This window comes from Glycomyces sp. TRM65418, from assembly GCF_019710475.1.
Classification (GTDB): Bacteria; Actinomycetota; Actinomycetes; order Mycobacteriales; family Micromonosporaceae; genus Glycomyces.
Window position 1 is genome coordinate 793,236 of record NZ_JAJFAX010000001.1, and the last position, 113,757, is coordinate 906,992.

At 70.2% G+C, this 113,757-nt stretch carries 104 protein-coding genes and 3 pseudogenes (2 of these 107 running past the window's edge); 45 read left to right on the plus strand and 62 right to left on the minus strand.

The window, feature by feature from the left end; genetic code table 11:
* Positions 1-106, minus strand: the 5' portion of a protein-coding gene (locus K3N28_RS03645) for a hypothetical protein (RefSeq protein ID WP_228091113.1). The gene continues 242 nt to the left of window position 1, outside the view; only the first 106 of its 348 coding nucleotides appear in the window; the start codon lies at positions 104-106; its stop codon lies off the left edge, out of view.
* Positions 107-500: 394 nt separating this feature from the next.
* Here K3N28_RS03645 and K3N28_RS03650 point away from each other — a divergent pair, with 394 nt between their 5' ends.
* Entirely contained in the window at positions 501-1,013 is a 513-nt protein-coding gene (locus K3N28_RS03650) for a DUF3145 domain-containing protein (RefSeq protein WP_228091114.1), read from the plus strand.
* Between the two features lie 71 nt (positions 1,014-1,084).
* Here the strand turns inward: K3N28_RS03650 and K3N28_RS03655 are convergent, their stop codons facing one another.
* A complete protein-coding gene (locus K3N28_RS03655) occupies positions 1,085-1,732 on the minus strand; it encodes a DsbA family protein (RefSeq protein WP_228091115.1) in 648 nt (215 codons plus the stop codon).
* A gap of 99 nt (positions 1,733-1,831) precedes the next feature.
* Between K3N28_RS03655 and K3N28_RS03660 the strand changes: the two genes are divergently transcribed.
* Entirely contained in the window at positions 1,832-2,725 is an 894-nt protein-coding gene (locus K3N28_RS03660; RefSeq protein WP_228091116.1) for an AraC family transcriptional regulator, read from the plus strand.
* Between the two features lie 271 nt (positions 2,726-2,996).
* Here the strand turns inward: K3N28_RS03660 and truB are convergent, their stop codons facing one another.
* The 4 genes from truB to K3N28_RS03680 all read right to left on the minus strand — a co-directional run bounded on the left by truB (position 2,997) and on the right by K3N28_RS03680 (position 6,374).
* Entirely contained in the window at positions 2,997-3,905 is a 909-nt protein-coding gene (truB, locus tag K3N28_RS03665; RefSeq protein WP_228091117.1) for a tRNA pseudouridine(55) synthase TruB, read from the minus strand.
* 226 nt (positions 3,906-4,131) lie between these two features.
* Positions 4,132-5,457, minus strand: coding sequence for an MATE family efflux transporter (locus tag K3N28_RS03670; protein WP_228091118.1), 1,326 nt, complete (start codon positions 5,455-5,457; stop codon positions 4,132-4,134).
* Positions 5,454-5,903 carry a 30S ribosome-binding factor RbfA gene (rbfA, locus tag K3N28_RS03675; RefSeq protein WP_228091119.1) on the minus strand — a complete coding sequence of 150 codons (450 nt, stop codon included), beginning with the start codon at positions 5,901-5,903 and terminating at the stop codon, positions 5,454-5,456. The genes K3N28_RS03670 and rbfA overlap by 4 nt, the downstream gene beginning before the upstream one ends.
* A 174-nt stretch (positions 5,904-6,077) precedes the next feature.
* Positions 6,078-6,374 (minus strand): DUF503 domain-containing protein, encoded by a 297-nt coding sequence (locus tag K3N28_RS03680; RefSeq protein WP_228091120.1) that lies wholly within the window; start codon positions 6,372-6,374, stop codon positions 6,078-6,080.
* A 172-nt stretch (positions 6,375-6,546) separates the two neighbouring features.
* Between K3N28_RS03680 and K3N28_RS03685 the strand changes: the two genes are divergently transcribed.
* The 3 genes from K3N28_RS03685 to K3N28_RS03695 all read left to right on the plus strand — a co-directional run bounded on the left by K3N28_RS03685 (position 6,547) and on the right by K3N28_RS03695 (position 9,133).
* Positions 6,547-7,077 (plus strand): DUF6069 family protein, encoded by a 531-nt coding sequence (locus K3N28_RS03685; RefSeq protein ID WP_228091121.1) that lies wholly within the window; start codon positions 6,547-6,549, stop codon positions 7,075-7,077.
* Positions 7,078-7,163: 86 nt separating this feature from the next.
* A complete protein-coding gene (locus K3N28_RS03690) occupies positions 7,164-8,426 on the plus strand; it encodes a sensor histidine kinase (RefSeq protein ID WP_228091122.1) in 1,263 nt (420 codons plus the stop codon).
* A gap of 59 nt (positions 8,427-8,485) precedes the next feature.
* Positions 8,486-9,133 carry a response regulator transcription factor gene (locus tag K3N28_RS03695; protein WP_228091123.1) on the plus strand — a complete coding sequence of 216 codons (648 nt, stop codon included), beginning with the start codon at positions 8,486-8,488 and terminating at the stop codon, positions 9,131-9,133.
* On the opposite strand, the gene K3N28_RS03700 is transcribed toward K3N28_RS03695, so the two are convergent.
* From K3N28_RS03700 to rimP, 5 genes are all read right to left on the minus strand, one after another.
* Complete coding sequence (locus K3N28_RS03700) at positions 9,130-10,563, minus strand: class I SAM-dependent methyltransferase (protein WP_228091124.1); 1,434 nt, start codon at positions 10,561-10,563, stop codon at positions 9,130-9,132. The two genes, K3N28_RS03695 and K3N28_RS03700, sit on opposite strands and share 4 nt — an antisense overlap.
* On the minus strand, positions 10,564-13,479 hold the full coding sequence (infB, locus tag K3N28_RS23240) for a translation initiation factor IF-2 (protein ID WP_255640252.1): 2,916 nt from the start codon (positions 13,477-13,479) through the stop codon (positions 10,564-10,566).
* Positions 13,480-13,559: 80 nt separating this feature from the next.
* Positions 13,560-13,979, minus strand: a complete 420-nt coding sequence (locus K3N28_RS03715) for a YlxR family protein (RefSeq protein ID WP_308062104.1) — start codon at positions 13,977-13,979, stop codon at positions 13,560-13,562.
* Positions 13,909-14,943, minus strand: coding sequence for a transcription termination factor NusA (nusA, locus tag K3N28_RS03720; protein WP_228091126.1), 1,035 nt, complete (start codon positions 14,941-14,943; stop codon positions 13,909-13,911). Before nusA ends, K3N28_RS03715 begins: the two co-directional genes overlap by 71 nt.
* 74 nt (positions 14,944-15,017) lie before the next feature.
* The gene (gene rimP / locus K3N28_RS03725) at positions 15,018-15,494 is read right to left on the minus strand and encodes a ribosome maturation factor RimP (RefSeq protein WP_228091127.1); all 477 of its coding nucleotides are present in this window, start codon (positions 15,492-15,494) and stop codon (positions 15,018-15,020) included.
* An 81-nt stretch (positions 15,495-15,575) separates the two neighbouring features.
* On the opposite strand from rimP, the gene K3N28_RS03730 reads away from it, so the two are divergent.
* From K3N28_RS03730 to K3N28_RS03750, 5 genes and pseudogenes are all read left to right on the plus strand, one after another.
* On the plus strand, positions 15,576-15,971 hold the full coding sequence (locus K3N28_RS03730; protein WP_228091128.1) for a hypothetical protein: 396 nt from the start codon (positions 15,576-15,578) through the stop codon (positions 15,969-15,971).
* On the plus strand, positions 15,968-16,381 hold the full coding sequence (locus K3N28_RS03735; RefSeq protein WP_228091129.1) for a DUF4439 domain-containing protein: 414 nt from the start codon (positions 15,968-15,970) through the stop codon (positions 16,379-16,381). The genes K3N28_RS03730 and K3N28_RS03735 overlap by 4 nt, the downstream gene beginning before the upstream one ends.
* A gap of 144 nt (positions 16,382-16,525) precedes the next feature.
* Entirely contained in the window at positions 16,526-17,137 is a 612-nt protein-coding gene (locus K3N28_RS03740) for a PadR family transcriptional regulator (RefSeq protein ID WP_228091130.1), read from the plus strand.
* A 19-nt stretch (positions 17,138-17,156) separates the two neighbouring features.
* Positions 17,157-17,870 (plus strand): annotated as a pseudogene (locus K3N28_RS03745) (ABC transporter ATP-binding protein); the annotation flags it as partial.
* A gap of 10 nt (positions 17,871-17,880) precedes the next feature.
* A complete protein-coding gene (locus tag K3N28_RS03750) occupies positions 17,881-20,715 on the plus strand; it encodes an ABC transporter permease (protein WP_228091131.1) in 2,835 nt (944 codons plus the stop codon).
* Between the two features lie 144 nt (positions 20,716-20,859).
* Here the strand turns inward: K3N28_RS03750 and map are convergent, their stop codons facing one another.
* From map to K3N28_RS03800, 10 genes are all read right to left on the minus strand, one after another.
* Positions 20,860-21,756 carry a type I methionyl aminopeptidase gene (map, locus tag K3N28_RS03755; protein ID WP_228091132.1) on the minus strand — a complete coding sequence of 299 codons (897 nt, stop codon included), beginning with the start codon at positions 21,754-21,756 and terminating at the stop codon, positions 20,860-20,862.
* Between the two features lie 438 nt (positions 21,757-22,194).
* Entirely contained in the window at positions 22,195-22,737 is a 543-nt protein-coding gene (locus K3N28_RS03760) for a hypothetical protein (protein ID WP_228091133.1), read from the minus strand.
* 232 nt (positions 22,738-22,969) lie between these two features.
* Positions 22,970-24,151, minus strand: coding sequence for a flavodoxin-dependent (E)-4-hydroxy-3-methylbut-2-enyl-diphosphate synthase (gene ispG / locus K3N28_RS03765; RefSeq protein WP_228091134.1), 1,182 nt, complete (start codon positions 24,149-24,151; stop codon positions 22,970-22,972).
* 28 nt (positions 24,152-24,179) lie between these two features.
* The gene (locus K3N28_RS03770; RefSeq protein WP_374209690.1) at positions 24,180-25,439 is read right to left on the minus strand and encodes an RIP metalloprotease; all 1,260 of its coding nucleotides are present in this window, start codon (positions 25,437-25,439) and stop codon (positions 24,180-24,182) included.
* 18 nt (positions 25,440-25,457) lie between these two features.
* Entirely contained in the window at positions 25,458-26,642 is a 1,185-nt protein-coding gene (gene dxr / locus K3N28_RS03775; protein ID WP_374209691.1) for a 1-deoxy-D-xylulose-5-phosphate reductoisomerase, read from the minus strand.
* A gap of 35 nt (positions 26,643-26,677) precedes the next feature.
* Positions 26,678-27,523: a formyltetrahydrofolate deformylase gene (gene purU / locus K3N28_RS03780; RefSeq protein WP_228091137.1), complete on the minus strand. Its 846-nt coding sequence runs from the start codon at positions 27,521-27,523 to the stop codon at positions 26,678-26,680.
* Positions 27,524-27,670: 147 nt separating this feature from the next.
* Complete coding sequence (locus tag K3N28_RS03785) at positions 27,671-28,978, minus strand: ABC transporter substrate-binding protein (protein ID WP_228091138.1); 1,308 nt, start codon at positions 28,976-28,978, stop codon at positions 27,671-27,673.
* 42 nt (positions 28,979-29,020) lie between these two features.
* Complete coding sequence (locus K3N28_RS03790) at positions 29,021-29,914, minus strand: carbohydrate ABC transporter permease (RefSeq protein WP_374209647.1); 894 nt, start codon at positions 29,912-29,914, stop codon at positions 29,021-29,023.
* Positions 29,898-30,899, minus strand: coding sequence for a carbohydrate ABC transporter permease (locus tag K3N28_RS03795; RefSeq protein WP_228091140.1), 1,002 nt, complete (start codon positions 30,897-30,899; stop codon positions 29,898-29,900). The genes K3N28_RS03790 and K3N28_RS03795 overlap by 17 nt, the downstream gene beginning before the upstream one ends.
* Positions 30,900-31,115: 216 nt before the next feature.
* Complete coding sequence (locus K3N28_RS03800) at positions 31,116-33,281, minus strand: MMPL family transporter (protein ID WP_228091141.1); 2,166 nt, start codon at positions 33,279-33,281, stop codon at positions 31,116-31,118.
* Positions 33,282-33,436: 155 nt separating this feature from the next.
* On the opposite strand from K3N28_RS03800, the gene K3N28_RS03805 reads away from it, so the two are divergent.
* The gene (locus tag K3N28_RS03805) at positions 33,437-34,204 is read left to right on the plus strand and encodes a TetR/AcrR family transcriptional regulator (protein WP_228091142.1); all 768 of its coding nucleotides are present in this window, start codon (positions 33,437-33,439) and stop codon (positions 34,202-34,204) included.
* A 104-nt stretch (positions 34,205-34,308) separates the two neighbouring features.
* Here K3N28_RS03805 and K3N28_RS03810 read toward each other — a convergent pair whose 3' ends face one another.
* Positions 34,309-35,865, minus strand: coding sequence for a Rieske 2Fe-2S domain-containing protein (locus tag K3N28_RS03810; RefSeq protein ID WP_228091143.1), 1,557 nt, complete (start codon positions 35,863-35,865; stop codon positions 34,309-34,311).
* 129 nt (positions 35,866-35,994) lie between these two features.
* Between K3N28_RS03810 and K3N28_RS03815 the strand changes: the two genes are divergently transcribed.
* Entirely contained in the window at positions 35,995-36,213 is a 219-nt protein-coding gene (locus K3N28_RS03815; RefSeq protein ID WP_228091144.1) for a DUF2631 domain-containing protein, read from the plus strand.
* 130 nt (positions 36,214-36,343) lie between these two features.
* On the opposite strand, the gene K3N28_RS03820 is transcribed toward K3N28_RS03815, so the two are convergent.
* From K3N28_RS03820 to rpsB, 7 genes are all read right to left on the minus strand, one after another.
* Entirely contained in the window at positions 36,344-38,389 is a 2,046-nt protein-coding gene (locus K3N28_RS03820; protein ID WP_228091145.1) for a DivIVA domain-containing protein, read from the minus strand.
* 21 nt (positions 38,390-38,410) lie between these two features.
* On the minus strand, positions 38,411-39,559 hold the full coding sequence (rlmN, locus tag K3N28_RS03825; RefSeq protein WP_228091146.1) for a 23S rRNA (adenine(2503)-C(2))-methyltransferase RlmN: 1,149 nt from the start codon (positions 39,557-39,559) through the stop codon (positions 38,411-38,413).
* Between the two features lie 99 nt (positions 39,560-39,658).
* The gene (locus K3N28_RS03830) at positions 39,659-40,585 is read right to left on the minus strand and encodes a phosphatidate cytidylyltransferase (RefSeq protein ID WP_228091147.1); all 927 of its coding nucleotides are present in this window, start codon (positions 40,583-40,585) and stop codon (positions 39,659-39,661) included.
* On the minus strand, positions 40,585-41,142 hold the full coding sequence (frr, locus tag K3N28_RS03835; protein ID WP_228091148.1) for a ribosome recycling factor: 558 nt from the start codon (positions 41,140-41,142) through the stop codon (positions 40,585-40,587). The genes K3N28_RS03830 and frr overlap by 1 nt, the downstream gene beginning before the upstream one ends.
* Before the next feature lie 115 nt (positions 41,143-41,257).
* Positions 41,258-41,983: a UMP kinase gene (gene pyrH / locus K3N28_RS03840; protein ID WP_228091149.1), complete on the minus strand. Its 726-nt coding sequence runs from the start codon at positions 41,981-41,983 to the stop codon at positions 41,258-41,260.
* Between the two features lie 177 nt (positions 41,984-42,160).
* Positions 42,161-42,973, minus strand: a complete 813-nt coding sequence (tsf, locus tag K3N28_RS03845; protein ID WP_228091150.1) for a translation elongation factor Ts — start codon at positions 42,971-42,973, stop codon at positions 42,161-42,163.
* Between the two features lie 11 nt (positions 42,974-42,984).
* Positions 42,985-43,788, minus strand: a complete 804-nt coding sequence (gene rpsB / locus K3N28_RS03850; RefSeq protein WP_374209692.1) for a 30S ribosomal protein S2 — start codon at positions 43,786-43,788, stop codon at positions 42,985-42,987.
* Positions 43,789-44,245: 457 nt separating this feature from the next.
* Between rpsB and K3N28_RS03855 the strand changes: the two genes are divergently transcribed.
* The 3 genes and pseudogenes from K3N28_RS03855 to K3N28_RS03865 all read left to right on the plus strand — a co-directional run bounded on the left by K3N28_RS03855 (position 44,246) and on the right by K3N28_RS03865 (position 47,029).
* Entirely contained in the window at positions 44,246-45,043 is a 798-nt protein-coding gene (locus K3N28_RS03855) for a murein hydrolase activator EnvC (protein ID WP_228091152.1), read from the plus strand.
* A gap of 158 nt (positions 45,044-45,201) precedes the next feature.
* Positions 45,202-45,420 (plus strand): annotated as a pseudogene (locus K3N28_RS23460) (YraN family protein); the annotation flags it as partial.
* A 97-nt stretch (positions 45,421-45,517) separates the two neighbouring features.
* Positions 45,518-47,029: a YifB family Mg chelatase-like AAA ATPase gene (locus tag K3N28_RS03865; protein WP_228091387.1), complete on the plus strand. Its 1,512-nt coding sequence runs from the start codon at positions 45,518-45,520 to the stop codon at positions 47,027-47,029.
* Here the strand turns inward: K3N28_RS03865 and K3N28_RS03870 are convergent.
* On the minus strand, positions 47,014-47,232 hold the full coding sequence (locus tag K3N28_RS03870) for a hypothetical protein (RefSeq protein WP_228091154.1): 219 nt from the start codon (positions 47,230-47,232) through the stop codon (positions 47,014-47,016). The genes K3N28_RS03865 and K3N28_RS03870 overlap by 16 nt on opposite strands.
* Before the next feature lie 43 nt (positions 47,233-47,275).
* On the opposite strand from K3N28_RS03870, the gene dprA reads away from it, so the two are divergent.
* Entirely contained in the window at positions 47,276-48,439 is a 1,164-nt protein-coding gene (dprA, locus tag K3N28_RS03875; RefSeq protein WP_228091155.1) for a DNA-processing protein DprA, read from the plus strand.
* Between the two features lie 94 nt (positions 48,440-48,533).
* Positions 48,534-48,992, plus strand: a complete 459-nt coding sequence (locus tag K3N28_RS03880) for a GNAT family N-acetyltransferase (protein WP_228091156.1) — start codon at positions 48,534-48,536, stop codon at positions 48,990-48,992.
* A gap of 66 nt (positions 48,993-49,058) precedes the next feature.
* Here K3N28_RS03880 and K3N28_RS03885 read toward each other — a convergent pair whose 3' ends face one another.
* The gene (locus K3N28_RS03885; RefSeq protein ID WP_228091157.1) at positions 49,059-50,288 is read right to left on the minus strand and encodes a hypothetical protein; all 1,230 of its coding nucleotides are present in this window, start codon (positions 50,286-50,288) and stop codon (positions 49,059-49,061) included.
* An 81-nt stretch (positions 50,289-50,369) separates the two neighbouring features.
* Positions 50,370-51,401: an SIS domain-containing protein gene (locus tag K3N28_RS03890; protein WP_374209693.1), complete on the minus strand. Its 1,032-nt coding sequence runs from the start codon at positions 51,399-51,401 to the stop codon at positions 50,370-50,372.
* 330 nt (positions 51,402-51,731) lie between these two features.
* On the opposite strand from K3N28_RS03890, the gene K3N28_RS23465 reads away from it, so the two are divergent.
* Positions 51,732-51,806, plus strand: a complete 75-nt coding sequence (locus tag K3N28_RS23465) for a 50S ribosomal protein bL37 (RefSeq protein ID WP_374209694.1) — start codon at positions 51,732-51,734, stop codon at positions 51,804-51,806.
* A gap of 81 nt (positions 51,807-51,887) precedes the next feature.
* On the plus strand, positions 51,888-52,481 hold the full coding sequence (locus K3N28_RS23245; protein ID WP_255640253.1) for a TetR/AcrR family transcriptional regulator: 594 nt from the start codon (positions 51,888-51,890) through the stop codon (positions 52,479-52,481).
* Between the two features lie 76 nt (positions 52,482-52,557).
* On the opposite strand, the gene rsrA is transcribed toward K3N28_RS23245, so the two are convergent.
* From rsrA to K3N28_RS03915, 4 genes are all read right to left on the minus strand, one after another.
* The gene (rsrA, locus tag K3N28_RS03900; protein ID WP_228091159.1) at positions 52,558-52,860 is read right to left on the minus strand and encodes a mycothiol system anti-sigma-R factor; all 303 of its coding nucleotides are present in this window, start codon (positions 52,858-52,860) and stop codon (positions 52,558-52,560) included.
* On the minus strand, positions 52,857-53,636 hold the full coding sequence (locus K3N28_RS03905; protein WP_228091160.1) for a sigma-70 family RNA polymerase sigma factor: 780 nt from the start codon (positions 53,634-53,636) through the stop codon (positions 52,857-52,859). The genes rsrA and K3N28_RS03905 overlap by 4 nt, the downstream gene beginning before the upstream one ends.
* Before the next feature lie 470 nt (positions 53,637-54,106).
* Positions 54,107-54,460 (minus strand): WhiB family transcriptional regulator, encoded by a 354-nt coding sequence (locus K3N28_RS03910; protein ID WP_228091161.1) that lies wholly within the window; start codon positions 54,458-54,460, stop codon positions 54,107-54,109.
* A 149-nt stretch (positions 54,461-54,609) separates the two neighbouring features.
* Positions 54,610-55,347, minus strand: coding sequence for an SOS response-associated peptidase (locus K3N28_RS03915; RefSeq protein WP_228091162.1), 738 nt, complete (start codon positions 55,345-55,347; stop codon positions 54,610-54,612).
* 160 nt (positions 55,348-55,507) lie between these two features.
* Here K3N28_RS03915 and aroA point away from each other — a divergent pair, with 160 nt between their 5' ends.
* The 3 genes from aroA to hisN all read left to right on the plus strand — a co-directional run bounded on the left by aroA (position 55,508) and on the right by hisN (position 58,727).
* The gene (gene aroA, locus K3N28_RS03920) at positions 55,508-56,830 is read left to right on the plus strand and encodes a 3-phosphoshikimate 1-carboxyvinyltransferase (RefSeq protein WP_228091163.1); all 1,323 of its coding nucleotides are present in this window, start codon (positions 55,508-55,510) and stop codon (positions 56,828-56,830) included.
* On the plus strand, positions 56,830-57,861 hold the full coding sequence (gene rsgA, locus K3N28_RS03925; RefSeq protein ID WP_228091164.1) for a ribosome small subunit-dependent GTPase A: 1,032 nt from the start codon (positions 56,830-56,832) through the stop codon (positions 57,859-57,861). Before aroA ends, rsgA begins: the two co-directional genes overlap by 1 nt.
* Positions 57,862-57,926: 65 nt before the next feature.
* Entirely contained in the window at positions 57,927-58,727 is an 801-nt protein-coding gene (gene hisN, locus K3N28_RS03930; RefSeq protein ID WP_228091165.1) for a histidinol-phosphatase, read from the plus strand.
* 54 nt (positions 58,728-58,781) lie between these two features.
* Here the strand turns inward: hisN and K3N28_RS03935 are convergent, their stop codons facing one another.
* Positions 58,782-59,750, minus strand: a complete 969-nt coding sequence (locus K3N28_RS03935) for an acetylxylan esterase (protein ID WP_228091166.1) — start codon at positions 59,748-59,750, stop codon at positions 58,782-58,784.
* A gap of 247 nt (positions 59,751-59,997) precedes the next feature.
* Between K3N28_RS03935 and K3N28_RS03940 the strand changes: the two genes are divergently transcribed.
* Positions 59,998-60,960 (plus strand): polysaccharide lyase family 1 protein, encoded by a 963-nt coding sequence (locus K3N28_RS03940; RefSeq protein ID WP_228091167.1) that lies wholly within the window; start codon positions 59,998-60,000, stop codon positions 60,958-60,960.
* 194 nt (positions 60,961-61,154) lie between these two features.
* Positions 61,155-62,567: an RICIN domain-containing protein gene (locus K3N28_RS03945; protein WP_228091168.1), complete on the plus strand. Its 1,413-nt coding sequence runs from the start codon at positions 61,155-61,157 to the stop codon at positions 62,565-62,567.
* A gap of 76 nt (positions 62,568-62,643) precedes the next feature.
* On the opposite strand, the gene K3N28_RS03950 is transcribed toward K3N28_RS03945, so the two are convergent.
* From K3N28_RS03950 to gcvT, 6 genes are all read right to left on the minus strand, one after another.
* On the minus strand, positions 62,644-63,759 hold the full coding sequence (locus K3N28_RS03950; RefSeq protein ID WP_228091169.1) for a Gfo/Idh/MocA family protein: 1,116 nt from the start codon (positions 63,757-63,759) through the stop codon (positions 62,644-62,646).
* Positions 63,756-65,117 carry a mannitol dehydrogenase family protein gene (locus K3N28_RS03955; RefSeq protein ID WP_228091170.1) on the minus strand — a complete coding sequence of 454 codons (1,362 nt, stop codon included), beginning with the start codon at positions 65,115-65,117 and terminating at the stop codon, positions 63,756-63,758. Before K3N28_RS03955 ends, K3N28_RS03950 begins: the two co-directional genes overlap by 4 nt.
* Positions 65,114-66,412 carry an enolase C-terminal domain-like protein gene (locus K3N28_RS03960; protein ID WP_228091171.1) on the minus strand — a complete coding sequence of 433 codons (1,299 nt, stop codon included), beginning with the start codon at positions 66,410-66,412 and terminating at the stop codon, positions 65,114-65,116. The genes K3N28_RS03955 and K3N28_RS03960 overlap by 4 nt, the downstream gene beginning before the upstream one ends.
* Positions 66,409-67,845 (minus strand): glucuronate isomerase, encoded by a 1,437-nt coding sequence (gene uxaC / locus K3N28_RS03965; protein ID WP_228091172.1) that lies wholly within the window; start codon positions 67,843-67,845, stop codon positions 66,409-66,411. The genes K3N28_RS03960 and uxaC overlap by 4 nt, the downstream gene beginning before the upstream one ends.
* Positions 67,846-67,920: 75 nt before the next feature.
* A complete protein-coding gene (locus tag K3N28_RS03970) occupies positions 67,921-69,231 on the minus strand; it encodes a Gfo/Idh/MocA family protein (protein ID WP_228091173.1) in 1,311 nt (436 codons plus the stop codon).
* Positions 69,232-69,625: 394 nt separating this feature from the next.
* Complete coding sequence (gene gcvT / locus K3N28_RS03975; RefSeq protein WP_228091174.1) at positions 69,626-70,726, minus strand: glycine cleavage system aminomethyltransferase GcvT; 1,101 nt, start codon at positions 70,724-70,726, stop codon at positions 69,626-69,628.
* Positions 70,727-70,843: 117 nt separating this feature from the next.
* Here gcvT and K3N28_RS03980 point away from each other — a divergent pair, with 117 nt between their 5' ends.
* Positions 70,844-72,301: a leucyl aminopeptidase gene (locus K3N28_RS03980; protein WP_228091175.1), complete on the plus strand. Its 1,458-nt coding sequence runs from the start codon at positions 70,844-70,846 to the stop codon at positions 72,299-72,301.
* A gap of 267 nt (positions 72,302-72,568) precedes the next feature.
* Here K3N28_RS03980 and K3N28_RS03985 read toward each other — a convergent pair whose 3' ends face one another.
* Positions 72,569-72,901, minus strand: coding sequence for an oxidoreductase (locus K3N28_RS03985; protein ID WP_228091176.1), 333 nt, complete (start codon positions 72,899-72,901; stop codon positions 72,569-72,571).
* 213 nt (positions 72,902-73,114) lie between these two features.
* Here K3N28_RS03985 and lpdA point away from each other — a divergent pair, with 213 nt between their 5' ends.
* The 4 genes from lpdA (at position 73,115) to K3N28_RS04005 (ending at position 78,210) form a co-directional block, all read left to right on the plus strand.
* On the plus strand, positions 73,115-74,503 hold the full coding sequence (gene lpdA, locus K3N28_RS03990; RefSeq protein WP_228091177.1) for a dihydrolipoyl dehydrogenase: 1,389 nt from the start codon (positions 73,115-73,117) through the stop codon (positions 74,501-74,503).
* Between the two features lie 26 nt (positions 74,504-74,529).
* A complete protein-coding gene (gene sucB / locus K3N28_RS03995; RefSeq protein WP_228091178.1) occupies positions 74,530-76,341 on the plus strand; it encodes a 2-oxoglutarate dehydrogenase, E2 component, dihydrolipoamide succinyltransferase in 1,812 nt (603 codons plus the stop codon).
* Positions 76,342-76,531: 190 nt separating this feature from the next.
* Complete coding sequence (locus K3N28_RS04000) at positions 76,532-76,963, plus strand: hypothetical protein (protein WP_228091179.1); 432 nt, start codon at positions 76,532-76,534, stop codon at positions 76,961-76,963.
* A 431-nt stretch (positions 76,964-77,394) separates the two neighbouring features.
* Positions 77,395-78,210, plus strand: a complete 816-nt coding sequence (locus tag K3N28_RS04005; protein ID WP_228091180.1) for a class I SAM-dependent methyltransferase — start codon at positions 77,395-77,397, stop codon at positions 78,208-78,210.
* An 80-nt stretch (positions 78,211-78,290) separates the two neighbouring features.
* Here the strand turns inward: K3N28_RS04005 and K3N28_RS04010 are convergent, their stop codons facing one another.
* Together K3N28_RS04010 and K3N28_RS04015 are read right to left on the minus strand one after the other, a co-directional pair.
* Complete coding sequence (locus K3N28_RS04010) at positions 78,291-78,536, minus strand: DUF397 domain-containing protein (RefSeq protein ID WP_228091181.1); 246 nt, start codon at positions 78,534-78,536, stop codon at positions 78,291-78,293.
* A complete protein-coding gene (locus K3N28_RS04015) occupies positions 78,533-79,345 on the minus strand; it encodes a DUF5753 domain-containing protein (RefSeq protein WP_228091182.1) in 813 nt (270 codons plus the stop codon). Before K3N28_RS04015 ends, K3N28_RS04010 begins: the two co-directional genes overlap by 4 nt.
* 303 nt (positions 79,346-79,648) lie before the next feature.
* Between K3N28_RS04015 and K3N28_RS04020 the strand changes: the two genes are divergently transcribed.
* The 4 genes from K3N28_RS04020 to K3N28_RS04035 all read left to right on the plus strand — a co-directional run bounded on the left by K3N28_RS04020 (position 79,649) and on the right by K3N28_RS04035 (position 82,497).
* Positions 79,649-79,900 carry a hypothetical protein gene (locus K3N28_RS04020; RefSeq protein ID WP_228091183.1) on the plus strand — a complete coding sequence of 84 codons (252 nt, stop codon included), beginning with the start codon at positions 79,649-79,651 and terminating at the stop codon, positions 79,898-79,900.
* 472 nt (positions 79,901-80,372) lie between these two features.
* Positions 80,373-80,654 (plus strand): hypothetical protein, encoded by a 282-nt coding sequence (locus K3N28_RS04025; protein WP_228091184.1) that lies wholly within the window; start codon positions 80,373-80,375, stop codon positions 80,652-80,654.
* Between the two features lie 34 nt (positions 80,655-80,688).
* Positions 80,689-81,042, plus strand: coding sequence for a hypothetical protein (locus K3N28_RS04030; RefSeq protein ID WP_228091185.1), 354 nt, complete (start codon positions 80,689-80,691; stop codon positions 81,040-81,042).
* A gap of 219 nt (positions 81,043-81,261) precedes the next feature.
* Positions 81,262-82,497 (plus strand): DUF6236 family protein, encoded by a 1,236-nt coding sequence (locus K3N28_RS04035; RefSeq protein WP_228091186.1) that lies wholly within the window; start codon positions 81,262-81,264, stop codon positions 82,495-82,497.
* A gap of 116 nt (positions 82,498-82,613) precedes the next feature.
* On the opposite strand, the gene K3N28_RS04040 is transcribed toward K3N28_RS04035, so the two are convergent.
* Both K3N28_RS04040 and K3N28_RS04045 read right to left on the minus strand, forming a co-directional pair.
* A complete protein-coding gene (locus K3N28_RS04040) occupies positions 82,614-83,135 on the minus strand; it encodes a thioesterase family protein (protein ID WP_228091187.1) in 522 nt (173 codons plus the stop codon).
* A gap of 66 nt (positions 83,136-83,201) precedes the next feature.
* Complete coding sequence (locus tag K3N28_RS04045; RefSeq protein ID WP_228091188.1) at positions 83,202-83,789, minus strand: hypothetical protein; 588 nt, start codon at positions 83,787-83,789, stop codon at positions 83,202-83,204.
* Positions 83,790-83,929: 140 nt separating this feature from the next.
* Here K3N28_RS04045 and K3N28_RS04050 point away from each other — a divergent pair, with 140 nt between their 5' ends.
* The 3 genes from K3N28_RS04050 to K3N28_RS04060 all read left to right on the plus strand — a co-directional run bounded on the left by K3N28_RS04050 (position 83,930) and on the right by K3N28_RS04060 (position 89,382).
* Entirely contained in the window at positions 83,930-84,574 is a 645-nt protein-coding gene (locus K3N28_RS04050) for a flavin reductase family protein (protein WP_228091189.1), read from the plus strand.
* A 24-nt stretch (positions 84,575-84,598) separates the two neighbouring features.
* A complete protein-coding gene (locus K3N28_RS04055; RefSeq protein ID WP_228091388.1) occupies positions 84,599-86,290 on the plus strand; it encodes an FAD-binding dehydrogenase in 1,692 nt (563 codons plus the stop codon).
* A gap of 575 nt (positions 86,291-86,865) precedes the next feature.
* Positions 86,866-89,382: a transglycosylase domain-containing protein gene (locus K3N28_RS04060; RefSeq protein WP_228091190.1), complete on the plus strand. Its 2,517-nt coding sequence runs from the start codon at positions 86,866-86,868 to the stop codon at positions 89,380-89,382.
* A gap of 70 nt (positions 89,383-89,452) precedes the next feature.
* Here the strand turns inward: K3N28_RS04060 and K3N28_RS04065 are convergent, their stop codons facing one another.
* Positions 89,453-90,709 (minus strand): amino acid deaminase/aldolase, encoded by a 1,257-nt coding sequence (locus K3N28_RS04065; RefSeq protein ID WP_228091191.1) that lies wholly within the window; start codon positions 90,707-90,709, stop codon positions 89,453-89,455.
* A 78-nt stretch (positions 90,710-90,787) separates the two neighbouring features.
* On the opposite strand from K3N28_RS04065, the gene K3N28_RS04070 reads away from it, so the two are divergent.
* The 8 genes from K3N28_RS04070 (at position 90,788) to K3N28_RS04105 (ending at position 101,011) form a co-directional block, all read left to right on the plus strand.
* A complete protein-coding gene (locus K3N28_RS04070; RefSeq protein ID WP_228091192.1) occupies positions 90,788-92,110 on the plus strand; it encodes a D-arabinono-1,4-lactone oxidase in 1,323 nt (440 codons plus the stop codon).
* Between the two features lie 247 nt (positions 92,111-92,357).
* On the plus strand, positions 92,358-93,053 hold the full coding sequence (locus K3N28_RS04075; RefSeq protein WP_374209695.1) for a pyrimidine reductase family protein: 696 nt from the start codon (positions 92,358-92,360) through the stop codon (positions 93,051-93,053).
* Positions 93,046-94,758 carry an ATP-binding protein gene (locus K3N28_RS04080; protein WP_228091194.1) on the plus strand — a complete coding sequence of 571 codons (1,713 nt, stop codon included), beginning with the start codon at positions 93,046-93,048 and terminating at the stop codon, positions 94,756-94,758. Before K3N28_RS04075 ends, K3N28_RS04080 begins: the two co-directional genes overlap by 8 nt.
* Positions 94,759-94,808: 50 nt before the next feature.
* A complete protein-coding gene (locus tag K3N28_RS04085; protein ID WP_228091195.1) occupies positions 94,809-95,963 on the plus strand; it encodes an exonuclease SbcCD subunit D in 1,155 nt (384 codons plus the stop codon).
* A complete protein-coding gene (locus K3N28_RS04090) occupies positions 95,963-98,395 on the plus strand; it encodes an AAA family ATPase (protein ID WP_228091196.1) in 2,433 nt (810 codons plus the stop codon). Before K3N28_RS04085 ends, K3N28_RS04090 begins: the two co-directional genes overlap by 1 nt.
* A 345-nt stretch (positions 98,396-98,740) precedes the next feature.
* Complete coding sequence (locus tag K3N28_RS04095; RefSeq protein WP_228091197.1) at positions 98,741-99,505, plus strand: carbonic anhydrase; 765 nt, start codon at positions 98,741-98,743, stop codon at positions 99,503-99,505.
* Positions 99,506-99,575: 70 nt separating this feature from the next.
* Positions 99,576-100,523: a hypothetical protein gene (locus K3N28_RS04100; protein ID WP_228091198.1), complete on the plus strand. Its 948-nt coding sequence runs from the start codon at positions 99,576-99,578 to the stop codon at positions 100,521-100,523.
* Positions 100,520-101,011: an SRPBCC domain-containing protein gene (locus K3N28_RS04105; protein WP_228091199.1), complete on the plus strand. Its 492-nt coding sequence runs from the start codon at positions 100,520-100,522 to the stop codon at positions 101,009-101,011. The genes K3N28_RS04100 and K3N28_RS04105 overlap by 4 nt, the downstream gene beginning before the upstream one ends.
* A 55-nt stretch (positions 101,012-101,066) precedes the next feature.
* Here the strand turns inward: K3N28_RS04105 and K3N28_RS04110 are convergent, their stop codons facing one another.
* The 6 genes from K3N28_RS04110 to K3N28_RS04135 form a co-directional block, all read right to left on the minus strand.
* Entirely contained in the window at positions 101,067-101,729 is a 663-nt protein-coding gene (locus K3N28_RS04110) for a hypothetical protein (RefSeq protein ID WP_228091200.1), read from the minus strand.
* A 350-nt stretch (positions 101,730-102,079) separates the two neighbouring features.
* Positions 102,080-103,198, minus strand: a complete 1,119-nt coding sequence (locus K3N28_RS04115) for a hypothetical protein (RefSeq protein WP_228091201.1) — start codon at positions 103,196-103,198, stop codon at positions 102,080-102,082.
* 2 nt (positions 103,199-103,200) lie between these two features.
* Complete coding sequence (locus K3N28_RS04120) at positions 103,201-103,530, minus strand: PadR family transcriptional regulator (RefSeq protein WP_228091202.1); 330 nt, start codon at positions 103,528-103,530, stop codon at positions 103,201-103,203.
* 96 nt (positions 103,531-103,626) lie between these two features.
* Entirely contained in the window at positions 103,627-105,096 is a 1,470-nt protein-coding gene (gene gltX, locus K3N28_RS04125; protein ID WP_228091203.1) for a glutamate--tRNA ligase, read from the minus strand.
* The gene (locus tag K3N28_RS04130) at positions 105,089-105,880 is read right to left on the minus strand and encodes a fumarylacetoacetate hydrolase family protein (protein ID WP_228091204.1); all 792 of its coding nucleotides are present in this window, start codon (positions 105,878-105,880) and stop codon (positions 105,089-105,091) included. The genes gltX and K3N28_RS04130 overlap by 8 nt, the downstream gene beginning before the upstream one ends.
* Before the next feature lie 109 nt (positions 105,881-105,989).
* The gene (locus K3N28_RS04135) at positions 105,990-106,331 is read right to left on the minus strand and encodes a hypothetical protein (RefSeq protein ID WP_228091205.1); all 342 of its coding nucleotides are present in this window, start codon (positions 106,329-106,331) and stop codon (positions 105,990-105,992) included.
* 211 nt (positions 106,332-106,542) lie between these two features.
* On the opposite strand from K3N28_RS04135, the gene K3N28_RS04140 reads away from it, so the two are divergent.
* A complete protein-coding gene (locus K3N28_RS04140) occupies positions 106,543-107,658 on the plus strand; it encodes a delta-60 repeat domain-containing protein (RefSeq protein WP_228091206.1) in 1,116 nt (371 codons plus the stop codon).
* A 138-nt stretch (positions 107,659-107,796) separates the two neighbouring features.
* Here K3N28_RS04140 and cimA read toward each other — a convergent pair whose 3' ends face one another.
* The 7 genes and pseudogenes from cimA to rimO form a co-directional block, all read right to left on the minus strand.
* Positions 107,797-109,407: a citramalate synthase gene (gene cimA, locus K3N28_RS04145; RefSeq protein ID WP_374209696.1), complete on the minus strand. Its 1,611-nt coding sequence runs from the start codon at positions 109,405-109,407 to the stop codon at positions 107,797-107,799.
* 316 nt (positions 109,408-109,723) lie between these two features.
* On the minus strand, positions 109,724-110,485 hold the full coding sequence (locus K3N28_RS04150; protein WP_228091208.1) for a hypothetical protein: 762 nt from the start codon (positions 110,483-110,485) through the stop codon (positions 109,724-109,726).
* A 53-nt stretch (positions 110,486-110,538) separates the two neighbouring features.
* Positions 110,539-111,333 (minus strand): hypothetical protein, encoded by a 795-nt coding sequence (locus K3N28_RS04155; protein ID WP_228091209.1) that lies wholly within the window; start codon positions 111,331-111,333, stop codon positions 110,539-110,541.
* A gap of 14 nt (positions 111,334-111,347) precedes the next feature.
* Entirely contained in the window at positions 111,348-112,211 is an 864-nt protein-coding gene (locus tag K3N28_RS04160) for a PspA/IM30 family protein (protein ID WP_304608677.1), read from the minus strand.
* Positions 112,212-112,619: 408 nt separating this feature from the next.
* Positions 112,620-112,857 (minus strand): annotated as a pseudogene (locus K3N28_RS23470) (helix-turn-helix domain-containing protein); the annotation flags it as partial.
* A 65-nt stretch (positions 112,858-112,922) separates the two neighbouring features.
* A complete protein-coding gene (gene pgsA / locus K3N28_RS04170) occupies positions 112,923-113,504 on the minus strand; it encodes a CDP-diacylglycerol--glycerol-3-phosphate 3-phosphatidyltransferase (protein WP_228091210.1) in 582 nt (193 codons plus the stop codon).
* On the minus strand, positions 113,501-113,757 hold the final stretch of the coding sequence (gene rimO, locus K3N28_RS04175; RefSeq protein WP_374209697.1) for a 30S ribosomal protein S12 methylthiotransferase RimO. It continues 1,225 nt past the right edge of the window; the window shows 257 of its 1,482 coding nt (coding positions 1,226-1,482); its start codon lies beyond the right edge, outside the window — the gene reads right to left on this strand; it ends in the stop codon at positions 113,501-113,503. Before rimO ends, pgsA begins: the two co-directional genes overlap by 4 nt.

Genomic DNA, 113,757 nt, shown 5'->3' on the forward strand with positions numbered 1-113,757 from the left:
GGATCAGGTACTTGAACTCACCGAGAACGTTGAGCCCGCCCGCAGCGCCGGCCTTCTGTCCGGCTTTGACGGAAGCGCGTGCGGTTTTGGAAGTGTTGGCTGCCACGCCGGTCTCCTCACCATGTCGTGTAAGACGAATCTTCGGTCTGACACAGGAAGAGCAGCCCGAAAGGCGGGCTCTGAACCTGGGTTGGACCACAAAAGAAAACCGACAGTCCGCCGGTCATGCGCAAGTGTAGCTCAGGGGCGACCTGCGTCGACTAGCACATGCACCTGGTGTGACGCATCGAATGATCGAAAAAGTGAGCCCCCGGAGCGGTTTAAGCCTAGCGCGATGCTTTCGAAGCTGTCAGTATGTAACTGAGCGGAATAGCGCGCCGGGTTCGAGTTCATCCCCCTCTCGCCCCGGCCGATACCCGTTGCACGACTGCAAGTCGTTATGCAATGACCACAAGGAGTGAGCCAGTACTCAGATACGCCGATTCCCAAGGAGGTGCGCGATGCAGACACGCGGCGTGATCTACATCCACTCCAGCCCGCCGGCGGTTTGCCCGCACGTCGAGTGGGCGATCGGCCGTGTCCTGGAGCGCTCCGGCTCCGCCGCCCGGCAGGGCGTGAAGCTGGGCTGGACCCCGCAGGACGCCGAGCACGGCACCATGCGCGCCGAGCGCCCCTGGACCGGCCACGCCGGGATGGGCGCGGAGTTCGCGAAGGCGCTGGCGCAGTGGCCGATGCTGCGGTTCGAGGTCACCGAGGACCCGAGCGCGGGAGTCGACGGCGAGCGGATCATGCACGTCCCGGGCCGCGGCGTCTACCGCGCCGCGATGAGCGCGGGCGGCGACATCATGATCGCGGAGGACCGCATCCGGGCCCTCCTGGCGACCACCACCAGCGCCGAGGCGCTGCGCAGCGGGCTGGACCAGTTGCTGGGCCTGGACTGGGACCGCGAGCTCAAGCCCTACCGGCAGGCCTCCGGCGGCACCGAGCAGTCCTGGCTGTCCCAGGTCGGCTAGACACGGCGACGCGATCGGGCCCCGCGCATCGCGCGGGGCCCGATCGCTCCCCCGGACGGGCCGGGAACCGTTTAAAGGTCGTCGGCGAGGTTGTCGAAGATCGGACCCTCGGTGCGGGAGCGCTTGAGCTCGTAGAATCCCGGGGTCGTGGTCACGGCGTAGACCCCGTCCCACAGCTTCGCGGCGGCCTCGCCCGTCGGGGCGGGGGTGACGACGGGACCGAACAGGCCGACCTGCACGCCCTCGTCGTTCTCGACCGCGACCACCGGGGTGCCGACGTCGGTGCCCACCAGATCGATGCCGTGCTGGTGCGAGGCCCGGAGCGCCGCGTCCCATTCGTCGCTCTTGCCGGCGGCCGCGAGTTCGGCCGGGAGGCCGACGGCCGCGAGCGCGTCGGGAATGTAGACGTCGGACTGCCGCTCCCGCCGGAGGTGGATCCGGTTGCCGAGGGCGGTGTAGAGCCGGCCCAGGGTCTCGTTGTCGTACTGCTCGGCCACCGCGGTGGCGACGCGCACCGCGGGGAGGGTCTTCGGCATGAGCTCGCGGTACTGCTCCGCGAGCTCGTCCAGCTTCGGCTCGTTGAGCACGAAGAGGCTCATGACGTTCCAGCGAACGCGGAGGTCGCGGTGCTTCGCCGCCTCGATGATCCAGCGGGAGGTCATCCACGCCCAGGGGCACGCGGGGTCGAACCAGAAGTCTACGGTCTTGGTTTCAGCCATGGCCCCACAGTACTTCAAATTTAAACAAGTCTACGAGCGGCACCGATTTATGATCGAGAGACACAGTGAAATCACGATAAAACGGATAAACTCCGCTCGATGCTGGTGAATACGCGACAAGACGACATCATGGGCCGCCTCTTCGAGACCGCCGGCGAGCCATTCGACGGCCGAGGCTCGATCGGCGGGCTTGAAATCCTGACCCTCGCGCGGCTGCGCGCGAGCGCCGCCGCCCCGGCGCTGCCGTTCCGGTCCGACCGGCACTGCCTGCTCACGTTGACGTCCGGTTCGATGCAGCACGCCGTGGACTTCACGAGTCACTCACTGGGCCCCGGTCAGTGGCTGTGGACGCGGCCGGGACAGGTGCAGCAGTGGGGCGGCCTGGAGGGGGCCGAGGGGACGGTCATCCGCTTCAGCGGCGGGTTCCTGGACTCGGACACGGCGATCGGGGTGTGCGTGGACGATCCGCACGCGCCGGTGCTGCGCACCCCGGCGAGCGAGGACCACGCGCTCCTGCGCGCGGCGACGACGCAGCTGCAGTGGGAGTACTCGGCGGACCGGTTGGCGCCGGAGACCCGGTTCGAGGTGCTGCGGCATCTGCTCGCGGTGCTGGTGCTGCGGCTGGCGAGCCTGCCGGGAGCCGAGGGCGCGGGCGAGCCGAGCGAGGTCTATCTGGCGTTCCGCGACGCGGTGGAGCGGGACTTCGCGAACACGCGGCGGCTCAGCGACTACGCCAAGGCGCTGGCCTACTCCCCCAGGACGCTCTCGCGCGCGACCCTCGCGGCGGCCGGAATGCCCGCGAAGGAGTTCATCGACCGGCGGGTCATCTTGGAGGCCAAGCGGATGCTCGCGTGCTCGGCGGCCCCGGCGGCGCGCATCGGCGAACAGTTGGGGTTCACGAGCGCCACGAACTTCAACAAGTTCTTCACGCAGCGGACGGGCACGACGCCGATCGCCTTCCGAACCGAAGTCGCGGCCCCGAGGGACGTCTGAGCGCGTCACGGGCGGGCGGAGGAGGCCGCCGGACGGCGGGCGCCACGTCGGTCCGCAGGAGCCTCGGCGTCGGGCCCCGGTCGTCCATGACGCCCGAGGGGTCCGACGAGGCGGTCGCGTCGGGTGTGCGACCTGAAACGCCGAGCAGGGCTTCCGGTCGCCTTCGGACGGGGGAAGTCCGCAAGGGCTTCGGGATCGGGCGCCGGGTTTCCGTGGCGCCCGAGGGGTCCGTCCGGCCGCGTCGCCGTCCCGCAACCGAGCCCGTCGCCGGTTACGACGCGGCGGCGAAGACCGTTTCCGGTTTCGCCTGCTCGCCGTTCTCGGTCATGACCGCGAGCAGGTCGCCGTCCTCATTGAGCACCGCGTAGCGGCCGGCGATCCCGGCCGCCGCAAGGGGTTTGCCGTAGGACAGCGCCTTCGCCTCGGCCTCGGTGGCCGTGCGCACCGGCATGAGCCGTGCAGCGGCCTCGCCCATGGTCAGCGCGCCCAGCGGCTCGCCCGCCTCGGACCGCTCCGCGAGCGTCTCCAGCGTCGCCGCGGCGTCGAGGCCGAAGCCGCCGATTCTGGTGCGCCGCAACGCGGTCAGGTGCCCGCCGACACCGAGCGCGTTCCCGAGGTCGCGCGCGATGGCGCGGATGTAGGTGCCCGAGGAGCAGGAGACGTCGACGTCCACGTCCACGAACGGGCCTTCACGGCGGATCGCCTCGATTTCGATGGCGGCGATGGTGACCCGCCGAGCCCGCAACTCGACCGTCTCGCCGTCGCGCACCCGCTTGTAAGCACGCTGCCCGTCGACCTTCACGGCGCTCACCGCGCTCGGCACCTGGTCGATCGCACCGGTCATCGCGGCGAGGCCCTCGCGGATCGCCTCGTCGGGCACCCCTGCGGCATCGGCGCTCGCCGTCACCTCGCCCTCGGCGTCGTCGGTGACCGTCGACTGCCCGATCCGGATGGTCGCGGCGTAGGACTTGTCCAGCCCCGACACGTAGGTCAGCAGTTTGGTGGCCTTGCCGACGGCGACGATGAGCACGCCCGTGGCCATCGGGTCGAGCGTGCCGCCGTGGCCCACCTTGCGGGTGCCGCAGATGCGGCGCATCCGGGCGACCACCCCGTGAGAGGTGATGCCCTGCGGCTTGTCGACGACGATGAGGCCCGGTTTCGGCGGCGGCGCTGTGGTCACGGTCGTAGAGGCTAACCGGCCGTCCTGCGCCGTGGCACGGCGGTGCCTACTGGTGCCGGTCGAGTGATTCCTGAAGGGCGCGCAGGGCCTCCGCCTTCTCCTGGTCCCAACTATCGGGACGGGTACGGCGCTTCCGTCGAGTCGATGAATCAGTGTTCATCCTCGACACCTTAACGAAGGTTCAGGCGTCTTTCCGCGCCGAATTCACATAGTGAGATGAGAATGTTCAGCCGCGCTCGGCGCCGGTGACGGCCCAGGCCCCGGAGCGCAGCCGCCAGAGGAGGAGCCCGAGGCGCACGAGCATGTACACCGCGATGCCGCCCCAGATGCCGGTGAGGCCCCAGCCGAAGACGAGGGTGAGCCACGTGAACGGCAGCCCGCTCGCGATCGAGACCACGGTCATGTTCCGCATGAAGCGCAGGTCGCCCGCGCCGATGAGCACGCCGTCGAGCGCGAACACCACGCCCGCCACCGGCAGGAGGAGCACCAGCCACGGCCAGACGCGGCCGAGCTGCTCGTGCACCGCGGCCTCGGAGGTGAACAGGTCGGGCAGGACCGGCAGGAGCGCGAGCACCGCGAGGAGGAAGACGGTGCCGTAGCCGAAGCCGACGACCGTGAGGCGCCTGGCCGAGGCCCGCGCCGCTTCGGGCCGCCCCGCGCCGAGGTCGGCGCCGATGAGCGCCTGCCCGGCGATCGCCACCGCGTCGAGGGCGAGCGCCGCGAAGAACCACAGCTGCATACCGATCTGGTGGGCGCCGAGCGCGGCGGTTCCGACCCGCGCGGCCACGGCCGCCGCCGAGAACGAGCTGACCTGGAACGCGATGCCGCGGATGATGAGGTCGCCGTTGGCGACGAGCTGCTTGGACATGAGCGTCCAGTCGAGGCGCAGCGGGACGCGTTCGCGCCGCAGCGCGAGCAGGAACAGGACGCCGGAGATGGCCTGCGCGACGGCGTTGGCCCACGCGGAGCCGACGAGGCCGAGCCCGACCGGGTACACCAGGATCGGGGCGAGGATCGCGGAGAACAGGAACGAGGCGCTCACGAACCACATGGGCCGCTTGGTGTCCTGCACCGCGCGCATCCAGCCCTGCCCGGCCCCGGCCACGAGCAGGAACGGCGCGCCGAGGACGGCGACGCGCAGCCATTCGGCGGCCGCGGACTCCACCGCCGGATCGTCGCCCATGAGCCCGGCGACCGGACCCGCGAGGAACTGGAACGCCACGACCATCGCCAGGCCGGCGGCCAGCGCGATCCATGTGCCCTGAACGCCTTCGGCGACCGCCCCGGCCCGGTCGCCCGCGCCGAAGCGCCGAGCGGCCCGGGCCGTGGTGCCGTAGGCGAGCACCGCGCCGATGAGCGGCGCGAGACCCATGATGACGCCGCCGAGGGCGAGGCCCGCGAGCGGAACCGCGCCGAGGTGGCCGACGACGGCCGTGTCGATGAGCAGGTAGATCGGCTCCGCGGCGAGGACCACCAGCGCCGGGATCGCCAGGGCGGCGATGCGGCGGTAGGAGGCGGGCTGCGGCGCGGGAGCCGTCGTGCCCGAGGTCACCGAGGAGGCTCTTCCGCCGTCTCCTCGTCGTCCTCGTCCACCACGTACGGGTTGGGGTCGCCGGCGTACGCGGCGCCTTCGGCGATCTTGTGGACCTCGGCGTCGGCCGCGGCGGCCTTGGCGAGGAGTTCCTCGATCCGGTGGGCCTGGTCGGGGACGGTGTCGGCGACGAACTGCAGTGACGGCGTGTGCCGCATCCCGAGGGCGCGGCCCACGGTGGTGCGCAGATGGCCGGTGGCGTGCTCCAGTCCGGCCGCGGAGGCCTTCACCTGCTCGTCGTCGCCGAGGACGGTGTAGAAGACCGTGGCTTCGCGCAGGTCGGGGGTCATGCGAGCGTCGGTGATGGTGACCATGCCGACCCGGGGGTCCTTGAGCTTGCGCACCGCCTGGGCGGTCAGCTCCATGACCCGCTTGGCCACCTGGGCTCGCTTGGACGCATCTGCCATCGCACTCCTGCCTTCCGCTTCATGCGCACCTCTGAACGGTGCGCCTCACTAATCTACGGCTCGCGAGCGTCGCCGAGACCGGCTCGTCCACGGCTCGTGAGCGCGCCGAGGCCCTGCCGCCGCGCACCGCGAGGGCGCGCCGCTCCCGATCGAGACAACCGCCCGTCGCCCGGGCTATTCGTCTTCGGGGCCGAAGACGCGCCGTCTGGCGCTGAGGAGCTCCACTTCGGGACGTCCCGCGACATGGTGCTCGCAGGCGTCCAGGATCTCCTGCACGTGCCGATGGTCGCCGGCCACGGCGGCGACGCCGACGGTGGTGCGGCCGTGGACCTCCTGGTCGCCGACCTCGGCCACCGCGACCTCGTACTTCCGCAGCGAGGCGACGATCGGGCGCACATAGGAGCGCTTGGCCTTCAGCGAGCGGACGTCCGAGGGCAGGAGCAGGTCGAATTCGGCGCATCCGGTGAACACCGCTCTAGATTACGCGTCGCCGCCGACATCCCCAATATCTTTGCGTCCGCCGGAAAACACCGGTTTCGCGACCTCCGTCACGGGTACTGTCACCTTGGGCCGGTCAGACGTGCCCAGCGCGAGCTCGCGCGCCCCCTCGGCGCGCGAGGACCGCCGAGGAGACGGAGGAACCATGTCGACACCGCAAGGCGGGTGGGACGGGAACTACCAGGAGCCGACGAGGCGGTACCCGGCGGCGGCCGAGCCGCGGTCCGGGGAGCGTCCGTCGGTCGCGGCGGGAAAGCTGTGGGCGGGCGGATTCGGGACCGCCGTGGTCGCGGCGCTCGTCGCGCTCGTGGGGATCCTCCTGGTGCGCGGAGTTCTCGGGATCCATATCCTCTCGCCGTCGGACGCGGGCGCCTACGGCGACGCGTCCACCACGACCTACGCGTTCGGCGCGTTCGCGGTGGCGATCCTCGCCACCGGCGTCGTGCACCTCCTGCTGCTGCTCATGCCGCGGCCGATGAGCTTCTTCACCTGGATCATGCTCCTGCTGATCGCCGTGGGCGTGCTCATCCCGTTCACCGTCGTCGCCGAGCTGGAATCGCAGATCGCGACGGCCGCGATCAACCTGGTCATCGGCATCTGCATTCTCAGCCTGCTCAATTCCGTCGCGGGGATCGCCACGCGCGATCCGCGCGCTCCGGGGGCCGGCGTGGCGTAGGCCGACGCCGAGGTAGGGCTGTCCCTACCCTGAAGACACAGGACGGCCGGGTCGTGGCGACGACCCGGCCTTTCTAGTGTTGACGTATGCGAAAAACCCTGCGGCAATTGGGCGTCGACACCGGTTATCTCCTGTCGATGCTGTTCATTGCCCTGCCCTCCTTCATCATCGGCGTCGTCGGCACGGCGCTCGGCGTCGGCACCGCCGTCATCTGGATCGGCGTGCCGATCGCCGCGGCCACCCTCTTCGCGATGCGCGGCATGTCCGCGGCCGGACGGGCGATGCTCCCGGCGGTCCTGCGCCGCGAACTCCCCCGCCCCCGGTACAAGCGGGCGCCCGCGGAGGCCTCGGGGCTGCGCCGCTTCCTGACGATCCTCACCGACGGGCAGTCCTGGCTCAACGTGCTGTGGGCCGTCGCCGTCCTGCCGATCGCCGTGGCGGGCTTCGCGATCGCCGTCGCCTGGTGGGCGGCGACCCTCGGGGCGCTGCTGTACCCGGGCTACATGTGGATCATCGAACTCGCCACCAGCGACGGCACCGACGGGCTCGAGTACGCCACGAGGTGGCTCGGGTGGGGCGACTCGTACCTGGCCCGATCGGTCGTCGCGGTGACCGGCGGCGTGATCATGGCGCTGACGCTCGTCCCGGTCCTCCGCGGCATGGCGCTCGCCCAGGCGTTCGTCGGCAAGGGCATGCTCACGTCCATCAGCGGCCTGCACGAGCGGATCGACCAGCTCGAGGAGTCCCGCGACGCCGCGACCTCCGCCGAAGCGGACGCGTTGCGCCGCATCGAGCGTGACATCCACGACGGCCCGCAGCAGCGCCTGGTGGGCCTCGGGATGGAGCTGTCGCGGGTCAAGCGCCAGCTGGCGACGAATCCCGAAGCGGCGCAGGAGACGCTGGAGGCGGCGATCGCCCAGACCCGCGAGACGATCGACGAGCTCCGGTCCCTCTCCAGGGGCATCGCCCCGCCGATCCTCACCGACCGCGGCCTCGACGCGGCGCTGGCGGCCCTCGCGGCGCGCTCGCTCGTGCCCGTGGAGTTGGAGACGAACCTCGATGGCCGCTACCGGGCGTCGGTGGAGAGCACGGTGTACTTCGTGACCGCGGAGTGCCTCACCAACATCGCCAAGCACTCGCAGGCGACCAAAGCGACGGTGGCGGTCGAGGACTGGGGGGATAGGCTGGTGCTCTCGGTCGGCGACAACGGGGTCGGGGGCGCGCACGTCTCGAAGGGACACGGGCTCTCGGGCCTCGCCGACCGGGTCAAAGCCGTCGAGGGGCAATGGACCATCGACTCCCCCGACGGCGGTCCGACCGTGATCGTCGTGGAGGTTCCGTGCACATGACCAGCGTTGAGCCCTGTTCGGGACGAGGCCCGCGCCTCGCCGTTCGGGTGAGGTGACCGGTGCGGGTAGTGGTCGCCGATGACGCGGTGCTCATCCGCTCGGGGCTGGTCCGGCTTCTGGAGGAGTTCGGCTGCGAAGTGGTCGCCGAGGTCGGCGACGGGGACGCCCTCGTGGAGGCCGTCGCCGAGCACCGGCCCGACGTGTCGGTGGTGGACGTGCGGATGCCGCCGTCCTTCACCGACGAAGGACTCCGAGCCGCGACTCGCGCCCGGGAACTCGTCCCGGGCGCGCCCGTGTTGATCCTGAGCCAGTACGTTGAGGTGTCCTATGCGGACGACCTGCTGGCGGATGCGCGGGGCGCCGTCGGCTACCTCCTCAAGGACCGCGTGATCGACGTGGACGACTTCATGGACTCGCTGAAGCGGGTCGCGGGCGGCGGCACGGTCTTCGACCCCGAGGTGGTCTCCCAGCTCATGGTGCGCCGCAGGAGGAACGACCCGGTGGCGACCCTGACCCCGCGCGAGAAGGAGGTGCTCGGCCTCATGGCCGAGGGCCACTCGAACAAGGCGATCGGCAAGAAGCTCTTCATCTCCGACGGGGCGGTGGAGAAGCACATCCGCAACATCTTCACCAAGCTGACGTTGAGCAGCGAGGACGGCGACCACCACCGCCGTGTCAAAGCGGTGCTGGCCTACCTCCGCTCCTAGGCGAGCGTGAGGAAGCCTCGTTCGATGAGGCGGCGGATCACGGGGTAGAGCTGGGCGTACAGCATGGCCGGCTCCGCCCCGTAGCCGTCGGCGAGGAGCCGGACCTGCAGGCGGACCTCCGCCTGTCCGTTGCAGCCGCCGAGGAATCCCACGATGAGCGGGTCGACCTCCTCGGCGTACCGCATGCCGTTCGCCTGCTGGAGCCATTGACGGTCGACGTCCCAGCCTTCCGCGCTCGGGGCGGCGACCTGCTGGAGCGCCACCCCCGCGGCCACGGTCAGCTTCGCCTGCCAGAGCGTCTCCGGTTCGAGGTCGCGCTCGCGCATCGCGAACCAGTCCCCCACGCGGTCGCGCCACGGCGTCTCGACCGCGTGCCGGACGGCCTCGCAGACGATCTCGGTCGGGCCGTCGATCCTCCGGATGACGATGAAGCCGAAGCCGACGCCTTCGACGCCGTTGGCCTCGAACCAGTCGAGCCACCGCGCCGCCTGCTCGGCGTCGTGGCTCTCACCCGAGTCCCGCTGCCACGTGCGCACGTAGTCGAGCGGGTCGAGCACTTCGCGCTCCACTGCCCAGACCCGCGCTTCGGTCTCGGGGAACCAGGCGGCGACCCGCTCGCTCCAGTCCCGGCCCGCGACGTGCAGCCAGTTCGCGAGGAACTGCATCGTGCCGCCCGGGTTCAGGAGACTCGTCGAGGCGGCGGCGAGTTCGGCCGCGATGCCGTCGGCCTCGCGGCCGCCGTCCCGGTAGGTCCAGCCGCTCCCCGGGGCCGCGACCACGAACGGCGGGTTCGCGACGACCAGGTCGAAACGCCGGCCGGCCACGGGCTCCAGCAGGTCGCCCTGCAGCAGTTCGAGGTCGACGCCGTTGACGTCGGCGTTCAAGGCGGCGAACGCGAGGGCCCGCTCGCTCAGGTCCGTGGCGGTGACCGACGCGGCCGGCAGCGCCAGGGCCTGCACGCCGCAGCCGGTGCCGATGTCGAGCGCGGTCGCTGCGCCGTCGTGCAGCGCGAGGTCCAAGAGGAGCTTGGAGGCGCCGCCGACGCCGAGCACGTGCTCCCGGTGCCGACCGCCCGTGGTGTTCGGGAGCTGGTCCGAGAACAGGATCCGGTCGCCCTCGAACTGGGCGCCCCACCCGGCCGCGACCTCGTCGCCGACGGGTTCGAGCAGCCCGCAGCCCAGGGCCTCCTCGATGCCGAGGGGCGCGAAGGCCGCCGCGGCCGCGTCGCGTCCCACCGGGACGCCGATCACGAACAGGCGGGTCCACACCCCGAGCCGGTCGTCACCGCATCGGGCGAGGAGGGACCGGTAGTCGCCGCGGTCGGCCGCGTGCACGGCCGCCGGACCGTAGACGGCCGACAGCGCGGCCCGGCTGAAGCCCTCTCGGGCCTCGCCGAGCCGCGCCGCGGCTTCGGTCGGGAGGAACCGCACTTAGTCGCGCGGCTTCTCGCGCATCTCGAAGGCTTCGATGATGTCGCCCTCTTCGATGTTGTTGTAGTTCTTCAAGGTGAAACCGCACTCGAAGCCCTCGCGGACCTCGGTGGCGTCGTCCTTGAACCGGCGCAGCGTGGCGATGGTCGTCTCGTGGACGACGGAGCCGTCCCGCATGAGGCGGACCTTCGCGTTGCGCTTGATGACGCCGCTCGTGACGAGCGCACCGGCGATGTTGCCGAACTTCGAGGAGCGGAACACCTCGCGGATCTCGGCGGAGCCGAGCGCCACTTCCTCGTACTCGGGCTTGAGCATCCCCTTGAGCGCGGTCTCGATCTCTTCGATCGCCTGGTAGATGACCGTGTAGTACCGGACGTCCACCCCTTCGCGGTCGGCCATGTCGCGGACGCGACCCTCGGCCCGGACGTTGAAGGCGATGATCGTCGCCGACTCGCCGTCGCCGGCCGCGGCCAGGTTGACGTCGTTCTCGGTGACCGGACCGACGCCGCGGTGGATGACCCGCAGCTGGACTTCCTCGGGGATCTCCAGTGCGACCAAGGCCTCTTCGAGCGCCTCGACCGAACCGGCGCCGTCGCCCTTGATGATGAGCGAGAGCGTGGTGCGCTCGCCCTCGGCGATCTTGTCCATGAGGTTCTCGAGCGTGGTGCGCGAGGCGCGGGCCGCGTGCTGCGCCGCGCGGCGGCGAGCCTGCCGCTGCTCGGCGATCTGGCGGACCGTGCGGTCGTCGTCGGCGGCGAGGAACACGTCCCCCGCCATCGGGACGGACGCGAGGCCCTGCACCTGCACCGGGAACGACGGGGTCGCCTCGGTGACGCGGTTGCCGTCGGCGTCGAGCATCGCCCGGACGCGGCCGTGGGCCCCGCCGGCGACGATCGAGTCCCCGACGCGCAGCGTGCCCTTCTGGACCAGGACGCTCGCGACCGGGCCGCGGCCCTTGTCGAGGTGCGCCTCGATCGCGATGCCCTGCGCGTTGCCGGTCTCCGAGGCCTCGAGTTCGAGCGAGGCGTCGGCGGTCAGCAGCACCGCTTCGAGCAGTTCCGCGATGCCGATGCGCGGCTTGGCGGCCACGTCGACGAACATGGTCTGCCCGCCGTACTCCTCGGCGACCAGGCCGTACTCGGTCAGCTGCTGGCGGACCTTGTCCGGGTTGGCGTCCGGGAGGTCGACCTTGTTGACCGCGACCACGACCGGGGCGCCGGCGGCGCTGGCGTGGTTGAGGGCCTCCACGGTCTGCGGCATGACGCCGTCGTCGGCCGCGACCACGAGCACCACGATGTCCGTGACGTTCGCGCCTCGGGCACGCATGGCGGTGAACGCCTCGTGGCCCGGGGTGTCGATGAAGGTGATCGCGCGGTCTTCGCCCTCGTGCTCGACGTGCACCTGGTAGGCGCCGATGTGCTGGGTGATGCCGCCCGCTTCGCCGGCGACGACGTTGGTGTGCCGGATGGCGTCCAGCAGCTTCGTCTTACCGTGGTCGACGTGGCCCATGACCGTGACGACGGGAGGACGCGAGACGAAGTCGTCCTTGTTCTCCTCGTCGAGGTCGATGCCGAACTGCGCGAGCAGCTCGCGGTCCTCCTCTTCGGGGGACACGATCTTGATGTCCCAGTCGAGGTGGGCGCCGAGCAGCTCGAAGGTCTCCTCGGGCACCGACTGCGTCGCGGTCACCATCTCGCCCAGGCCGAACAGCTCTTGGACGAGCGTGCCCGGCAGGGTGCCGATCTTGTCGGCGAAGTCCGAGAGCGACGCGCCGCGGGGCAGGCGGATGGTCTCGCCGTTGCCTCGGGGAGCGCCCGACTGCATCCTCGGCGCGGCGAGGTTGTCGAACTCCTGGCGCCGCTGACGACGCGACTTGCGGCTCTTGCCTCGGGGGCCGCCGCGACCGAACGCGCCGGCCGCACCGCCGCCGCGGGCCTTGCCGCCGCCTGCGCGACCGCCGCCGCCGCGGTAGGGCGTGGGCGTGCCGGTCGAAGGACCGGAACCCCCGGCGCCGGGGGCGCCGCCGCCGGAGCCGCCGAACGTGCCGCGGTAGTTGCCGCCACCGCCGCCGGGACGACCGCCGCCGCCACCGGGACGACCTGCGCCGCCACCGGGGCCGCCGCGACCGCCGCCGCGGGCGCCGCGGGCGCCGCCGCCGTCACGACCGCCGCCGGCCGGACGACCGGGCATCATGCCCGGGTTCGGACGCGGAGGCATCATGCGCGGGCTCGGGCGGGGACCGCCCGGGCGCTCGCCGCCGCCTTCAGCGGGGGCCGGACGCGCTTTGGAGCCGGCGCCGCCGGCGACGCCGAACGGGTTCTTGGGGCCGGGCTTCGGCGCGCCCGGACGGGCGGCCGGAGCGGGCTTGGGGCCGGGCTTCGGCGCGGCCGCGGCGCGCTTGGCGGCCTCGGCCTGCTCCTGCTGACGCTTGAGCAGCTCCTCGGCGCGCTTCTGCTCCGCGGCCACTTCGATGTCGCGGGCGGACGCCGGCTTCGCCTCGGCGGGCTGCGGCGCGGCCGGGGCCTTGGGGCCCGGCTTCGGGGCCGCGGGAGCGGCCGCACCCGGCTTCGGGGCGGCCTTCTTGGCCTTCTTGGCCTCGGCTTCGGCCTTCGCCTCGGACTTGGCGTCGACCTTGGCCTGCATGATCTTGGACGGGCTCGGTGCCGCCGGGCGCGGACCCTTGGGGGCCGCCGCCTTCGCGGGCTCGGGCGTCGGGGACTCGTTGTTCCCGGCCGACGCTGCCGGGGCGCCCTGTGCGGCGTCGTACTCCTGCCGCAGCCGACGCGCCACCGGCGCTTCGACCGTGCTCGACGCTGACTTCACGAACTCCCCCATGTCCCCGAGCTTCGCGAGCAGTTCTTTGCTCGTCGTGCCCAGTTCCTTGGCAAGTTCATGTACGCGGGGCTTTGCTGCCACTGCACTCCTCAATTCGAGGTCGTACGGGCAGCGCCCGCCGACCTTATCTACCGACTAGCAACGTGTTCATTCGAAGAACTTCATCGCGTGGTCTTCATTCGGTCTCTACCTGCTTCGTGTGCGGGAGCCGGCCTCTCGGCCGACTCCGACTCGACATGGGTTCGCACCGCGGCGACGTCTGCCGGTCCCTCGATTCTGAGGGCCCGAGCGAACGCACGCTTACGAACTGCCTGTTCAAGGCAGTTCAGGTCGTGGTGCACATGGGCTCCGCGGCCGCTGAGGCGGCGCTGCGGGTCCGGAACCAGGCGGTTCTGGGAACCCTCAGAGCGTTGAACGACGACGCGCAGCAGCTCGGAGGCCGATGCGCGTCTGCGGCATCCCACACAGGTGCGGACTACCGCAGCGTCACGTTGCGATCCGATGTTCAGTCTACCTCCCAGACCGTCGACCGCCACCGGCCGGGCCGGTCTCCTCCTTCGTACCGCCCGACACATGCGCATCCGACTTGATGTCGATGCGCCAGCCGGTGAGGCGCGCGGCGAGCCGCGCGTTCTGGCCTTCGCGGCCGATCGCCAGCGACAACTGGTAGTCCGGGACGACCACCTCAGTGGAGCGGGTCGCCTCGTCGACCACCCGCACCGACAGGGTCTTCGCCGGGGACAGGGCGTTCGCGACGAAGCGGGCGGGGTCGGCGTCCCAGTCGACGATGTCGATCTTCTCGCCGCCCAGCTCGCTCATGACCGCGCGCACGCGCGAGCCCATCGGGCCGATGCACGCGCCCTTGGCGTTGACGTCCTTCGTTGTGGCGCGCACCGCGATCTTGGAACGGTGACCGGCCTCACGCGCGATCGCGGGGATCTCCACCGCGCCCTCGTCGATCTCGGGGACCTCGAACGCGAAGAGCTTCTTGACCAATGCGGGGTGGGTGCGCGACAGCGTGATCTGCGGGCCGCGGGCGGTGCGGTTCACCTGGATGACGATCGCGCGCAGCCGCTTGCCGTGCTCGTAGTTCTCGCCGGGCACCTGCTCGTTGAGCGGCAGCGTGGCCTCGATCTTGCCGAGGTCCACGGTGACGATGCCGCGCTCGTTGCGCTCCCCGTGCGCCTGGACGACACCGGTGACGATGTCGCCCTCCTTGCCGGAGTACTCGCCGTAGTTCACCTCGTCCGCGGCCTCGCGCAGCCGCTGCAGGATGACCTGCTTCGCGGTCTGGGCCGCGATGCGGCCGAAGCCCTCGGGGGTGTCGTCGCGCTCGGAGACGACCTCGCCCTCTTCGTTCAACACTGGCACCAAGACATTGGCGATCCCGCTGTCGCGGTTCACCACCACGCGCGCGCGCTCATCGGCCCCGGGGGTGTGCTTATAGGCGGTCAGCAGCGCCGATTCGATAGCGCCGAGGATGGTCTCGAAAGGGATGTCGCGCTCGCGTTCCAGCGACCGCAGCGCGGCCAGGTCGATATGCACCCGTTCTCCTTAAGTCTTGAGTTGTCCTCACCGCGGCCGTTCAAGGCGTGCGAGCCACGTCTTCGAGCAGACGCTCATCTCAGCTCGATCTGCACCTTGCCGGGCCCCAGCTCGGCATAGGTAGCCGAGCGGCGCACGCCGTCGGCTTCTAGTTCGATCCCCCGCTCGCTGGTGGCCGTGACGCGCCCGATGACGGGCTCCTCCCCGATGTGCACGGCTACCAAGCGCCCAATATTACGCCGCCAGTGCCGGGGCTCGGTCAGCGGACGGTCCACGCCCGGCGAGGACACTTCCAGGGTATATGCGGCCTCCGCGAAGGGCCCGCCCGTGGAGTCGGCCTCGTCCAGCGCCTTCGAGCAGGCCTTGGAGACGACGGCCACGTCGTCCAGGCTGATCCCGCCGTCCTTGTCGACGAGGACGCGGACGAGCATCCGCCGGCCGGCCTTGGTGACCTGGAGCCCCTCCAGGTCGTATCCCGCCGCGGCGACCGCCGGGGTCAGGATCGCCTCCACCGTCGTCTGAAGCTCAGCGGCTCGCCGCTCCGCACCCATGCGCTCTCCTTCTTATCGGCTATTTCGCCGAGATTAACCGCCCGAAGACAGAAAGGAAAGGCAGCCTGGGAAACTGGGTGGGTGTTCACGACCCGACGCGGACTCCTGGTGGGGGCGGCCGTTCTCGCGGCCGCCGGGTGCACCCGGGAGCCGGCGAAGATCATCACCTCCGACGCGGACCTCACCGCAGCGCTTCGCACCGCGCGCTCACTGGCCCAGGGGGCCGAGGCCCTCGGTTTCAGCGACATCGCCGAAGACCACCTGACCCACGCGGCCACGTTGGAGCGGCTGCTGCGACCCGCCTCGATCGGCGAGGAGGCGACCGAGGCCCCCGCGGACGTCGCCGCCCTCGCCGAGGCCGAGGCGGCCGGCAGCCGCGAGGCCGCCGACGCCTGCCTCGCCACCGACTCGGACTACGCCGTGCTCCTCGGCGAGATCGCGGCCGCCCGAGCCGCCCATGCGGCGGTGCTCGCATGACGGCGGTCGACACCGGCCTGGCGGCCGAGTACGCGGCGATCTACGCCTACGGCGCGGCGGCCGTCCACCTCGACGGCGACCCCCGCGCGATGGCCGAAGCCCTCGAGTCCGAGCACCGTTCGCGCCGCGACGCGCTGCTGGACTTCTACGACGAGCACGGGCGCGAAGCGGCCCCCGCCGCACCGGGCTACGACATCGAGCCGATCCAGGACGCCGCGGGCGCGCAGGAACTCCTGCTCACCGTGGAACAGCAGGTGACCGCCGCCTGGCGGGCGGGCGTGGCCGCGACCGACCCGAACGAGCGGGAGATCTGCCTGCGGATGTACGCCGACTCGGCGGTGTCGCTCGCGCGGTGGAGGCTCGCGATCGGCCGCCCGGTCGCCGACCCCTGGCCGGGCCGCCCGGCGTAGACACCGACGCGGCCGCCGGGGAGTGGACGCGGAGGCATACCCTGTATCCACGAGTTGCATACCAGTTATGCCATACTCGGTATCTCTTCAAGGCGAGGAGATCAGTACTGCGCTCAGCAGTTCATAGCGATACGAGGTTTGCACATGAGTGTCAAGCACAGCCTCCTGGCGCTGCTCGAACGGGGACCCGCCTACGGTTACCAGTTGCGAGCCGCCTTCGAGAGCGCCACGGGCAACACCTGGCCGCTCAACATCGGTCAGGTGTACACCACCCTCAACCGGCTCGAACGCGACGAGCTCGTGGAGGCGCTGCCCGAGAACGAGTCCGGGCAGCGCCCCTACCGGATCACCGAGACCGGCCGCCGCCACCTCGCGAGCTGGTTCGCCTCCCCCGTCGAGGCCGCGGACCGCCCCCGGGACGAGCTCACCATCAAGCTCGCCCTGGCCGTGACCACCCCGGGCGTCGACGTCGCCGACGTCATCCAGCGCCAACGCCACGCGACCCTGCGCCTGCTCCAGGAGTACACCCGCCTCAAGGCCGCCGAAGACCGCCCCGAGCTGGCCTGGCGGCTCGTGCTCGAGTCGATGATCTTCCGCGCCGAGGCCGAGGTCCGCTGGCTCGACCACACCGAGGCCGTCGTGGCCCGCTCCGAACGCCCCGCCCCCTCCCGGTTCCCCCATGTGCACGGCGACGGCGCCGACCCCGCCGCTCCGGTGCGCATGAGTCCCGAGCTCGACCAGTCCGAAACCCACTGAGAGAAAACGCGGTACCCCCATGACCGTCCTGCACCTCAAAGGCGTGAGCCGTGTCCACGGCACCGGCGAGAACGCCGTCCACGCCCTGATCGAGGCCGATCTCACGATCGCCGCCGGAGAACTCGTGGCCATCATGGGCCCCTCCGGCTCCGGCAAGTCCACCCTGCTCAACCTCGCCGGCGGGCTCGACGCCCCGACGTCCGGCGAGGTCCTGGTCGAGGGCATCGTCCTCGCCTCGCTGAACAAGAAGCAGCTCGCGGCGCTGCGGCGGCGCAGCGTCGGCTACGTGTTCCAGGACTACAACCTGGTGCCGAGCCTGACGGCGGCCGAGAACGCGGCCCTGCCGCTCGAACTCGACGGCCTCAGCGCGGGCAAGGCCCGCAAGCTGGCGCTCGCCGCGCTCGAAGAGGTCGGCCTGGACGTCAAGCAGGCGGACCGGTTCCCCGACGAGATCTCCGGCGGTCAGGCGCAGCGCGTCGCCATCGCCCGGGCCCTCATCGGCGAGCGCCGGCTCGTGCTCGCCGACGAGCCGACCGGCGCGCTCGACTCGACCACCGGAGAGGAGGTGCTCAAGCTGCTGCGCCGCCGCTGCGACGCGGGCGCCGCCGGCCTGCTGGTCACCCACGACGCCAGGCACGCCGGCTGGGCCGACCGCGTGGTGTTCCTGCGCGACGGCCGCATCGTCGACGCCTCCGCCCCGCTGGGCGGCGCCGAGACCCTGCTCGAAGGGGCGGGGTCGTTAGATGGGATCGAGGATGATGGCCGGCCAGCGCCTGGCCTTCAGGATCGCGCGGCGCGAAGCACTGCGCTACAAGGGACGGTCGGTCCTGTCGATCGCCCTCCTGGGACTGCCGCTGCTCGGCGTCGCCATCGGCGCGAGCGCCTACGACACCGCGTCGCTGTCGCCGGAGGAGACCGCGGTCCAGTACCTCGGCGAGAACGACGCCTTCATCGAGCCGGCCTTCCCGGGGGAGCCGATCACCCAGTACACATGGGACAGCGAGTACCCGTGGTGGGAGCTGGAGGAGTACGACGAGGACAAGGAGCCCCGGGGGATCACCCATGCGGAGCTCCTCGCCGAACTGCCGGTGGGCTCCTGGGCCGTCCCGTACAGCACCTGGAACGACACCGGCCAGCAGGTGCAGGTCGAGACCCCGGACGGGCTCGGCGATCTCGCCGTGCTCGGCTACGACCTGAGCGACCCGACCTACGAGGCCGCCGGCTTCGAATACCTCGAAGGATCGAGCCCGGTCCGCGACGAGGTGGTCCTCTCCGAGGACGCGGCCTCGCACCTGGAGGTCGGCGTCGGCGACACGATCACCCTGGTGAAGGGCGCCGCCACCGAAGAGCACGAAGTCAGCGGGATCGTCGAGATCCCCTGGGATATCAACGGGCGCTTCGCGATCGCCCCGTTCTTCCCGGACGGCTCGAGCGGGTGGCTGGTGGACACCCCCGAGGAGCTCACCCACGAGGACGCGCTGGCGCTCAACGAGGCCGGGCTGTCCGTGTGGGCGACCTTGCTGGTCGACACACCCCCCACCTCCCCGGACGGCGGGACCTACGAGGACCCGATGGACGCGGCCATGCTCACGATCTTCGGCCTCATCGTGGTGACCGTGATCATGGAGGTCGTGCTGCTCGCGGGTCCCGCGTTCGCGATCAGCGCCCGGCGGCGCACCCGCGAGTTCGCGCTCATGAGCGCCACCGGGGCGACCCCCGCGCAGATCCGCCACACGGTCCTGGCCGGCGGCATCCTGTTCGGGCTCATCGCGGCCCTCACCGCGGTCCTCGTGGGCATCGGCGTGGTCGCGCTCGGCCGGCCGCTGCTCGAACAGCTCGTCGGGCACCGCACCCCCGGCCTGCGGGTCCTGCCGTGGCTCCAAGCCGGGCTCGTCGCGGTCGCGATCGCCACCGGTCTGCTCTCGGCGCTCGCCGCCGCGGTCAGCGCCTCGCGCATCAACGTGGTCGCGGCACTCATGGGGCGCACCCCGGGCCGCAAGGGCTCGAAGCGGTGGCTGGTGGTCGGCCTGGCCATGGTCGGCGGCGGCGTCGCCGCCGGGTTCGCGGGCATCACCATCTGGAACCTGCCGCTCATGGCGGGCGCCATCGTCCTGCTGCAACTGGGACTGGTGGCCTGCACTCCGGCGCTGCTCGCGCTCACCGCGAAGCTCGGCCGCTGGCTGCCGCTCTCCCCGCGCATGGCGCTGCGGGAGGCCGGACGCAACCGCGGTTCGGCCGCTCCGGCGATCGCCGCGGTCCTCGGCGTCGTGGCGGGCGGCATGGCCCTCTCGCTGACCGTGGCCGCCGACAACGTGCGCGCCGAGAGCCGGTACGAGCACCTGCTGCCGCAGGGCACCGCCGCGCTGACCCTGCACAGCCAGGTGAACTGGGATCCCGAGACCGATGAGCCGGAGGAGGAGGTCCGCTGGGACGCCGCGGAACTCGAAGCCGAGACGAGGCTCGGGCAGCACCTGGACGACCTGGAGTTGGTCCGCGTGCCGATCAGCGACGTCGGCGACGTGTGCGGGAGGGAGGCGGACTTCGAACCCGATGCCGACCTCTACTGCTCCATGCAGCTGACCAGGCCCGACGCCAACATGTGCTCGTACTGGGACGCCGAGCTCACGACCGACGAGGCGGTCGAGGCGGCCGTGGCCGAGGCCAGGGACGATCCCCGCTGCGACGAGACGGCGCAGTCCTACGGGTACGGCTTCTACGAGGTTCCCACCAGCACCGATCCGAAGATCGTGGCGACCTATACGGAGCTCGAGGGCGACGAGCTCGACGCCGCCGTGGCGGTCTTGGAGGGCGGCGGCGTCCTCGTCTCGGATCCATGGGCGATCACCGACGAAGGCACCGTGGTGTTCCGGCAGGAGGTCTCGGAGTACGTCGAGTCGGGCCCGGAGCCCGAGCCGACGGTCTATGAGGTGGAGGTGCCGGCCATGGCCGTCGACAAGCACCTGCTGGGTTTCGCCCGGGTCTTCCTCAGCCCCGAGGCGGCGGAGCAGCTGGCCATGGTCGAGTCGAAGTGGTCCCACTTGTACCTGGTCGAGACCTCCACCGAGATCGACGGCCCGGTCGACGAGGCCGTTTCGGCCGCCTTGAACACGGATATGGCCGACGGCACGGTGTGGTCGCAGTTCCGCGTGACCGACTACAACGACCTCACCACGTTCTACATCATGCTGGCCGTGGCCGCGCTCTGCGCGCTCATCACGCTCGGGTCGACGGCGGTGTCGACGGGGCTCATCATCGCCGAGCAGCGGCGGGACATGACCACGCTCGGCGCGGTCGGCGCGGCGCCGGGTCTGCGCAAGCGGTTCGCGATGTGGCAGACGATCATGATCGCGGTGTTCGGCGCCGTGCTCGGCACGATAGCCGGCGTGATCGGGTACGCCCTGATCCGCGAGGCGCTCAACCGGCCCATGATGAATCAGTACCCGTTCGAGACCCTCTACGGCTGGGAGCTGCCGTGGGCGAACTTCGGGATCATTCTGGTGGCCGTCCCGGTCATCGCCGCGATCGGCGCGCTCGTGTTCACCCGCGCGAAGCTGCCGAGCGAGCGGCGGCTGACGTGACACGCTGAGCCGGGACGGAGCCCGCCGGCGCGTTCGCGCCGGCGGGCTCCGTCGTCGTCCGCGGCGGCGCCGGCTCAACCCCTCGGAGACATCGGCATCTCGCTGACCGGCGCCGCCGCGCCTCAGACTATGAGACCGATGCCACTACAGCTTGCCTTCGGGCGTGCCGGCCGGGACGCCGCCGGAGGGCATCGTGAGGATCTCGAAGCCGTCCTCGGTCACGAGCAGGGTGTGCTCGAACTGGGCGGACCACTTGCGGTCGCGGGTGACGGCGGTCCAGCCGTCCTCCCACATCTCGTGGTCGGCGACGCCGAGGTTGATCATCGGCTCGATCGTGAAGGTCATGCCCGCCTCGATCTCGACTTCCAGGCCGGGGTTGTCGTAGTGCGGCACGTAGAGGCCCGAGTGGAAGGCCGTGCCGATGCCGTGGCCGGTGAACTGGCGGACCACGCCGTAGTCGAACCGGGAGGCGTAGGCCTCGATGACCTTGCCGACCACGTTGAGCTGCCGGCCGGGCTTGACGGCCTTGATGCCGCGCCAAGTGGCCGTCCACGTGCGCTCGACCAGGTCGCGGGCCTCCTGGGACACGTCCCCGGCGAGGAAGGTGGCGTTGCAGTCGCCGTGCACGCCGCCGATGAACGCGGTGATGTCGACATTGACGATGTCGCCGTCCTGGACCACGGTGGAGTCGGGGATGCCGTGGCAGATGACCTCGTTGAGCGAGGTGCAGCACGACTTGGGATAGCCGCGGTACCCGAGGGTCGACGGATAGGCGCCGAGGTCGCACAGGTACTCGTGGACGATGCGGTCGAGCTCGTCCGTGGTGACGCCGGGGGCGACGGCCTTGCCGACCTCCACGAGAGCGTCGGCGGCGATGCGGCCGGCGATGCGCATCCGCTCGATCGTCTCGGCGTCCTTGACCTCGGACCCGTGGAACGGGGAGGGCGCGGGCTTGCCGACGTACTCGGGCCGTTCGATGGACTCGGGGACGCTCCGGCGGGGGCTCTGCCTGCCTGGGCGCAGCGCGGGACGGGAATTCATCGGTCAAGCCTAGCCCGGGCGGGCGCGATCGGTCCCGGCGAAGCCCGCGAGTCGCCGGCGGACCGGGACCGGGTCCGTTACCGAGACGACGCCGAAAAAGCGGCGCCACCACCGCGAAAAGCTCTTGCGTTTCCGATCGGGAAGCAGCATTCTGGGGACACCGGCGCGCCGTGTCGAACCCCGGCCGGGTTCGCGAGATTCACCGAGACGGCCCCCGCCGGGACCCCGCACCGACTCTCCTACCGAGCCGACGCGGGGCGCGGCTCCCGCGGTAGTTCCGCCTCCCGGCGCCAAACGGGTCGGCGGTGTACGACACCTCCCGCGGTCGAGCGCCCCGCCTGTCCAACCCAGGCGGCGTGCAGTCGCCCCGCGTCGGCTCACCAGTTCCCTCTCCCGCAGGCCTTCCAAGGCGCTGCGGATCTGGCGATGCGACGGCGTCTAGGCGGCTTCGAGCGCCTTCGTGGGCGCCTCGGCGTCGGCTTCGGCGGCCGCGGCGGCCGCGGCCGACGCCTGGTCGGCGGTGACCTCCTGGGCGAGCCGCTCCCAGAGCATGCCGCCGGAGTGGGCGAGCGCGCCGACGATCGAGGGCACGAACGGCAGCACCCAGTCGGCGAGGAACCCCTGGTGCGGCACGTTGAGCACGAGGATGGCCGAACCGGCGCACAGCAGGCCCTGCAGCGTGCCGCGCCAGGCGGCGCGGGTGCCGTCGATGACGGCCTCGCGGCGCTCGGCGGCCGGGTCGTGGAACTCCGAGAGCCCCGCGGCGTCCCGGCGGCCGAGATAGGCGCCGACGACGGCCTGCACGGCGGTCCCGGCGATCACCGCCGCGATGAGGCTGTTCTTGGTGACGACGTAGATCAGGGCGAAGAGCAGACCGCCGCCCAGGATCGTGAGCGCGCCCCTGATCCAGTCGGCCTTCTCGCCGGGGTACCAGTAGTACTTGGTGACGCCCTCGGATATCTGTCGTTCGATCTTCCCCATGCCGGTGCTCCCCTTCCGCGGGTGCAGATGACTGGTCCGCGCCTTCCACGCACGCAAGTCATTATGCGGGGCCCCGAACGGCGGCCAGGCGGAATCCCCTGAGTCCCTCGTGTGCGATATTGCACAACTTGGTCACTATGTCGGATTCCTGGTCGATCGGTGACGCCCTGAACTGCTGCCGGGCTCCAGCCTAGGGAAGCCCGCCGCGTTCATGAGTCGCCGATCCGACAGATCAGTGGACCTGTACGACCGGTCCGGTGAGCCCTTTGAGCTCCTCGGGGAGTTCGGCGCCCATCGCCTCGGCCAGTTTCAGGGCCTCCTCGATGAGGGTCTCGACGATCTGCGACTCCGGCACGGTGCGGATGACCTCGCCCTTGACGAAGATCTGCCCCTTGCCGTTGCCGCTGGCGACGCCGAGGTCCGCTTCGCGGGCCTCCCCGGGGCCGTTGACGACGCAGCCCATGACCGCCACGCGCAGCGGCACGGGCAGGCCTTCGAGACCGGCGGTGACCTGCTCGGCGAGCGTGTACACGTCCACCTGGGCGCGGCCGCACGACGGACACGAGACGATCTCCAGGCCGCGCTCCCTGAGGCCCAGCGACTCCAGGATCTGGTTGCCGACCTTGACCTCCTCGACCGGGGGGGCCGAGAGCGAGACGCGGATCGTGTCGCCGATGCCCTCGGCGAGCAGCGCGCCGAACGCCGCCGCGGACTTGATCGTGCCCTGGAAGGCGGGCCCGGCCTCGGTGACGCCCAGGTGCAGCGGGTAGTCGCACTGCTGCGACAGCAGCCGGTAGGCCTTGATCATGACCACCGGGTCGTTGTGCTTGACCGAGATCTTGATGTCGCGGAAGTCGTGCTCCTCGAACAGCGAGGCCTCCCACAGCGCCGACTCGACCAGCGCCTCGGGCGTGGCCCTGCCGTACTTCTGCATGAGGCGCTTGTCGAGCGACCCGGCGTTGACGCCGATGCGGATCGGCGTCCCGGTGTCCTTGGCCGCCTTGGCGATCTCCCCCACGCGGTCGTCGAACTGCTTGATGTTGCCGGGGTTCACGCGCACGGCGGCGCACCCGGCGTCGATGGCCGCGAAGACGTACTTCGGCTGGAAGTGGATGTCCGCGATGACCGGGATCTGCGACTGCTTCGCGATCACCTTGAGCGCGTCGGCGTCGTCCTGCGTCGGACACGCGACGCGGACGATCTGGCAGCCGGTGGCGGTGAGCTCGGCGATCTGCTGGAGCGTCGCGCCGATGTCAGAGGTGCGGGTCGTGGTCATCGACTGGACGCTGACGGGGGCGCCTCCGCCCACGAGCACGCCGCCCACGTTCAGCTGCCGGGTCTGGCGGCGCGGGGCGAGCGGTTCGATCTCGTAGTCGTGGCGCTTGGTGGGGATACCGAGGTTCACTGCGCTCATGCGGCTAGTTTCCACCTTGATTCGCGGGTTAGTTGAAGATAGTGATCGGGTTGACGATGTCGGCGGTGATTGTCAGCAGCATGAAGCCGCCCAGGAGGACGATGACAGCGTAGGTGAGCGGCATCAGCTTGAGGTAGTCGACACGCCCCGGGTCCGGCCGACCGCGTCTGGCCGCGACCCACGAGCGCGCCCGCTCGTACCAGGCGATGGCGATGTGCCCGCCGTCCATGGGCAGGAGCGGCAGCAGGTTGAAGATGCCGATGAAGTAGTTCAGGACGACCAGCAGCATGAAGAACATCGCCCACTGCTCGTACTGGACCATCTCGCCGCCCAGTCGCGAGGCGCCGACGACGCTCACGGGGGTGTCGTCACCGCGCTCGCCGCCCATGATCGCGTCCCACAGGGGCGGGATCTTCGAGGGCAGCTTGCCGAGGGCGATGAAGGTCTCCTTGAACATGTCGCCGGTGACGGCGAAGGTCTCGCCGACGCCGTCCAGCGGGCCGACGGCCACGGTGGGGCTGACGGCGGGATCGGTGTAGACGAAGACGCCGAGACGGGCGACGGTCTCGACGTCGCCGCCCTCGGTCTCGGCCTCGGCGGCGTAAGGGGTCACCTCGACGGTGCGCTCGGTGCCGCCGCTCGCGACGGTGACGGCGACCGGCTCGCCGGGGGTCAGCTCGGAGACCGTCGCGATGAGCGAGTCCCAGTCGGTGACCTCGTCGTCGCCGACGGCGGTGATCGCGTCGCCGTCGGCGATCCCGGCCGCCTGAGCGGGGCCCTGGACCTGGCCTTCGGGGCAGTCCTCCGCAGTGCCGCCCTCGGCGGCGACGACGCATTCGGCGACCGAGACCCGCGCGGTCTCCTGTGACTCGGCGACCTGGTCGGCGTAGGCCGGGTTGGCGACGACGCCGACGAAGGAGACGAGGATCCACAGGGCGACGAAACCGAGGATGAAGTGGGTGACCGAGCCGGCGGCGAGCACGACGGTGCGCTGCCACAGGGGCTTGCGCCAGAAGACCCGCTTCTGGTCGCGCTCCTCGATCGGCTCCTCCTCCTCTTCGAGGGGGGTCATGCCGGTGATCTTGACGAAGCCGCCGAGCGGGATGCCCTTGAGGCCGTATTCGGTTTCGCCCTTGCGGAACGACCACAGGGTCGGGCCGAAGCCCACGAAGTACCGGGTCACCTTCATGCCGAAGGCCTTCGCGGTGAGCATGTGGCCGAACTCGTGGAGGCTCACGGAGATGAGGATCGCCAGCGCGAACAGGATGATCCCGGTGGTATAGGCCAGCAAGTTTCGGTCTCCTTCTTAACGCTCGGACGCGTCCAAGACTAGCCTTCGGGCGCTCGCGCGCGCCCAGTTCTCCGCCTCGAGTACGTCTGCGACACTGCCGGGTCGTCCGAATTCCGGCGCGGCCTCGAGGACGGCCGCGATGGCGTCGACGATGCCGAGGAACGGGAGCCGTCCGTCGCGGAAGGCGGCGACGGCCTCTTCGTTGGCCGCGTTGTAGACGGCGGGCATGAGACCGCCGGCGCGGCCGGCGTCCTTGGCGAGGTCGACGGCCGGGAAGGCGACCCGGTCGAGCGGCTCGAAGTGCCAGTCGCAGGCCTTCGTCCAGTCGACGGGTCGGGCGGCGTCGGGGAGGCGGTCGGGCCAAGCGAGGGCGTGGCCGATGGGCAGGCGCATATCGGGGGGCGAGGCCTGCGCGATGGTGGAGCCGTCGGTGAACTCGACCATGGAGTGGACGACGGACTGCGGGTGGACGACGACGTCGATTCGGTCGTAGGGGACGTCGAAGAGCTCGTGGGCCTCGATGACTTCGAGGGCCTTGTTGACCATGGTCGCGGAGTTGATGGTGACGACCGGGCCCATGGCCCACGTGGGGTGGGCGAGGGCCTGCTCGACGGTGACCTCGGCGAGCTGGTCGCGGGTCTTGCCGCGGAAGGGGCCGCCGGAGGCGGTGAGCACGAGCCGGGCGACGCGCTCCATGGCGCCCGAGCGCAGGCACTGCGCGAGCGCGGAGTGCTCGGAGTCGACGGGCACGAGCTGGCCGGGCCGGGCGACCTCGCGGACGAGCGGGCCGCCCGCGACGAGGGACTCCTTGTTGGCGAGGGCGACCTGGCGTCCGGCTTTGAGGGCGGCGAGGGTCGGTTCGAGGCCGATGGACCCGGTGATGCCGTTGAGGACGGTGTGGCACGGCCAGGCGGCGAGTTCGGTCATGGCCGAGCGGCCGGCGATGAGCTTCGGGATCCGGGCGTCGCCGGAGGTCCAGCCCTGCTTGGTGGCGGCGGCGAACAGCCGGAGCTGGACGTCCTCGACGGCCTTGGCGTCGGCGACCGCCACGACGTCGACTCCCAGTTCGATGGCCTGCTCGGCCAGGAGCGCCGGGTTGCCGCCTCCGGCGCCGATGCCGACGATGCGGTACTGCCCGGGGTTGGCGCGGACGATGTCGATGGCTTGGGTGCCGATGGAGCCGGTGGAGCCCAGGAGCACGATCTCGCGGATCAGAGTCACGAACTCATTATCCGCTAGCGGAAAACCACGGTCTTGGTGCCGTTGAGGAGGATGCGATCGTCCAGGTGGGCGGCGAGGCCCCGGGCCAGGCAGGTGGATTCGAGGTCGCGTCCGGCGGCCACCAGCTCGTCGGGGCTGTGCGCGTGGTCGACGCGGGCGACCTCCTGGTCGATGATGGGGCCCTCGTCGAGGTCGGCGGTGACGTAGTGGCAGGTCGCGCCGATGAGCTTGACGCCGCGGGCGTGCGCCTGGTGGTAGGGCTTGGCGCCTTTGAAGCTCGGCAGGAACGAGTGGTGGATGTTGAGGATCTTGCCGGGCAGCTTGGCGCAGAAGTCCGAGGAGAGGATCTGCATGTATCGGGCGAGGACCACGGTGTCGATGTGCTCGGACTCGATGAGGTCGAGGATCCGCTGCTCCTGCGCGGCCTTCCCGTCCGGGCCGACGGGCAGGTAGTGGAACGGGACGCCGGAGGACGCGGCGAGGTCGGCCCAGTCGGGGTGGTTGGAGACGACGGCGGCGGCCTCGCCGTGCAGGGCGCCGATGCGGAAGCGGTACAGGAGGTCGTTGAGGCAGTGGCCCTGCTTGGAGGCCATGATGAGGACGCGCCGCTTGACGGCGCGGTCGTGGAGCTGCCAGTCCATGTCGAACTCGCGGGCGATCTCGGCGAAGCCCACGGCCAGTTCGTCCCGCTCGGCAGCGGTCATGAACTCCACTCGCATGAAGAAGCGACCGGAGGCGTGCTCGGAGAACTGCTGGGAGTCCTCGATGTTGGCGTCGCGGCGGGTCAGGAATCCCGAGACGGCGTACACGATGCCGAGACGGTCGGGGCACGAGAGCGTGAGCACGAACTGGCTGGTCATCCCACCAATGATACGGACGGGCCCGGTGAGGCGGCGACCCGCGTCGGCCGCCGGCGGGGGACGCCGCCGCGACGGCCGCTCGGCGCGCGGCGCGGGCCCGGGCGCGGCTGTCGAGCCGCGCCCGGGCCCGCCCGGTTCACGCTGTCGCTAGGCGCCGATGGCCGTGCTGGTCTGCTCGATGAACGCCGTGGTGGTCTCCTCCACGGTCGTCTGGTCGAACAGCAGGGTCTCGTACAGGCCCAGCATGATGTCGGCGACGCCGCCCGCGCCGACCGGCGGCACCGGCGGGCCCTCGGCCAGGTCGGGGGTGAGCGCGGCGATGAAGTCGGCGCTGAGCTTCTGGTCCGGCGTCAGCATCGGGAGGATCCGCTCCCGCTGCTCGATGTTCGAGGGCAGGCCCCGGTCGCCGAGCATGAGGTCGATCGACTCGTCGCTGTTGAGCAGGAAGTCCACGAGCTTCGCCGCGGCCGCCTGGTCCGAGGTGGTCCGGGCGACCGACCAGTACATGGCCGACTTGAGGTACATGCCCGGCTGGGTGCCCGCGGTCTCCCCGGGGATGCGCAGGAGCACCAGGTCGCCGCCGAGGACCTCCTGGATCGCGCCGACCTGGTTGGTCCAGTAGAACTCGGAGACGCCGGTGCCGGTGGCGAGCGGGGCCTGGTCCTGGCCGGCCGCGTAGCCCTCGACGATCCTGGTGGCGTCGGGGATCGCCCCGGCGTCGCGCAGGTCGACGACCATCTGCCACCACTCGTTCATGGTCGCCTCGGTGAACCCGAGCTTCCCGTCCGGCGTGTAGAGGCTCTCGCCCCGCTGGCGCGCGAACACGTTGAACAGCGACTCGTTGTTGAACGAGATGCCCGAGTTGCCGATCGCGTCGCCCGCGGCCGAGAGGTCGGTGGTCCACTGCGCGAAGTCGGCCCAGGTCCAGTTGAGGTCGTCGGGCATGGCCATGCCCGCCGCTTCCACCAGGACCGGGTTGACCATGAGCGTCAGCGAGTTCACGCCGGTGGCGATGCCGTAGGTCTTGCCGTCGAGCTGGCCGGTCGCGAGCGTGCCCTCTTCGATGTTGGACAGGTCCACGTCGAGGTCCTCGAACGCCATCAGGGCGTTCTTGTCGGCGTAGTCGCGGAGGTACCGCTCGTCCTGCTGCATGACGTCGGGGGCGTTGTTGCCCGAGACCGAGACGTTCAGGGCGTCCCAGTAGGCGTCGAACTCGTTCGGGCTGGGCTTGATCGTGATGCCCTCGTTGGCGGCGGTGAAGGCGTCGATGATCTGCTGGGTGTACTGGTGGCGCGGGTCCGAGCCCCACCACCAGAAGTCCAGCTCGCCGTCGCCTTCGTCGGACCCGCCGCCGTCGTTGCCGCAGGCCGCGAGGAGGGGTGCGGCCGCGGCACCGAAGATGCCGGCTTTCGCGAGCGCTCGCCTGGAGACGCCCGAGGGGTTGGATGACTGCATCGTCTTCGTCCTTTCAGGACTATGTGAGGGTTGGTTGCCGTGTTATTTGATGCCGGTGGTGGCGATGCCTCGCACGAGGTACCGCTGGCCGGCGAGGAAGAACCCGAAGATCGGGCCGAGTGCGACGATCGACATCGCGAACAGCGCGCCCCAGTTGGTCGTGCCCGTGGAGTCCATGAAGAGCCGCAGGGCCAGTGGCACGGTCTGGAGGTCGACGTCCCGCAGATAGATCAGCTGCGAGTAGAAATCGTTCCACGTCCAGATGAACGTGAAGATGGCGGTCGTCGCCAGCGCGGGCATGCACAGCGGCATGATGACGCGCAGGTAGGTGCCCCAGTAGCCGCAGCCGTCGATCGAGGCGGCCTCGTCGAGCTCCTTCGGGAGGCCCCGGATGAACTGGACCATGAGGAACACGAAGAACGCGTCCGTGGCCAGGAGCTTGGGGACGATGAGCGGCCAGAAGGTGTCGACCCAGCCGAGGTTGTTGAACAGGATGTACTGCGGGATGATCACGACGTGGATCGGCAGCATGATGGTGCCGAGCATGATCGCGAAGAGCATGCCGCGCATCGGGAAGCGGAGCCGCGCGAAGGCGTAGGCCGCCATCGAGCAGGACACCAGGTTGCCGATGATGGACCCGGCCACGATGACCATCGAGTTGAAGATGTACTTCTCGAACGGGTGCGGCAGGGCGTTCCAGCCCTCGGTGTAGTTGCTCCACTCCCAGGTCGAGGGGATGAGCCCGGGGTCGGAGAAGATCTCCTCGATGGGCTTGAAGCTGGCCGAGAGCATCCACAGCAGCGGATAGATCATGACCATCGCCGCCGCGGTGAGCAGCAGGTGGAAGACGAAGCGTCGGACGCCGACGGAGAGATGGCGCTCGCGGCCCTTGGACTTCGGGCGGGCGGGGGTCGGAGTCTCAGTCATTGTCGCCATAGAACACCCAGAATTTCGACATCAGGAAGTTGAGCGCGGTGAAGATCGCGATGATGGCCAGCAGGAGCCAGGCGATGGCCGAGGCGTAGCCCATGTTGAACTGGGTGAAGCCCTGGTCGTAGAGGTACAGCGTCAGGAACAGCGTGGAGTCGGCCGGGCCGCCTCTGCCGCCGGAGACGATGAACGCCTGGGTGAACGACTGGAACGAGTTGATGATCTGCAGGACGAAGTTGAAGAAGATGATCGGGGTCAGCAGCGGGATGGTGACGCTGAAGAACCGTCGCATGACCCCGGCGCCGTCGACCTTGGCCGCTTCGTAGTACATGGTCGGGATCTGCCGCAGGCCGGCGAGGAAGATGATCATCGGGGACCCGAAGGTCCACACGTGCAGGATGATCAGCGTCCCCAGGGCGTAGTCGGGGTGGGAGACCCAGCCCTCGCCCTGGATGCCGACGAGCGCGAGCAGCTGGTTCACCAGGCCCTCGGTGCCGAAGACCTGGCGCCACATGATCGCGATGGCGACCGAGGCGCCCAGGAGCGAGGGCAGGTAGAACACCGAGCGGTAGAAGGCCATGCCGCGCAGGCCCCGGTCCAGGATGATCGCGAGCAGGAGCGCGGCCGCGAGCTGGAGCGGGACGGACACGAACGTGTAGATCGCGGTGACCTTGATCGACTGGGCCAGGCGCGGGTCGTCGAGCATCTGCGCGTAGTTCTCCCCGCCGACCCATTCGCCGTAGCCGAGGCTGTAGTCGGTGAACGACAGGTAGAACGAGGCGATCATGGGGCCGATGGTGATGGCCAGGAGGCCGAGCAACCAGGGCGAGAGGAAGCTCAGGGCGGCCCACCGCTCGCGGGAGCGGATGGTGGTGCCGGTCTTCCCGCGAGCCCGGTTGGGGCTCGGCGAGGGTGCGGAGGCCGCGGGCTCGGGAGGGGCACCCGAGCTGCGCGGCTTCGGGCGCACCACAGCGACATCGTTGTCGGTCATAAGGTATTGGGACCTTTCGGAGGGGGTTGGCTCCTAGATCACATCAGGCTATGCAACCGCTTGCCCGATTGTCAATGGCTCAACTTAAATTCGTGGATATTGTTTGCATCGCCGTCCGACACCGGCCCCACAGATGAGCGAACACCTCTTCCGTCACTCCAGGCACGCGGAACGGCCCGCCCGGAGCGATCCGGGCGGGCCGCGGTTCCCCGGTGGTCAGACTCGAGCCGGTGACCGATCCTCAACGGCCGCAACGGAGTCGTCTGTCTCCTTGATGCCGTACTTCGAGTAGAGCTTGGCGAGGGGCCCCGGGACCCACCAGTTGGCGCGTCCGAGGAGGCGCATCGTGGCCGGGACGAGGAGCATCCGCACCACGGTCGCGTCGAGGAAGATCGCGATCGCCATGCCGAGGCCGATCATCTTCATGAAGGTGATGCCGCTGAAGGCGAACGCGCCCACCACCACGATGAGGATGGCCGCCGCGGCGGTGATGATCGAGCCGGTCGACTGCATGCCGCGCAGGACGGCGGTCCGGTTGTCGGCCCCCAGGTCCCACTCCTCGCGCACCCGCGAGAGGAGGAAGACCTCGTAGTCGGTGGCGAGCGCGAACAGCAGCGCGATCATGAGCAGCAGGTTGGACGGGTCGATGTAGCCCGAGGGCGTGAAGTCGAGCAGGCCCGACAGGTGGCCCTCCCCGAAGATCCACACCACGGCGCCGAGGGCGGCGCCGAGCGAGACGGCGTTCATCAGGACCGCCTTGATCGGCAGCACGATCGACCCGAAGGCGAGGAACAGCACGATCATGGTGACGATGACGATGTAGCCGAGCATGTACGGCAGGCCCTCGGCGATCGCGTCGAGCATGTCGACCCGGTCGGCCGCGCCGCCGGTGATGAAGAGGTCCGCGCCGTCGGCCTCGATGGCGCGGGCGTCCTCGATGAGCTCGCGGGCCTCGGCGCTGAAGGGGTCGAAGTCGTAGGCGACGTCGTAGAGGATCGCGTCCGCGGTCGGTTCGGCGGCGGGCCGCACGTCGTCCACGGCGTCGAGCGCCGCGAGTTCGGCGGCCACGCGGTCCCAGGCCTCCGGCTCGCCGGTGACCATGACCTGGAAGGTCTCCTCGCCGCCGCCGGGGAAGTCCTCGGCGAGGGTCTCGGTGACCACGCGGGACTCGGCGTCCGCGGGCATGTCGCGCTCGTCGACGCCGCCGAACTGCACGTCGAGGATCGGGCTGGCGAGCAGCGCCATGAACGCCAGGACCGGCAGCAGGACGAGGACGGGGCGGCGCATGACGCCGGCGGCGAGGGTGTGCCAGAAGCCGGTGTCGGTCTTCGGCGCCTTGTTGCGCCGCCAGGGCAGTCGGCCCTTGTCGACGCGGTGGCCGAGCAGGTAGAGGATCGCGGGGAGCGCCACGAGCGCCGAGAGCATGGCGACGCCGACGGCGGACATGACGCCGTAGGCGATGCCGTGCAGGAACGGCACGTCCACCAGCAGCAGGCCGACCATCGACAGGACGATGATGAGGCCCGAGACCATGACGGTGCGCCCGGCGGTGGCGACGGTGTGGAGCACGGCGCGGCGCTTGTCGCGGCCCGCCGCCAGCTCTTCCCTGAACCGGCGCAGCACGAACAGCGAGTAGTCGATGGACATGCCGAGGCCGATGATGGTGATGACGTTGGCCGCGAAGATCGAGACGTCGGTGAACTCGGTGATGACGCGGGTGATCGCGAAGCCGCCGAGGATCGACATGCCGCCGATGAGCAGCGGCAGCGAGGCGGCCACGAGGGCGCCGAAGACCACGATCATGATGAGCAGGAGGATCGGCATCGAGATCATCTCGGCGATCTCCAGGTCGTGCTGGACCTGCTCGTTGAGGTCGGCGAAGACGGCTGCGCCCCCGCCGAGGGTGACCTCGAGGTCGCCGGTGTCCCCGGCCTCCCGCAGCTGGGATTCGATCGTGTCGAAGACCTCGGCCTGCGCCTCGTCGGAGGATCCGGTGAGCGAGACGGCCGCGTAGGTCGCGTGCCCGTCCTCGGACACGAAGGTCGGCAGCCGGGTGTCGTAGTAGGAGAGGACGTTCTCCACCTCCTCGATCGCGGCGATGTCCGCGACGGCGCTCTGGACGGCGGCCGCGAAGGCCGGGTCGTCGGCCGTCATCGTCTCGGACTCGTACAGGACGACGACCTCGGCGCCGGTGGAGCCGAACTCCTCCTCGATCGCCGCGGCGTCGCGGACCGACTGCGCGTCCTGGGAGACGTAGCCGCCGTCGGTGAACTCGTCGAAGACCCCGAGACCCCACGTCGCGCCGATCGCGAACACTCCCAGGATCCCGACCACGATGAACCAGCGCGCTTTGATGACGGCGCGGCCTAGCAGGGAATACATATGGTTCTCCTCTTGCGGAGGCGGTGACCGCTGGTGCTTGAGGGCTGCCCGGCGGTAGGATGGTGACCGTTGATTAGTTGGTTAACGCCGTTCACTTTAATGAATGCCCATTATCGAGTCAACACCGTTAACTAAGTTGTAGTCTGAGGAGAGCAGTGACTTCGAACACCGCGGGTGGCCCGTCCCGTCGCGAACGGATGCGCGCCGAGACCATCGCCGAGATCAAGGCGAGCGCCAGGAGCCAGCTGCAGGAGCTGGGGCCCAGCGGGATCTCCCTGCGCGCGGTCGCCCGCGACGTCGGCGTCACGCCCGCGGCCCTCTACCGCTACTTCACCAGCCTCGACGCGCTCCTCCTCGACCTGTGCTGCGACCTCTACGACGAACTTATCGCCGCGACGCGGGCCGCGATGGACGCAGCGCCGCCCGAAGCGCACCTCGAACGGATGAAGGCCTGGGTGTGGGCCTTCCGCGCCTGGGCGGTGGGCAACCGCAGGGAGTTCGAGCTCATGATCAGCTATCCCGAGGACAACAGCGCGATGTCGATCTGCGCGGACCCGAAGGACCTCGAAGCCGGGGACCTCGACCCGGTCACTCTGAAGTCGATGGAGCACGCCCAGCTGTGCGGGCACGAGCTCGCCCGGTTCTACCAGCAGACCGAGGGCCAGGGCTTCGAGTTCGGCACGATCACGCTGCCCGAGATGTCCGAATCGCTCAAGCAGGAGCTCATCGAGAGCTGCTCCAGGATGATCATCGGCGAGCGGCTGCCGCTGTCGTGGGTCTTCGCGTTCACCTCGGCGTGGGTGCGCGTGTTCGGCCTGGTGACGATGGAGGCCTTCGGGTCCCTGCCGGTGCGGGACAACGTCGAGGAGTACTACAAGGCCCAGATCAAGTCCATGCTGAAGGACTTCGGCATGGAGGAGTGACCGGCCGGGCGGGGCCCGGCCGGACGCGTCCTACGAAGCGGCCCCGTCGGCGTTGGCGTTCAGGCGGTGCTCACGCGTCCTCCGCGCGAGCGCTCCTGCTGTATTCACGCCTCCTCCGCGCGAGCGCTCCTGATGTCGTGCCCGACGGAGGTCATGCACTTGCCGGAGCCCAGGTTCCACTTCCAGCCGTGCATCTGGCAGGTGAGGACCCCTTCCTCGACCTTGCCGAAGACCGAGAGGTCGGCCTTGAGGTGCGGGCAGCGGCGCTGGAACTGCCAGCCCTGCACGACGATGTCCTCGTCGTCGGGGCGCTGCTCGGCGTACCAGCCCTCGGCGTACTGGATCCGCTCCTCGGAGAGGCACTTGAAGAACGCGTAGACGTACTCGTTGTACTGGCCGATGCGCGCGGCGGTGAACCGGCAGGACAGGAACAGCGAGTTGACCCAGTCGACCTCGCGGATGTGGAGCAGGTGCTCGATGAGGCGCCGCTCGGTGCGGAAGCGGTAGCGGACCTTGGCCCCGTCGTCGGGGTAGATCTTGCGCTCCAGGAAGTCGAAGACGATCGACTCGACGACCTCGTCCGAGTCGGGCGCGGTGAGGTCGAAGCGGACCGGGCCGCCGATACCGGTGGCGATGTGCTCGGCCGAGACCATGAGCGGCTCGATGCGCTCGCGCAGCGTCTGCAGGACGTCGATCTCCGGGTGGGACCAGGAGGCCTTCTCGGAGGCGATGCGCGGCTGCATCCGCTCCTTGTACTCGTCCAGGTGCTGCTTCTTGTTCGCGAACCATTCCCGCAGGTCGTCCACGGGGTGCTCGACCGAGGCCGTGCCGTCGGCGCTGACCTCGGCCACCGAGCCGGGCAGCAGGATGATGTTCTTGTCGCGCCCCTGCTCCTCCAGCCAGTCGACATAGGACATCTGGTCGGGGAAGATGTTGCCCTCGTCGCCGAAGACGTCGTTGAACTGGTAGAGCGCGTCGTCGAGGAAGCAGGGCGGGCCGGCGATCGGGAAGACCCAGTCGCCCTTGACGTCGTCGATGTACCGCAGCGAGCGGTCGAAGCCGCGTTCGCGCTTCTGCTTCCCGAAGGCGCGCTTGGCGTTGTCGGGGAGCTCGTAGACCATCGGGAACCAGATCGCGCCGGAGAACTGGAGCAGGTGGGCGTGGATCTTGCCGTGCTGGAGGAACACGCCCATGTCGGTGGGGCGGGCGTCGTTCTGGTTGAGCAGGCGGGTGCCGTCGGCGTCCTCGACCCAGAGCGAGGAGTCGCCGATGGGGCCGTCGGTGGGGCTGGTGAGCGCCTGGATCATGACCTTGACGCCGCCGGGGAGTTCCACGATCTCCTCGGAGACGGTCTTGATGAACTTGTGGAAGCCCAGGGCCCGCAGCTCCGTCTCCAGCTCCGCGGTGGGGTACTCGGGCAGCAGGACGGTGGTGTCCTTGCTGATGTGCTTCGTGAGGTTCTCCTCGTCGAAGTGGTCCCGGTGCAGGTGCGAGACGTAGAGGTAGTCGGCCTGGCCGAGGGTGTCCCAGTCGAGCCGGGAGTTGTCGGGGAAGGGGAACCAGGAGGCGAAGTAAGCGGGGTTCACCCAGGGGTCGCAGAGGATCGACCCCGCTGCGGTCTCGATGAACATGCTGGCGTGGCCAGTACCGGTGATTCGCACAGTGACCCTTCCGAAGGCAGAGGACGACGACTGTTCACTCTACAAGTCACAGCGTGGACGGGGCCGGGACGTTCGCCCTTGTGGCGTGGGAGACTGTCTCCGATCAACGGAGAGGTTGGAGGAACCCACATGGCTGCCGAAGAGCAGATTCTCTCGCCCGATCAGCGCAAGCCCACCAGCCGCAAGGCCCTGTACACCGCGCTGAGCGTCGCGATCGTCATCAACTTGGCGTACCTGTTCGGCAACCACCAGGGCTGGGTCGAGGACGTCTTCATCGGCATCACCGTGGTGGTGCTCCTCGGCATCATCGTCTCCGACGCCTGGCTCCGCAAGAGGGGCCTGCGCTAGGCCGGGCTCCAGCGCCCCAGAACGTTCATGGGACCGGCTGCGATGCAGCCGGTCCCGTCGTCCTCCCCGTGACGCGAAGGAGGCGGGACCGCTGTCGCGGTCCCGCCTCCTCGTCCGTCGGTTGCGGCGGCTAGCGCATCATCCCGCGGCGGGCGAACATCTCGCGCACCTCGCGCAGCGCCGAGTCGACTTCGGCCTCGAAGTAGCCGCCCTGGACCAGCGAGAACTGGCTCGTGTCGAGTTCGCGGTCCGAGAGCGGGACCGGGTTGCGGCCGGTCATCGCCGCGGAGACCGCGTCGAACATCTGGTCCACCTGGCTCGGGTCGTAGCCGGAGCCGAAGCGCCGCGGCTGGAAGGCCCGGCGCATCTGCTCCAGGCGCTGCACGTCCTCCGGGGTGAACGGCGAGTCGGACGCCCGCATCTCGGTCGTCATCTCCTCGCGGCCGTGGCGGCCGGGGGCCTCGAACGCGCCTCGCCCCTCGTAGGGGTTGCGGCGGCCGAAGTCGGGCGGTGTGGCCGCCCCGCGCGGGGCGGGTTGGCCGAACGCCGGATCGGGCCCGGGTCCGGGCGCGAAGCCGTTGTCGGCGGGGCCGGGCGGCGGTGTGGGAGGACCGCCGAAGCCGCCGCCGGGTTCGTGCTGCTGCCCGCGGTCGAAGCCCTGCTGCGGCACGGGCGGACTGGGCGCGGCCGCGCGGCGGCCGTAACCGGTGTCCTCCTGCTGCTGGCCGAATCCCTGACCGTAGTCGCGGCCGCGCTGGGTCCCGTAAGGCTCGGGCTGCGGCGGCTCGGGGCGGCTCATCGGGCCCTGGCCCATGCCCGGCACGAGGTTCTGCGGGATGGCCTGGGTCGGCGCCGCGGGCGGCATCGGCTCGGGCTCGGGCTGGCTGTAGCGCCCCGCCTGCGGCACCGAGCCGCTCGGCGGACCCTGGTGGCCGCCCTGCGGGGGCGGCTGCGGCGTCGCGCGGCGGCTGCCGGTGTCGCTGAACTCGTCGTCGTACGCCGCGCCGAACCCGGGGGCGGGATCGGGCGCGGACCGGCGGCCTTGACTCTGCCCGTACACGCCGGGCGCGTCGTTGGGGCCGTACCCGCCGGGGCCCTCGTTCGGACCGTACCCGCCGGGAGCCTCCTTCGGCGTGAAGCCGGGGCGGCGCGGGTCGGACTGGACGGGCAGCTGCTCGGTGGCGCCGTGGGGCGTGGGCCCGGCCTGCGGGCCGTCGTGCATCGGCATCCCGGTGCGCGGGCCCGGCTGCGCCGGCGGCGCGAACTCCCCGCGGACCGGTTCGGGACCGCGCGGGTTGCCGTACTCGTTCTCAGGAGCACGAGGGCCGCCGTACTCGCTGCCGTAGACGGCCGGTTCCGGGGCGCCCCCGCGCGGACCGAAGCCGCCGCCGTTGGGGTTGCGGGGGGCGCTGAACTCGCCTTGGCCCGGTCCGAACTCGTCCCGGGGAGACCCGAACTCGTTCTGCGGCGGACCGAAGTCGCCCTGTCCGGGACCGAACTCGCCGGGGCCGCCGCGACCGTAGTCCTGGCCGCCGCCGCTGCGTCCGGCGCCGTTGCGCTGCGCGAACGGGTCGTCGTAGTCGTCGCCGGGCGGGCCGGCGAGGAAGCCGAAGCCCTCGTCGTCGTCGCCGCGCAGGTCGCCGAAGCCCTCGTTGTCCGGAGGAGGGGGGGCCGCCGCGCGGGCGGCGCGTCCGCGGCCGACCGGCTCGGGAGCGGGCGGCGGCGGGGCCATCTCGCGGGCGGCCATCAGATCGTGTGCGGGGATCGCCTGCGTCGCAGCGGGAATGACCTGCGTCGCCTGGGCTTCGGGGGCGCGCCGGGCACCGACGGCCTGCGCCGGGGGCTCGTCGTAGTTGCGGCCGCCCATCGGAGCGCCGGGTCCCGTCGCGTCGGGTTTGCCGTAGTCGGGAGCGGGGGCGGTGCCGAGAACGCCGCGCTCCTCGAGCTCGGCGAGCTGACGCGCGACCCGGTCGAGGTAGACGTCCACCTGCCACTCGTCGTAGCCGCCGAAGCGGACTCTGAAGACGACGTCGTCGACCTCGTCGGCCGACACGGGGCTGCCCACCGGCTCGCCGGCGAGCGTCGCCTCCACGCGGTCCAGGAACGCGTCGACTTCGTCGACCTTGTAGCCCCGGCTCAACGCCCGGCGCCGGAACCGGTCACCATGACTCGCCACTACCAAGCCACCCTTCTCCGCCTAATCCGCAGCGCCGGCGGCGCCGAGCGTCTTCGCTCCGGCGCGGCCGGGCGTGCCGGCCTCCCGGACCGAAGCGGCCAGCTGCCCGCAGGCGCCGTCGATCTCTTGGCCGCGCGTATCGCGCACCGTCGTGGACACACCCGCGGCACGCAGCCGCCGTACGAACTCCGCCTCAACCGGCTTGGGACTGGCGTCCCAGCGGCTCCCCGGCGTGGGGTTCAGAGGGATCAGATTCACGTGGACGAGTTTGCCCGCGAGCAGCTTCCCGAGGAGGTCCGCACGCCAGGGCTGGTCGTTCACATCCCTGATCATCGCGTACTCGATCGAAACACGACGTTTCGTCACCCGAGCGTACTCCCAGGCCGCCTCCAAGACCTCGGCGACCTTCCAGCGGGTGTTGATGGGGACGAGCTCGTCGCGCAGCTCGTCGTCGGGGGCGTGGAGCGAGACCGCCAGCGTCACCGGCAGGCCTTCCTCCGAGAGCTTCTTGATGGTGGGCACCAGCCCGACCGTGGAAACGGTGACGTTGCGGGCCGAGAGGCCGATCCCGTCGGGCACCGGAGCCGTGATGAGGTGCAGGGCGCTCTTGAGCCGGGCCCAGTTCGCCAGCGGCTCGCCCATGCCCATGAACACGATGTTGGACAGCCGCCCCAGGCCGCGTTCGGTCGCGAGGCGGGCCGCGGCGACCACCTGGTCGACGATCTCGGCGGTGGTGAGGTTGCGGTCGAGGCCGCCCTGGCCGGTGGCGCAGAACGGGCAGGCCATGCCGCAGCCGGCCTGGGAGGAGACGCAGGCGGTCACCCGGTCGGGGTAGGCCATGATGACGCTCTCGACGAGCGCGCCGTCGTAGAGGCGCCAGACGGCCTTGACGGTGCGGCCGTCGTCGCACGAGTCGACGCGGACCGGGCTGAGGAGCCGCGGGAGCAGCGCCTCGCCGATGGCCTCGCGGGAGGCGGCCGGAAGGTCGGTCATGAGCGACGCGTCGCCGACGTGGCGGCCGAAGTACTGCTGGCGCAGTTGCTTGGCGCGGAAGGCGGGCTGCCCGATCTCGGAGAGGACGGATTGGCACCCGGCCAGGTCGAGATCGGCGAGGTGTCGCGGCGCGGCCTTGCGGGGGCGCGGTTCGGTCAACGTGAGTGCTACAGACATGTCACGACCTAGTCTCGCATGACAGGACCGGAACCCGCCAACCCTGGATCATGGAATTCACCCCGACCCTCCTTCAACGGATACACCAATCAGGACGCATCACCCGAGCAGATAGCGGAACCACACGTAAGCCACGGGCGCGACCATGAGGATCGAGTCGAGCCGGTCCATGACCCCGCCGTGTCCGGGGATGATATTGCTCATGTCCTTGATGCCGAGGTCCCGTTTCAGCAACGAGACGGACAGGTCCCCCAACGTAGCGGCCAGGGCCACGCACACGCCGAACGCCACGCCCAGCGGGAAGGGGACGCCGAAGAAGAACCAGAGCGTCACCGAGCCGCCGAGGGCGGCGGCCGCGACCGAGCCGCCCAGGCCCTCCCAGGACTTCTTGGGGCTGATGCGCGGCGTCATCGGGTGCCGGCCGATGAGGACCCCGGCGGCGTAGCCGCCGGTGTCGGAGCACACCACGGCGAACAGCGCGATGAGGACCTGCGCGGCGGCGCCGTCGATGAGGCGGGCCGAGCCGTTCTCGGAGGTCGCCAGGAGCATGATGAACCCGGCCAGGAACGGGACCTGGAGGAGCACCAGGGCGGCCGCCGACACGTCGGTGCGGTAGTCGGTGGCGCCTTCGGAGAGCCGCCACACGAACAGGGCGGCCACGCCGACGGCGGTGCCGAGCAGGAGGCCGGTGGCGCCGCCGAACCAGGCGAGGACCACGATGAGGACGCCGGCCGCCGCCAGCGGGAACACGGGGACGTTCTTGCCGCCCTTGCGCATCGCGGTGCCGGTCTCCCAGCAGGCGACGGCCACGCCGACGACGGCCACGCCGAGGAAGGCGACGGGTTCGAAGAGGAGGGAGGCCAGGACGACCGCGGCCATGCCGAGCCCGACGCCGATGGCGACGGGCAGGTTCCGGCCGGCCTTGGGCTTCCGGTCCTCGGGGCCGGGCTCGGCGGCGCCGGGCCCTCGCCCCTCCGGAGACGGTCGGGGGCGACGGCCGGTCGAACCGTCGGGGAGCGCGCTCATCAGATTTCGAGCAACTCGGACTCTTTGGAGCTCACGAGCTCGTCGACGATGCCGGTGAAGCGGCCGGTGAGGTCGTCGAGTTCCTTCTCGCCCGAGCGGCCCTCGTCCTCGGAGACCTCGCCGTCCTTGACGGCCTTGCCGATCTCGTCCTTGGCCTTGCGGCGGACGTTGCGGATGGCGATCTTGGCGTCCTCGCCCTTGGTGCGGGCCACCTTGATCATCTCGCGGCGGCGCTCCTCGGTCATCGGGGGCAGGTTCAGCCGGAGCTGGGTGCCCTCGTTGGAGGGGTTGACGCCGAGGTTCGAGTTGCGGATCGCGTCCTCGATGTCCTTCATCTGGGAGGCGTCGAAGGGCTTGACGATGACCATGCGCGGCTCGGGGATCGTGATCGAGGCGACCTGCGGCACCGGAGTGGGGGCCCCGTAGTAGTCGACGGTGATCCGGTTGAACATGGCGGAGGAGGCGCGGCCGGTGCGGATGGCGGCGAATTCCTCTTTGGCGTGCTCGATGGCCCGCTCCATCTTCTCCTCGGCTTCGAGGAGGGCGTCGTCAATCACGGCTTTCTCACATTCTCTCGCGGCCTGACAGCACTTCTGACCGTACCGTCCCGCTGTCGGTCCTCGGTGGCGTGGATGTCCTCGAGTGCGGCCTGGTCCGCGGCCGCGGGCGAGCTCAGGCGTCGGCGGCGTGGATGAGGGTGCCGAGCTGCTCGCCGACGAGGGCGCGGCGCAGGTTGCCGTCGTCGTCGGCGCCGAACACGAGCATCGGCAGGCTGTTGTCCTTGCAGAGGCTGAAGGCCGCCTGGTCGACGACCATGAGTTCGCGCTTGAGGGCCTCGTCGAAGGTGATGTCGTCGAGGCGCTGCGCGTCGGGGTCGGACTTGGGGTCGGCGGTGTAGACCGCGTCGACGCCGTTCTTGCTGACGAGGACGACCTGCGCGCCGATCTCCAGGGCGCGCTGGGCGGCGACGGTGTCGGTGGAGAAGTACGGCATGCCGGCGCCGGCGCCGAAGATGACGACGCGGCCCTTCTCGAGGTGGCGGATGGCCCGCAGCGGCAGGTAGGCCTCGGCGACCTGGGCCATGGCGATGGCGGTCTGGACGCGGGTGTCGACGCCTTCCTTCTCCAGGAAGTCCTGGAGGGCGAGGCAGTTCATGACGGTGCCGAGCATGCCCATGTAGTCGGCGCGGGCGCGGTCCATGCCGCGGCGCTGGAGTTCGGCGCCGCGGAAGAAGTTGCCGCCGCCGACGACTACCGCCACTTGGACGCCCTCGGCCACGCCGGCCGCGATCTGGCGGGCGACGCCCTGGACGACGTCGGGGTCGACGCCGACGGACCCGCCGCCGAAGGACTCCCCGGACAGTTTCAGCACGACCCGGCGGTAGTTGGCTTCACTCATGGCACTCCCCTGCTCTGACGGACCCCTTGACGGCTTGCCGCCGACCCTACTGCTCGCACCCGGCAGCGCTTGCGACACGGTGCTTTCGACGGGCATGGAACGGGGCGGCGGCCTGCGCCGCCGCCCCTTCCCTGCTTACGGCTGGAGCCAGTGTAGTCCGCGTCTGCGGACCGCTCGCTACTCCTGGCCGACTTCGAAGCGGATGAAGCCGGTGACCTCGGTGCCCGCCTCGGCGAGGACCTGCTTCACGGTCTTCTTGTTGTCGATGACCGAGTTCTGCTCGAGCAGGACGAAGTCGCGGTAGTAGGCGTTGACCTTGCCTTCCACGATCTTGTCCCAGGCGCGCTCGGGCTTGCCCTCTTCCTTGGCCTGCTCCAGGGCGACGCGCTTCTCGGCCTCGACGGTCTCCGAGGGGACCTCTTCGCGGGCGAGGAACTTCGGGCGCATCGCGGCGGCCTGCATGCCGACCTGGCGGGCGGACTCGGCGTCACCGGTGTAGGCGACGAGGACGCCGACGGCCGGCGGGAGGTCGGCGGCCTTGCGGTGCATGTAGACCGCGACGTCGCCTTCGAGCGAGCCGACGCGGCCGACGGCGAGCTTCTCGCCGAGCTTGACCGACTCCTCCTGGACGACCTCGGCGACGGACTTGCCGTCGAGCTCGGCCTTGGCGAAGGCCTCGGCGTCCGCGGGGCGGACCTCGTCGGCCAGCTCGACCAGGGTCTGGGCGAGCTCGATGAACGCGCCGTTCTTGGCGACGAAGTCGGTCTCGCACAGCAGCTCGAGCAGCGTGTTGCCGGACTGGGCGACCAGGCCCTGGGCGGTGGTGCGCTCGGCGCGCTTGCCCACGTCCTTGGCGCCCTTGATGCGAAGGGCCTCAAGGGCGGCATCGTAGTCGCCGTCCGCCTCTTCGAGGGCCTTCTTGACGTCCATCATCCCGGAGCCGGTGGCTTCCCGGAGCTTCTTGACGTCAGCCATCGTGAAGTTGGCCATTGCTCCCCTTCTTACTTCTCGTCTTCGACGGTCTTCTCGCCGGACGGCTCGACGACCTTCACGGAGTCTTCGGTGTTCTCGGCCGAGAGGAGGTCCTTCTCCCAGTCGGCGAGGGGCTCGCCCTCGCCCTTCTCGACCTGGCCGCCGGAGCGGGCCATGAGACCTTCGGCGGCGCCGTCGGCGATGACCTTGGTCAGCAGGGCGACGGAGCGGATCGCGTCGTCGTTGCCGGGGATCGGGAAGTCGACCTCGTCGGGGTCGCAGTTGGTGTCGAGGATCGCGACGACGGGGATGCCGAGCTTGCGGGCCTCGTCGACGGCGATGTGCTCCTTCTTGGTGTCCACAATCCAGATCGCGGCCGGGGTCTTCTCCATGTCGCGGAGGCCGCCGAGCGTGCGCTCGAGCTTGTCCTTCTCGCGCATGAGCTGGAGCATTTCCTTCTTGGTGCGGTTGGCCGCACCGTTGGCCTCGATGATCTCCAGTTCCTTGAGGCGCATGAGGCGCTTCTGGATGGTCTGGAAGTTGGTGAGCATGCCGCCGAGCCAGCGGTGGTTCACGAAGGGCATCCCGACGCGCTGGGCCTGCTCGGCCACCGCTTCCTGGGCCTGCTTCTTGGTGCCCACGAACAGGACCTCGCCGCCTTCGGCCACGACGTTCTTGACGAAGTCGTGGGCCTTGGCCGCGTAGTCGACCGTCTGGCGCAGGTCGATGACGTAGATGCCGTTGCGGTCGGTGAGGATGAACCGCTTCATCTTCGGGTTCCACCGACGGGTCTGGTGGCCGAAGTGCACGCCGCTCTCGAGCAGCTGCCTCATGGTGACAACCGGCACGGTTGTGTTCCTTTCGTTCCCTGGTTCATTCGCGGGAACCGCCCGAAGTCCGGGCGACCCGCGCCTGGCGCCCACCTCTGACGATCTGCAACCGGGAAATCCCGGACCTGGGAGATCGCGAGGGCCGGACCGCGCCGTCGCAGCGCGCCGTGAAGGAGCGAGCGATGGAGGTCGGGCCGCGGCGAGCGCGCGAAGTCGGTTCGGCGCACGAGGGCGCCGTACCGCTCCGATCAGTGTACTTGGAGCAGTGGGCGCACCACGAACGCGGTGGACGGCAGTGACTGAGGCAATCCGAGGCCGCGAAGGCGCAAGCCGACAGAAATACTCAAAAAGATTAATACGATCACATACGTCTACACAGGTGGAGACCACGCGAACGAAGTTATCCACAGGCGCCGAACTTTTTCTTGTCGGAACCGGGCGCCGGCGTCAGCATTGAGTCATGCGACAACTACACAACGCAATGGTCCTCGGTCTCATCACCGCATCGCTCCTGGCCGCCACGGCGATCCTCACCCCGACCCTCGCCGAAGCCGGACCTCCCGGCCCGCCGATCACCCTCCACGATGCCGCAGGCCTCGCCGCAGCGGCCGTGGCGGACCGGGCCCCCGCCGAAACCGACACAGGACCATCGGCGGCCTCCGGGTCCTGGAGGTCTCCGGTCGGCAGCCTGGACCTCCTCACCCGCTTCGACCCTCCGCCCCAACGCTGGCTGCCGGGCCATCGCGGGATCGACCTGGCCGCGAGCGCGGACCTCCCGGTCACCGCCGCGGGCGCCGGCACGGTGGTCTTCGCAGACGACCTCGCCGGGCGCGACGTGATCAGCATCGTCCATGCGAACGGCCTGCGCACCACCTACGAACCGGTCCGACCGCTGGTCGCCGCGGGCGACACCGTGACCGCAGGCCAGACCATCGGGCACCTCCGGCCCGGCCACGCCTCCTGTCCCGAGGCGCTCTGCCTCCACTTGGGCCTCAAGCGGGGCCCGCTCTACCTCGACCCGATGCTGCTCTTCGGATCGGGGAAAGTCCGCCTCCTCCCCCGTCCGGGCCATCCCGGCCGGGCGGCCGACCGCGCCGAGGCGGCGCCCTCGACGGCCGGCGACCGTCCGGCACTCCCAGCGGCGCACCTCGCTCGCGACCGCCAAGGGCCCGGCGACGCCGTGGAAGCGCCCCGAGCGGCGGTCGTCCTCGGCAACACGACCACCGGGGCCGCGACTCGCACTCAGGAGCGGCCGTGAACCGCCCGTCCGCAATCGCCTCGTCCGAACCGCGGGCGACGCCGACCGCCGGCCCACCGACAGCACCCGGGCCCGGCGTGCACCTCCGGCGGCTCAGCCCGCACCAGCTCGGCCGGCTCGGCGAGCAGCTGGCCGCCGCGCACCTCCAGCGCCACCGGATGCAGCTCCTCGCCCGCAACTGGCGACACCGCCTCGGCGAACTCGACCTCATCGCGCGGGCCGCCGACACCGTCGTCTTCTGCGAGGTCAAGACCCGCCGCTCCCGCCGCCACGGCGGCTCGCTGGGCGCGGTCGACGGCGAGAAGCTCCACCGCGTCGAACGCCTCGCCCGCGCCTGGCTGAAGGAACACTGCCGGACCGACCAACCGTGGCGGATCGACCGCCTCGCCCTCACGGTCACCGGCCCGCAGCGCCTCGAACTCGAACACCACCGGGGGAACCGCCATGGGTTACGCGCGCACCAACACCGTCTGCATGATCGGCGCGACCGCCGTCGCGGTCACGGTCGAGGCCTCGGTCTTCAAATCCTCCGCGAAGGGAGCGGACACGGTCCGCATGTCGGGGCTCCCCGACAACGTCGTCAGCCAGGCCCAGACCAGGGTGCGATCCGCAATGGCCAACTCCGCGTTGCGCTTCCCGGACAAGTCCGTGACCGTCAACTTCGCGCCGGCGTCGGTCCCGACCACCGGATCGGCCGCCGACCTCGCGCTGGCCCTGACCATCATGTGCGCCGACGACACCCTGCCGACAGAGCGGCTGGGCGACACGGTCCTGCTGGCGGAGCTCGGCCTCGACGGCGGCCTCCGACCGGTGCCGGGCACACTGCCCGCGCTCATGGAGGCTCGGAAGTGCGGTTTGCGGACGGCGATCGTCTCCCCGGAGAACGCCGACGAAGCGTCGATGGTGGAGGACCTGACCGTCTACGCGCCGCGCGATCTCGCGACGCTCGTCGCCTGGCTGTTCGGGCAGGCCCCGTTGGACCCGGTGGTGCGATCGGCGCCGCCGGATCCACCGCCGCTGCCCGACCTCGCCGACGTCCGCGGTCAGCCGATGGCCCGGCGCGCCCTGGAGATCGTCGCGGCAGGCGGGCATCACCTGCTGCTCGTCGGTCCCCCGGGCGCGGGGAAGACCATGTTGGCCGAACGGCTGCCGTCGATCCTGCCTCCGCTGTCCGACGCGGAGGCGGTGGAGGTGACTTCGCTCCATTCACTGCGGGGCCGCTTCTCCGGAGGTGCGGCGACGCTCCTCCGCCATGCGCCGTTCGAAGCCCCGCATCACTCGACGACCATGCAGGCCCTGGTGGGCGGCGGCCATGGCCACGTCGGTCCGGGCTCGCTGGCGCTGGCGCACCGAGGCGTGCTCTTCATCGACGAGGCACCCGAATGGCGCCGGACGGTGCTCGACTCGCTGCGGCAGCCGCTGGAGTGCGGCGAGGTGCGGATCCGGCGCGCGAACACCTCGATCCGCTACCCGGCCAAGGTGATTCTGGTGCTGGCGGCGAATCCGTGTCCGTGCGCGCCGAACAAGCCGCACGACTGCACCTGCACGCCGCAGGTGAAGCGGAGTTATCTGCCGCGGATTTCGCGGCCGTTGATGGACCGGATCGATCTGCGCGTGCACCTGCCCGCCGTACCGCCCTCGGCGATCTTGGCCGAGGTCGCCGAAGCCGAGCCGTCCGAGCCGGTGGCGAAACGCGTCGCCAGGGCCAGGGAGGCGGCGGCGGCCAGATGGGCCGAGGCGGGCGAGCAGTGGCAGTGCAACAGCGAGGTGCCGGGGCCGGCGCTCCGGTCCGGACGGTGGCGGCTGCCGCCGCCGGTGAGGAAGAGCGTGGACGGACTGCTGATGAAGGAACGCATCACGGCGCGGGGTTACGACCGGGTGCTGAAGCTCGCGTGGACGATCGCGGACCTGCGGGAGCACGACGTCCCGACTGCGGCAGACGTGACGGCCGCGAGCGAACTGCGCCTGGGCTACAGCCTGAGCTGAGGAGGGCGGGCCGACAGGAGGCGAGGGCCACGGCGCGACACCGACACCGACACCGACACCGACACCGACACCGACACCGACACCGACACCGACACCGACACCGACACCGACACCGACACCGACACCGACACCGACACCGACACCGACGAAGGATCCCGCCCGGCTCCGCTGGAACCAGCGGAATCCCAGGTGAGATCGACCACCGCCGGCACTACGACCGTGGGCGATGCCGCCCGAGGAGGACCCGTGACCGACCTGCCCGACGATCCCCGCCTCGCCCTCATGCTCCTGTCCTCGATGGTCGAGCCGGGCGACGCCGAACTCGACGACCTGATCGACGAGAGCGGTCCGATCGAGACCGTCAAACGTCTCTGGGAAGGCGACGTTCCCGACCGCCTCCGACGCCTCACGAGCGCGGCGGTGGCGTGCACTCACGATCCCGCCGATCGGGCGGCGCAGATCGCTTCGGCGACCGAGGCCTGCGGCGCGCGGGTCCTGATACCCGGCGATCCGGATTGGCCCGATCAGCTCCGAGACCTCCTGCTCGTCTGCGACGCCGACGAACCGCATGTGCGGCCGCCGCGTTGCCTGTGGGTCCGAGGCCGTCAGCGCCTGTCGCGACTGTGCCGCCGCTCGGTCGCCATCGTGGGTTCCCGTGCGGCGAGCGAGTACGGCCAGCATCTTGCCGACGATCTCGCGGCCGATCTGACCGAAGCGGGCTGGACCATCGTGTCCGGCGGCGCCTTCGGCATCGACCGGGCCGCGCATCTGGGCGCGCTGGCGCGAGGCGGCGCAACGGTCTCGGTCCTGGCGTGCGGCGTCGAGGAGCCCTATCCGAAGGGGAACCGCTCGATGTTCGATCTCATCGTCGAGAAGGGCCTCCTCGTGAGCGAATGGCCGCCGGGTTCCACCGTCATGAAGCATCGCTTCCTCACGAGGAATCGCGTCATCGCCGCGTTGACGGCCGGCACGGTGGTCATCGAGGCCGCCTGCCGCTCCGGAGCCCGCAACACCGCCCGCCATGCGGCCGAGCTGGGCCGGGTCCTCATGTTCACGCCGGGACCGGTCACCTCTTCGATGTCGGTGGGCGTCCATCAGCTGGCAAGGGAGCCGTGGGAAGCCCGGTTGGTGACCCGGGCCGAGGAGGTCATCGAGGATCTCACCGGCATCGGCGGTCCGCTCGCGACCCCGCCGCCGCCCCATCGCCGACCCTTCGATCGCTTGACGGAAGTCGAAGCCCGCCTGGTCGAAGCGCTGCCGAGGGGCTACGTGGTCGAGACCGACCGCCTGGCGGCAGCGGCCGGCGTCCCGGCGGCGACCGCCGCGGAGACGCTCGAACGCCTCCGAAGCATCGGCTGGGTCGACCGCATCGACGACCGCTGGCGACTGGCGAGAGGAGGCCGATGCTGACCGGATCCCGAGCCCGCCGCCTTCGGGAGCGGCGTGCTGGGTCCGGCGGATCGCGGTGGCCGGGAGCGTCGGTCTCGGTCGATAGGTTGGCGGCATGAACCGCGAACTCAGGCTCGAGCCCGTCACGCCGGACAACGTCGAGCAGGCCTTGGAGATCAAGGTCGCTCCCGAGCAAGCAGCGTTCGTGGCCCCGGTCGCGCATTCGCTGGCCGAGGCGTACGCCTCCTACAAGACGGCGTGGCCGCGCTTGGTGTACGCCGGCGACCGGCCGGTCGCCTTCGTGATGGGGGGCTTCGATCCGGATGCCGAAATCGAGTGCTTTCGCTGCGGCATCTGGCGGCTCAACGTCGATGCCGGAAGCCAAGGGCTCGGCTACGGCCGCCTCGCCGTCGAGTCCGTGTTGGAGGAGGCGCGGCGGCGCGGATCGACCCGGGCGACCGTGCTGTGGAAGCCCGGCGCGAACGGTCCCGAGGGCTTCTACCGCCGAATGGGGTTCGAACCGACCGGGCAGGAGTTCGCCGGTCAGATCGTCGGAGCGATCGCGCTCGGCTGATGGATTCCCCCGAACCGAGGCTCGGGGCGCGATCGGGCGCGAGCGGTCGCGCCGAAACGTCCCGGTTCAGCAGGCCGCCGGGTTGAGGCCGGTCGGGTAGTCGACGGTGACCATGCGGGGGTGTTCGAGTTCGCCCCGCGGGGCCCAGCATTCGTAGACGCCGCGTTCCACGCAAGTCGCGTCGGTGGCCATGATCGCCTCGATGTCCGGCTGGCACAGGCGCACCCGCACCCAGTCCTCGTTCCGGCCCAGCGCGAGCACGTCCATGTCCCGCCAGCGCGCCCGCGTGTAGAAGCGCTGCGGGCGGGTCACCGGACTGCGGCTGGTGGCGCCGCGGGCGTAGACGCTGAACCCGTGGCCCGGGTCGGCCGTCACCGGGACGCGTTCGCCTTCGTGGTCCCCTATCAGTCCTGCGTGGACGGAGGGGTTCGTCCGGAACAGCGCCCGTCCGGTCTCCAGGCCGGGGATGCGGTTCACGAGGTCGCGGTGCCGGGCCCCGGCCATGCGGTTCCACACGTTCGTCTGCGGTTGGTACTGGAACAGCGCGATCTCCGCGCCGTCCGGTGTGTACGCGAGGATCTCGGCGCGGGCGGTCAGCGGCAGGTCGGCGAAGTCCGCGGTCACGAATTCGGGGATGAGGTGCGTGCCGCTGGGCAGGAACCCGGTCCCCAGGATCATGGACCCGCGCCGCTCGCGTCCGGGGATGCCGACGAGGCCGGGGAAGTTGGCGGCCTCGGTGCTGGTGTAGTCGCAGGCGCAGATGGCCTTCCAGCGGAGCGCGAATGCGGTGTCGCGCGCGTCGTCGGGGTCGCCGGAGAGGACCACTCGGGCTTCGGGGGTGCGCAGGTGCGCGACGTCGAACTCGCGGAAGCACACGCCGCTGACCAGCGGCCCGGTGGTGAGCTGCCGGGCGACCTGGTGGCGGCTGAGCGGCTTGATCATGCGGGTGCCGGTGGTGACGAACGCGGTGGCGCGCACGGCCGAGACGAGCGCGCGCTCGGTGGGGCCGATGCGCGGGTTCTGGCTGTATTGGTGCACAGTGGTGGCGTCGGCCCCGGGCATGACCGGGACCGACAGCGGCGCGACGCCGGCCAGCAGCAGTTCCCCGCCGGTGCTGCTCACTTCGGAGGCGTGCACGTAGCGGTGGAAGCTGTTGCCGTTGGGCTGGAACCCGTCTTCGCGGGTGTCCGAGTACAGCTCGAATGCGGCGCCTCCGGCGATCGCACGCGCACGGTATCGCCTGTCATGCCAGACGATCTCGGTGGTGCCGGCCTGCGCGGCTGGTGGGGCCTGCATGACTGAGAGTGTACGGAGACGGGTGAACAATTCGGTGAACCGAAGGTGAACACACGCGGATCCGGGGGCCGGGAGCTGGGCTCACACCGTCTCGGTGACCTTTTTGAGACCTCTTGGAGCGTCGGGGTTCTCGCCGCGCTCGATTGCCAGATGAAGTGCGAGTCGTTGCAGCGGAAGGATGTCGAGGAGCGCGGCGTGGCGTTCGTCGACGGAGGGGGTGGCGAGCCGGGCGGTCTGGCCCGGAACGTCGGCGGCGCCGACGATGACCACGTCGGCGCGCTGCTTGCCCAGTTGCGTGAGGACGTTCCACATTGCATGACCGCCCGGTCCCGCGCCGACCACGGCGAGCACGGGCACGCCGGGGTCGGTCATGGCGAGGGGTCCGTGCAGCAGGTCGGCCCCGGAGAAGGCGAGGGACGGCAGGTAGGAGGTCTCCATGAGTTTGAGCGCGGTCTCGCGTGCGGTGGGGTAGGCGTAGCCGCGACCGGTGGTGACGAAGCGGGAGGCGAAGCGGTAGCGGCCGGCGAGTTCGGCGGCTTCGTCGTTGTCGAGGACGCTTCGGGCGAGCTCGGGCAGCTTGTCGAGGGCGGCGGCCTCGGCGGCGTCGAGGCGGCCGGTGCCGGTGCGGATGCCTTCGATGAGGAGCAGGAGGGTGAGCAGCTCGGCGGTGTAGGTCTTGGTGGCCGCGACCGCGCGTTCGTGGCCGGCCCGGACGTCGAGGTGCAGTTCGGCTTCGTCCGCGAGGCGCGAGTCGGGATTGTTGGTGACGGCGAGGGTGAGGGCGCCTGAAGCGCGGGCGGCGGCGATGACCTGGGCGAGGTCGGGCGAGCCGCCGGATTGGGAGACGGCGATGACGAGGGAGTCGGACCAGTCGGGCCGGGCGTCGTAGACGGTGACGACCGAGGGGCTGGCGAGGCTCGCGGGCAGGCCGAGGCGGATCTCGGTGAGGTAGGCCCCGTAGAGCGCGGCGTGGTCGGAGGTGCCCCGGGCGGTGAAGACGATGGAGCGCGGGCGCCGCTCGGCGATGATGGCGGCGATCCGGGTGATCTCGGTCGCGCCGCGGTCGAGGACGCCGGCGAACACGTCGGGCTGCTCGGCGATGTCGGCGGCCATGCCGGCGCCGGGCCGCTCGTCCACGGCGTCCGCGGCGGGGCCGGTGGGGGCTGCGCTGATGCCGTCGGTGGCGCCGACCTGGGGTTGGTTCACTTGACGCTCCTTGTCACACGGGGACCACAAAATATTAAACAAACCTTTATAAAGAAGCGTAGTCGACCCCGACCACGCCCGTCCACCGCCGTCGGCCCTTCTCGCTTCGCCCTCGTCGGCCCTTCAACCCTGCCCCGAGTTGCCGCGCACGTCAATGCTCTGTGCGCCTGCCCTCCGGACACTCGCGCAGGTGCCGGTAAGGTTGACCCCTGAATTCCCGACCACCGAGGAGGAGCCATGGCGAAAGCTGCCCGCAAGCGCAAGTCGCGTAAGAAGAAGGCCGCGAACCACGGGAAGCGGCCGAACAGCTAGTGGCGTGGCGGGGCAGGCGGCCCAGGTCGCGACTGCCCCGCGATCGCACTGGACTCACCGGCCGAGAACGAGATTGCGCACATGACCGAAGCGCCGCGCGAAGCGCGCGAGCAGCAGCCGAGCACCCGCGAGCGGATCCAGCAGACCGCGATCGCCCTCTTCAGCGAGCACGGCTACGAACGCACCTCGCTGCGGGAGATCGCCGAACAGCTCGGCGTCACCAAGGCCGCGCTGTACTACCACTTCAAGACGAAGGAAGACATCGCGGCGAGTTTCTTCGACTCCTACGCCGAGGACGTCGACCGCATCTGCGAGTGGGGCGACTCGCGGCCCCGCGACCTTGAGACCCGCACCGAGCTGCTGCGCCGCTACGCGGACGTCATCCGCTCGCACGTGCCGGTGCTCAGGTTCATGCAGTACAACCAGGCCGCGCTGACGCACCTGGACCGCATGTCGGTCTTCCGCATGCGCATCCGCAGGCTCCACGCGCTCCTGACCGAGCCGACCGATCCGCTCATCCACCGCCTGCGGGCGTGGGACGCGCTGACGACGCTCTACAGCAACTGGATCACCTATCCGCGCGGGGACGACTCCGAGGAGGACCTGCGCGAGGCGTCGCTGCAGATCTCCATCGGCATGATCGAATCCAACCACGCCGAGAAGTCGACTTCCTGAAGACGGCCGCGCAGCGCGGCCCGATGCAGCATGGAACAGGGTCGGGCCCGGCTGCCGGCGGGCCCGATCGGCGTGTTCAGCGCTCGCGTTCGGCGGTTTCGCTGAAGAGGTCGCTGACCTGCTCGATCGCGCTGAGCTTCCGGCGCAGGCGCTCCTTGACCTCGTCGGGCGCCTTCTCCTGGCTGCAGCAGCGGTGCACGATGGTGCGCACCTCCTGCTCGATGCCGTACTCGGAGAGGCACGGCGAGCACTCGTCGAGGTGGTCGCGGATGACTTCGCGGCGGACGTCGGAGCACTCGGCGTCGAGGTAGAGGTAGACCTCTTCGAGCACTTCGCGACAGTCGAGCTGGGGCTTCTCCGGCGGCTCGGTGGCGCTCACTGCTGGACCTCCCGTGCGGGCGACATGCCGCGGTCGGCGGCGTACGAGCTCAACAGCTGGCGCAGCTGGCGCCGGCCCCGGTGCAGGCGGGACATGACGGTGCCGATGGGCGTGCCCATGATGTCGGCGATCTCCTTGTAGGAGAAGCCTTCGACGTCGGCGAGGTAGACCGTCAGGCGGAAGTCCTCGCCCAGACGCTGGAGGGCGTCCTTGACGTCGGAGTCCGGCAGGCGGTCGAGCGCCTCGGTCTCGGCCGAGCGCAGCCCCGTGGCGGAGTGCGACTCGGCGTCCGCGAGCTGCCAGTCGGTGATCTCGTCGGTCGGCGAGGTCAGCGGCTGGCGCTTCTTCTTGCGGTAGGAGTTGATGTACGTGTTGGTGAGGATCCGGTACAGCCACGCCTTGAGGTTGGTGCCCTCGCGGAACTGGTGGAACTTCGAATAGGCCTTGAGGAACGTCTCCTGGACCAGGTCCTCGGCGTCCGCGGGGTTGCGCGTCATGCGCAGCGCGGCGCCGTAGAGCTGGTCGATCAGGGGCATGGCGTCGCGCTCGAACCGCGCTCGCCGCTCCTGGGTGCTCTCGCTGCCTGCCTCGGTCACCGTCTCCCTCTCGTCGCCCGAACCCGAGCCTACGGCAGCGGCGTCGGAGGGGAGGGAGGAAATACCGGCGGCCGTGACGCCGCCGACCAAGGGATCGCCGCTCAGGGACGGGGACCATTCGGGACCGCTCAACAGAGCGGCCAGGCGCTCGTCCTCGCGTCCGCGGACGGTGGTGGTCATGCGATGGGCTCCTTCTGTGCAGACTTCGCGGCCCGTGAGGCCCTCCGCCGCAGTTCACCGGGCGTGTGGCCGGTTCGCCGAGGTGCGGGACCCGCATCTCACAACGTCGATCGGCAGGGGTTCATTCCGCCGTCGGCGAAACGGCCCGAGTCGTCTCCGACACACGGCGTGAGAACCCGGTCGAGAGCGGGGCGAACCCGATGCACGGAGCCGCAAATCACCATTAAAAGTGTCCTAACGGTCTGAAATAGTCGCTTACGGTGCGAGTGGTCGTTATGGTGAGAGGGCCCGGAAGGGTCTTACACGCGTCGGGAAACCGCCGTGTGATCTCCCAGTGCCTGCCCCGAGCCGGCGGACCTGACACCGCCGCCGGCCCGGGGAGGTCACTCTCCCCCGGCCGCTCCCGAGACGACGAAAAGCCGCGACCTCGCCGGGGCAGGCGGTCGCGGCTTTCGATTCGGCGCGCTCGGCTAAGCGCCGACGGCCAAGGGGTTGATGTCCTTCCAGACCTCGATCATCGCGCGGCGCTCGCGGGGAGCCGTGGCGCCCCAGATGCCGTGGCGGTCGCGGGCTTCCAGCGCCCGCACCAGGCACGGCGTGCGCACGGGGCAGGACGAGCAGATCGCGAGCGCCTGCTCGATGGGCTCCCGGGGTTCGGGGTACATGACGTCGGGCTCGGCCTCGGCGCAGTTGCCTTGACGGAGCCAGTCGTCACCGCTCATCCGGTAGGCGCCTCTGATGATCTCGTTGCGGTATTCGGCGGCATCGAGCAGCCGGGGGTCTCTCCGGGCTCGAGCCACCTCATCGGGGCGGATTCGCCGCATTGCTGCCTCCCAATTTCCCTTCCGTCGCGGACCCTCCCCGCGCGATTGCCTCGACGCGGGAAGCGGTTCCCTTCAGCCTGCGACGGCTTGTACACGAAAGACCGACGACATGGGGTACAGATACCAACGAACAGCAGTAGTGACCGAGTTCACAGTCCGGGAAGCGTGGAGGGGCCTTCCTCATCGACCGGTTCGATCAGCTCGGGGCCCTCGTTGCCGGCGCGGCCCACCGCGCGGCCGACCTTCCGGATCTCCAGCTCCTCCGGCAGCGACGGGGAGGGACCGGCGAGCAGCTCGGCCTCCTCGGCGTCCTCCTCCCCCAACCAGGCGGCGAACCGCTCGGGAGGCAGGACGTACGGCATCCGGTCGTGGATGGTCGCCATCGCCTCGCCCATGGCCGGACACGTCAGGACGGTGAAGGTGAGCAGGTTGTCCTCCTCCCGCTTCCAGCTCTCCCAGAGGCCGGCGAAGACGACGCCGCCCGGCCGGGTGAAGAAGTAGGGCTGCTTGCCGCCGCCGGGGAGCTTGCGCCACTCGTACCAGCCGTCGGCCGGCACGAGCGCGCGTTTCGCGGCGAACGGGCGCTTGTAGGCGCGCGAGGTCGCGACGGTCTCGATGCGCGCGTTGAACATGCGCGTGCCGATGCCCGGGTCGGAGGCCCAGGGCGGCACCAGGCCCCAGCGTGCCAGTTCGACGACCCGGTCGTCGCGGGACTTCGAGCGGCGCACCACGGGTGCGAGCGCCGTGGGCGCGATGTTGTAGCGAGGGTCCCACCTCGGCGGCGCTTGCGAGCCGTCAGTTCCATCCGCCCCGGCGATGAGGTCCTCGGCGTCGAAGAGCGCGGCCATGCTCGGGCTCGATTTCGTGTTGGCGTACCTTCCGCACATGATCACACCGTAACCCCGGGCACCGACATTCCGGCTCCTCCATTGCCGACACCGGCGCGACCGGCGACGCCCGGACCGCCGACGCCGGAGGCGGCCCGCCCGCGCCACCCCGGTGCGCCGACGGTCCGGCCCCTCGCCTGCGGGCCTCTAGAATGGCGACGTGAACGCAACCGCCGCTCCCAAGAAGCGCCGCTGGGAGGCCCCGTACGCGGAGGCCGAGCTCGACGCCGTCGTCCGCGTGCCCGGCTCGAAGTCGATGACCGCCCGCGCCCTCGTCCTCGCCGCACTCGCGTCCGGCCCCTCCACGATCCGGCGGCCGCTCATCGCGCGCGACACGCTCCTCATGGTCGAAGGGCTCCGGTCCATCGGCGTCGACGTGGACACCGCCGACGACGAGCGGTGGACCGTCGCACCCGGCGCGTTCAAGGGCGGCACCGAGGTCGACTGCGGCCTCGCCGGGACCGTCATGCGGTTCCTGCCGCCCGTGGCGGCGCTCGCCGACGGCCCGGTCGCCTTCGACGGCGACCCGCACGCCCGCAAGCGCCCCAACGACGGCGTCATCAAGGCCCTGCGGGACCTCGGCGTGGCGATCGAGGACGGCGGACGCCTCGCGCTGCCGTTCACCGTCAACGCCGCCGGCCGCGTCGAAGGCGGCGAGCTCGCCGTCGACGCCTCGAAGACCTCGCAGCTCGTGAGCGCGCTGCTCATGGCCGCGCCCCGCTTCGAGCAGGGCCTGGACCTGCGCCACGTCGGCGACCGGCCGGTGCCCAGCCGCCCCTACCTCGACATGGTCGTCCAGATGCTCCGCGAGGCCGGGGCCGAGGTGGACGACAGCGAGCCGAACCGCTGGCGGGTCGCGCCCGGCGAACTGCAGGGGCGCGAGTGGGTCATCGAACCCGACCTCCAGAACGCCGCGCCGTTCCTCATCGCGGCCGTCGCCGTCGGCGGGCGGGTCACCGTCGAAGGCTGGCCGACCGAGACCACGCAGGCCGGCGACAGGATCCGCGACCTCCTGACGCAGCTGGGCTCCCGGGTCGAGTGGAGCCGCGGCGGCCTCACCGTCGTCGGCTCGCCGCGGCCGATCCCCGCCGAACTCGACCTCGCCGACGCCTCCGAGCTGACGCCCTCGCTGGCGGCCCTGTTCGGCGTCAACCGCGGGCCGTTCACCATCCGGGGCGTCGCGCACATCCGCGGCCACGAGACCGACCGGATCTCGGCCCTGGTCACCGAGCTGCGCAAGATCGGCGCCGACGTCGAGGAGTTCGAGGACGGCTTCCGCGTCAACAAGGGCGGCGCCACCACCGGCACCTGGAAGACCTACGCCGACCACCGCATGGCCCACGCGGGCGCGGTCGCGGGGCTCGTGATCCCGCGCCTCCGACTCGACGACGTGGCGTGCGTGTCCAAGACCTGGCCCGACTTCGCCTCGGTCTGGGAGCGGACGATCTTCGGCCGCGGCAATGCGGAAGGAGCTGAGGCTTAGTGCCGCAACCGGACTGGGACCCCGACGACACGGATCTCGACGAGGACGGGGACTGGGACGAGGACGACGTCAGAGTCCGGCCCACCCGCCGCTCCCGGCCGCGCACCAAGATCCGCCCCAAGCACGAGCACGCCCGCGAGGGCTTCGTGACCGCCGTCGACCGCGGCCGGTACACCTGCCAGGTCGAAGGCGCGCCCGTCACGGCCATGAAGGCCCGTGAGCTCGGCAAGCAGTCCATCGTGGTCGGCGACCGCGCCGCGCTCGTGGGCGACCTCTCGGGAAACCCCGGGACGCTCGCGCGGATCGTCAGGATCGAACCGCGCCACGGCGAGCTGCGCCGCTCGGCCGACGACGAGAACGCGAGCGAGCGCGTGGTCGTCGCGAACGTGGACCAGCTCGTCGTCGTCGCCAGCCTGGTCGACCCGCCGCTGCGCTACGGGTTCGTGGACCGGTGCCTCGTGGCCGCCTACGACGCCGCCGTGGCGCCGGTGCTGTGCCTGACCAAGCACGACCTCGCGCCCGAACTGGTCGACGAGGTCCGCTCGTACTACTCCCAGCTCGATCTGACGATCGTGACCACCGAGCCGGACGCGCCGCTGGACGAACTCCGGGCGTTGCTGCGCGGCAAGGAGAACGTGTTCTTCGGCCACTCCGGCGTCGGGAAGTCCACGCTCGTCAACCGCCTCGTCCCCGGAGCCGGTCGCGCCGTCGCCGAGGTCCGCGCCATCGGCAAGGGCTCGCACACCTCCACCAGCACCGTCTCGTTCGAGTTGCCCGGCGGCGGCTGGGTCATCGACACCCCCGGCGTCCGGTCCTTCGGGCTCGCGCACGTCACCGCCGACTCGATCCTCAAGGCGTTCCCCGAGTTGAAGGCGGTCGCGGAGGACTGCCCGCGGGGGTGCACGCACACCCCCGAGATCGGCGACTGCGCCCTGGACGCGGCGATCGGACCGGACGACCCCCGGGCGGGCCGCCTGGCCTCGTTCCGGCGCGTCCTGGCCTCCCTCCACGAGGCCGACACCAAGAACTGACGGCGTTCGTCCGCTCCTCGCCTCGCTGGTCGTGGGCCCGTTCCGGGCCTCAGTAGGATGTCGGCATGCCCACCTCCAGCTACAACGACGATCTCGGCCTCGCGCACCTGCTCGCGGACAGCGCCGCCCAGATCGGCACCAGCCGGTTCCGGTCCTCTGACCTGCGGATCTCGACCAAGCCGGACATGACCGAGGTCTCCGACGCGGACACCACCATCGAAGAGGTGCTGCGCTCCACGCTCGGGCGCGCGCGGCCGCGCGACGGGATCTACGGGGAGGAGTTCGGCGACAACCCGGGGGCCTCGGGCCGCAAGTGGGTCATCGACCCGATCGACGCCACCCGCAACTACGTGCGCGGCGTGCCGATCTGGGCCACGCTCATCGCCCTGTTCGACCGGGGCGAGCCCGTCGTCGGCGTCGTGAGCGCCCCGGCGCTGGGGCGGCGCTGGTGGGCCATGAAGGGCGCGGGCGCCTGGGCGGGCCGCGACCAGCGCGGCGGCAAGCGGATCCAGGTCTCCAAGGTCGCGAAGCTCGCCGACGCGTCGGTCAGCTACTCCTCGATCACCGGCTGGACCAAGCTCGACCGCCAGGGCGCGATGCTCGCGCTCCTCCACGAGGCGTGGCGCGAGCGCGGTTTCGGCGACTTCTACTCGTACTGCCTGCTCGCCGAGGGGTGCGTGGACGTCGTCGCCGAACCCGAAGTGGCCCTGTGGGACCTGGCGCCGCTGGCGCTCATCGTGGAGGAGGCGGGCGGCACGTTCACCGACCTGCGGGGCCGTTCGGGCCCCGACGGCGGTTCGGCCCTGGCGACCAACGGCCTGCTGCACGAGCAGGCGCTGGAGCGCCTCAAGATCCGCGAGTCGTAGCCGTGCGGCAGGGCCCGGTCGGTCGACCGGGCCCTTTCGCTGCTGGTCGGGGGGCTATCGGCGCTGGGCGAGGAAGTCCAGGTGCTCGCGGCGGACGTGGACGCCGCCGCCTTCGTGCTTGTTCCACGGCCACACCGTGATCCGCTTCTCGCCCTGCCAGCGGTTGTAGGCCGCGAAGACGGTGGAGGGCGGGCAGATGTCGTCCATCAGGCCGACCGAGTAGAGCGCGGGCGCGGTGCCGCGGGCGGCGAAGTGGAGGCCGTCGAAGTAGTTCAGCGTGCCGAACACGACGTCCTCGCGGAGGCGCTGACCCGCGAGGAACTCGACGATCTCCTGGTAGGGGAAGGCATCGGTGATGGTCACGGCGCGGCGGAAGTGGGTCAGGAACGGCACGTCGACGATCGCGCCCGCGAGGTCGTCGCGCAGGCCGCCGACGGCCTGGGCGATGCCCCCGCCCTGGCTGCCACCCGCGACGACGATGCGGTCGGGGTCGATCCCCTCGAGCCCCTTGGCGGCGTCGACGGCGCGGTAGGCGTCGGTGAACACGCGCCGGTAGTAGTAGTGCTCGGGGGATTCGATGCCCTGGGTCATCCAGCCCTTGTTGGTGGGACCGGTGGTGCCGTACGGGTCGCCGGTGTCCCCGGGCTGCCAGTTGCCGTAGCCCTGGCCGCGGGTGTCCATGACGAAGTGGGCCCAGCCGGCGGCGGGGACCATGGTGTGCACCCAAGGATAGGAGCGGCCGCCGGAGTAGCCGATGTACTCGACCACGCAGGGCAGGGGGCCCTCGACGCCCTTGGGCTTGACGAGCCAGGCCTTGATGGGGTGACCGCCGAACCCCGCGAAGGTGACGTCGTGGACGTCCACGGTGACCAGGCCGGCGTCGTACGGTTCGAGCCGCACGTCGAGGTCGTGGGCGGCGGACTCGGTGAGGGTCCGCTTCCAGAACTCGTCGAAGTCGGCCGGTTCGGGGACGTCGGGCCGGTACTCGCGGAGCTGGTCCAGGGGGAGGTCGAAAAGAGCCATGGAGCGTTTGTAGCACGACCCAACGAAGAACACCACAGCAACCGCTTTCCCTCCCGTCTCGCGGTACGGGCCATCCCGCCAGTACCACCGGTTGCCAAGCGCCCGACCTGGCCGGGAACTCGCCGTTCACCCCGTTTGTTTCTATTTCGGTCCAAACTCTTGCAAACGCTGTCCGATCGGGTCTACCGTCACATGCACGAACTTATCGATGCACATAAATATGTGCATTCCCGGAAGGATCATCAACATGGAACAGGTCTTCGACAGCCGGCACTCGCGCCGCCGTCTCTTCACCGCCGCAGGGGCCGTCGCACTCGGCGCGGCCGCCGCGCCCTTCGCCGGGGACCTCCCGGCCGCCCACGCGCAGTCGGGCAGCCCGGTCGGGTGGGCCACGCAGAACGGCGGCACCACCGGCGGCTCCGGCGGAAGCACGACGACCGTCTCGTCGGCCTCGGCCTTCGCCTCCGCCGTCAGCGGCGACGCGCGCAAGATCGTCCGCGTCAGCGGCGCCATCCAGCTCTCGGGCATGGTCAGGGTCGGCTCGAACACCACGATCATCGGCAACTCGGGAGCCGTCTTCACCAGCGGCGGCCTCACCCTCCGCACCGTCTCCAACGTCATCATCCAGAACATGCGCTTCCGCGGCTACTCCGACGACGGCATCAACGTCGAGGAGCGCTCGCGGAACATCTGGATCGACCACAACACGTTCGAGGCCGGCAACGACGGCGCCTGCGACATCAAACGCGAGTCGGACTTCATCACCGTCTCCTGGAACCGGTTCGACGGCACCGACAAGACCTGCCTGCTCGGCCACAGCGACGGCCACACCGCCGACCGCGGCAAGCTGCGGGTCTCCTACCACCACAACTACTTCAACGGCACCACCCAGCGCACCCCCCGCGTGCGCTTCGCCGAGCCCGTCCACGTCTACAACAACTACTACGCCAACGTCCGCTCCTACTGCATCGCGACCACGATGGACGCCGGCGTCATCAACGAGGGCAACTACTTCGAGAACTGCAACCGGACCGTCGACATCGGGCAGGGCTCCTCGGGCCCCGGCCGGATCGTGTCGCGCAACAACCACCTCGTCAACTCCCCCGCCCCCACGAGCCGCGGCTCGGTCTCGGGCGTGCCCTACGGCTTCCAGCTGGACACGCCGTCGCAGGTCAAGTCCATCGTGACCGGCGGCGCCGGCGCTCGCTGACCACGGATCCCGGCACCGTCCAGGGGCGGCCGCCGGGAGGCCGCGGCCTCCCGGCGGCCGCCCCACGCGCACCGTCCGGCCCTTGTAGGAAAATCCGGCAAGTGCTTGCACGGGGATTTGTCAATCGGTTACCCTCCATAAATCGATGTGTATCGATGTTATCGATCTCCCCCTCTCTCGGAAGGACTCCCCGCATGGAGAGCAACCACCTCGGCGGCAAGCACACCCGCCGCGGATTCTGGAAAGTCGTCGGTCTGACCGCAGCCGTCCCCGTGGCGGCCTCGGCGGGCCTGTGGGCCGCCTCCCCGGCACAGGCGCTCACCCCGGGCACCTGGTACTACCTCAAGTCCCGACACTCCGGCCTCGTCCTCGACGTGCTCGACCTGAGCACCGCCAACGGCGCGGAGATCATCCAGTACAACCAGACCAACGCGAACAACCAGCAGTTCAGGTTCATCGACAGCGGCGACGGCTACTACCGCGTCCAGGCCCGGCACTCCAACAAAGTGCTCGACGTCTGGGAGTGGAACCCCGACAACGGCGCCACCATCGCCCAGTACGACGACCTCAACGCCACCAACCAGCAGTGGCGGGTGACCGAGTCCGGCGGCTACGCCACACTCGTCAACCGCTTCTCGGGCAAGGCCCTCGACGTGTGGGAGTGGTCGACCTCGGCCGGCTCGCGCATCTCGCAGTACGACCCGACCGGCGAGCCGAACCAGCAGTGGCAGCTCGTCCCGGCCAGTGGCGGCGGAGGCGGCCAGACCGGCCTGGTCGGCTGGGCGACCCAGAACGGCGGCACCACCGGCGGCGGCAACGCCGCCCCCCAGACGGTCACCTCGGCCTCGGCCCTGGTCTCGGCCATGAGCGGCAACACGGCCAAGGTCATCCGCGTCAGCGGCACCATCAACCTGTCCGGCATGAACGACGTCGGCTCCAACACCACGATCATCGGCAACGCCGGCGCGCGGATCACCGGCGGCGGTCTCGACATCGACGGCGTCAGCAACGTCATCGTCCAGAACCTCACGTTCGACAACTGGTCGGACGACGCGATCAACATCCAGGACGGGTCGACCCGCATCTGGATCGACCACAACACCTTCGGGACCGGCCACGACGGCGCCTGCGACGTCAAGCGCGGCTCGGACTTCGTCACGGTCTCCTGGAACCGGTTCAACGGCACCGACAAGACCTGCCTGCTCGGCCACTCCGACTCGAACGGGAGCCAGGACCGGGGCCACCTGAGGGTGACCTACCACCACAACTACTTCAACGGCACCAACCAGCGCACCCCGCGCGTCCGCTTCGGCAACCCGGTGCACGTCTACAACAACTACTACCGGAACATCGGCTCGTACTGCGTGGCGACCACGCAGGAGGCCGGGGTCATCGTCGAAGGCAACTACTTCGAGAACTGCAACCGCACGGTCGACCTCGGACAGGGGTCCTCGCCGGCCGGCAGCGTCGTCTCCCGCAACAACCACGTCGTGAACTCGCCGAACCCGGTCTCCAGCGGGTCGGTCGGGAGCGTCCCGTACAGCTTCCAGATGGACACGCCCTCGCAGGTCGCCTCGATCGTCAGCGGCGGCGCGGGCGCCCGCTGAGCGCGTGAACGGGCCTCCGCGTTCGCGGAGGCCCGTTCGCGTTCAGATCCAGGGGAGGGCGTTCGCCCAGAACGGCTCAGGCCCAGGGCAGGCCGAGTTCGCTGAAGAGTCGGCCCTGCCTCGCCGCGTCCTCGACGGCCTGGTCGGCGCCTTTTAGGATGGTCACCGGGTCGTCGCCGACCCGCTCCAGGTGCGAGGCGTCCACCAGGCGCGGGATCGGGTCGTTGAGGACCCGTTCGAGGAAGCCGGTGAAGGTCTTCGCGCGGCGCAGGCCCGAGATGAGGCCGACGCCGCGGCGGCGGTGGGCCAGGAGGTTCTCGAGGAGGTCCGTGCGGCCGTACTGCGTGGGCTCGGCCTCGCCGGGCAGGCGGAGGCGGTCGGTCGGGTACTCGAACCAGGCCTCCCCCTCGGTGCCCTTGACGTAGATGTCGCCTTCGATCTTGCGGTCGCCGCAGAGGGTGACGGCGACGGTGATCCGGACGCCGTTCCGGTTCGTGGCGCGCCACACCGCGGTGTCGTCCACTTCGATCTCCTCGCGGCAGCGCAGCCGCTCCAGCTCGATCGCCCCGTCGAGGGGCCAGTCCCCCGCCAGGGCGATCGCCTCCTGGGAGGCGTGCGCGAAGGGGTTGGCGAGCGCACCGTCGGCGACGAGGACGCCGTTCACCTCCCGCTTTCCCGCCCAAGGGGACCGGCGGTAGTACGAGTCGGGGCGGCGCCAGGACCCGGCGACGCTGACGGCCTGGATGTCGCCGAGCCGCCCGTCCTCGACGGCGTCGCGCAGCGTGTTGAACGCGTGCGAGCCGAGGGCCTGGAAGCCGACCTGGACGTTGCGGCCGGTCTCGGTCATGACGTCGTAGAGCGCGGCGTACTCCTCCAGGTTCGCGACCGGGGGCTTCTCCAGGTAGACGTCGCAGCCGTGGCGCATCGCGTCGCCGGCGATGGGCAGGTGGGTCGGCGGCGGGGTCGCGATGATCACCACGTCCGGGTCGGTGGCGTCGAGCATCGCCCGGTAGTCGTCGAAGACGGGGATGTCGCCGATCGGCGCCGAGGCGTCCTCGTGGATCCGGGCGGTGTCGCACATGCCGACGAACGCGATCTCGCCGCCGCGGCGGCGGGGTTCGAGATTGCGGCGGTGGTGCAGGCCGTAGCCGTTGGCGCCCACAAGGGCGATGCGGGGGATGCTCTCTGTCACAGGTGCTCCAGGGTGGTGGCGACGCCGTGCCGGTCGAGTTCGCGCAGCCATTTGGCGGCGGCCCGGCGCAGCTGGTGGTCGTCGGCGACGGGTTCGGGGACGATCTGTCGGAAGCCGAGGATAGCGTCGATGCGCGCGGCGGGGTCCGGCCCGGCGGCGGCGAGGCGCCGGCGGATGACGTCCCCCAGCGGGTCGTCGAGGGGCAGTTCGGCTCCGGCGTCGCTGCGTCCGGAGCAGAAGCGGGTCCAGGCCGCGAGCGGCAGCGCGATGAGGTCGCGGGCGACGTCGGCGTCGGCGAGGTCGGCGATGGTGGCGAACAGGCGCTGCGGGAGCTTCTGCGAGCCGTCCATGGCGATCTGGAGGCACCGGTGGCGGATGCCGGGATTGGCGAAGCGTTCGAGGACGTCCTCGCCGTAGGCCACGGTGTCCTGCCCGTCCGGCGGGGCGAAGCTCGGCGCGATCTGCTCGCTGATGAGCCACCGCGCGAAGTCCTCCGCGCCGGGGAGGGCCAGGGTCTCGCTGATCGTCTCGACGTCGGCGAGGGCGCCGAGGTAGGCGAGGGCGGAGTGGACGCCGTTGAGGGTGCGCAGCTTCAGACGCTCCCATCCGGCGACGTCGTTGGTGAAGGTGGCGTTCCAGTCGGGCCGGGGCCCGGCGAAGTCGTCTTCGATGACCCACTGGCTGAACGGCTCGGCTTCGACGGCGGCGAGGTCGGTGACGCCGAGTCCGGCGAGCGCGCGGTCGTAGGTGGCCGTCGTGGAGGCCGGGACGATCCGGTCGACCATGCTCGAGGGGAAGGTCACGTGCTCGTCGGCCCACGCGCGGGTGGCCGGGTCGAGGAGGGGTTCGACGGCCGCGCGGGTGGTCTTGCCGTTGTCGGGCAGGTTGTCGCAGCACAGGATCGTGAGCGGCGGGCCGCCCCGGGCGGCGCGGCGCGCGAGGCCTGCGGCGAGGAGCCCGGGGACGCCCTCGGGGTCGCGGTAGGCCTTCTCGGTGACCGTGAGCGTGACGACGTGGGTGGTGTCGGCGGCGATCAGGTCGAGGGCGCGCTCGCGTTCGGTCGCGATGTGGAGGGTGTCGACGATGGCGCCGACGACCCGCATGGACGCCCCCTCGGGACCGAGGGTGGCGACCGAGAAGAGGCCGTCCTGCGCGGCGAGGGCGTCGATGACGTCGCGCGAGCGGGGCGCGGCGACGGTGATGCCCCAGTCGGTGTCGTCGGTGTAGACGGCCTGATGGGCCCGGTGGAACGCTCCCGCTCCGATGTGGAGGACGCCGGCGTTCCCGGGGCGGTCCCCGGGGACGCGCACGTCCCCGGGGAGCCGCTTCAGGAGATCGTTGTTCAGGACCTCGCTCATGAACGCAGCCACGCGGGGCCGTCGGGGAACGAGAACTCGGCGATGGACTCGTCCTTGAGCGTCACCGAGTAACCCGGCTGGGTCGGCACCCGGTAGCGGCCGTCGACCACGGTGACGGGGTCGGTGTAGTGCTCGTGCAGGTGGTCGACGTACTCAATCATGCGGCCCTCCAAGGTCTTGCCCACTCGAAGGTATTCGAACATGCCCAGGTGCTGCACGTACTCGCACAGGCCCACGCCGCCGGAGTGCGGGCAGACGTCGACGCCGTGCTTGGCGGCCATGAGCAGGGTCGCGAGGACCTCGGGGATCCCGCCGACGCGGCAGGCGTCGATCTGGCAGACGCGGATGGCCTCGGCCTGCAGGAGCTGCTTGAAGATGACGCGGTTGGCGGCGACCTCGCCGGTGGCGACCCGGATCGGGTTGACGGCCTTGGCGATCTTGGCGTGGCCGAGGATGTCGTCGGGGTGGGTGGGCTCCTCGATCCAGTACGGGTCGAAGGCCGCGAGCTGGCGCATGTTGGCGATCGCCTCGGGGACGGACCAGATCTGGTTGGCGTCCATCATGAGCAGGCGGTCGGGGCCGAGCACGTCGCGGATGATCCCGGCGCGGCGCACGTCGTCGGCGACGTCGGGCGAACCCACCTTCATCTTCGCGGCGGCCCAGCCGTCGGCGACGGCCTGCTCGGTGAGGGCGCGGACCTTGTCGTCGGAGTAGCCGAGCCAGCCCACGGAGGTCGTGTAGGCCGGGAAGCCGTCGGACTGGAGGACCTTGAGGCGGTCCTCGTAGCCGATGCGGCCCTCGTCCAGGATGGCCTCGGCCTCCGCGGGGGTGAGCTCGTCCTCGATGTGGCGGTAGTCGATCTGGGCGGCCAGTTCGGCGGAGTCCATCTCGGCGAGCAGCTGCCACATGGGCTTGCCCTCGAGCTTGGCGCGCAGGTCCCACACGGCGTTGACGATCGCGCCGACGGCCATGTGGGTGGCGCCCTTCTCGGGGCCGAGCCAGCGAATCTGCGGCTCCTGGACGATCGAGCGGGAGAACTCGACCGGGTTCGCGAAGATCTCCTCGATCGTCTTGCCCTCCACGAGGTGCGCGAATGCCTTGACCGCCTGGGCGACGATCTCGGTGCCGCGCCCGCCGGTGAAGGTGAAGCCGGTGCCGGTGGGGCCGCCGTCGGTGAACAGCTCGACGTAGCAGGCCGAGTAGTCGGCGCGGTTGATCGAGTCCGAGCCGTCGCCGGCGGTCGCGGTCGGGAACCGCACGTCGTGGACTTCGAGGCGTTCGATCCGGGTCGTCACTGGGCTTCCAATCCGTAGATCTTGCGAGGGAGGTTGTAGGCGAGGTCGACGGCCACTTCCCCGGCCTCGTCCTCGGTCATGCGGTGCTCGGCGACGAGCCGGGCGAGGAAGGCGGCGTCGATCCGGCGGGCCAGATCGTGCCGGGCCGGGATCGAGCAGAACGCTCGCGTGTCGTCCACGAACCCGGCCGTGTTGTAGAACCCGGCGGTCTCGTGCACGGCCTCCCTGAAGCGGCGCATGCCCTCCGGCGAGTCGAGGAACCACCACGGGGCGCCGAGGAACACCGAGGAGTACCCGCCTGCGAGGGGCGCGAGCTCACGGCTGAAGACCGTCTCGTCCAGGGTGTAGAGGACGATCCGGAAACGCGGGTGGTTGCCGAAGGCGTCCAGCAGGGGCTTGATGCCGCGCGTGTAGGTGTTGAGGTCCGGGATGTCGCCGCCGACATCGCGTCCCCAGCCTTCGTACAGCCACTGGTTGTGGTTGCGCCACGAACCGGGGTGCAGCTGCATGACCAGGCCGTCTTCGACGCTCATGCGCGCGAACTCCACCAGCATGAGCGCCGGGAAGAGCAGCATCTCCCTCTCGTCGGCTTCCCCGGCCAACGCTTTGCGGAAGACCTCGGCGGCCTTCTGAGGGTCGTCGACGGTCATCGCGGTTCGGTTGCCGTGGTCGGAGCAGGTGGCCCCGGCGGCGATGAAGTCCTGGCGGCGTCGGCGCAGGGCGGCGAGGAAGCCGTCGAAGGTGGAGGTGTCCTCCCCGGTCATCGCCCCGAGCTGCTCGACGCGTTCGCGCCAGCCGGGCCAGTCGGGCTCGACCAGGTTGTCCGGCCGGAAGGTCGTGACGACCTTGCCGCCCTTGCCTCCCCATCTGCGGCCGCCGTCGGCCGGGATCTCGGCCAGCGCCGCGTGCGGCTCCAGGGAGTCCACCGGGGACTCGGTGGTCGCGAGGACCTCGATGTTGAAGCGGTCGAACAGGGCTCGGGGCCGGTAGGCCGGTTCGGAGAGCCGCGCCGAGAGGTGGTCGTAGAACTCGTCGGCGGTGTCGGCGCCGAGGTCCTTGTAGATCCCGAAGACCTCCGCGAAGGTGTAGTCGAGCCACAGCTTCGAAGGGGTCCCGCGGAAGAGGTGGTAGTGCTCGGCGAAGCGGCGCCAGATGGTGCGGCCGTCGACTTCGGACGGCTCGCCCTTCGCCGAGGGGACGCCGAGCTGGTCGGGCGTGACGCCTTGGCTGTAGAGCATCCGGGTCAGGTAGTGGTCGGGGACGACGAACAGCCGGGCGGGGTCGGGGAACGGCTGGTTCTCCGACATGAGGCGGGGGTCGACGTGCCCGTGGGGGCTGACCAGCGGCAGGTCGGTGGTGCGCTGGTGGAGTTCGCGGGCGATCGCCCGGGTGCGCTCGTCGGCCGGGAAGAGCCGGTCGGGGTGCAGGTTCATCGGCGTTGACTCCGGTTGGGGCGAGGCGAACCGGTCAGGCGGGGTGACGGGTGCGGATTCATGGAGGGGATCTTTCTATCGCTTGAAGAGGTCGGCGACCTCGACCGGCCGTCCGGAGGCTATGGACGCGTTCGCGGCGAGGCCCGCGGCCAGGGCGTTCACGCCGTCCTGGGCGTTCGCGGAGCGGTCGTGGGGGTCGGTGTCGCCGTCGAAGAGGACGCCGAGCATGCGCACGTCGCCGCCGCCGTGGCCGGCGCGGTTGTAGTCGCCGAGGTCGATCTTCTGGGGCTTGGTCCAGAAGGGGTGGAGGGTGAGCTCGTACCAGCCTTCTTCGGGGGCTTCGTGGGTGCCGTGCAGCGAGGCACCGTTGGGGCCCTTGAGGGCGGGGTTGACGTGGTCGTTCTCGACGACGAGGAGTTCGAGGCGGCCCTGGGTGCCGTTGAAGTGGACGCGGTAGCCCTCCCAGGGGGAGTAGGCGGTGAGCCGGTAGGACAGCGTGACGCCCGAGTCGTAGTCGACCAGGGCCATCATGTCGTCGTAGATGGTGACGCCGGGGGCGAACACGGACCGGTCGCGGATGTAGCCGTCCTCGTCTTCGGCGTCGAGGTACATCTGCTTGAGGCCGGCGCTGTCCTCCATGTGGAGCGCGAACGGGTCGTCCGAGGCGAGGGGGGAACCGTGGACGCGGTCGTAGCCGCGGTCGTGGCCGGTGCGCTTGCCGTTCTCGCCGTAGAAGGCGAGCTTGCCCTTGGCGAAGGCGCTCACGGGCGCGGCGTCGAGCCACCAGTTGACGAGGTCGAAGTGGTGGCCGGACTTGTGGACGAGGAGCCCGCCGGAGTTGGCGGCCTCGCGGTGCCAGCGGCGGAAGTAGTCCGCGCCGTGGCGGGTGTCCAGGAGCCAGTCGAAGCCCACGGAGGTGACCTCGCCGATCGCGCCTTCGCGCAGGAGTTCGGCGACCTTCTCGTGGAGGGGGTTGTAGCGGTAGTTGAAGGTGACGGTGACCGTGCCCTTCGAGGCCGCCTCGGCTTCGAGGATGGCGGCGGCGTGCTCGGCGGTGGTCGTCAGCGGCTTCTCGCAGATGACGTCCTTGTCGGCGGCCAGCGCGGCGAGGAGGTACTCGTGGTGGGTGGCGTCGACCGAGGTGACGATGACGGTGTCGGGGTCGGTCTCGGCCAGGAGCCTGTCGAAGTCGGCGGCGGGGTAGGCGGCCGGGGCGGGGTGGCCTGCGGCTTCGACGGCCGCGGAGTGGTGCGCGATCCGCTTGGGGTTGGGGTCGGCGAGGGCGACCAGTCGGGCTTTGTCACCCCGCTCGGTGATGGCCTTGACGTACATCGTGGCGCGTGATCCGGTCCCCACGAGGGCATAGCGATGCGGCGTGCCAGGCATGTGACTCCTTCGTCGGCGAGGTTTTGGTAAACGCTATCGGAGAACCGGTTGCCAAGCAAGAGCTGGGGCCGCGGATTCGCCTGCGTCACACCCTTGACCTGGTCTTCCGTCGAGAGCGGTCTGGCAGGCCGCCGAACCTCCGGATTTCCTGTTTTCAGTGATCGTGGAAGTTTCCGATGGGGCGGTGCGGGCCGGGTGGCGTCGCCGAAAGGAGACGCGGGACGGGCCGCGAACGCGCCGCCCGGCAGGAGTACGCCGACGAGATCGGCAGGTGCTTCGCGGGCTTCGGCTGCTTCGCCCCCGACGCGCTCGGCCGGCGGCTGCTGCGGCGCCTCGCGGAAGGCGTGAACCGCACGGCGGAGAGCGGCGGGGCGCAGCGCGCCCCGCCGCGGCGTCACTTGGGAGTGGCCTCGGTGAACGGCGGTTTCACGACCCGCACCGGCAGGCGGCGGCCCCGCACGTCGAGTTCGAGCGCCGCTCCGGGCTTGTACGCGGCGTCGAGGAGCGCCAGCGCGACGCCCTTCTTGAGCGTCGGCGCGTGCGTGCCCGAGGTGGTCTCGCCGACCACCGCGTCGCCGTCCATGACGTTCATGTGGGCGCGCGGGACGCCCTTGCCGGTGGCCTCCAGGCCCCACAACCGGCGCTTCGGGCCCTCGGCCCGCTCGGCCTCCAGCGCGGCCTTGCCCCAGAACCCGGGCTTGTCCCAGCCGATCGCCCAGTTCAGGCGCGCCTGCACCGGGGTGATGTCGAGGCTCAGGTCCTGCCCGTGCAGGGGATAGCCCATCTCCAGGCGGAGCGTGTCTCGCGCGCCGAGCCCGCATGGCGGCGCACCGGCGACGAGGATCCCGTCCCACAGGTCCATGGCGGCCTCGTTCGGGACCACCAGCTCGTAGCCGGTCTCGCCGGTGTAGCCGGAACGGCAGACGATGACGTTGTGGTGGTCGACCAGGTGCTCGCGGAAGGTCATGTAGTCGTGGTCGTGCGGCAGGCCCAGGTATTCGAGGATGCGCGGCGACTCGGGCCCCTGCACGGCGATCACCGCGAGGCCGTGGTGCACGTTCCGCACCTCGACGCCCTCCGGCGCGGCCTCGGTCAACCGCCGGACGACCTCGGCGGTGTTGGCGGCGTTGGGGATCAGGAAGACCTGGTCGTCGGAGAAGCGGTAGGCGATGAGGTCGTCCACGACGCCGCCGGACTCGTCCAGGCACAGCGTGTACTGGGCCCCGCCCGCCCCGATCCGGTCGAGGTCGTTCGCGAGGCACCGGTTCACGAACGCGGCCGCGCCTTCGCCCGTGACCCAGACCTTGCCCAGGTGCGAGACGTCGAACGCCCCGCACTCGGTGCGCACGGCCTGGTGCTCGGCCAGCACCCCGCTGGGGAACTGGAGCGGCATGTCCCAGCCCGCGAATTCGGCGAACTTGGCGCCGAGGGCGAGGTGGCGTTCGTGCAACGGCGAGGTCAATGGCGGTGTTGTGAGCTCAGGCGCGGCGGACATGGCACAGAGCCTATCGTGCCCGTCCCAGTGACTAGGATCGGAGCATTTGGTCCCCACTCACGGAACCTCCGGCCCGCCGACCCGCGCGCCGTGGACCCGAACCCATAAGGATGGACAGTGACTGACCTGATCAGCGCCTCCGGCGACATCGCGGCCGCCGACGCCGAAGTGCTCGTCGTCGGGGTCTTCTCCGGCGAGGACGCCCCCGCGATCCCCGAGAGCCTCTCCGGCGTCGACGCCGCCTTCGGGGGACGCCTGGCCGAGCAGCTCGCGGTGCTCGGCAACACCGGCGGGCCCTCCTCGCTCACCCGACTGCCCGCGCCCGAGGGACTCGCCGCGAAGCTCGTCTTCGCGGTCGGCCTCGGCGACGCCGAGGACCTGGAGGACGAGGCCCTGCGCCGCGCCGCCGGCACCGCCGTGCGCGCCGCGTTCGGCGAGACCTCGGTGGCGATCGCGTTCGAGGGCGACCCGGAGGCCACCGCCGTCGGCGCGGCCCTGGGCGCCTACAAGTTCGCGGGCTACAAGACCGACGGCGGCGGCGACGCCGCGCCCGAGTCCATCGCGGTCTACGGCGCCAACGAGGCCGCGACCGCCAAGGCGACCGTGCTGGCCGAGAGCGTCGCGCTGGTCAAGGACTGGGCCGACACGCCCGCGAACCTCCTGCGCCCGCCGGCCTTCGCGGTCGAGATCGAGCGGGCCGCGACCGCGGCCGGCCTCGACGTGGAGATCCTCGACGGCGAAGCGCTCGCCGAGGGCGGCTACGGCGGCGTCCTGGCCGTCGGAGGCGGCTCCGACGCGCAGCCGCGCCTGGTCCGCCTCTCCTACCGGCCCGAGGGCGCGGCCAAGCACGTCGCGCTCGTGGGCAAGGGCATCACCTTCGACTCCGGCGGCATCAACATCAAGCCGGGCGCGGGCATGTGGGCCATGAAGGGCGACATGGCCGGGGCCGCGGCCGTCGTGGGCGCGACGATCGCCGCCGCGAAGCTGGGCCTGAACGTCGCCGTCACCTGCACGGTGGCGCTGGCCGAGAACATGCTGTCGGGCTCCTCGTTCCGGCCCTCCGATGTGATCACCATCCGCAACGGCATGACCGTCGAGGTCCTCAACACCGACGCCGAGGGCCGCCTGGTGCTCGCCGACGCGCTCTCGCGGGCGCTGGAGGACGAGCCCGACGCGGTCTACGACGTGGCCACGCTCACGGGCGGGCAGCTCATCGCGCTCGGGCGGCGCACCATGGGCCTCATGGGCTCCGAGGAGGAGACCGAGCGGCTGCGCCGCCTCGGCGAGGTCACGGGCGAGCACGGCTGGCCGATGCCGTTCCCCGAGGACATCGTGAAGCTCATGGAGTCCCCGATCGCCGACGTGTCGCAGTGCGCGACGGGCCTCAAGCGCGACGGCCACATGGTGCAGGGCGGGATCTTCCTGTCGAAGTTCGTGCCCGACGAGATCCCGTGGGCCCACCTCGACATCGCCGGACCGGCCGACTCGGACGCGGCGTACGGGTACATCGCCAAGGGCGCGACGGGCGTGCCGGTGCGCACCCTGGTGGCGGCGTTGGAGGAGTTCGCGGCGTGATCGCGAACCGGAGGCGCAGTGCGGCGTGATCGCGAACCGGAGGCGCAGTGCGTTGTGACCGCGGACGGAAAGCGCAGCGCGGCGGCGTCGCGCACCGAAGCGGCGGCGTTGACCGAGTGCTGAAAGACCGGCGGACCGCGTCGGGAAGACGCGGTCCGGCCGGAGGCGCGACCCGCTCACGACCATGTGGCGGGAAAGTGCGCTGAATATTGCGCGATCGTCATCATCGGGGCCGGATTCGAATCCTCGAATCCGGCCCCGGATCGTCTACTGGCGGCGCTGCTGCTCCAGCTTCCGGCGCGCGTCGAAATCGCGCTTGCGCTGCGGATACCCGGTCTTGGCGACCTCGTACACGGGGATGCTGTGCTTGCGGCCCAGGGCGAACGCGCCCGCGGGGCCGTCGACGCGCCGCCGCGTCCATTCGCCGTCGTGGGCGACGAGCATGACCGTGGTCTGGGTGACGGTGGTCTTCGGCTCGATGTACGCCTCGACGCCCGTCCGCGTCTTGATGAAATCGACCAGATGCCGCTGGTCCACGTTGTCAGAGGCTCGGTCCAGTGTGCCCTTGCCCTGTTTCTTCTTTCGTCCGAACAACCCCACAGCCGATCCTCCCGCACCTTCGAGGCGTGGATTCCAAGCGTACACAGGCGCGAACACGCCTGTGTCCAGCCGCACATGGACGGAACTTTCCGAATGCGCACAGCAAGCGGTTGAATGGTGTTGCACACTCCAACCACCGGGTCTGGACGACCACGAGTCGCGTTCGGTGGAAAGATGGGCTCCGTACCTAGGCATCGTTAAGTGGGGAGAGCAATGAGCGACCCGAACGCAGGATACGACGTAGTAATCCTGGGCGGCGGCAGCGGCGGCTACGCCACCGCGTTCCGCGCGGCTGAGCTGGGGCTTTCGGTGGCCCTGATCGAGAAGGACAAGGTCGGCGGCACCTGTCTGCACCGCGGCTGCATCCCCACCAAGGCGCTGCTCCACGCCGGCGAGGTCGCGGACACGACCCGCGAGTCCGAGCAGTTCGGCGTGCTGTCCGAGTTCAAGGGCGTCGACATGGGCGCCGTGAAGCAGTACAAGGACGACGTCGTCGCCCGCCTGTACAAGGGCCTTCAGGGCCTGGTCAAGGCCCACAAGGTCGAGTTCATCAACGGCACCGGCAAGCTGGTCGGCCCGAACTCGGTCCAGGTCGACGACGGCCAGACCGTCACCGGCAGGCACATCGTCCTCGCCACCGGCTCGTACTCCAAGACCCTCCCCGGCCTGGAAATCGACGGCGAGAAGATCATCGCCTCCGAGCACGCGCTGGAGCTCACCGAGCTCCCCGGCAAGGCGATCGTCATCGGCGGCGGTGTCATCGGCGTCGAGTTCGCCTCCGCGTGGAAGTCGCTCGGCGTCGAAGTCGAGATCATCGAGGGCCTCCCCCGCCTCATCGCGGCCGAGGACGCCGACTCCTCCAAGCAGCTCGAGCGGGCGTTCCGCAAGCGCGGCATCAAGTTCCACACCGGCAAGTTCTTCGAGAAGGTCGAGAGGACCGGCTCGGGCGTGCAGGTGACCATCCAGGGCGGCACGGTCGTCGAGGGCGACCTCGTGCTGGTCGCGGTCGGGCGCGGCCCGGCCACCGCGAACTGCGGTTACGAGGAGCAGGGCGTCACCATGGACCGGGGCTTCGTCCTGGTCGACGAGAACCTGCTGACCAACCTGCCGAACGTGTACGCCGTGGGCGACATCGTCCCCGGCATCCAGCTCGCGCACCGCGGCTTCGCCCAGGGCATCTTCGTGGCCGAGCACATCGCGGGCCTGAACCCCGCTCCGATCGACGAGTCCGGCATCCCGCGCGTGACCTTCACCGAGCCCGAGGTGGCCTCCGTGGGTCTCAACGAGGACAAGGCCAAGGAGAAGTACGGCGCCGACAAGATCAAGTCGGTCTCGTTCAACCTGGCCGGGAACGGCAAGTCGATCATCCTCAAGACCCAGGGCTTCATCAAGCTCGTCTCGGTCGAGGACGGCCCGATCGTCGGCGTCCACATGGTCGGTACGCGCATCTCCGAGCAGATCGGCGAGGCGGAGCTGATCTACAACTGGGAGGCCTACGCGAACGACGTCGCCCAGCTGATCCACATGCACCCGACTCAGAACGAAGCGATCGGCGAAGCGGCGATGCTGCTGGCCGGCAAGCCGCTGCACGTCCACGACTAATCACAATCGCAGGAGTTGAACGAACGATGCCGACATCGGTAACGATGCCCGCTCTCGGTGAGTCGGTCACCGAGGGAACTGTCACCCAGTGGCTCAAGAAGGAAGGCGACACCGTCGAGGTCGACGAGCCGCTGCTGGAGGTCTCGACGGACAAGGTCGACACCGAGGTGCCTTCGCCGGTCGCGGGCGTGGTGCTGAAGATCGTGGTGCCCGAGGACACGGACGTTGAGGTCGGCGGCGAGCTGGCGATCATCGGCGACCCGTCCGAGGCGGAGGGGTCGGCTCCGGCCGAGCCCGCTCCGGCCCCGTCCGAGGAGCCGGCTTCCGAGCCTGAGGCCGAGGCGCCCGCCGCCGAGCAGGAGGAGGCCGCTCCGGCCGCCGAGGCGCCCGCCGAGGAGTCGAACGAGTCGAAGCCGGCCTCCGGCGGTCCCGCCGAAGGCACCGAGGTGCTGCTCCCCGAACTGGGCGAGTCGGTCACCGAGGGCACGGTGACGACCTGGCTCAAGGCCGTGGGCGACGAGGTCGAGGTCGACGAGCCGCTGCTGGAGATCTCGACCGACAAGGTCGACACGGAGATCCCGTCCCCGGCCGCCGGCAAGCTGCTGGAGATCCGCGTGAACGAGGACGAGACCGCCGAGGTCGGTTCCGTGCTCGCGATCATCGGTTCCGGCACCGCGGCCCCGGCCGCGACGTCCACGCCGGAGGCCGCGCCGGCGTCGACGCCTTCGGTGAAGTCCGAGCCCGAACCGCAGCCCGCGCCGAGCGAGGCCGAGGGGTCGCCGACCAAGCCGGCCCCGTCGGAGCCGGAGACCGCTCCGGCCCCGGAGCCGCAGTCGGCACCCGAGCCCGCCGCGGCTCCCGCGTCCTCCCCGGCTCCCGCGTCGAAGCCCTCGGGCTCGTACGTGACGCCGCTGGTGCGCAAGCTCGCCTCCGACAACGGCGTGGACCTCTCCGAGGTCTCCGGGTCGGGTGTGGGCGGACGCATCCGCAAGGAGGACGTCCAGGCCGTCATCGACGCCAAGAAGACGCCCGAGCCCGTGGCCGCCGCTCCGGAGCAGTCGCAGGCCGCCCCGGCCCAGTCGCAGGCCGCTCCCGCCAAGGCCGAGGTCAGCCCGCTGCGCGGCCGCACCGAGAAGATGAGCCGCCTGCGCCAGTCCGCGGCCAAGGCCCTGCTGCAGTCGATGCAGACCATGGCCCAGCTGACGACGGTGCGCGAAGTGGACGTCACCAAGGTGGCCAAGCTGCGCGCGGCCAAGAAGGACGAGTTCCTCGCCCGCCACGGCGTGAAGCTCTCCTTCCTGCCGTTCTTCTCGATCGCCGCGATCGAGGCGCTGCAGCAGTACCCGATCATCAACGCCACCATGAACTTGGAGGAGAAGACGATCACCTACCCCGAGGCCGAGAACGTCGGCTTCGCGGTGGACACGCCGAAGGGCCTCATCGTCCCGGTCATCAAGAACGCCGGCGACCTCAACATCCCGGGCCTGGCCAAGCGGATCGCCGAGATCGCCAAGAAGGCCCGCGACGGCGGCCTGGCGCCCGACGACCTGTTCGGCGGGACCTTCACGATCACCAACACCGGTTCGGTGGGCGCGCTGTTCGACACGCCGATCGTGCCGCTGGGGCAGTCGGCGATCCTCGGCACCGCCGCGATCGTCAAGCGCCCCCGCGTGGTCAACGACCCGGAGCTGGGCGAGGTCATCGCGGTGCGGTCGGTCATGCACCTGACGCTGAGCTACGACCACCGGCTCATCGACGGCGCCGACGCCGCCCGCTACCTCGAAGCGGTCACCAAGCGCATCGAGGAAGGCAACTTCGAACACCAGCTGGGCCTGTAAGGACAGCGGTAGACGCCCGAAGGGGCGCGGCGGGACGGCCCGCCGCGCCCCTTCGGGCGTTCAAGGAGCCGTCTCATGCATCTGCAAGCGGCCTCGACAAGATGAGGCATCTACCCGTAACCCGACGCACGTGTCCTCGTTGTTCCTACAATCCACCTTTTGTGACCCCACGCGGAAGTTAGGAACTCGAATGTCGATCGAGTACAACGAACTCCTCGCCATGTTGATGGAGACCCGCCCCGAATTCGCGACCGAACTCTACAACTGCACCGACGGTCCCGATCTCCCCGACTACGACAGCATCACCGTGAGCCGCAGGACCATCACCCTTCCCGACCATCCGAACCCGCTCCGGGTCTGCGTGGCGGCGGCGTACTCGAAGGACGGCGAGCGCGTCATCGCGCTCCTGTTCGACGCGGTACTCCAACCCGACCCCGCGCAGGCCGACGCCTGGTTGCGCTTCATGACCGAGGCGCAGCGAACTTTGAGCTGCATGGTCGCCTTCGTGGTGCTCTGCCGCGACGCGAAGACGGCGGACTGGGCACTGACGTCCACCACGGTGGGCGACATCGGCTGCTATGTGCTGCCGGTGGTGATTCCCTCATTGCTCGCGAACGCCTAGAATGAAACCGGCCCTCGCCGCCGTCCCCACCACGGCAGCGGGGGCCCCTCCATGCCCGCACCGATGTCACACCGGTGCGCCACAATCGATTCGGGGGCGCCGCGAGTGTCCGTTTTGCCCAGACACGCCCTTCATATTGTTCAGCAACCTCGGCGAATCAGCCCAATCCCCTTGGAATGTCATACCCCTGGGGCATCGTTGATTCGGGGGATGCTGCAAATGTCCGAATTATTCAGAACCGCCGTTCACATTCGCTTCAGCTCACCACGCCCCCCTCAGCTGTCGCTACTCCCCGGCCCTCCGCGCCAAGCGATGGGCCGCTGCAACCATCGACAGACTCGCGCAGCGTCTCGACCGCGAAGACATATGACGAGTCCCGAAATACGGGAAATCTCTCCCATATATTAGAACTCCATCGGTAAGGTCTCCTCATGGCGAAAGAGACTGCGACCTATATCCACGGCCACCACGAATCGGTGTTGCGTTCCCACGCTTGGCGCACGGCCGAGAACTCGGCGGCCTACCTGCTGCCGCACCTCCGGTCCGCCCACAAGATCCTCGACATCGGCTGCGGCCCGGGCACCATCTCCGCCGACCTGGCGGCCCTGGTCCCTGACGGTCACGTGACCGCGGTCGACTACGCACCGGCCATCGTGGATCAGGCCGCGAAGGAAGCGGCCTCACGGGGACTGGGGAACATGGATTTCGCGGTAGCGGACGTGCACGCTCTCGCGTATGACGGCGACACCTTCGACGTCGTGCACGCTCACCAAGTGCTCCAGCATGTGGGCGATCCGGTCCAGGCGTTGAGAGAGATGTGGCGAGTGGCGAAGCCCGGTGGTGTGGTGGCGGTACGCGACAGCGACTACGCGGCCTTCACCTGGTTTCCGGAGTCGCAGGGCCTGAGCGACTGGCTGGACCTGTACGAACGCGTGGCGCGCGCCGGCGGAGGCGAACCGGACGCGGGCCGCAGGCTGAAGTCCTGGGCGCTGGAGGCGGGATTCGAGGAAGCAGCCGTCGAAGCGACCTCATCGACATGGACCTTCGCCAGCGAGGCGGACCGTAGATGGTGGAGCGACCTCTGGGCGGACCGGAGTCTGCACTCCGACTTCGCGAAGCAGGCCGTGGAGGGCCGACACGCCACTCAGGAAGAGCTGCAAGCGATCTCGGAGGCATGGAAGGTATGGGGGCAGAATGCGGCGTCCTGGCTGATGATCCCCCACGGCGAGATCCTCTGCCGCGCTTGAAGAATGATGACGATCTGGGGGCCGACGAGCAAAGCTCGTCGGCCCCAGCATGATGTCGGTGTGTCAGCACCGCTTTCGGTTCAGGAACGCCCTGCAGCGCGCAGCAGACTGGTGAACTCAGCGGTCTTCAACTCGAAGATCGGTGAGTCCTCGCCGAGCTTGCTGTCCCGGACCTGGAAGCCAGTGATGGCAATCCGCGCCTCGACGCAGTCATTGCCTTGCGCGCCGCTTCGGCTGGACCTGCGCCACGGCGCAACACGCGCTTCGACGCAGGCATTCTCCCCGCCACCGCTACGACTTGACTTCCGCCATCCGCCCTGCCTCATAGCTCCAACTCCTTAATCGACTTCGCCTGTCGACTGCCCAGAGCTCTCGCATTGCGAAACTCAGCAACCGCTTCAGCCGACTCAATGTACCGCGCCCCATCCGGGGCGTCGAAGTAAGCGAGGTCCGGGTCGTCGTCCTCGGTGAATGACAGTACGTGGTACGGCAGCTCCAGCCCTGGTTGCGGGCCGACTGAGAAGGGCAGGTAGTTCACGGTGATGTTCGGCTGCGCGTCCGCCTCCAAAAGGCTTTCGAGCTGGTCTCGGGGACACGCTGAACGAAGCACTGCCTCTCCCATGAGCACATCTAGGTGAACGGTCTCGCCGCGACGCTTAAAATCCGTCTGCCGCTGACAACGCTGCTCGACCAGCTCATCGATCCGGCGCGGTGAATACCTCCCGCTTCGCTCGAACAGTCTGCGCATGTAGCTTTCGCTTTGCAGCAAGCCCGGAACGAACAGCGTTTCATTCGACTCGATGCGGCAGGCAAGCCGCTCCAGCTCGATGTAGGCATGGAAACCCGACCGTGTCAGAGCATCGATCGACTGCAGCCACGAAGTCTCATCGACGAGATCCCAGAGCCGCTCCAGCTCGGCCTGCTTCTCGATCGAGGCGCCGAAGAGCCTCGCGAGCGCACCGATGACCGGGAAGGTCAAGTTCGTGCGCTTACCGCTCGCGAATCGCTGATAGGTCCGGGTCGAGCCAGCGATCCGCGCGATGCGTGAATCCGTGACGGGAATTCGCGAAGTGGCGCGCAACGCCTCGGTTTCGCGTCCTACCTGCCTGCGCAGCACTGTCCCTGTTGCCATCATTCCAGTATCACGATCCTCACAGAAAGTAAAACCCTCACACCACGCCGATACTGGATGGCGTTCTGGCGTGTCACGGCGCCATGTCGACTTGCCACACGTAGACGCACTACTTCACAGCCAGGTGCTGAGCTGGGGTTTTGCCCTTGAATTGCGAGCGAGACCGCGCCTACCTTCGTCGTATCGCGATCGTTCGATCCGAGCGATTGCGAGTGATTCCGAGGCTTCAGCTGACCGGAGGCGTCCATGCATTACCCGAGCGTCACAGGCGAACACCGCCCTTCCCCTGCTCCACAGGAGATCGAAGTGGGCGTCACCGTCGTCGACTCGACCCGCATCCGCTGCCTTCTCGACCCCGACTGGGGCTCGGTCATGTGCTTCCGCATCGCGCCCGGCGAACTCTCCGACTACATCGGCGTCCTCACCGGACCCGGTACCGACACCCCCAACCTCCATCTCGTCTCGCAATACCGCTGGCGCTTCCCGACTCCCGAAGCACGCGAAACACTCCGACAAGCCGTCCTCGACCTCTACCGCTCCTGGACGGCCCGGCGATGAACCCCGGCGCGAACACCGCACCGCGCCCGGTGCCCGGCAAGCACGAGTCCGACGGCGGCAGCCCGCCCTGGTGCGTCACCTGCACCGAGCACTACCGCTGCCCGATCCTCTTCCCTTGCGGCACTTACCGTTCGCAACACCCGCAAGACACCGACTGACCCGCTCCGGGTGCGGCGGCCGGGCCGGGCATCACCGCGATATCACTGCGATCTCGCCGCGATGCCGACGCAATCTCCGGCCCGAGGCAGGCACCGCCGCACCCGCCCGGTACCGCAGAGCGAGGCTTTCCCAGGGGGCCGACGCCGAGGTTCCGGTGGGCCGCGCCCGGACCAGGTGGGGGTCCGGGCGCGGCCGCATCTAATTGGAATGATCTGTGTCACGATCGCCTCCGCAGCGCCTGAAACTGTCGGTGCCCGTTCGCACACTTGCAGTACCGGATCAGCCCGGCACAACTTCACAGCAGGAGGAACCGATGTCCGCTCCCGAACTCGACCACCTCGCCGACGCCATCACCGCAGTGGCCGGTGCCCGCAAACGGATTCCCGTCCCCGATCTGCTCCGCGAGACGGCCTTGAACGTCCAGATCCTCAGCCGCATCGCCACGAACCGGCTCGACGACCGACTCCGCCGCGAGGACATCGAATCCGCCGCCGACCACTTGGTCGCCCAACTCCGGCACGCCGCCTGGGAACTCCCCGCTCCCCCACCGGCCGCATCGCCGTCGCCGCCCGACCCGGCACCGCCGCCTCCATAACGCGCCTTAGAGTCGGTCCCGAAAGGGGTGGGGTGTGGACGAGATGACCGACGGGGAGATCGCTGCAGGGTTCCGGCCGGTGCTGGCGCTTGTGGAGGAGTGGGAGCGGTTGGGAACGGCGCTGGGCCGGCTGGAGGACGCTACCGACCCGGCGGAGCTGGAGGAGCGGGACGCGGCCGGGGAGCGGTTCGCGTCCCTCAGTGAGGAGATCTGCCGCAGCACCGCGAAGGCCCTCAAGGGGATCGGACTGTGGCACGGGGCGGCGATGATCGATGCGGGGCTCGCGATCCCCCACGAGGTCTGGGAGGACCTCGTCGAGCAATACCCGCCGTACCCGCCGGCCGTGCCCGACCTCGAACTCAAGCCGCGCCGGTCCTGGAGGGCCTAGCGCGGTCCTCAGGGCTTCCCGTCGGCACCGCCGGTCCTGGATCGGCCCAGCCTGTCCGGGTCGAACATTTTGAGGCCCCGGTAAGGGCTCAGACGGGTCCTTCGAGCTGCTCGCCGACTGGAAGGAAGCCCGCAACGCCTCTAACAACCCGAGCCGATGTGCCAGCGTCGCGCTCCCGCAGGACTTCCGGGACAGCACTTAGGCGGGCATCATGGTCGAATGGTCACCCCGATCGGGCTTTACTACCCGTACACCCACTTCCACGATCGCGGCTGGCTCAAGGTGGCGGCCCTGTACTGGCCGCGCATGGCCCGGATCGCGCCGCTCGGGTACGCCGACGTCGACAACCCGGACGCGCGGGCGCTGCGGGAACAGCTCGATTTCGTCCTCGATCTCGATCCCGGTCAGGAGGTCTGCCTCGATGTCGGGTTGAAGGTCATCGACGCGCTGTACCAGTATGGCGACCTGATCCGGGAGCGGTATCGGATTCCCGAGCAGGTGGTGCGCTACGTCGGCGGCGCGTCCAGCGCCGGCGAGCGCCGTGTCGAGTATCGATTCCCCGAACTGGGCGAGTCGGTGCGAATGGAGCATCCGACACGGCGCTGGCCGCAGCCGGTGCGCTTCCCTGCACCGTCCTCTTTCCATCGCCTCATCGCGTTGCACGAGCGCAAGGTGCACGAGACGTTGGTCCGCGAGTTGACCGAGCACCGGCTGGCGGTGCTGGACGACAACGGCCGGTACGCGGCGGTGCATCCGAACTTCGCCTGGGCCTACATGTGCATGCTCGCGGAGGAAATGGCCGGAGCCTTTCACCTCACGCCCGTGGCGGACGACCCGTCCGCGTATGCCGAGTGCGGCTCCTGGACCGCTGAGCGCTTCGCGTCCGCACTGCTGGGAGAGGAGGTCGAGGAGGACGGGCAGGCGGTGGTCTCCCGGTCCCGTCTGGGCATGCTGGCGTTGCGGATCGCGGTCCCGGCCGATCCGGAGTCGGTGCCGGTCGAGAAGATCGTGAAGATCCGGCGGCGCTACGGCGCCGAGCTGGCCGCTTACCACGAGCTGATCGCGGAGCTGGCTGCCGAACTGTCGACCGAACTGGAGGGCATCAGGGGCCCGGGGGTGCTCGAGGCCTATCTTGCGGAGGAGGTGTCGCGAAAGGTCGAGCAGCCGCTGGCGGACCTGCGACGCGCGATGCGCGGATTGGGCGTGGACACGGCGCTGGGAGCGGCTTCGATCAAGTTCGAGTTCCCGGCGGCCGCGGCGCTGGCGGCCGGATGGGCGGCAGGCCAACCGGTGATCGCCGCAGCGGGGGCCGCTTTCGGTCTCGGGGCCTGGTACCGGACCTGGCGGACGTCTCGCAGCGCTCACATCCGGAGCTCACCGGTGGGTTATCTGTGGAGAGTCGAACGCGACCTGAAGGGCACGGACCTGCTCCGCCGCTCCATGCCTGACGCTTGAGGCCGCGGTCGGCACCGGCCATGATCGGACCTGCGGGTGAGGGCCGACCGGTGCCGTGCGGGGTTAGACGCGGCACTCGTTGCGTCCGTCATGCGGGTGGTCCGGGAGGGGGCTGTTCACTGATCCTTGACCCGGGAGGCGGTGGCCCATTGCCGCAACCACTCGGGGACTTCCAGCGAGGCGGGGAAGCCGCCCGCGAGTTTCTCCAGCTCGTCGTGCTCCACTGAGCCTCCGGATCGCTTGAGGAACCGGGTCCGCACGAAGGCCTGGGCGTACACGGTCGATCCGACGCAGAAGCGCTGCTCGATGTATCCCCACCGGTCGTCGAAGCCGATCACGCGGGTGCGGAGCACGTACCGCTGCCACGGCTGCAGGGATTTCCGATAGGTGATGGTCTGCCCGGCCACCACCGGGTACCAGCCCTGGTCCTTCATCTTCGACCAGAACCCCGAACGCAACATGAGGTCCATCCGGCCGATGTCCATGATCGTCAGGTAGCGACCGTTCGTCATGTGGCCCAGCGGGTCGAGATCGTTCGGCAGCACCCTGAACGGGGTCTCGGCCGTGTCCCACAGGTCCACCGCACCGCTGCGCCGAGACCGCAGCCAGAGGAGCAACAGCCGGAAGTAAAGATTCATCAGAACACCACCGAGTCCGCACCGGCCTCATCACCGAAGAAACATGTTACCCGACAGTAGCATCGCTCATGCGACAGTCGAGTCCTCGCTCAGGGGCCAGCCGATGAACGCCCCGTGCTCCTCGTACACGAGGGCATGTCCCTGCGACTCGATCAACTCGCAGAGATCCTTGCTCGGGCGAGCGGGCAGCAGGACGGCGCATTTCTTGCGCTTCGGGCGCACGTGCCGCACATAGTCGGCGAGCTGGGCGAGGGCCTCCCGAACATGCCGGCGGGTCGAATCGCCTTTGGCTTCATAGAGGGTCAGGTCGGTCGCGTCGCAGGTGTCGGTCCGCATGATGCCCGGTTCGCCTTCGACGCGGATCGCATACCGGCACACCTCGTGGCCTCGCGCTTCCAGGAACGCCTCGAACCGCCGACATAGGTCGGCCTCGCGGCGCTCGACTTCGACCGGGTCACCGCCTTTGCGCGTCGATACGAAGGTGGTGTTCCGCTCGGTCGGGGTTCGCAGGCGGCCGGTGCTCTTCGCGGGTGTTGCGCCGCGTCGCGGGAGTCCGCCGGGCGGGGCCCAGTGGCTGATGGCGGTCCGGCTCGCCGCCGGGAGGCGGTGGGAACCGTCGACCACGGCGCCCTCGCGCGGTCGCAACCGGAACACCAGGACGACGCGGGTGCGGCCCTCGACGTCGGGGGCTTCGCGACGCGGGTGCGGGAACGCGACGTCGTTTTCCTGCCAGACGATGGCGCGAGAGGCGGGTTCGATGGAGCTCCGGGAAGGTTCGAGTCGAGGAGGTTCCCGTGGCGCATGTGAGTCCGGATCTCAAGGTGTTGTACTTCGGTACGCCGGTGGTGCTCATCAGCACCTGCAATGCGGACGGTTCGGCGAATCTGGCGCCCATGTCCTCCGCATGGTGGCTGGGGCAGTCGTGCATGTTGGGGATGGGGAACCGCTCCAAGACCATGGAGAACCTGACTCGGGAGCGCGAGTGCGTGCTCAACCTCGCCTCTTCGGACATGGCTCCCGCGGTCGATCGGTTGGCGCCGCTCACCGGCACCGATCCCGTACCGGAACGCAAGGCCGCCAAAGGATATCGGTTCGAACCCGACAAATTCGGGGCCGCCGGGCTCACGCGGCAGGCGTCGGCGGCCGTCCGGGCGCCGCGGGTCGCGGAATGTCCCATCCAGCTGGAATGCGTGGTCGAGCAGGTGCATCCGTTCGCGACCGGTGCCAGCGCCGTCGAGGTGCGGGTCGTGCGGGCGCACGTCGAAGAACGGCTCGTGATCCCCGGGACCGACTATGTCGACCCGATCGGTTGGGACCCCTTGATCATGAAGTTCTGCGAGTTCTTCGGCGGCGCCGCCAATGTCCACTCGTCCCTGCTCGCCGCGGCCTGGCGGATGCCGCATCAGGGAATGCGCCAGGTTGACAACGTGAGCGGTTGACGGGTTCTCCCGGCCCTGGTATATCTGCGCTACGCGCCGGTAGGCGCCGCATCTGCAGCTGGGAAGGCGCAAGCCATGGACAGTGACGTCATCGTGGTCGGGGCGGGTTTGGCCGGGTTGGCCGCCGCCTCGGAGTTGGTTCGGCTCGGCAAGACCGTCACCGTGCTCGACCAGGAGGGCGAGCAATCCCTCGGCGGGCAGGCGTTCTGGTCGTTCGGCGGGCTGTTCCTCGTCGACTCCCCCGAGCAGCGGCGGATGGGCATCAAGGACTCGCACGACCTGGCGTGGCAGGACTGGCTCGGCACCGCCGGCTTCGACCGGCCCGAGGACGAGTGGCCTCGCAAATGGGCCGAGGCCTACGTGGCGTTCGCCTCCGGAGAGAAGCGGGCCTGGCTGCACGAGCTGGGAGTGCGGTTCTTCCCGGTCGTCGGCTGGGCCGAGCGCGGGGGCTACACGGCTCAGGGCCACGGGAATTCCGTGCCGCGGTTCCATATCACCTGGGGCACCGGACCCGCCGTCGTCGAGCCGTTCGTCCAGCTGATGCGGCAGGCCGCCCGCGAGGGGAAGGTCCAGTTCAAGTTCCGGCACCGGGTCGACGAGCTCGTCGTGACGGACGGAGCCGTCACCGGGGTCTCGGGGACGCTGCTCTCCCCCCACGAGTCGACTCGCGGCGTGGCGTCCAACCGGGAGGCGCTCGGGGAGTTCTCGCTCGACGCCGAGGCGGTCGTCGTGACCTCCGGCGGGATCGGCGGCAACTTCGATCTCGTCCGGCAGCACTGGCCCGCGCGGTTGGGGACGCCGCCGAAGCGGTTGATCTCCGGGGTTCCCGCGCACGTCGACGGGCGGATGCTCGGCATCGCCGAGAAGGCCGGCGCGAACCTGATCAACCGCGACCGGATGTGGCATTACACCGAGGGCATCGAGAACTGGGACCCCATCTGGCCCCACCACGGGATTCGGATCCTCCCCGGGCCCTCGTCACTCTGGCTGGACGCGACCGGGCGGCGGCTGCCCGCTCCGCTGTTCCCCGGCTTCGACACGCTCGGGACCTTGGAGCACATCATGACCACGGGCCACGAGTACACGTGGTTCGTGCTCACCCAGAAGATCCTGGAGAAGGAGTTCGCGCTCTCCGGTTCCGAGCAGAACCCCGACCTGACCGGGAAGAACCTCCGGCTGCTGCTCAAGCGCGTGCTGCCTGGCGCCCCCGGCCCCGTCGAGGCGTTCAAGAAGCACGGCGCGGACTTCGCGGTCGCCGACACGCTCCCGGAGCTGGTCGCCAAGATGAACGGCGTCACCGGCGAAGGCCTCCTGGAGTACGAGACCGTGCGCGCCGCCGTCGAGGCGCGGGACGCCGAGATGGACAACAAGTTCACCAAGGACCTGCAGGTCACCGCGCTGCGCGGGGCCCGCAACTACCGCGGCGACAAGCTCATCCGCGTCGCGTCCCCGCACCGGCTCCTCGATCCGAAGGCCGGTCCGCTCATCGGGGTGCGCCTGCACGTGCTCACCCGGAAGACCCTGGGCGGCCTGCAGACCGACCTGGACGGCCGAGTCCTGCGCCACGACGGCACCCCCCTGCCGGGGCTGTACGCGGCGGGCGAGGCGGCCGGATTCGGCGGCGGCGGCATGCACGGCTACCGTTCACTGGAAGGCACGTTCCTCGGCGGGTGCCTGTTCTCGGGGAGGCAGGCGGCACGCGGCGTCGCGAGCTGAGCGCGCATGGATCGTGACGTTCCGTGCCGTTTTCGTCCTACCTGTGCCTGTTCCGGTGTGGCACTGAAGGTCTAAGGTGGTCGGCGAGCGGCCTTCCTCACCCGCGAAACCGAGCACTCCTCGCCTACCGGGTGTGGTCCGTTAACATCCAAGGTTCTGCGGGCGCCTGCCGGATTCATCACCCTTCGGCAGTGCTCGCCGAAGCCGCACCGGGACCGGCCCCGGTCCGGCACCTCACAACTCGTGGATGGTTGAGCATGAGCGACTTTCAACGCCCTGGACCGGACCCCTCGTTCGGCCCGCACCGGGCCGGACCGCCGTCGGGTCCCCCGGTCGGTCCTCCCCCGGGTCCTCCGGCAGGTCCTCACTCGGGTCCGCCGGTCGGTCCTCCCTCGCGTCCTCCAGCCGGTCCGCCTCCGGGTCCGCCCGGAGGCCCTTCCTCCGGCGCTCCCTCGGGTCCGCCGGTCGGTCCGCCGTCCGTCGCCTCCGGGAACGTCGGCCGCGCGTCGGTCGTCGGAGCCGCGCGGCCCAAGCCCGTCCCCGGCGCCGCGAAGGCGGGCCGCAAGAAGAAGCGCATGTCCAAGCGCCGCCGCCGCGTCTACGCGGCGCTCATCATGGCCTGCCTGATGATGCTCGGCGCGGTGACGGTGGCCGGGTCCTGGTTCTTCCAGAGCGTCCCCCCGCCGGAGGACCTCACGTTCGGCGAGTCCACCACGTTCACCTACTCGGACGGGGAGACGCAGATCGCCGGCTACGGCGAGTACACCCGCAAACTCGTCGACAAGTACGAGGACCTGCCCGACACGGTCGTCTGGTCGCTCCTGGCCCTGGAGGACAAGGACTTCTTCGAGCACGAGGGCGTCGACTACAAGGGCACCATGCGCGCCCTGGTCAACAACCTCAAAGGCGGCGAAACGCAGGGCGCCTCGACCATCAGCCAGCAGTACGCGGGCATGGTCTCCGACATCCGCGGTGACATCTCCTACGGCCGCAAGGCCCGTGAGGCCGTCATGGCGATGAAGCTCGAGCAGCAGTACTCGAAGCAGGACATCCTCCTCCACTACCTCAACCTGAACTTCTACGGCCGCGGCGCGTACGGCATCGAGGCCGCCGCCGAGGTCTGGTTCGGCAAGAAGGTCGGAGACCTCACCTGGGCCGAGGGCATGATGCTGGTCATGCAGGTCAAGGCCGGCGACGGTTCGTTCGACCCGCGGATCGCCGAGGAGGGCAGCACCGCCCCGCTCGACCGCTGGACGCACGGCATGGAGACCCTCCTCACCATGACCGAGGACCTCGACGAACCCGCGCGCGCCGAGGTCCAAGCGCAGCTCGACGCCGGGATGCCCGAGACCAAGGAAGCCCTGCAGAACCCCGGCTCGTGGGGCCACAACGAGCCCACCGGCTTCATCACCAACCCGACCGACGGCTACGTCTGGGAGGAGCTGGAGAGCCGCTACGGCCTCACCAAGGACGACTTCTACGGCAAGGAGGAGGGCACCGGCGGCTACACCATCGCCCTCACCATCGACAAAGAGGTCCAGGCCGCGGCCATCGAGACCGCCAGCCGCGGCGAGCTCCGGCGCAAGAAGAACGAGAACGACGAGTACATCGACGACGACGGCAACGTGGTCGCGACCGCGTCGGAGGCCGCCGTGTACGTCAACGAGGACGGCTTCTTCGAGTTCGTGAACGACAACGACAACGCCGCGCTCGTCAACTACCACCCGTCGATGGCCGACGCCGTGGTCGCCGTCGAGCCGGGCACCGGCCGCGTCCTCGGCTACTTCGGCGGCGTCGACGGCCTCGGCGTCGACAAGGCGGGCATCGAGAACCCGCACCCGCCTTCCTCGACGTTCAAGATGATCACCGCCGCCACGGCGATCAAGAACGGCGCCTCGATCGACTCGTGGTGGAACTCCGACTCGCCCCGCGAGTTCGAGGCCCGCGAAACGCCCGTCTCCAACTCGGGGCGGACGGAGAACATCGACATGACCCTGACCGACGCGGTGCGCAAATCGCGGAACACGCCGATGTACGCCATCGCCGAGAAGTACGGGGCGACCTCGATCCTCGAGACCGCCGTCCAGATGGGCCTGCGGACCATGCAGGACACCGGGACCGGCGACATCTACCGGTTCTACATCGAGGACGACGGCTCGATCTCCTACTCGGTCCACAACACGGTCGAGAACGAGGACGGCTCCTTCGTCACCGACGCCAACGGCAACATCGACCCGCTGGCGTCGGTCAACGGCTACGACGAGAACGACGAACCGGTCCGCACCCCGCTCGACATGTCCTCGCAGCGCTTCCCGTTCGACTACGAGATCAGCTTCGGCCAGTTCCCGACCTCGGTGAAGGACATGGCGGCGGTGTACGCGACGATCGCCAACGACGGCGTCTACAACGAGACGCACTTCGTCGAGGCCGTCTACCACCGCGACGGCACGGAGGTCGAGCCGATCCGACCCCTGGAGGAGACTCCCGCGCTCGACGCCGCCATCGCACGCGACCTGCAATGGGTCGGTTCGACCATCGACGGCGAGGGCGACGCGATCGACCGCCCCTACACCGGCAAGACCGGCACCTGGGAGGCCACGGCCGAAGGGTACGACGACGCCAACGCCCACACCTGGTACGTCGGCGCGATCCCGCAGCTGAGCATCGCCGCGTGGGTCGGCAACGCCACGGCCGAGTCGGCGCCGCTGCTGAACGAGGACGGCGGCACCGACGACGTCTTCGGCAGCACGCTCAGCTATCCGGTCTGGAAGAAGTTCATGGAGGGCGCGATCGAAGCGGAGGGCTACGAGGAGGAGGGCTGGGCGGACCCGGTCCACACCGGTTCGCCCATCGTGGACGACATCCTGAACGAGAACGGCAAGATCGACGCCGACAGCGAGTACTGCGCGGCGAATGCGGCCGACCCGCAGTGCGAGCGCGCCGACCCGCCCCCCGGGGGCGACGAGCAGTGCGACCCGATCTCCCAGATGCTCGGCCTGTGCCAGCCGGGCGGCGGCGGAGGCGGAGGCGGCGGGAACAACGGAAACGGAAACGGAAACGGGAACGGCAACGGTCGCGGCGACGACGACTGAGCCGACCGGACGCGGTTGAGCGACGGGCCCGGCGGGACGATCACGTCCCGCCGGGCCCGTCCGCGTTCGCTCAGGCGAAGGCGCGGCCTTCGCCGCGGTACGTCGGGACCTCGTCCACGACCTCGCCGCGCAGGACCAGATGGATCGAGTTGACGCGCTCGGCCAGCTCGCCGGCCTTGCCGTGGCGCATCCACACTCGGTCGCCGATCGCGAGGCCGTCGGCGGCGCGGCCCCTCAGCGGCGTCTGGACCTCCCCCGCGCCCTCGGTCTTGGTGTAGCGGAGTCCGCCGGGGAAGGCCGGCTTCGGGAGCCGGTCGGGCCCGGGCACGCCCGAGGCGACCCAGCCGCCGCCGAGGGCGGTGACGAGGCCCGCGCGCGGGCGCCGGACCACCGGCAGCGCGAAGAACGCGGCCGGGAGCGGGCGGATCGACCGGTAGCCGTCGAACAGCGCGGGCGAGTACAGGCCCGATCCGGCGGCGATCTCGGTGACGGAGGGGTCGGCGGCGGTCGAGACGACCGAGCCGGTGCCGCCGCCGTTGACGAATTCGAGGTCGGCGACGCTGCGGACGGCGACGACGGCCTCGGCGCGGCGCTCGGCCAGCTCGGCCCGGGAGACCCGCTGCATGAGCCGCACCAGCGGATACCGCAGGGCCGCCGCGGAGAAGGCGTCCTGGATCCCGGCGATCTGGCTCTCGTAGCCCATGACGCCGACGAGGTCGACGCCCGGGCGCTTGTCGATCTCGTGGGCCATCGCGATCGCCTGCTCGGGGGTGTGCACCGGGGAGCGGTGGGCGCCGATGTGGAGGCGGCCGCCGAGGAGTTCGAGGGAGACGTCGAGTTCGAGGCACAGCCGCAGCGGCCGTGAGGGGTTCGGTGCGACGTGGCGGTGGAGGAAGTCGAGGTGCTCGACCGAGTCGACCATGAGGGTGATGCGGCGGGCCAGCTCCTCGTCGGCGGCGAGGCGGCGCAGCGCGTCGGTGTCGGCGGTCGGATAGGCGACCACGATGTCGTCGAACTCCCCGTGCGCGTCGGACTCGGCGAGCCAGAGGGCCTCGGGGAGCGTGAAGCCGAGGACGCCCTTGAATCCGGGCTGCGCGAGCGCCCGGCGCATGAGGGCCCGGCAGCGCAGGGATTTGCTGACGAGACGCAGCGGTTTGCCGATGGCGTTGCGCCGCAAGATGGCCGCGTTGGTGTCGAACGCGCCGAGGTCGACGACCGCGAACGGCGGCTGGAGTCCGGCGGTGGCGCGTCCCAGCTCGGCGAAGCGGTGCTCGGCCGCGCCACGAGCGGGCGGGGCATCGGTCCTTGCAAATCCCTGATAGCCCATCCGGCTTCCCTTCCGCTGGTCAATTGGGGTTAGATGAAAGCTACCGTGAAGTACACCTCATCTTCAACCGGAGTGGCCATGGGAACTGCTGCCGAAGGAACCCCGCTGTGGCAGAACTGGTCGGGCACCGAACGCGCCGACCCCGCCCGCACCGTCAGACCCGCCAGCACCGCCGAGCTGGCCGAGGCGGTCGCCGCCGCCGCTGCGGACGGCCTGCGGGTCAAGGCGGTCGGCGCGGGTCACTCCTTCAGCGGCATCGCGGTCCCCGACGGCGTCCGGGTCGACATGGGCGGCCTCGACCAGGTGGTGTCGGTGGAGCAGCGGACGGGCGTGGTCACAGTGGAGGCGGGGATGCCGCTGTGGCGGTTGAACCAGGTGCTCGACGCGCACGGGCTGGCGCTGGAGAACATGGGCGACATCGACCGGCAGACGATCTCGGGGGCGATCTCGACCGGGACGCACGGCACCGGCGACCGCTACCGGGGCTTCTCGTGGCAGGTCAAGGGCCTGCTGGTGGTGCTGGCGGACGGGTTGACGGTGCGCTGCACGGAGTTCGAGCGGCCGGAGCTGTTCGCGGCGGCGCGGCTGGGGCTCGGGGCCCTCGGCGTGATCGCGGAGGTGACGCTCCAATGCGTCCCGGCGTTCCGGCTCAAGGCGGTCGAGCGGCCCGAGCGCCTCGAGACGGTCCTGGGCGGCCTCGACGAGCTGGTGGCCGAGAACGACCATTTCGAGTTCTACTGGTTCCCCCACACCGAGCGGACCCTGACGAAGCGGAACAACCGCTATGCGATGTCGGAGCCGAGCCGCGCGCCCGGGCGCCTGTCGTACTGGTGGAGCGAGGGGTTCACGGAGAACACGCTGTTCGAGGCGAGCAACCGGGTCGGGGCGCGGTTCCCGCGGATGGTGCCGCGGCTGAACCGGCTGGCCGGTCGAGTGTGGAGCGCCCGGGAGTACACGGACGTGTCGCACAAGGTCTTCGCGTCGCCGCGGTCGGTGCGGTTCCGGGAGATGGAGTACGCGATGCCGCGGGAGGCCCTGCCGGGGGTGCTGCGCGACCTGCGGGCGATGGTCGACCGCGAGCGGCACCTGGTGTCGTTCCCGGTGGAGGTGCGGTTCGCGGCGGCGGACGACATCTGGCTGTCGACGGCGCAGGGGCGGCGCACCGCCTACGTGGCGGTGCACCAGTACCACCGGCACGAGCACGAGGCGTACTTCAGGGACTGCGCGGCGATCTTCGACGCGGCGGACGGGCGGCCGCACTGGGGCAAGATGCACGCGCTCGACGCGGAGGAACTGGGCAAGCGCTACGAGCACTTCGACGACTTTCTGGCGGTGCGCGACGAGGTCGACCCGGACCGCCGCTTCGCCAACCCGTACTTGGATCGGGTCCTCGGGGCCTGACTCGGCCCGGTCGAACGGCGGGACCCCGAACGCGTCGCATCCGGCGGTGCGGGGCTTGATCGCGCGGAGGCGCCGCCGGCCGAGAGTGCAGATCCGGTCGGTCTCATGGCGATCGGCGAGCGCGACACCGACGGCGCCGCCCCTCCAGCGGAGACGCCGCGCGCGACGGCCTGTCAGGCCGGTGGGCTACCTTGTGGCCGTGGCTGACGTGCTGTACCGAAAACTCGATGAACTGACCGACGACGAGATGTACGCGGCGTACGAGCCCCCGGCTCCCGACTGGCTGCGGGTCAACTTCGTCGCCAGCGCCGACGGCGCGGCGACCCTCGAAGGGCGCTCCGGGCCGCTCTCCGGGGAGGAGGACAAACGCGTGTTCAAGATCCTGCGGGCCCGCTGCGACGTGCTCCTCGCCGGGGCCGGGACTGTGCGGACCGAAGGCTACGGGCCGCTGGTCCTCTCGCCCGAGCGGACGGCGTGGCGGCGATCGCAGGGACTGCCCGACGTGCCGGTCATGGCGATCGTGTCCCGCACGGCGTCGCTCGACCCGGCGGCGGGGATCTTCACCGAGGCGCCCCGGCGGCCGATCCTCATCGTCCCGGCGGACCTGGCGGAGTCGCGGATCGAGCCGTTCCGGGAGGTCGCCGACGTCATCGCCGTCGGCACCGGCGCGGTCGACCTCTCGCTCGCGCTGGCGGCGCTGCGCGAGCGGGGCCTGCGGCAGGTCCTCTGCGAGGGCGGGCCGCACGTCTTCGGCGACCTCATCGCCGCCGATCTGGTCGACGAACTCGACCTCACGGTGTCGCCGCTGCTCGCCGGGGCCGGTTCGATCCGTATCGCGGAGGGCTCGGCGTCCCCCGAAGGGCGGCCGCTGCAGCTGCGACACGTCCTCGAAGCCGGGGGCAACCTCATCCTGAGGTATCTGCGAGGATCAGACGATGAGTGAATCGGTGGGCCGCGTGCTCGGCACGGAGGACGCGACGCCCCTGTCGTTCTGGGTCGGGGTCGGGCCGGAGTCGTACGCCCAGCTCGACGACGTGCTCACCACCGAACGCCAGGTCCCCGGGGTCGGCGCGGTCCGCATCTCCGGTGTGGTCACCGCCGTGCGTTCGCGGCACGAGGGCGCCCAGTTCGACTCCGACGTCTTCGACATCGCCGGGGGCCTGCTCCCGGCGCAGGTGCAGGAGGCCGCCGAGGTCACGGTGACGCGGGTCGAGCCGGAGGTGTTCGTGCCGCCGCGCCCGGGCGCCGAGGTCCAGCGCGCCACCGGCGAGGATCGCGACCGGGCCCTGTACTTCGACGGCATGGCCCGCCAAGTGCCCCTTGGGTTCTCGCGCGACGGCCAGCCGGTGTTCCTCAACCCGGACTTCCTCGACGGCACCCGCGGCGCGCACGTCTCGATCTCGGGGATCAGCGGCGTCGCCACGAAGACCTCGTTCGCGACGTGGATGCTCTACTCGCTGCTGCACTCGGGCGCGCTCGGCGCCGAGGCCGCGAACACGAAGGCGCTCATCTTCAACGTCAAGGGCGAGGACCTGCTGCTCCTGGACCACGACAACACGAAGATCGACGAGACGGTGCGCGACTCGTACCGGCGGCTCGGCATGGAGCCCGGCGCGTTCAAGTCGGTCGAGGTGCTCGCCCCGCCCCGTGAGGGCGACGCGAACGGCATCCCCGACGTGGCGTGCCGGTCGACGGGCGTGGACGCCTTCTACTGGACGCTGGCGGAGTTCTGCCAGCTGAGCCTGCTGCCGTTCGTGTTCGCCGACGGCGACGACGACCGCCAGCAGTACACGATGGTCGTGCACCAGGTCGCCGCGCGGCTGCGCAAGGAGGCCCGCCCCAAGGACAACGGCGCGATCAGTGTGGACGGGCAGCTGCTCACCACCTACCGCGACCTCGTGGACCTCATCTGCGAGCGGCTCTCGGACGACGAGACGCGCACCGAGTGGGCCGGGTCGGCGATCGGCCTGGGCACGGTGAACGCGTTCATCCGCCGCCTCATCGCCTCCGGGCGCGACATCGGCCGGCTCATCCGCGGCGATCTGCCGCCGAAGGGCGCCGTGCTCTCCTCGGAAGCGCAGGTCACCGTCGTCGACCTGCACAACCTGCCCGATCGGGCCCAGCGGTTCGTCGTCGGCGTGGTCCTGCGCAGCGAGTTCGAACGCAAGGAGAAGGCCGGGACGGCGCGGCCGCTCCAGTTCGTCGTCCTCGACGAGCTCAACAAGTACGCCCCGCGCGAGGGCACCAGCCCGATCAAGGACATCCTGCTCGACATCGCCGAGCGCGGGCGGTCCCTGGGGGTCATCCTCATCGGCGCCCAGCAGACGGCGTCCGAAGTGGAGCGACGCATCGCCTCGAACTCGGCGATCCGGGTCGTCGGCCGCCTCGACGCGGCCGAGGCCACGCGCCCCGAGTACGGGTTCCTGACCCAGGCGCAGCGGATGCGGGTCCTCATGGCCAAGCCCGGCACCATGTTCGTGGCCCAACCGGAGCTGCCGGTGCCGCTGGTGGTGAACTTCCCGTTCCCCGCCTGGGCCACCCGGCCCGCCGAGGCCGGGTCCGCGCCGGCCGCCACGGCGCGGTCGGTGACCGCCCGGGTCGACCCGTTCGACCTCGCCGGCGACGACGAAGACGACATTCCCTTCTGAGCCGATCCAGGGCTCCCGAGCATCGCCCAGAACGAACACAGGAGCACGCCTTGCGGATTCTCCACACCTCCGACTGGCACGTCGGCGTCACCATGAAGGGCCGCTCGCGCCTCGACGAGCAGCGCGCGGTCTTCAAGCAGATGTGCGCGATCGCCCGCGAGGAGTCGGTCGACCTCGTGATCGTCGCCGGGGACCTCTTCGACACCGCGTCCCCGTCGAGCGAGGCGCAGAAGCTCCTCACGGCGGCGCTCTCGGCGCTCCGCGGCACCGGCGCCGAGGTCGTCGTCATCGCGGGCAACCACGACAACGGCAAGGCCCTCGACGCCCTGCGCGACTGGGCCCACGCCGCCGGGATCCACCTGCGCGGCAGCCTCGGCAAGGCCGCCGACCACATCGTCACCGGGACCACCGGCGACGGCGAGCGCTGGCGGATCGCCGCGCTGCCGTTCATCGCCCAGCGCCACGCCGTGCGCGCCGCCGAGCTGTTCGAGCTCGGCGCGGCCGGGGCCGAGGCGACCTACGCCGACCACCTGCGCCGCCTCGTCACGGCGCTCACGCAGGACTTCCGCGCCGACGAGGTGAACCTGTTCACCGGGCACCTCACCGTCGTCGGCGGCAAGGTCGGCGGCGGCGAACGCGAGGTCCACACCGTGGCCGACTACGCCGTGCCGGCCGCGATCTTCCCGCCCACCACGTCCTATGTGGCCCTCGGGCACCTGCACAAGGCCCAGGCCATCACCGGGCCCTGCCCGATCCGCTACTCCGGCGGGCCGCTCGCGGTCGACTTCGGCGAGGAGGACCACACGCCGAGCGTCGCGATCGTGGACGTCGCGGCCGGAGTCCCCGCGCGGGCGCGCACCGTCCCGCTCACCGCGGCAGTCCCGCTGCAGACCGTCCGCGGCAGCCTCGAACAACTCGCCGAGGCCGAGGTGGACGAACGGGCGTGGCTGCGGGTCTTCGTCACCGAACCGGCCCGCGCCGGGCTCCGCGGCGAGGTCGCCGACCTGTTCCCGCGGGCCGTCCAGATCCACATCGACCCGGTGATGCGCGCGGACGAGACGAAACCGCGCGAGCGACGGTCGGGGCGCAGCCCCGGCGAGCTGTTCACCGCGTACCTCCACGAGGCGGGCCACGACGACCCGGCCGTGGCCGGGCTCTTCACCAAGCTCTACGAAGACACCCAGACCGTCGCCGAGGAGGCCTGATGAGGCCCATCCGATTGGACCTGCAGGGGTTCGCCTCGTACACCGGGTCCGAGACCTTCGACTTCACCGACGTGGACTTCTTCGCGCTCACCGGGCCCACCGGCGCCGGGAAGTCCACGGTGCTCGACGCGATGTGCTTCGCGCTGTACGGGCGCACGCCGCGCTGGCGCGTGAACACGACCCAGAACGCGATCGCGCCCTCGGCCGTGGAGGGCCGGGTCCGGCTCGTCTTCGCCGCCGCCGGCCAGCACTACGTCGCCACGCGGATCCTGCGCCGCGACCGCAACGGCAAGGTCAAGACGACCACCGCCGCGTTGGAGCAGCTGCCCGACGGGGTGGACCCGGCCGACGACGGCGAACTCGTCGAAGGCCTCGGCAAGGCCCTCGCGGGCAGCCCCAACGAGGTGAGCAACGCGGCCGAGCGCGTCATCGGGCTGCCGTTCGAGCAGTTCACGAAGTGCGTGCTCCTCCCCCAGGGCGAGTTCGCCGAGTTCCTGCACGCCTCGCCCGCCGACCGGCGCAAGATCCTCGAGAACCTGCTGGGCCACAGCGTCTACCGGCGGGTCCAGCAGCTCGCCGGCGCCAAGCGCGACGCGGCGACGACCGCGATGAAGACCCTGGAGGCGCAGCTCGCGCGCATCCCGGCGGTCACCGACCTGGAGCTGACCGCCGCGGCCGAACGGGTCGAGCGGCTGGAGAAGCTCACGGAGCCGGTGCGGGACAAGGCGAACGCGCTCGACGGGCTCGCCGCGGCGGTCGAGACCGCGCGGCGACGCCTGAACGAGGCCGAAGCGAACCTCGCCTCGCTCACGTACATCAAGCAGCCCGCGGGGGTCGCCGACATCGCCGCGCAGGTCGCGGCCGCGTCGGCGGCGGTCGCCGAGAAGGCCGCGGAGGTGGAGGCCACCGAGACCGAGGACGAGCGGCTGCGATCCGAACTCGACGGTCTCGACCTGGGCCTGATCGAGCGGCAGCTCAAGGCGTGGGCCGAGCTCGCCGAGACCGAGTCGAAGCTCAAGACCGGCCAGGAGCTCACCGAGGAGCTGCGCGCCCAGTACGCCGAGGCCAAGGAGCTGGAGGAGGCCGCCTCCGAGGAGGTCGAGATCCAGCACGCGACCCTCCACAAGGTCCGGATGGCCGAACTGGCCGGGACCCTGCGGGCGGGGCTGGCGATCGGCGACGAGTGCCCGGTCTGCGACCGTCCCGTGGACGCGGTCCCCGAGCACGACCTCTCGGAGTCCATGCAGCAGGCCGAGGAGGCCTCCCGGAACGCCACCGTGGAGTTCCGCGATGCGCAGGCGGCCGTGGTCGCGCTGCAGACGAAGCTGGAGAACTACGAGGAGCGGCTCACCGAGCTGCAGCTGGCGCAGCGGCGGCTGAAGAAGAAGCTCGAAGGCGTCCCCGAAGCCGCCGCGCTCGAGCAGCGGCGGAGCGATTCCGAAGAGGCTCGGCAGCAGCTGGCGGGGACCGGCGCGGCGCTCAAGGCCGCCCGGCGGGCCCTGCGGGAGGCGGAGAAGCGCAAGGCCGTCGCCGACGAGCGGCAGCAGCGCGCCTGGAAGGAGTTCCAGCACGCCCGCGACCAGGTGGCCGTGCTCGGCCCGCCCGCGGGCGGCGACGACCTGGCCGCGAGCTGGTCGCACCTCGTCGAGTGGGCCGCCGCGTCGCTCGAACGCGCGAGCGCCGAGCGGGAGGCCGCCCGGACCGAGCTGGCCGGGCTCGACGGCCGGGCCGCGACGCTGCGGACCGAACTGCGCGCGACGTTGGGGGACTTCGAGATCGAGGTGCCCCGCAGCGGCACCGGCGGCGACTACGTCGGGCGGCACGCCGCCGCCGTGGAGTCGGCGCGGGCCGCGTCGGCCCGCCTGGCCGAGGCGCGGCGCCACCGGATCGACCTGGAGTCCGACATGCGGAAGTACCAGAGCGAAGCGGAGATCGCCAAGGCCCTCGCGTCCCATCTGGAGGCCCGCCGGTTCATGGAGTGGCTGCTGAGCGAGGCCCTGGACGAGCTGGTGGCGGGCGCGACGGTGATGCTCAACCGGATCACCGGTGGGCAGTACGACCTGATCTACCGCGACCAGGACTTCTGGGTGGTGGACCACCACGACGCCGATATGGCGCGGCCCGCGCGGAGCCTGTCGGGCGGCGAGACGTTCGCCGCCTCGCTGTCGCTGGCGCTCGCGCTGAGCGACCAGTTGGCGAGCCTGGCGCGGCACGGCGCGAGCCTGGAGTCGATCATCCTGGACGAGGGCTTCGGGACGCTGGATCCGGAGACGCTCGACGCGGTGGCGTCGACATTGGAGGCGCTGACGCTCTCGGCCAGGCGCACCGTCGGCCTCGTCACGCACGTCGCCGAGCTGGCGGAACGCGTGCCGGTCCGGTTCCACATCACCAAGGACGCGAAGGGCTCGCACGTCGAGAAGACCTGGTCCTGACCGATCGTCGCCACCGAATCGCCGCCGGGCCGGGCCGCGGAGACCCGCCGCCCGGCGGCTCGTTCGGCGCGCCTTGCGCACCGTTTTCGAGCCGTAGCCGGGACCGATGCCGGTTCCCTGTGAGGACGATCGCAGTGATCGTTCCTGAAATCGGCCTGACCTCGACTTTCCTTCGACTCGACTGAGGAGTAGGTTCATTCCGTTGGCATCGTTAGCACGCAACGGACGTCACCCGCTCGCGCGCCGCTGGCACCTGCTCCCGCCGTGATTCGTCCGGTATGCCAAGTGCCACAAGCGCAACGAGCACGCGTCGTTAACCTTGAATGTTCAAGTACTTCTGAAGACATGAACACATTGAACATTCGCGGCGACCGCCGCAAACTGATCACCGGGGCGGGCGCCATCGGCGCCGGCGCCATCGCCCTCCTGGCACTCGACGCCTGCGGCAGCGACGGCGGCAAGGGCGCCGCCGCTCAGACCCCCACCGCCCCCGCACTCGACACCCTCGAATCGGCCGACGAGATCTGGCAGGTCCTGCTCGACGGCAACCAGCGCTGGGCCGACGGCGACTCGGTCCACCCCCACACCGACGCCGAGTGGCGCGAGTCGCTGGTCGAGGGCCAGTCTCCGCGCGCCGCCGTCTTCAGCTGCGTCGACTCCCGCGTCAGCCCCGAGCTCGTCTTCGACACCGGCGTCGGCGACCTCATGGTCACCCGCACCGCCGGCAACGTCTTCGACCCGCTCGTCTCCGAGTCCGTCTCGTACGGCCCGGCCGCCCTGGAGTCCCCGCTCCTGGTCGTCCTCGGCCACCAGCGCTGCGGCGCCGTCACCGCCGCCCACGAAGCGCTCCTGGCCGAGGAGGAGGGCGCCGAGCCCGAGGAGCACCACTACGCGCTCCCCGAGACCGTCGAGGCCCTCCGGGCCGCCTACGAGGCGTCCAAGGGCGAGTCCGGCGACCCGGTCGACGCGATGGTCAAGGCGAACGTCCTCCTCACCGTGCAGGCCCTCAGCGAGCACCCGAACCTCGCCGAACTCGTCGCCGACGGCGAGCTCACCGTGGTCGGCGGCGTCTACTCGCTCGAGACCGGCGTGGTCACCGAGATCGCCTGACCGCGGCGCGCCCAGGCGTCGACGGCGCGCAGTAGGCTGAGCCGCAACCGTTCCGGAAAGCAGGTGCGCCTTGCAGATCACCGTCGACGCCTGGGACCCGTCCTTCGCGGACAACCCCGAATCGCCCTCGCGCTCCGACCGGGCCGTGGTCCGGGCCGACATCGAACTCGAACCGGCCGACTGGCGGCCCCTCGACGCCCCCGCCTCGGGACCGCGGCGCATCGTCGTCGTCGACGGCGTGCGCCGCATCGACGCCCGCGTGGAGCTCCTCGACGACGCCCCTGAGCGACGCGGCGAACGCTGGCCCGGCCTGTGCGTCTCCTGGGCCGCCGGAGCGGTCGCCTGCGACCTCGACGGCCGGCGCTCGGCCGCCGCCGAGGCCAGTGTGGTCGAAGTGGCGGTGGAACGCGGCCTGTTCGCGGCCGTCGACCCCGGCGCCGACTTCGGGCGCTACCCGCACCGCAGGACCGAGTCCGCGGACCCGGGCGAGCTCATCGCCTCGGCCCAGGCCGCCATGGCCGAACTCGAGGCGAAAGTGTCCTCGATGGTGGCCATGGACGCCGAGCTGTCCGTCCTCGACGGCCCGTTGCGCGGGCGCACCCGCCTGCCGAACTCGGTCGGCTACATCAAGAGCCACCACCGCTCCTACCTCCAAGGCGACATGAACGCGGTCGTGGAGCGCCTGCGGCCCGGCCAGCGCACCCCCGTCTTCCACCTGATGTCCGGCTGGCCGCGCTACACCTGGTACCTGCGCCTGCCGGGCGCCTCCTCCCGCGGCTGGGCGGGCGTGGCCCGCCTGGAGGCCGCCGACGACCTGAGCGAGGAGGCGGCGATCGCGCTGGCCGACGCCACGGCGGCGTCCCTGCCGCCGCTGGGTTCGGCGGCGCACAAGGACGCGCGCGCCCCGCAGAACCTGACGCCGATCGCGGGCCTGGAGCGCCGCCTGAAGCGGATGCTCGGCGACCCGCGGTTGCTGCTGCGGTCCGTGCGCGCGGCCTCCCAGGAGTCGGGACGGTGACCGCTCCGGTCCACGGGACCGTGACGGTCACCCGTGATCTCGAGGACCCGCCCGAGCGGGTCTGGGCCGCCTTCGCCGAGTTGGAACTGCGCGACCACTGGTTCGCCATCCCGGGCGGCGAGGCCGAGCACGAACTCGACTTCCGGATCGGCGGCGGCGAGACCGCCATCGGCGTGTTCGCGCCCTCGGGCGCCGCCGAGGCCGTCGAGTGGCGTTCCCGCATCTTCGACCTGCAGGAGCCGCACCGGCTCGTCTTCGCCTACGAACTCGTCGTCGACGGCGTGCGGCGGACCGTGTCACTCGTGACCGTGCTCCTCGCGCCCGAGGGCGGCGGCACGCGGCTCGACTACACCGAGCAGTACACGCTGCTCGCGTTCACCGAGATCGAAGGCCAGGACGAGGCCCACCTGCGCGGTTCGCTGCCGCTCCTGCTCAACCGCCTCGAAGCGGCATTGGACGTGCGAGGGGCCCCAGCGCGTTCGCGCTAGGGCCCCTCAGGGTCAGCGAACTCCGGGTTCGCATGGGTTCGAGCTTATGGGTCGGTCAGTACCAGCCGTTGGACTCGCTGTGCGACCAGGCGCCGCACGGGCTGCCGTAGCGGCCGTCGATGTAGTCCAGGCCCCAGGCGATCTGGGTGACCGGGTTGGTCTCCCAGTCGTCGCCGTGCGAGGCCATCTTGTCGCCGGGGAGGGACTGCGGGATGCCGTAGGCGCCCGAGCCCGAGTTGTAGGCGGTCTCGTTCCAGTTGGACTCGCGTTCCCACAGGTTGACGAGGCAGCCGACCTCGTTCATGTCCCAGCCGGCCTCGAGCGTCATGGTGCAGCCGACGGCCTTGTTGCCCGAGTACTCGGAGCAGTCGGCGGCGATGTCGACACTGCCGCCCGAGTCGGACGAGTCGGAGGAGTCGGCGACCTCGGCGGGCTCCTCGACCTCCTCTTCGGGGACCTCGGCGGCCTCGGGCTTCGGCGCCTCGGGCTTGGCCGCCTCCTGGACGGGCAGGATGCTCTCCATGGGGGCGATCCGGTCCCAGCGGCGCTCGGCGTCGCCGGCGTCGGCGACGATGTCGGCGGCGAGCAGCTCCTCGGGGGTCGGGTCGTCGGTGTTGATGATGGCGGCGCTCGCGCTGCTGGCCGAGCCGACGGCGAACAGGACGGCGGCGGCGGACACGAGCACCCGCTTGCGGGCAGGGTGCCGCGGGGGTGCCACGGCCCGGTGCCTCGCGCGTGAGGACTTCTTACGTGTAAACATCGGAGGTAACACTAAGGACTCGGAAACCCGGGACCGTACCGCTCGGTAATCACCCCAACACGGCACACTTCTCTCCGAGAGCGAAGCTATCGGGTGCCCGTCTTGCCCGATACCGTCGCTATCGCGGATTCCGTCCCCGACCTCCCGGATCCCGGCTCCCACGCCTCATCCGAAAGGACCATTGACACCCCGACGCGTCGCTCGATCTTCTTCCACATAGGTCCAGCGAGAGCAATGTCACAGCGCATGGGAGGAGGCGAACGAAGCGGCCCCGCCCTGTTGCGGGCGGGGCCGATGGTGCGAGTGCGTCACTTGGTGGTGGGGGCGTCCCCGGTCGGCGTCGCGGTCGCGTCCGCCTCGGCCGGGAGCGGCGACGTCGGGTCGGCGTCGGGGTTCTGCGTCGCCGGGTCCTCCGACCGGGTCCCCTCGCCGGGAGCGGGCGTCGCCGTCGGATCCTCTTCCGGAGTCGGCGTCGCCGCCGGGTTTTCACCCGGAGCGCACAGCGGGTACTGGTAGCCGAGTTCGGAGGTGTCGACCTCGTACTCCTCCACCGGGGACTCGACGGCCTGACCGAACTCGTCCACTTCGGGGTCCTGCGCGAACGGGTCGTTCCAGCCGCTCTCATCGCAGGCGCCCGGGTCGCCGATCCACAGCGGGTCGCCATTCTGGTCGAACAGGTAGACGCCCGTCAGCCGCCGGCCGTTCTCGTCGTAGACGTGGACGTCGGTCACCCAGCCGTAATCGTCGCCACCGTCGTAGTAGGTCTCAACGTACGTCGTCGGGAAGGCACCGGTCATGATCGGGGAGAACTGGAGAGCGGCGAGCGCGACGATCGCGATGCTCGCGGCGGCGGTCACGCGCCTGCGGCGCCGGCCCCACTCGGGAGCCTTCATGCCGATCTTGATCGAGGCCCAGACGCCGAGCAGCAGCATCGCGACGCCGAAGATCAGGCCCGGGATCGAATTGAAGTACGAGTAGCCGGTGACGCCGAACTGCGCGGACGCCAGCCAGTAGACGAACAGCGCCGCCACGACGGCGCCGCGCAGCACCCACCATCCCGGCCGCAGGCGCTCGGCGAGCTCCGCGGCGTCCTCGTGTCCAGTGCTGGCCGCGAACCTGTCGGCGACCGTCTTCGACCGGGTGAGGACCGGGGCGAAGGTCTGGGACAGGCTGCGCCGGATGCGGGCCGCCGCGGGCTCCTTCTGGACCTCGGCGGTCTCGCGCAGCTCCCGGGCGTAGGACTCGGGACTGCCGAGCAGGTCGCGCAGGGCCATGCCGGGGCCGAGGTCGGCGGCGACCTCGGCCAGGTGCAGATCCAGTTCGGACATCAGGTCGGTGCGGATCGGTTCGGGCAGGTCGCCGAGATGGCGCTCGACCGCGGCGAGATAGGACGCGATCTCCGAAGTCCGGTTGGGGGCGTCGGTCATGGTCAACCCTTCGTGGGAGTCTCGAACAGAATCCGCATCTTGGCGCTGACGTCCTCCCAGGCGTCGCGCGCTTGACGCAGGTATTTCCGTCCGGGCTCGGTCAGCGAGTAGTACTTGCGGTGCGGCCCCGATTCACTGGGCTGGACGTAGGTGGACAGGTACCCGGCCCGGTAGAGCCGCCGGAGCGTGCCGTAGACCGAGGCGTCGCCGAGCTCGTCGAACCCGCTGCTGCGCAGCCGGTTCAGGATCTCGTAGCCGTAGCCGTCCTCGTTGTCGAGGACGCGGAGCACGATGATGTCGAGCAGGCCCTTGAGCAGTTGCGATCTGTCCACGCTATCCACAGTACCATGCTATGCACAGTAGTGGAGGACGGCGGCAACGCGGACCGGCCCCGCCGTGCGGCGGGGCCGGGGTTCGCTTCGGGCCGTTCAGAACCGGGCGCGGGCGGCGCGCAGGCGCGCCAGGCTCACGTCCTTGCCGAGGAGTTCCATCGACTCGTACAGCGGCGGCGACACGGTCTTGCCGCTGATCGCGACGCGGACGGGGCCGAACGCCTTGCGCGGCTTGAGACCCATGCCGTCCACGAGGGCGGCCTTCAAGGCCTCCTCGATGGCGGCCGTGGTCCACTCGACGTTCTCGAGCGCGGCGATCGACGCGTCCAGGACCTGCGCCGCGTCGTCCTTGAAGGTCTTCTTGGCGCTCTCCTCGTCGATCGCGACCTCGGTGCCGCAGAACAGGAACCGCAGCATCTCGACCGCCTGCGAGAGCGTCGTGCAGCGCTCCTGCACCAGCGGGACGGCCACCGAGAGCACGTGGGCCTCGTCGGGGGTCAGGCTGTCGCGCCCCAGGAGCCCGGCCTCGCCCAGCCTCGGGACGAGCATCCCGGTCAGCTCCTCGGAGTCCATGCTGCGGAAGTGGTCCGCGCAGATCGCGTCGAACTTCTTCTCGTCGAACCGCGCCGGGTTCGACTTGACGTCGTGCAGGTCGAAGGCCTCCAGGAACTCCGCGACGGAGAACACGTCGCGGTCGCCCGACAGGGACCAGCCGAGGGTCGCCACGTAGTTGAGCACGCCCTCGGGCAGGTAACCGGCCTCCTTGTACTGCAGGAGGTTCGAGCGCGGGTCGCGCTTGGACATCTTCTTGCCGCGCTCGTCGACGATGAGCGGCAGGTGCGCGTACTCGGGCACGGCGTCGGCGATGCCGAGTTCGACGAGCGCGCGCCACATGACGATCTGGCGCGGCGTCGAGGGCATGAGGTCCTCGCCGCGGGTGACGACGGTGACCTTCATGATCGCGTCGTCGACCGGGTTCGTCAGGGTGTACAGCGGCGAGCCGTCGGCGCGCGCGATCACGTAGTCCGGGATCGACCCGGCCGGGTTCGTGACCTCGCCGCGCACCGCGTCGTGGAAGGTGATGTCCTCGTCGGGCATCCGCATCCGGTACACCGGCTTGCGGCCCTCGGCGCGGAAGGCGGCCTTCTGCTCCTCGGTGAGGTCGCGGTCGAAGTTGTCGTAGCCGAGCTTCGGGTCGCGGCCGGCCGCCCGGTGCCGCGCCTCGACCTCCTCGTTGGTCGAGAACGCCTCGTAGGCGTAACCGCCCTCGAGGAGGCGGTCGATGACGTCGGCGTACAAGTCGAGCCGCTCGGACTGCCGGTAGGGCGCGTAGGGCCCGCCGATGTCGGGGCCCTCGTCCCAGGTCATGCCCAGCCACGAGAGCGCCTCCAGCAGCTGGTTGTAGGACTCCTCGGTGTCGCGCGCCGCGTCGGTGTCCTCGATGCGGAACACGAACTCGCCGCCCTTGGCCCGGGCGTAGCCCCACGAGAACAGGCAGGTGCGCACCAGGCCCACGTGCGGCGTCCCGGTGGGGCTGGGGCAGAAGCGCGTGCGGACATTACTCACTGGAAACCACCTTGTTGGAGAGCGTGCCGATGCCGGCGACGGAAACGGAGACGGTCTCGCCCGCCTGGAGCGGCCCCACGCCCGCCGGGGTGCCGGTGAGCACCACGTCGCCCGGCAGCAGCGTCATCACCTGGGACACGTACGCCACCAGGGACGCCGGGTCGAAGACCATGTCCTTGGTCGAGCCGAGCTGGCGCACCTCGCCGCCCACCTCGCAGCGGATCTCGGCGTCGGCGACGTCGGTGCCGTTGCCGAGCGGGTCGGTCTCGATCCACGGCCCGAGCGGGCAGAACGAGTCGAAGCCCTTGGCGCGCGTGAACTGCACGTCCTGCTGCTGGAGGTCGCGGGCGGTCACGTCGTTGGCGCACGTGTAGCCGAAGATCGAGCCCTTCGCGGCCTCGCGGTCGAGACCGCGCGCCCCCGGCAGGCCGATGACGACCGCGAGCTCGGCCTCGTGCTCGACCTGGTCGGAGATCGCCGGGAGCCTGATGGCCTCGCCCGGACCGATCACGGAGGTCGAGGGCTTGAGGAAGATCAGCGGCTCCTTGGGGACCTCGTTGCCGAGCTCGGCCGCGTGGTCGGCGTAGTTGCGGCCCACGCAGACGACCTTGGACGGCAGGATGGGGGCGAGCATCCGCACGTCCTCGAGCGCCCAGCGCTGACCGGAGAGCTTGATCTGCGCGAACGGGTGCCCCTCGATCTCGGCGGCGGTGGCCCCTGGCCCCTCCCCCTCGAGGACTGCGAACGACATGCCGGTGGGGTGAGCGATCCGCGCGATCCGCACAGTCGGCCCCTCTCTAAGACTGGTTCGAAACCTTGCGGCCTCAGCTTAGTTCGGGAACGGGGCCCGTTCCACGCGCTGTCGCGCGCCGCGCGGACCGGTCACTGCCGGGCTAGCGGACGAGGAGGAACAGCAGCCCGATGACGACGGAGGCGACCAGGGCTCCGACGACGATGCCCATGCCGAGGCGGCGGACCTTCGCGAACAGGCCGATGAAGAAGCCGAGCGCACACGTCAGCGGCAGCGCCACGAGCAGCGAGATGGCGGTGGCGCCGACGCGGACCTTGAGGGTCTCGCCGATGCCGCCGACCATGACGAACCCGAAGGCGATGGCCGCGATCACGAGGATCACCAGGCCGAGGAGGAAGCCGGAGGCGAAGCGGCGGCGCCCGTACACGGCCGAGTCCGCGGCCCGGGCGGCCGCGCGGGCACGATCGGTCTGGTAGGAAGTCACGCCTCAACTCTAGTACGGCCCCACCAGGGGCGGCGTGACGGCGTTCCCCGCTTCCGCTGTCTCGGCGCACGATCGGGTGACGGTCTCCTGTGGAAGCACTGGCGGTGCGCTGAGCTGGCCCGCCGCCGGGTGACGCGCCGCCGCGAATGCCGGGAGCGCGGCCCGATGCGTGCAAGACTGCCGTATGCGCCGTTTGATCACGCTAACCGCATTGTTCGGGGCTCTGCTGTTCCTGCAGGCGCCCGCCGGAGCGATCGACTCCCACCTTCCGCAGGCGAGCGCCTCCTTCAACGCCACCGTGTACAAAGTGGCCTACGACGGGGACACCGTCTACTCGGGCGGGGAGTTCACCCGCGCCAAGAACACCGACGGCACCTTCGCGCGCCGCAACTACCTGGCGGCCGTGAACTCCGCCACGGGGGCGCTGCTGCCGTTCGCGCCGTCCCTCGACGGACCGGTCTACGAGGTGAAGACCGGCGGGGGCCATCTCTACATCGCCGGGAAGTTCACACAGGTCGACGGGGTCGCCCGTCCGCGCGTGGCCCGCTTCGACCTCGGCACCGGGGAGCTCGACACCACCTGGAAGCCCCGGCCGTCGGCCACGGTGTACACGGTCGAACCGGTCGGCTCCACGGTCTACCTCGGCGGCACGTTCGTCACCGTCGGCGACTTCGCGCAGCCGTCCCTCGCGGCCGTGAACGCCACCGACGGCGCCCCGATCACCACGTTCACGCCGAGGGTGCAGGAGGGCGCGGTCCGCGACCTCGAGTCAGGGCACGGCCGCCTCTACGTCGCCGGGGCCTTCTCCAGAGTGGAGGACGACAAGAAATACGGGAAGCTCGCCGCCGTGAACCCGACCTCGGGCGCGGTCGACACGAGCTTCGCGGCCAAGGTCTACGTGCTCACCCGCGAGATCGCGGTCGCGGGGGACCGCGTCTTCGCGGCCCTGGACGGGCGCGGCGGCGAGATCCGGGCGTTCGACCGCGGCGGCGAGGCCCTCTGGTACCAGGCCGTGGACGGCGGCATGCAGACCGTCGAGGTCTGGGGCGACACCGTCATCGGCGGCGGCCACTTCGACCGGGCCTGCGTCACCAACCACGCAGGGCCGCACGGCGAGTGCCTCGACGGGGTGCGCGCCGAGCGCGGCAAGCTCCTCGCCGTCGACATGAACGGCCGACTCCTGGACTGGGACCCGAACGCGAACGGCGTCGTCGGGGCCTGGGACGCCGAGGTGCATCCGTCGGGATCGAACCTGACCGTCGGCGGCGCGTTCACCACCTTCGGGGGCGGCCTGCAGGAGCAGAAGCGCCTCGCCGTGTTCGCGTAGGCCATGAGCAAGCGCAAGGGCCCGTCCTGAGGACGGGCCCTTGGTGCTGTGCCCGCCGCGCGATCGGCGCGGGCCGGGCGGGGACCCCGTCTCGTGAACGGGGTCCGGTCGATGCCGCTCGTGGCGTGCGGTGACGTATTAGGCGGGCTTCCGCCGGTTGAGGCCGTAGGCGAGGCCGTCGGCCAAGGCGTTCCAGGAGGCCTCGATGAGGTTGGGGGCCACGCCCACGGTGGTCCACTCGGACTCGCCGTCGCTCATCGACACCAGGACGCGGGTGACCGCGTCGGTGCCGGTGGAGCCGGCGAGGATGCGGACCTTGAAGTCGGAGAGCGTGAGCTCGGCCAGGCGCGGGTGCCGGGCGGCCAGGGCGCTGCGCAGGGCCGCGTCGAGCGCGTTCACCGGGCCGTTCCCCTGGGCGGTGGCGATCACGCGCTCGCCGTCGACGTCGAGGCGCACGGTGGCCTCGGCGACCGTGGTGCCGTTCGGGTCGTGGTCGACGATGACGCGGTAGGTGTCGAGCGCGAACGGTCGCGGCAGACCGCCTTCGACCTCGTCGCGGACGAGCAGCTCGAACGAGGCGTCGGCGGCCTCGAAGGACCAGCCCTTCGATTCGAGTTCCTTGACGCGCTTGGTGATGCGGTCGAGCACGCCCTTGTCGCCGGAGAGGTCGATGCCGAGTTCACGGCCCTTGAGCTCGACGGAGGCGCGCCCGGCCATCTCGGTGACGAGGATGCGCATGTCGTTGCCGACGACCTCGGGGTCGACGTGGTTGTACAGGGTCGGGTCGGCCTTGATCGCGGAGGCGTGGATGCCGGCCTTGTGCGCGAACGCCGCGTGGCCGGTGTAGGGGGCGTGCTCGTCGGGGGTCATGTTGGCGATCTCGGCGATCGCGTGCGAGATGCGGGTCAGCTGGGCGAGGCCCCCTTCGGGCAGGACCTTCATGCCGAGCTTGGTCTCCAGGTTCGCGATGACGCTGAACAGGTTCGCGTTCCCGGGGCGCTCGCCGTAGCCGTTGGCGGTGCCCTGGACGTGCATGACGCCGGCCTGGACCGCGGCGAGGGTGTTGGCGACGGCGCAGCCGGTGTCGTTCTGGGCGTGCATGCCCAGGCGTACGCGCTCGACCGGGAGCACGGCTTCGAGGCGGCGGCGCAGTTCGGTGACGGCCTCGGTGATGTCGGAGGGGATGCGCCCGCCGTTGGTGTCGCACAGGACGACCGCTTCGGCTCCGGCTTCCAGGGCGGTGCGGACGACCAGCGTCGCGTACTCGGGGTCCTGGCGGAAGCCGTCGAAGAAGTGCTCGCAGTCGATGAAGACCTGGCGGTCGTGCTCGCGGCCGGTGCGCACGGAGTCGGCGATCATCGCGAGGTTCTCTTCGGCGGTGGTGCGCAGGGCCTGCTCGACATGGCGCATGTCGGACTTGGCGACCAGGCACAGCACGGGCGCGCGCGAGTCCAGCAGGGCCTGGAAGCCCGGGTCCTCGGCGGCGGTGGAGCCGGCGCGGCGGGTCATCCCGAAGGCGACGAGCCGGGCGTGCTTGAAGTTGAGCTCTTCGGCCGCCCTGGCGAAGAACTCGGTGTCCGAGGGGATCGCGCCGGGCCAGCCGCCCTCGATGTAGTCGACGCCGAGTTCGTCGAGCAGTTCGGCGACGGCGAGCTTGTCGGCGACGGAGTAGCGGAGGCCCTCCATCTGCGCGCCGTCGCGGAGCGTGGTGTCGAAGACGTGGAAGTCCCCGCCGCGGTTCGAATCCATGCCGGATTGCGGGTCTGGTTGCGTCACTTGGTGCTCCAGGTTCTTTCTGGTGATCGGTCCGGCCGCTGCGCCGCCGACCTGAACGTTCGTTTGCCCTGAACGAAAAAGACCCCCTGCGGGCGCAGGAGGTCTGGCGTTCGGCGGCGGCATCTAACGAAGATGCTCCGCGGAACGCCCGCAGCTAATCATGAGCTGGAAGGTCACGTTTCGTAGTATGCCATCGGGCCCTCACCCGAGCCAGCATTTCCCGAATCGTGGGATTCAGTGTGTCGTGCCGTCCATGCGCTCGCCGCCGCGCCCTCCGAAGCGGCGGCGCTCACCAGTGCGAGCGCAGCACGCGGCGGCGCTGCCACCACAGGACGAGGACCGCGCCGGCCGCGACCGCGAGGGTCGCGGCGGCGGCCGTGATGCCGAGGCCCGCGCCCGTGGTCGGGAGCTGGGCCTGGGCCACCGGGCTCGTCGCGTCGCCGGCGGACGGCGTCTCGCCCGGCGCCGGGGCCCCGCCCAGGGTCGGGGACTCGCCCGGCGTGGGCGACTCCCCCGGGGACGGCGTCTCGCCCGGGGGCGGCGCGCCGACGACGGCGAGCCTCCACTCCTGGAAGTGCTTGGTCGCGCCCGACTCGACCGCCACGGCGACGACTTCGGCGCCTTCGACGGCGTCATCGCGGTCTTCGAGCCCGAGGTGGTATCCGTCGGGGGTGATGAAGCGGAAGTCGTTGTGGCCGCGGGTGTCGTCGAAGACGACCCGCCACGCCAGAGCGTCGGCGCAGTCGGCGAGCGCGACCGGGACGGCGTCGCCGCCGCCCGAAGTGTCGGCGGTCAGGCACTGGCCGGTGGCCTCATGGCGGATCTGGTACTCGCCGAGGCCGACGAGGGCTTCCACGGCGTGGAAGGTCCACGCGTCGTAGTCGGCCGTCAGCCGCGCGCCGCCGTCGGTCCACGCCAGCGGAATGGTGTCGTGGTCCTTGAGGAAGACCCTGGCGGGCTCGGCGGGCACGGACTGGGCGTGGGCGGCGGCGGCCCACAGCGGCACGGCGGCGGCCGCGACGAGCGCGGCGCGGAACATCAGGGACTTCATCCGCGAATTAGATCAAATGAGACACTTTCGCCTCCATGGCGATGGCGCGGGAGTCAGGCCGTCGCCTGGGGGCCGACGCTGCCGCGGATCTCGCTGGCCGCGTCCCCGGCCGCGCGCAGGCGGTCGGCGGCGTCGGTCAGCAGGTCGAGCGTCTCGTCGCCGCCGTGCGCCGACAGCGCCTGCTGGAGCCCGATCGAGCCGGCCAGGCACTCCCCCGCGGCGCTCACCATGTCCTCATAGGCCGCGACGCCGTGCTCCAGGCGTTCGACCATGCGCGACAGGTTCGCCTCCATGCCGGCGCGCTTGGCCTCAGGCGCGATGGCGATGGCCTGCTCGACGTCCCTGACGCCCAAGGCGAGCCGGTACAGCTCGTGCCCGGCCTTGGCGGCCCCGGCGAGGATCGCCACGGCCTCCGCGTTGCCTTCGAGGCGCTGCGCCATCTGCTCGGCCGCGATCGAGGCTCGCTCCAGCCGCTCGTAGGGGCGCAGGGCCCGGCTGCGGCGGAACTGGGCCTTGATGCGGCCGCGCCGGATGGCCTCGGCGGTCTCACCGAACAGACCGCGGGCCTCTTTGGACAGCCGCGCCGGGCCGAGGATCTCCAAGGAGTCGCGCTCGACGGCCGGCAGGGCCCGCGCGAGCCGCCGGTAGTCGAGCCAGCGGACCACGGCCATCGCGGTCGAGAACCCGGCCACGGTGACCCACACGCCGTCGGGGGCGCCCAGGCCCATGTAGGGCACGAAGAAGGCGCTGCCGGCGACAGCGCCTCCCGCGGTGGTGGTCCAGGACTTCGCGGAGGACAGGCGTGAACGCAGGCGCTTGAACGCGCGCTTGCGGTCCTTCGCGTCCACCGGGGGTCCTTCCGTCAGTTCTTGGTCTTGTCGGCCTCGGCCTCGGCCGTGCCCTCGTCGTTGCCGAGGGACGCGCGGATGTCGGCGAGGCGGGCGTTGGTGGCCGACTCCTTCGACTCGATCGCGGGGCCCGCGGCCTTGCCGCCGGAGAGCTGCTCGCCTTCGAGCGACGCGCGGATCTGCTCCAGGCGGGAGGCCCCGGCCATGTCGCGGGTGGCGCGATTCACCTCGAGGAGGCGGCCTTCGACGGAGTTCGAGGCGAGTTCGGCGCGGCCCATCGCGTTCGAGTAGCGGCCCTCGATCTTGTCGCGGATCTCGTCGAAGTTGGGCACGTTGCCGGGGGCGGCGGTCTGCGACATCGACTCCAGCGAGGAGGCGATGGTCTCCTGCATCTTGGCCTGCTCCAGCTGGCCGAGGAGCTTCGTGCGCTCCTGGAGCTTCTGCTGCAGGATCATCTGGTTGTTCTCGACGGCCTTCTTGGCCTGGTCGGCGGCGGTCAGCGCCTGGTCGTGCATCACCTTCATGTCCTCGAGGGACTGCTCGGTGGACACCAACTGGCCCGCGAGGATCTCCGCGGTGGACTCGAACTGCTGCGCCTTCGCCTCGTCGCCCTCGGCGCGGGCCTTGTCGGCGAGCACGAGGGCCTGGCGGGCCTGCGCCTGCAGGCGCTCGACCTCGGACATCGAGCGGTTGAGCTTCATCTCCAACTGGCGCTGGTTCCCGATCACGGACGCCGCTTGGCCCACCAGCGCCTGGTGCTGCTTCTGGGCTTCTTCAATCGCCTGCTGGATCTGGATCTTGGGGTCGGCGTGCTCATCGATCTTCGCACCGAAGAGCGCCATCATGTATTTCCAGCCCTTGACGAACGGATTGGCCATTATCGGGGTCCTTCCGGTGGAGCTTGGCGAAGCTCGCGAGCCATAAATGAGCAATGCAACGCCGACATGCCTCTAGTGTCGGACATCGGCGCCACCTATGTGGGACAGGGGGACGCCTCAATCGCCAAAACTACATCATCGGCCTTGGAGTTCAGGAGTACCGTCACGCCGCCGCACGGACCACCGAATCGGTCACTTCGCCACGACGGTGCCGAGAACGGACCTGGGCGATGGCCGCGGCCTTCTTCGCCGCGCCCGGGGAACCGTAGATCTGGCCGCTGGGCATCGCATGCCGGCGGCGCCGCGAAGGCTCCTCGGCGGATGATTCCTTCTCGCGCGGCATCGGCAGCACGGCGACCTGGCGGCTCTGCGGCTGCGGCGCTCCGCGCCCGGAGGAGGCGGCTTCGCCGAGCTCATGGGAGGCGACCTCGCGGGAGACCTCGGCGAGGACCTCGGACAGGCGCACCTGGAGGGCCCCGCACACCGAGGCGAGCAGTTCGCTCGACGGCTCCTTGTGGCCGCGCTCGATCTCGGAGAGGTACCCGAGACTCACGTTGGCCTGCTTCGACACGTCCCGCAGCGTCCGCTTCTGCGCGCGGCGGCGGCGCCGCAGGGTCTCTCCCAGCAGTTCCCGCAACAACACCATAGGATTCTCCTCCGCGCCGCGATCGCTCGTGCGAGCTCGCTCGAGCCTAAGTGGGTCCTGCAAGCCTAGCTCGTCCGGTTCGGCTCACTCTTCCTAGATTTGAATGCTTTCCAGAGGTAATCCATTCCCGTCAGCACGGTGAGGACCACCGCACCGCCCATCAGCCACGGCCCCACCGCGTCCAGCGGCGAAGGCCACGGCCACAGATACCAGGCCACGGCCGTGATCTGCAGGATGGTCTTGAGCTTCCCGCCGCGGTCCGCGGCGATCACGGTCTTGCGGGCCACGGACATGCGCCACGCGGTGATCCCGAGTTCCCTCGCGAGGATGACGGCGGTGACCCACCACGGCAGCGTGTCGTAGTAACTCAGCAGGATCAGCGCGGTGCCGATCATGACCTTGTCCGCAATCGGGTCGGCGAGCTTCCCGAAGTCGGTGACCAGGCCGCGCGAGCGCGCGAGCCAGCCGTCCACGAAGTCCGTCGTCGCGATGAAGACGAACAGGGCGCACGCGGCCATGCGCCAGCCGGAGTGCTCCATGCCCGAGAGGATCACGAAGACCGCGAAGACCGGGACCAGGAAGATCCGGGCCACCGTCACCACGTTCGCGATGTTCCACGGCGACGCCGGTCGCTCCTCGGTGGTCACCAGGACTCCTCCACGATCTCGGCGACCAGGTCCACGCCGTGCGAGTCGACGACCTTGGCGGTCACGAAGTCGCCGACCGCGAGGCCCTCGACCTCGCCGACCAGCGCGACGGTGCCGTCGACCTCGGGGGCCTGGTGCGCGCCGCGGCCGTCCACGCCGTCGTCCTCGACGGACTCGACCAGGACGGTCATGACCTCGCCCACCCGCTCGGCCGCCCGCTGGCTCACCAGCTCGTCCACGAGCATCGACACGC

What these genes read in the sequence shown, in the direction of transcription:
- K3N28_RS03650 (WP_228091114.1), top strand. Translation starts at nt 501, where the DNA reads ATGCAGACACGCGGCGTGATCTACATCCACTCCAGCCCGCCGGCGGTT.
- K3N28_RS03655 (WP_228091115.1), bottom strand. Translation starts at nt 1,732, where the DNA reads ATGGCTGAAACCAAGACCGTAGACTTCTGGTTCGACCCCGCGTGCCCC.
- K3N28_RS03660 (WP_228091116.1), top strand. Translation starts at nt 1,832, where the DNA reads ATGCTGGTGAATACGCGACAAGACGACATCATGGGCCGCCTCTTCGAG.
- rbfA (WP_228091119.1), bottom strand. Translation starts at nt 5,903, where the DNA reads ATGGCAGATGCGTCCAAGCGAGCCCAGGTGGCCAAGCGGGTCATGGAG.
- K3N28_RS03685 (WP_228091121.1), top strand. Translation starts at nt 6,547, where the DNA reads ATGTCGACACCGCAAGGCGGGTGGGACGGGAACTACCAGGAGCCGACG.
- K3N28_RS03690 (WP_228091122.1), top strand. Translation starts at nt 7,164, where the DNA reads ATGCGAAAAACCCTGCGGCAATTGGGCGTCGACACCGGTTATCTCCTG.
- K3N28_RS03715 (WP_308062104.1), bottom strand. Translation starts at nt 13,979, where the DNA reads ATGCGCATGTGTCGGGCGGTACGAAGGAGGAGACCGGCCCGGCCGGTG.
- rimP (WP_228091127.1), bottom strand. Translation starts at nt 15,494, where the DNA reads ATGGGTGCGGAGCGGCGAGCCGCTGAGCTTCAGACGACGGTGGAGGCG.
- K3N28_RS03735 (WP_228091129.1), top strand. Translation starts at nt 15,968, where the DNA reads ATGACGGCGGTCGACACCGGCCTGGCGGCCGAGTACGCGGCGATCTAC.
- K3N28_RS03740 (WP_228091130.1), top strand. Translation starts at nt 16,526, where the DNA reads ATGAGTGTCAAGCACAGCCTCCTGGCGCTGCTCGAACGGGGACCCGCC.
- K3N28_RS03750 (WP_228091131.1), top strand. Translation starts at nt 17,881, where the DNA reads ATGGGATCGAGGATGATGGCCGGCCAGCGCCTGGCCTTCAGGATCGCG.
- map (WP_228091132.1), bottom strand. Translation starts at nt 21,756, where the DNA reads ATGAATTCCCGTCCCGCGCTGCGCCCAGGCAGGCAGAGCCCCCGCCGG.
- K3N28_RS03760 (WP_228091133.1), bottom strand. Translation starts at nt 22,737, where the DNA reads ATGGGGAAGATCGAACGACAGATATCCGAGGGCGTCACCAAGTACTAC.
- ispG (WP_228091134.1), bottom strand. Translation starts at nt 24,151, where the DNA reads ATGAGCGCAGTGAACCTCGGTATCCCCACCAAGCGCCACGACTACGAG.
- purU (WP_228091137.1), bottom strand. Translation starts at nt 27,523, where the DNA reads ATGACCAGCCAGTTCGTGCTCACGCTCTCGTGCCCCGACCGTCTCGGC.
- K3N28_RS03785 (WP_228091138.1), bottom strand. Translation starts at nt 28,978, where the DNA reads ATGCAGTCATCCAACCCCTCGGGCGTCTCCAGGCGAGCGCTCGCGAAA.
- K3N28_RS03790 (WP_374209647.1), bottom strand. Translation starts at nt 29,914, where the DNA reads ATGGCGACAATGACTGAGACTCCGACCCCCGCCCGCCCGAAGTCCAAG.
- K3N28_RS03795 (WP_228091140.1), bottom strand. Translation starts at nt 30,899, where the DNA reads ATGACCGACAACGATGTCGCTGTGGTGCGCCCGAAGCCGCGCAGCTCG.
- K3N28_RS03800 (WP_228091141.1), bottom strand. Translation starts at nt 33,281, where the DNA reads ATGTATTCCCTGCTAGGCCGCGCCGTCATCAAAGCGCGCTGGTTCATC.
- K3N28_RS03815 (WP_228091144.1), top strand. Translation starts at nt 35,995, where the DNA reads ATGGCTGCCGAAGAGCAGATTCTCTCGCCCGATCAGCGCAAGCCCACC.
- rlmN (WP_228091146.1), bottom strand. Translation starts at nt 39,559, where the DNA reads ATGTCTGTAGCACTCACGTTGACCGAACCGCGCCCCCGCAAGGCCGCG.
- K3N28_RS03830 (WP_228091147.1), bottom strand. Translation starts at nt 40,585, where the DNA reads ATGAGCGCGCTCCCCGACGGTTCGACCGGCCGTCGCCCCCGACCGTCT.
- pyrH (WP_228091149.1), bottom strand. Translation starts at nt 41,983, where the DNA reads ATGAGTGAAGCCAACTACCGCCGGGTCGTGCTGAAACTGTCCGGGGAG.
- tsf (WP_228091150.1), bottom strand. Translation starts at nt 42,973, where the DNA reads ATGGCCAACTTCACGATGGCTGACGTCAAGAAGCTCCGGGAAGCCACC.
- rpsB (WP_374209692.1), bottom strand. Translation starts at nt 43,788, where the DNA reads ATGAGGCAGCTGCTCGAGAGCGGCGTGCACTTCGGCCACCAGACCCGT.
- K3N28_RS03855 (WP_228091152.1), top strand. Translation starts at nt 44,246, where the DNA reads ATGCGACAACTACACAACGCAATGGTCCTCGGTCTCATCACCGCATCG.
- K3N28_RS03865 (WP_228091387.1), top strand. Translation starts at nt 45,518, where the DNA reads ATGATCGGCGCGACCGCCGTCGCGGTCACGGTCGAGGCCTCGGTCTTC.
- K3N28_RS03880 (WP_228091156.1), top strand. Translation starts at nt 48,534, where the DNA reads ATGAACCGCGAACTCAGGCTCGAGCCCGTCACGCCGGACAACGTCGAG.
- K3N28_RS03885 (WP_228091157.1), bottom strand. Translation starts at nt 50,288, where the DNA reads ATGCAGGCCCCACCAGCCGCGCAGGCCGGCACCACCGAGATCGTCTGG.
- K3N28_RS03890 (WP_374209693.1), bottom strand. Translation starts at nt 51,401, where the DNA reads ATGGCCGCCGACATCGCCGAGCAGCCCGACGTGTTCGCCGGCGTCCTC.
- K3N28_RS23245 (WP_255640253.1), top strand. Translation starts at nt 51,888, where the DNA reads ATGACCGAAGCGCCGCGCGAAGCGCGCGAGCAGCAGCCGAGCACCCGC.
- K3N28_RS03905 (WP_228091160.1), bottom strand. Translation starts at nt 53,636, where the DNA reads ATGACCACCACCGTCCGCGGACGCGAGGACGAGCGCCTGGCCGCTCTG.
- K3N28_RS03910 (WP_228091161.1), bottom strand. Translation starts at nt 54,460, where the DNA reads ATGCGGCGAATCCGCCCCGATGAGGTGGCTCGAGCCCGGAGAGACCCC.
- K3N28_RS03915 (WP_228091162.1), bottom strand. Translation starts at nt 55,347, where the DNA reads ATGTGCGGAAGGTACGCCAACACGAAATCGAGCCCGAGCATGGCCGCG.
- hisN (WP_228091165.1), top strand. Translation starts at nt 57,927, where the DNA reads ATGCCCACCTCCAGCTACAACGACGATCTCGGCCTCGCGCACCTGCTC.
- K3N28_RS03935 (WP_228091166.1), bottom strand. Translation starts at nt 59,750, where the DNA reads ATGGCTCTTTTCGACCTCCCCCTGGACCAGCTCCGCGAGTACCGGCCC.
- K3N28_RS03940 (WP_228091167.1), top strand. Translation starts at nt 59,998, where the DNA reads ATGGAACAGGTCTTCGACAGCCGGCACTCGCGCCGCCGTCTCTTCACC.
- K3N28_RS03945 (WP_228091168.1), top strand. Translation starts at nt 61,155, where the DNA reads ATGGAGAGCAACCACCTCGGCGGCAAGCACACCCGCCGCGGATTCTGG.
- K3N28_RS03955 (WP_228091170.1), bottom strand. Translation starts at nt 65,117, where the DNA reads ATGAGCGAGGTCCTGAACAACGATCTCCTGAAGCGGCTCCCCGGGGAC.
- uxaC (WP_228091172.1), bottom strand. Translation starts at nt 67,845, where the DNA reads ATGAACCTGCACCCCGACCGGCTCTTCCCGGCCGACGAGCGCACCCGG.
- K3N28_RS03970 (WP_228091173.1), bottom strand. Translation starts at nt 69,231, where the DNA reads ATGCCTGGCACGCCGCATCGCTATGCCCTCGTGGGGACCGGATCACGC.
- gcvT (WP_228091174.1), bottom strand. Translation starts at nt 70,726, where the DNA reads ATGTCCGCCGCGCCTGAGCTCACAACACCGCCATTGACCTCGCCGTTG.
- lpdA (WP_228091177.1), top strand. Translation starts at nt 73,115, where the DNA reads ATGAGCGACCCGAACGCAGGATACGACGTAGTAATCCTGGGCGGCGGC.
- sucB (WP_228091178.1), top strand. Translation starts at nt 74,530, where the DNA reads ATGCCGACATCGGTAACGATGCCCGCTCTCGGTGAGTCGGTCACCGAG.
- K3N28_RS04000 (WP_228091179.1), top strand. Translation starts at nt 76,532, where the DNA reads ATGTCGATCGAGTACAACGAACTCCTCGCCATGTTGATGGAGACCCGC.
- K3N28_RS04005 (WP_228091180.1), top strand. Translation starts at nt 77,395, where the DNA reads ATGGCGAAAGAGACTGCGACCTATATCCACGGCCACCACGAATCGGTG.
- K3N28_RS04010 (WP_228091181.1), bottom strand. Translation starts at nt 78,536, where the DNA reads ATGAGGCAGGGCGGATGGCGGAAGTCAAGTCGTAGCGGTGGCGGGGAG.
- K3N28_RS04015 (WP_228091182.1), bottom strand. Translation starts at nt 79,345, where the DNA reads ATGATGGCAACAGGGACAGTGCTGCGCAGGCAGGTAGGACGCGAAACC.
- K3N28_RS04025 (WP_228091184.1), top strand. Translation starts at nt 80,373, where the DNA reads ATGTCCGCTCCCGAACTCGACCACCTCGCCGACGCCATCACCGCAGTG.
- K3N28_RS04035 (WP_228091186.1), top strand. Translation starts at nt 81,262, where the DNA reads ATGGTCACCCCGATCGGGCTTTACTACCCGTACACCCACTTCCACGAT.
- K3N28_RS04040 (WP_228091187.1), bottom strand. Translation starts at nt 83,135, where the DNA reads ATGAATCTTTACTTCCGGCTGTTGCTCCTCTGGCTGCGGTCTCGGCGC.
- K3N28_RS04060 (WP_228091190.1), top strand. Translation starts at nt 86,866, where the DNA reads ATGTCCAAGCGCCGCCGCCGCGTCTACGCGGCGCTCATCATGGCCTGC.
- K3N28_RS04065 (WP_228091191.1), bottom strand. Translation starts at nt 90,709, where the DNA reads ATGGGCTATCAGGGATTTGCAAGGACCGATGCCCCGCCCGCTCGTGGC.
- K3N28_RS04070 (WP_228091192.1), top strand. Translation starts at nt 90,788, where the DNA reads ATGGGAACTGCTGCCGAAGGAACCCCGCTGTGGCAGAACTGGTCGGGC.
- K3N28_RS04075 (WP_374209695.1), top strand. Translation starts at nt 92,358, where the DNA reads ATGTACGCGGCGTACGAGCCCCCGGCTCCCGACTGGCTGCGGGTCAAC.
- K3N28_RS04080 (WP_228091194.1), top strand. Translation starts at nt 93,046, where the DNA reads ATGAGTGAATCGGTGGGCCGCGTGCTCGGCACGGAGGACGCGACGCCC.
- K3N28_RS04090 (WP_228091196.1), top strand. Translation starts at nt 95,963, where the DNA reads ATGAGGCCCATCCGATTGGACCTGCAGGGGTTCGCCTCGTACACCGGG.
- K3N28_RS04095 (WP_228091197.1), top strand. Translation starts at nt 98,741, where the DNA reads ATGAACACATTGAACATTCGCGGCGACCGCCGCAAACTGATCACCGGG.
- K3N28_RS04115 (WP_228091201.1), bottom strand. Translation starts at nt 103,198, where the DNA reads ATGACCGACGCCCCCAACCGGACTTCGGAGATCGCGTCCTATCTCGCC.
- cimA (WP_374209696.1), bottom strand. Translation starts at nt 109,407, where the DNA reads ATGGATTCGAACCGCGGCGGGGACTTCCACGTCTTCGACACCACGCTC.
- K3N28_RS04150 (WP_228091208.1), bottom strand. Translation starts at nt 110,485, where the DNA reads ATGAAGTCCCTGATGTTCCGCGCCGCGCTCGTCGCGGCCGCCGCCGTG.
- K3N28_RS04160 (WP_304608677.1), bottom strand. Translation starts at nt 112,211, where the DNA reads ATGGCCAATCCGTTCGTCAAGGGCTGGAAATACATGATGGCGCTCTTC.